The 111,753-nt window shown below is 62.7% G+C and carries 119 protein-coding genes and 2 tRNA genes (1 of these 121 only partly in view); 45 read left to right on the forward strand and 76 right to left on the reverse strand.

The annotated features are described in order from the left end of the window. Window positions 1-190: 190 nt before the first annotated feature. The 5 genes from RUH75_RS00005 to RUH75_RS00025 all read right to left on the reverse strand — a co-directional run bounded on the left by RUH75_RS00005 (window position 191) and on the right by RUH75_RS00025 (window position 4,290). Window positions 191-931, reverse strand: coding sequence for an EthD domain-containing protein (locus tag RUH75_RS00005; RefSeq protein ID WP_313800896.1), 741 nt, complete (start codon window positions 929-931; stop codon window positions 191-193). Between the two features lie 80 nt (window positions 932-1,011). After that, window positions 1,012-1,983, reverse strand: a complete 972-nt coding sequence (locus RUH75_RS00010; RefSeq protein WP_313800898.1) for a fumarylacetoacetate hydrolase family protein — start codon at window positions 1,981-1,983, stop codon at window positions 1,012-1,014. 42 nt (window positions 1,984-2,025) lie between these two features. After that, window positions 2,026-2,397 (reverse strand): Rieske 2Fe-2S domain-containing protein, encoded by a 372-nt coding sequence (locus RUH75_RS00015; RefSeq protein ID WP_313800900.1) that lies wholly within the window; start codon window positions 2,395-2,397, stop codon window positions 2,026-2,028. 18 nt (window positions 2,398-2,415) lie between these two features. Next, on the reverse strand, window positions 2,416-3,342 hold the full coding sequence (locus tag RUH75_RS00020) for a VOC family protein (protein WP_313800902.1): 927 nt from the start codon (window positions 3,340-3,342) through the stop codon (window positions 2,416-2,418). 51 nt (window positions 3,343-3,393) lie between these two features. Then, window positions 3,394-4,290: a VOC family protein gene (locus tag RUH75_RS00025; RefSeq protein WP_313800904.1), complete on the reverse strand. Its 897-nt coding sequence runs from the start codon at window positions 4,288-4,290 to the stop codon at window positions 3,394-3,396. 179 nt (window positions 4,291-4,469) lie between these two features. On the opposite strand from RUH75_RS00025, the gene RUH75_RS00030 reads away from it, so the two are divergent. After that, complete coding sequence (locus RUH75_RS00030) at window positions 4,470-5,135, forward strand: TetR/AcrR family transcriptional regulator (protein WP_313800906.1); 666 nt, start codon at window positions 4,470-4,472, stop codon at window positions 5,133-5,135. Window positions 5,136-5,257: 122 nt separating this feature from the next. On the opposite strand, the gene RUH75_RS00035 is transcribed toward RUH75_RS00030, so the two are convergent. Further along, the gene (locus RUH75_RS00035) at window positions 5,258-7,555 is read right to left on the reverse strand and encodes a TonB-dependent receptor (protein WP_313800908.1); all 2,298 of its coding nucleotides are present in this window, start codon (window positions 7,553-7,555) and stop codon (window positions 5,258-5,260) included. Between the two features lie 316 nt (window positions 7,556-7,871). Here RUH75_RS00035 and RUH75_RS00040 point away from each other — a divergent pair, with 316 nt between their 5' ends. From RUH75_RS00040 to RUH75_RS00055, 4 genes are read left to right on the forward strand one after another with little or no spacing between them, the layout of a single operon-like run. After that, complete coding sequence (locus RUH75_RS00040) at window positions 7,872-9,008, forward strand: hypothetical protein (protein ID WP_313800910.1); 1,137 nt, start codon at window positions 7,872-7,874, stop codon at window positions 9,006-9,008. Next, window positions 9,005-10,021 (forward strand): phosphotransferase family protein, encoded by a 1,017-nt coding sequence (locus RUH75_RS00045; protein ID WP_313800912.1) that lies wholly within the window; start codon window positions 9,005-9,007, stop codon window positions 10,019-10,021. The genes RUH75_RS00040 and RUH75_RS00045 overlap by 4 nt, the downstream gene beginning before the upstream one ends. After that, the gene (locus RUH75_RS00050; protein ID WP_313800914.1) at window positions 10,018-10,461 is read left to right on the forward strand and encodes a hypothetical protein; all 444 of its coding nucleotides are present in this window, start codon (window positions 10,018-10,020) and stop codon (window positions 10,459-10,461) included. Before RUH75_RS00045 ends, RUH75_RS00050 begins: the two co-directional genes overlap by 4 nt. A 52-nt stretch (window positions 10,462-10,513) precedes the next feature. Next, window positions 10,514-11,182 carry a GntR family transcriptional regulator gene (locus tag RUH75_RS00055; RefSeq protein WP_313800916.1) on the forward strand — a complete coding sequence of 223 codons (669 nt, stop codon included), beginning with the start codon at window positions 10,514-10,516 and terminating at the stop codon, window positions 11,180-11,182. 21 nt (window positions 11,183-11,203) lie between these two features. Here the strand turns inward: RUH75_RS00055 and RUH75_RS00060 are convergent, their stop codons facing one another. After that, a complete protein-coding gene (locus RUH75_RS00060) occupies window positions 11,204-12,145 on the reverse strand; it encodes a PAS domain-containing protein (RefSeq protein WP_313800918.1) in 942 nt (313 codons plus the stop codon). A gap of 311 nt (window positions 12,146-12,456) precedes the next feature. Here RUH75_RS00060 and RUH75_RS00065 point away from each other — a divergent pair, with 311 nt between their 5' ends. The 10 genes from RUH75_RS00065 to RUH75_RS00110 all read left to right on the forward strand — a co-directional run bounded on the left by RUH75_RS00065 (window position 12,457) and on the right by RUH75_RS00110 (window position 24,140). Next, window positions 12,457-14,421: a YadA family autotransporter adhesin gene (locus RUH75_RS00065; protein WP_313800920.1), complete on the forward strand. Its 1,965-nt coding sequence runs from the start codon at window positions 12,457-12,459 to the stop codon at window positions 14,419-14,421. Between the two features lie 16 nt (window positions 14,422-14,437). Then, a complete protein-coding gene (locus tag RUH75_RS00070; protein ID WP_313800922.1) occupies window positions 14,438-15,205 on the forward strand; it encodes an OmpA family protein in 768 nt (255 codons plus the stop codon). Window positions 15,206-15,287: 82 nt separating this feature from the next. After that, window positions 15,288-15,797: a spore coat U domain-containing protein gene (locus RUH75_RS00075; RefSeq protein WP_313800924.1), complete on the forward strand. Its 510-nt coding sequence runs from the start codon at window positions 15,288-15,290 to the stop codon at window positions 15,795-15,797. Window positions 15,798-15,808: 11 nt separating this feature from the next. Beyond that, a complete protein-coding gene (locus RUH75_RS00080) occupies window positions 15,809-16,558 on the forward strand; it encodes a molecular chaperone (protein ID WP_313800926.1) in 750 nt (249 codons plus the stop codon). A gap of 12 nt (window positions 16,559-16,570) precedes the next feature. Further along, window positions 16,571-18,958 carry a fimbria/pilus outer membrane usher protein gene (locus tag RUH75_RS00085; RefSeq protein WP_313800928.1) on the forward strand — a complete coding sequence of 796 codons (2,388 nt, stop codon included), beginning with the start codon at window positions 16,571-16,573 and terminating at the stop codon, window positions 18,956-18,958. Then, complete coding sequence (locus tag RUH75_RS00090; RefSeq protein WP_313800931.1) at window positions 18,955-19,425, forward strand: spore coat U domain-containing protein; 471 nt, start codon at window positions 18,955-18,957, stop codon at window positions 19,423-19,425. The genes RUH75_RS00085 and RUH75_RS00090 overlap by 4 nt, the downstream gene beginning before the upstream one ends. A gap of 202 nt (window positions 19,426-19,627) precedes the next feature. Further along, window positions 19,628-20,413, forward strand: a complete 786-nt coding sequence (lptB, locus tag RUH75_RS00095) for an LPS export ABC transporter ATP-binding protein (protein WP_313800933.1) — start codon at window positions 19,628-19,630, stop codon at window positions 20,411-20,413. A 51-nt stretch (window positions 20,414-20,464) separates the two neighbouring features. Next, window positions 20,465-21,979 carry an RNA polymerase factor sigma-54 gene (gene rpoN, locus RUH75_RS00100; protein ID WP_313800935.1) on the forward strand — a complete coding sequence of 505 codons (1,515 nt, stop codon included), beginning with the start codon at window positions 20,465-20,467 and terminating at the stop codon, window positions 21,977-21,979. A gap of 60 nt (window positions 21,980-22,039) precedes the next feature. Continuing rightward, the gene (locus tag RUH75_RS00105; protein ID WP_313800937.1) at window positions 22,040-22,891 is read left to right on the forward strand and encodes a D-amino-acid transaminase; all 852 of its coding nucleotides are present in this window, start codon (window positions 22,040-22,042) and stop codon (window positions 22,889-22,891) included. Window positions 22,892-23,114: 223 nt separating this feature from the next. Next, complete coding sequence (locus RUH75_RS00110) at window positions 23,115-24,140, forward strand: winged helix DNA-binding protein (RefSeq protein WP_409592288.1); 1,026 nt, start codon at window positions 23,115-23,117, stop codon at window positions 24,138-24,140. 158 nt (window positions 24,141-24,298) lie between these two features. Here RUH75_RS00110 and RUH75_RS00115 read toward each other — a convergent pair whose 3' ends face one another. From RUH75_RS00115 to RUH75_RS00165, 11 genes are all read right to left on the reverse strand, one after another. Beyond that, window positions 24,299-25,369, reverse strand: coding sequence for a site-specific integrase (locus tag RUH75_RS00115; RefSeq protein ID WP_313800939.1), 1,071 nt, complete (start codon window positions 25,367-25,369; stop codon window positions 24,299-24,301). A 4-nt stretch (window positions 25,370-25,373) separates the two neighbouring features. After that, complete coding sequence (locus RUH75_RS00120) at window positions 25,374-25,655, reverse strand: helix-turn-helix domain-containing protein (protein WP_313800941.1); 282 nt, start codon at window positions 25,653-25,655, stop codon at window positions 25,374-25,376. Next, window positions 25,652-26,188 carry a hypothetical protein gene (locus RUH75_RS00125; RefSeq protein WP_313800943.1) on the reverse strand — a complete coding sequence of 179 codons (537 nt, stop codon included), beginning with the start codon at window positions 26,186-26,188 and terminating at the stop codon, window positions 25,652-25,654. Before RUH75_RS00125 ends, RUH75_RS00120 begins: the two co-directional genes overlap by 4 nt. After that, on the reverse strand, window positions 26,185-26,484 hold the full coding sequence (locus RUH75_RS00130; protein WP_313800945.1) for a hypothetical protein: 300 nt from the start codon (window positions 26,482-26,484) through the stop codon (window positions 26,185-26,187). The genes RUH75_RS00125 and RUH75_RS00130 overlap by 4 nt, the downstream gene beginning before the upstream one ends. A 21-nt stretch (window positions 26,485-26,505) precedes the next feature. Continuing rightward, window positions 26,506-26,814, reverse strand: coding sequence for a hypothetical protein (locus tag RUH75_RS00135; RefSeq protein WP_313800947.1), 309 nt, complete (start codon window positions 26,812-26,814; stop codon window positions 26,506-26,508). Further along, a complete protein-coding gene (locus tag RUH75_RS00140) occupies window positions 26,807-27,004 on the reverse strand; it encodes a hypothetical protein (protein ID WP_313800949.1) in 198 nt (65 codons plus the stop codon). Before RUH75_RS00140 ends, RUH75_RS00135 begins: the two co-directional genes overlap by 8 nt. Continuing rightward, entirely contained in the window at window positions 27,001-29,640 is a 2,640-nt protein-coding gene (locus RUH75_RS00145; protein WP_313800951.1) for a bifunctional DNA primase/helicase, read from the reverse strand. Before RUH75_RS00145 ends, RUH75_RS00140 begins: the two co-directional genes overlap by 4 nt. Before the next feature lie 294 nt (window positions 29,641-29,934). Beyond that, the gene (locus tag RUH75_RS00150) at window positions 29,935-30,309 is read right to left on the reverse strand and encodes an ogr/Delta-like zinc finger family protein (protein ID WP_313800953.1); all 375 of its coding nucleotides are present in this window, start codon (window positions 30,307-30,309) and stop codon (window positions 29,935-29,937) included. Beyond that, a complete protein-coding gene (locus RUH75_RS00155; RefSeq protein WP_313800955.1) occupies window positions 30,306-30,611 on the reverse strand; it encodes a hypothetical protein in 306 nt (101 codons plus the stop codon). The genes RUH75_RS00150 and RUH75_RS00155 overlap by 4 nt, the downstream gene beginning before the upstream one ends. Window positions 30,612-30,760: 149 nt before the next feature. Continuing rightward, complete coding sequence (locus RUH75_RS00160) at window positions 30,761-31,216, reverse strand: hypothetical protein (RefSeq protein WP_313800957.1); 456 nt, start codon at window positions 31,214-31,216, stop codon at window positions 30,761-30,763. Next, a complete protein-coding gene (locus RUH75_RS00165) occupies window positions 31,213-31,557 on the reverse strand; it encodes a YdaS family helix-turn-helix protein (RefSeq protein WP_313800959.1) in 345 nt (114 codons plus the stop codon). The genes RUH75_RS00160 and RUH75_RS00165 overlap by 4 nt, the downstream gene beginning before the upstream one ends. Before the next feature lie 85 nt (window positions 31,558-31,642). On the opposite strand from RUH75_RS00165, the gene RUH75_RS00170 reads away from it, so the two are divergent. The 3 genes from RUH75_RS00170 (at window position 31,643) to RUH75_RS00175 (ending at window position 33,100) form a co-directional block, all read left to right on the forward strand. Further along, a complete protein-coding gene (locus tag RUH75_RS00170) occupies window positions 31,643-32,407 on the forward strand; it encodes an XRE family transcriptional regulator (protein ID WP_313800961.1) in 765 nt (254 codons plus the stop codon). Window positions 32,408-32,430: 23 nt separating this feature from the next. Then, a complete protein-coding gene (locus RUH75_RS23610) occupies window positions 32,431-32,655 on the forward strand; it encodes an HIRAN domain-containing protein (protein ID WP_409592301.1) in 225 nt (74 codons plus the stop codon). Between the two features lie 76 nt (window positions 32,656-32,731). After that, window positions 32,732-33,100, forward strand: a complete 369-nt coding sequence (locus RUH75_RS00175; RefSeq protein ID WP_313800963.1) for a DUF6173 family protein — start codon at window positions 32,732-32,734, stop codon at window positions 33,098-33,100. Here RUH75_RS00175 and RUH75_RS00180 read toward each other — a convergent pair. The 10 genes from RUH75_RS00180 to RUH75_RS00225 form a co-directional block, all read right to left on the reverse strand. Continuing rightward, window positions 33,097-34,089: a contractile injection system protein, VgrG/Pvc8 family gene (locus tag RUH75_RS00180; protein ID WP_313800965.1), complete on the reverse strand. Its 993-nt coding sequence runs from the start codon at window positions 34,087-34,089 to the stop codon at window positions 33,097-33,099. The genes RUH75_RS00175 and RUH75_RS00180 overlap by 4 nt on opposite strands. Continuing rightward, the gene (locus RUH75_RS00185; RefSeq protein WP_313800967.1) at window positions 34,086-34,490 is read right to left on the reverse strand and encodes a phage tail protein; all 405 of its coding nucleotides are present in this window, start codon (window positions 34,488-34,490) and stop codon (window positions 34,086-34,088) included. Before RUH75_RS00185 ends, RUH75_RS00180 begins: the two co-directional genes overlap by 4 nt. A gap of 142 nt (window positions 34,491-34,632) precedes the next feature. Beyond that, entirely contained in the window at window positions 34,633-35,037 is a 405-nt protein-coding gene (locus tag RUH75_RS00190; RefSeq protein ID WP_313800969.1) for a hypothetical protein, read from the reverse strand. A gap of 98 nt (window positions 35,038-35,135) precedes the next feature. After that, window positions 35,136-36,503: a DUF3696 domain-containing protein gene (locus RUH75_RS00195; RefSeq protein ID WP_313800971.1), complete on the reverse strand. Its 1,368-nt coding sequence runs from the start codon at window positions 36,501-36,503 to the stop codon at window positions 35,136-35,138. Between the two features lie 157 nt (window positions 36,504-36,660). Further along, window positions 36,661-38,829, reverse strand: a complete 2,169-nt coding sequence (locus tag RUH75_RS00200) for a phage tail tape measure protein (protein WP_313800973.1) — start codon at window positions 38,827-38,829, stop codon at window positions 36,661-36,663. Then, on the reverse strand, window positions 38,829-38,957 hold the full coding sequence (locus RUH75_RS00205; protein WP_313800975.1) for a GpE family phage tail protein: 129 nt from the start codon (window positions 38,955-38,957) through the stop codon (window positions 38,829-38,831). The genes RUH75_RS00200 and RUH75_RS00205 overlap by 1 nt, the downstream gene beginning before the upstream one ends. Then, window positions 38,957-39,313: a phage tail assembly protein gene (locus tag RUH75_RS00210; RefSeq protein ID WP_313800977.1), complete on the reverse strand. Its 357-nt coding sequence runs from the start codon at window positions 39,311-39,313 to the stop codon at window positions 38,957-38,959. Before RUH75_RS00210 ends, RUH75_RS00205 begins: the two co-directional genes overlap by 1 nt. Window positions 39,314-39,435: 122 nt before the next feature. Further along, window positions 39,436-39,945: a phage major tail tube protein gene (locus RUH75_RS00215; RefSeq protein ID WP_313800979.1), complete on the reverse strand. Its 510-nt coding sequence runs from the start codon at window positions 39,943-39,945 to the stop codon at window positions 39,436-39,438. Between the two features lie 25 nt (window positions 39,946-39,970). Next, entirely contained in the window at window positions 39,971-41,125 is a 1,155-nt protein-coding gene (locus RUH75_RS00220; RefSeq protein ID WP_313800981.1) for a phage tail sheath subtilisin-like domain-containing protein, read from the reverse strand. A 10-nt stretch (window positions 41,126-41,135) separates the two neighbouring features. Next, window positions 41,136-41,498 carry a GPW/gp25 family protein gene (locus RUH75_RS00225; protein WP_313800983.1) on the reverse strand — a complete coding sequence of 121 codons (363 nt, stop codon included), beginning with the start codon at window positions 41,496-41,498 and terminating at the stop codon, window positions 41,136-41,138. 537 nt (window positions 41,499-42,035) lie between these two features. Here RUH75_RS00225 and RUH75_RS00230 point away from each other — a divergent pair. Next, complete coding sequence (locus RUH75_RS00230; RefSeq protein ID WP_313800985.1) at window positions 42,036-42,596, forward strand: hypothetical protein; 561 nt, start codon at window positions 42,036-42,038, stop codon at window positions 42,594-42,596. Window positions 42,597-42,679: 83 nt separating this feature from the next. Here RUH75_RS00230 and RUH75_RS00235 read toward each other — a convergent pair whose 3' ends face one another. From RUH75_RS00235 to RUH75_RS00270, 8 genes are all read right to left on the reverse strand, one after another. Further along, window positions 42,680-43,153, reverse strand: coding sequence for a hypothetical protein (locus RUH75_RS00235; protein ID WP_313800987.1), 474 nt, complete (start codon window positions 43,151-43,153; stop codon window positions 42,680-42,682). Window positions 43,154-43,164: 11 nt separating this feature from the next. After that, a complete protein-coding gene (locus tag RUH75_RS00240) occupies window positions 43,165-43,683 on the reverse strand; it encodes a hypothetical protein (protein WP_313800989.1) in 519 nt (172 codons plus the stop codon). 49 nt (window positions 43,684-43,732) lie between these two features. Continuing rightward, the gene (locus RUH75_RS00245) at window positions 43,733-44,197 is read right to left on the reverse strand and encodes a TIR domain-containing protein (RefSeq protein WP_313800991.1); all 465 of its coding nucleotides are present in this window, start codon (window positions 44,195-44,197) and stop codon (window positions 43,733-43,735) included. A gap of 240 nt (window positions 44,198-44,437) precedes the next feature. Further along, window positions 44,438-45,013, reverse strand: a complete 576-nt coding sequence (locus RUH75_RS00250) for a phage baseplate assembly protein V (protein ID WP_313800993.1) — start codon at window positions 45,011-45,013, stop codon at window positions 44,438-44,440. A gap of 186 nt (window positions 45,014-45,199) precedes the next feature. Further along, complete coding sequence (locus tag RUH75_RS00255) at window positions 45,200-45,481, reverse strand: hypothetical protein (RefSeq protein WP_313800995.1); 282 nt, start codon at window positions 45,479-45,481, stop codon at window positions 45,200-45,202. Continuing rightward, a complete protein-coding gene (locus RUH75_RS00260; RefSeq protein WP_313800997.1) occupies window positions 45,478-46,035 on the reverse strand; it encodes a glycoside hydrolase family 108 protein in 558 nt (185 codons plus the stop codon). Before RUH75_RS00260 ends, RUH75_RS00255 begins: the two co-directional genes overlap by 4 nt. After that, a complete protein-coding gene (locus tag RUH75_RS00265) occupies window positions 46,032-46,160 on the reverse strand; it encodes a hypothetical protein (RefSeq protein WP_313800999.1) in 129 nt (42 codons plus the stop codon). Before RUH75_RS00265 ends, RUH75_RS00260 begins: the two co-directional genes overlap by 4 nt. Continuing rightward, window positions 46,157-46,516, reverse strand: a complete 360-nt coding sequence (locus RUH75_RS00270) for a hypothetical protein (RefSeq protein ID WP_313801001.1) — start codon at window positions 46,514-46,516, stop codon at window positions 46,157-46,159. The genes RUH75_RS00265 and RUH75_RS00270 overlap by 4 nt, the downstream gene beginning before the upstream one ends. Window positions 46,517-46,723: 207 nt before the next feature. Between RUH75_RS00270 and RUH75_RS00275 the strand changes: the two genes are divergently transcribed. Next, window positions 46,724-47,683, forward strand: coding sequence for a DUF6236 family protein (locus RUH75_RS00275; protein WP_313801003.1), 960 nt, complete (start codon window positions 46,724-46,726; stop codon window positions 47,681-47,683). A 40-nt stretch (window positions 47,684-47,723) separates the two neighbouring features. Here RUH75_RS00275 and RUH75_RS00280 read toward each other — a convergent pair whose 3' ends face one another. The 12 genes from RUH75_RS00280 to RUH75_RS00335 form a co-directional block, all read right to left on the reverse strand. After that, on the reverse strand, window positions 47,724-49,883 hold the full coding sequence (locus RUH75_RS00280) for a hypothetical protein (protein ID WP_313801005.1): 2,160 nt from the start codon (window positions 49,881-49,883) through the stop codon (window positions 47,724-47,726). A 3-nt stretch (window positions 49,884-49,886) separates the two neighbouring features. Next, entirely contained in the window at window positions 49,887-50,330 is a 444-nt protein-coding gene (locus RUH75_RS00285; protein WP_313801007.1) for a hypothetical protein, read from the reverse strand. Window position 50,331: 1 nt separating this feature from the next. Next, window positions 50,332-51,369 (reverse strand): hypothetical protein, encoded by a 1,038-nt coding sequence (locus tag RUH75_RS00290; RefSeq protein WP_313801009.1) that lies wholly within the window; start codon window positions 51,367-51,369, stop codon window positions 50,332-50,334. Between the two features lie 20 nt (window positions 51,370-51,389). Beyond that, the gene (locus RUH75_RS00295; RefSeq protein WP_313801011.1) at window positions 51,390-52,037 is read right to left on the reverse strand and encodes a phage tail protein I; all 648 of its coding nucleotides are present in this window, start codon (window positions 52,035-52,037) and stop codon (window positions 51,390-51,392) included. After that, entirely contained in the window at window positions 52,037-52,888 is an 852-nt protein-coding gene (locus tag RUH75_RS00300) for a baseplate J/gp47 family protein (protein WP_313801012.1), read from the reverse strand. Before RUH75_RS00300 ends, RUH75_RS00295 begins: the two co-directional genes overlap by 1 nt. Before the next feature lie 76 nt (window positions 52,889-52,964). Next, window positions 52,965-53,447 (reverse strand): phage virion morphogenesis protein, encoded by a 483-nt coding sequence (locus RUH75_RS00305; RefSeq protein WP_313801013.1) that lies wholly within the window; start codon window positions 53,445-53,447, stop codon window positions 52,965-52,967. Continuing rightward, window positions 53,447-53,935 (reverse strand): phage tail protein, encoded by a 489-nt coding sequence (locus RUH75_RS00310; protein WP_313801015.1) that lies wholly within the window; start codon window positions 53,933-53,935, stop codon window positions 53,447-53,449. The genes RUH75_RS00305 and RUH75_RS00310 overlap by 1 nt, the downstream gene beginning before the upstream one ends. A 1-nt stretch (window position 53,936) precedes the next feature. Then, entirely contained in the window at window positions 53,937-54,143 is a 207-nt protein-coding gene (locus RUH75_RS00315) for a tail protein X (protein WP_313801017.1), read from the reverse strand. Between the two features lie 2 nt (window positions 54,144-54,145). After that, window positions 54,146-54,637 carry a head completion/stabilization protein gene (locus RUH75_RS00320; protein WP_313801019.1) on the reverse strand — a complete coding sequence of 164 codons (492 nt, stop codon included), beginning with the start codon at window positions 54,635-54,637 and terminating at the stop codon, window positions 54,146-54,148. A gap of 106 nt (window positions 54,638-54,743) precedes the next feature. Next, complete coding sequence (gene gpM / locus RUH75_RS00325) at window positions 54,744-55,514, reverse strand: phage terminase small subunit (RefSeq protein WP_313801021.1); 771 nt, start codon at window positions 55,512-55,514, stop codon at window positions 54,744-54,746. 152 nt (window positions 55,515-55,666) lie between these two features. Next, window positions 55,667-56,803 (reverse strand): phage major capsid protein, P2 family, encoded by a 1,137-nt coding sequence (locus tag RUH75_RS00330; RefSeq protein ID WP_313801023.1) that lies wholly within the window; start codon window positions 56,801-56,803, stop codon window positions 55,667-55,669. A gap of 43 nt (window positions 56,804-56,846) precedes the next feature. Beyond that, on the reverse strand, window positions 56,847-57,683 hold the full coding sequence (locus RUH75_RS00335; protein ID WP_313801025.1) for a GPO family capsid scaffolding protein: 837 nt from the start codon (window positions 57,681-57,683) through the stop codon (window positions 56,847-56,849). A gap of 155 nt (window positions 57,684-57,838) precedes the next feature. On the opposite strand from RUH75_RS00335, the gene RUH75_RS00340 reads away from it, so the two are divergent. The 3 genes from RUH75_RS00340 to RUH75_RS00350 all read left to right on the forward strand — a co-directional run bounded on the left by RUH75_RS00340 (window position 57,839) and on the right by RUH75_RS00350 (window position 61,817). Further along, complete coding sequence (locus tag RUH75_RS00340) at window positions 57,839-59,773, forward strand: terminase large subunit domain-containing protein (protein ID WP_313801027.1); 1,935 nt, start codon at window positions 57,839-57,841, stop codon at window positions 59,771-59,773. A 14-nt stretch (window positions 59,774-59,787) separates the two neighbouring features. Next, complete coding sequence (locus tag RUH75_RS00345; RefSeq protein ID WP_313801029.1) at window positions 59,788-60,867, forward strand: phage portal protein; 1,080 nt, start codon at window positions 59,788-59,790, stop codon at window positions 60,865-60,867. 143 nt (window positions 60,868-61,010) lie between these two features. Next, window positions 61,011-61,817: a DNA adenine methylase gene (locus RUH75_RS00350; protein ID WP_313801031.1), complete on the forward strand. Its 807-nt coding sequence runs from the start codon at window positions 61,011-61,013 to the stop codon at window positions 61,815-61,817. 25 nt (window positions 61,818-61,842) lie between these two features. On the opposite strand, the gene RUH75_RS00355 is transcribed toward RUH75_RS00350, so the two are convergent. The 4 genes from RUH75_RS00355 to RUH75_RS00370 form a co-directional block, all read right to left on the reverse strand. After that, a complete protein-coding gene (locus RUH75_RS00355; protein ID WP_313801033.1) occupies window positions 61,843-62,130 on the reverse strand; it encodes an addiction module antidote protein in 288 nt (95 codons plus the stop codon). Between the two features lie 66 nt (window positions 62,131-62,196). After that, complete coding sequence (locus RUH75_RS00360) at window positions 62,197-62,487, reverse strand: type II toxin-antitoxin system RelE/ParE family toxin (protein ID WP_313801035.1); 291 nt, start codon at window positions 62,485-62,487, stop codon at window positions 62,197-62,199. Between the two features lie 149 nt (window positions 62,488-62,636). Further along, complete coding sequence (locus RUH75_RS00365) at window positions 62,637-63,047, reverse strand: hypothetical protein (protein ID WP_313801037.1); 411 nt, start codon at window positions 63,045-63,047, stop codon at window positions 62,637-62,639. Window positions 63,048-63,184: 137 nt separating this feature from the next. Continuing rightward, window positions 63,185-64,051, reverse strand: a complete 867-nt coding sequence (locus RUH75_RS00370) for a DUF4238 domain-containing protein (RefSeq protein WP_313801282.1) — start codon at window positions 64,049-64,051, stop codon at window positions 63,185-63,187. A gap of 839 nt (window positions 64,052-64,890) precedes the next feature. Between RUH75_RS00370 and RUH75_RS00375 the strand changes: the two genes are divergently transcribed. The 7 genes from RUH75_RS00375 (at window position 64,891) to RUH75_RS00405 (ending at window position 69,560) form a co-directional block, all read left to right on the forward strand. Next, window positions 64,891-64,966 (forward strand) — tRNA-Val (locus tag RUH75_RS00375). 86 nt (window positions 64,967-65,052) lie between these two features. Beyond that, window positions 65,053-65,226 (forward strand): hypothetical protein, encoded by a 174-nt coding sequence (locus RUH75_RS00380; protein WP_313801039.1) that lies wholly within the window; start codon window positions 65,053-65,055, stop codon window positions 65,224-65,226. A gap of 29 nt (window positions 65,227-65,255) precedes the next feature. Continuing rightward, window positions 65,256-65,510, forward strand: coding sequence for a zinc-finger domain-containing protein (locus tag RUH75_RS00385; RefSeq protein ID WP_313801041.1), 255 nt, complete (start codon window positions 65,256-65,258; stop codon window positions 65,508-65,510). Window positions 65,511-65,560: 50 nt separating this feature from the next. After that, window positions 65,561-67,003: a metalloprotease TldD gene (gene tldD / locus RUH75_RS00390; RefSeq protein ID WP_313801043.1), complete on the forward strand. Its 1,443-nt coding sequence runs from the start codon at window positions 65,561-65,563 to the stop codon at window positions 67,001-67,003. Window positions 67,004-67,058: 55 nt separating this feature from the next. Next, complete coding sequence (locus RUH75_RS00395) at window positions 67,059-67,634, forward strand: DUF924 family protein (RefSeq protein WP_313801045.1); 576 nt, start codon at window positions 67,059-67,061, stop codon at window positions 67,632-67,634. 152 nt (window positions 67,635-67,786) lie between these two features. Next, window positions 67,787-68,125 (forward strand): P-II family nitrogen regulator, encoded by a 339-nt coding sequence (locus tag RUH75_RS00400; RefSeq protein ID WP_267249878.1) that lies wholly within the window; start codon window positions 67,787-67,789, stop codon window positions 68,123-68,125. A 10-nt stretch (window positions 68,126-68,135) separates the two neighbouring features. Continuing rightward, window positions 68,136-69,560 (forward strand): ammonium transporter, encoded by a 1,425-nt coding sequence (locus RUH75_RS00405; protein ID WP_313801050.1) that lies wholly within the window; start codon window positions 68,136-68,138, stop codon window positions 69,558-69,560. Between the two features lie 106 nt (window positions 69,561-69,666). On the opposite strand, the gene RUH75_RS00410 is transcribed toward RUH75_RS00405, so the two are convergent. The 4 genes from RUH75_RS00410 to crtY form a co-directional block, all read right to left on the reverse strand. Beyond that, window positions 69,667-70,587 carry a phytoene/squalene synthase family protein gene (locus tag RUH75_RS00410; protein WP_313801284.1) on the reverse strand — a complete coding sequence of 307 codons (921 nt, stop codon included), beginning with the start codon at window positions 70,585-70,587 and terminating at the stop codon, window positions 69,667-69,669. A gap of 112 nt (window positions 70,588-70,699) precedes the next feature. After that, window positions 70,700-71,281 (reverse strand): TIGR00730 family Rossman fold protein, encoded by a 582-nt coding sequence (locus RUH75_RS00415; RefSeq protein WP_313801052.1) that lies wholly within the window; start codon window positions 71,279-71,281, stop codon window positions 70,700-70,702. Between the two features lie 9 nt (window positions 71,282-71,290). After that, a complete protein-coding gene (locus RUH75_RS00420) occupies window positions 71,291-72,772 on the reverse strand; it encodes a phytoene desaturase (RefSeq protein WP_313801054.1) in 1,482 nt (493 codons plus the stop codon). Window positions 72,773-72,788: 16 nt separating this feature from the next. After that, a complete protein-coding gene (gene crtY / locus RUH75_RS00425) occupies window positions 72,789-73,949 on the reverse strand; it encodes a lycopene beta-cyclase CrtY (protein WP_313801056.1) in 1,161 nt (386 codons plus the stop codon). A 76-nt stretch (window positions 73,950-74,025) separates the two neighbouring features. Between crtY and RUH75_RS00430 the strand changes: the two genes are divergently transcribed. The 3 genes from RUH75_RS00430 to RUH75_RS00440 all read left to right on the forward strand — a co-directional run bounded on the left by RUH75_RS00430 (window position 74,026) and on the right by RUH75_RS00440 (window position 75,749). Continuing rightward, on the forward strand, window positions 74,026-74,298 hold the full coding sequence (locus tag RUH75_RS00430; protein WP_313801058.1) for a metal/formaldehyde-sensitive transcriptional repressor: 273 nt from the start codon (window positions 74,026-74,028) through the stop codon (window positions 74,296-74,298). After that, complete coding sequence (gene dmeF / locus RUH75_RS00435) at window positions 74,295-75,299, forward strand: CDF family Co(II)/Ni(II) efflux transporter DmeF (RefSeq protein ID WP_313801060.1); 1,005 nt, start codon at window positions 74,295-74,297, stop codon at window positions 75,297-75,299. Before RUH75_RS00430 ends, dmeF begins: the two co-directional genes overlap by 4 nt. 198 nt (window positions 75,300-75,497) lie before the next feature. Next, on the forward strand, window positions 75,498-75,749 hold the full coding sequence (locus tag RUH75_RS00440; protein ID WP_313801062.1) for a hypothetical protein: 252 nt from the start codon (window positions 75,498-75,500) through the stop codon (window positions 75,747-75,749). A gap of 5 nt (window positions 75,750-75,754) precedes the next feature. On the opposite strand, the gene RUH75_RS00445 is transcribed toward RUH75_RS00440, so the two are convergent. From RUH75_RS00445 to RUH75_RS00460, 4 genes are all read right to left on the reverse strand, one after another. Further along, window positions 75,755-77,062 (reverse strand): NAD(P)/FAD-dependent oxidoreductase, encoded by a 1,308-nt coding sequence (locus RUH75_RS00445; RefSeq protein ID WP_313801064.1) that lies wholly within the window; start codon window positions 77,060-77,062, stop codon window positions 75,755-75,757. Window positions 77,063-77,064: 2 nt separating this feature from the next. Beyond that, complete coding sequence (locus RUH75_RS00450; protein WP_313801066.1) at window positions 77,065-77,493, reverse strand: TIGR01244 family sulfur transferase; 429 nt, start codon at window positions 77,491-77,493, stop codon at window positions 77,065-77,067. Between the two features lie 66 nt (window positions 77,494-77,559). Then, window positions 77,560-79,332, reverse strand: a complete 1,773-nt coding sequence (gene recQ / locus RUH75_RS00455) for a DNA helicase RecQ (protein ID WP_313801068.1) — start codon at window positions 79,330-79,332, stop codon at window positions 77,560-77,562. A 126-nt stretch (window positions 79,333-79,458) separates the two neighbouring features. Continuing rightward, window positions 79,459-79,773: a hypothetical protein gene (locus tag RUH75_RS00460; RefSeq protein WP_313801070.1), complete on the reverse strand. Its 315-nt coding sequence runs from the start codon at window positions 79,771-79,773 to the stop codon at window positions 79,459-79,461. A 38-nt stretch (window positions 79,774-79,811) separates the two neighbouring features. On the opposite strand from RUH75_RS00460, the gene RUH75_RS00465 reads away from it, so the two are divergent. After that, on the forward strand, window positions 79,812-80,936 hold the full coding sequence (locus RUH75_RS00465; RefSeq protein WP_313801072.1) for a serine hydrolase: 1,125 nt from the start codon (window positions 79,812-79,814) through the stop codon (window positions 80,934-80,936). Between the two features lie 105 nt (window positions 80,937-81,041). Here the strand turns inward: RUH75_RS00465 and RUH75_RS00470 are convergent, their stop codons facing one another. From RUH75_RS00470 to RUH75_RS00490, 5 genes are all read right to left on the reverse strand, one after another. Next, window positions 81,042-81,830 carry a PhzF family phenazine biosynthesis protein gene (locus tag RUH75_RS00470; protein ID WP_313801074.1) on the reverse strand — a complete coding sequence of 263 codons (789 nt, stop codon included), beginning with the start codon at window positions 81,828-81,830 and terminating at the stop codon, window positions 81,042-81,044. A gap of 348 nt (window positions 81,831-82,178) precedes the next feature. Further along, window positions 82,179-83,255, reverse strand: coding sequence for a chorismate synthase (gene aroC / locus RUH75_RS00475; RefSeq protein WP_313801076.1), 1,077 nt, complete (start codon window positions 83,253-83,255; stop codon window positions 82,179-82,181). Between the two features lie 43 nt (window positions 83,256-83,298). Then, window positions 83,299-84,105, reverse strand: a complete 807-nt coding sequence (fabI, locus tag RUH75_RS00480) for an enoyl-ACP reductase FabI (protein ID WP_313801078.1) — start codon at window positions 84,103-84,105, stop codon at window positions 83,299-83,301. After that, window positions 84,102-85,073, reverse strand: coding sequence for a YihY/virulence factor BrkB family protein (locus RUH75_RS00485; protein ID WP_313801080.1), 972 nt, complete (start codon window positions 85,071-85,073; stop codon window positions 84,102-84,104). Before RUH75_RS00485 ends, fabI begins: the two co-directional genes overlap by 4 nt. Before the next feature lie 14 nt (window positions 85,074-85,087). Beyond that, a complete protein-coding gene (locus tag RUH75_RS00490; RefSeq protein WP_313801082.1) occupies window positions 85,088-86,023 on the reverse strand; it encodes a DnaJ C-terminal domain-containing protein in 936 nt (311 codons plus the stop codon). Between the two features lie 147 nt (window positions 86,024-86,170). Here RUH75_RS00490 and pdxH point away from each other — a divergent pair, with 147 nt between their 5' ends. The 3 genes from pdxH to RUH75_RS00505 all read left to right on the forward strand — a co-directional run bounded on the left by pdxH (window position 86,171) and on the right by RUH75_RS00505 (window position 89,669). Continuing rightward, window positions 86,171-86,746 (forward strand): pyridoxamine 5'-phosphate oxidase, encoded by a 576-nt coding sequence (gene pdxH, locus RUH75_RS00495; protein ID WP_313801084.1) that lies wholly within the window; start codon window positions 86,171-86,173, stop codon window positions 86,744-86,746. A 157-nt stretch (window positions 86,747-86,903) separates the two neighbouring features. Further along, window positions 86,904-88,235, forward strand: a complete 1,332-nt coding sequence (locus RUH75_RS00500; RefSeq protein ID WP_313801086.1) for a dicarboxylate/amino acid:cation symporter — start codon at window positions 86,904-86,906, stop codon at window positions 88,233-88,235. 144 nt (window positions 88,236-88,379) lie between these two features. After that, a complete protein-coding gene (locus RUH75_RS00505) occupies window positions 88,380-89,669 on the forward strand; it encodes a dicarboxylate/amino acid:cation symporter (RefSeq protein WP_313801088.1) in 1,290 nt (429 codons plus the stop codon). A gap of 28 nt (window positions 89,670-89,697) precedes the next feature. Here the strand turns inward: RUH75_RS00505 and RUH75_RS00510 are convergent, their stop codons facing one another. The 6 genes from RUH75_RS00510 to RUH75_RS00535 form a co-directional block, all read right to left on the reverse strand. Further along, window positions 89,698-90,264, reverse strand: coding sequence for an NAD(P)H-dependent oxidoreductase (locus RUH75_RS00510; protein WP_313801090.1), 567 nt, complete (start codon window positions 90,262-90,264; stop codon window positions 89,698-89,700). 58 nt (window positions 90,265-90,322) lie between these two features. Beyond that, window positions 90,323-90,505 carry a hypothetical protein gene (locus RUH75_RS00515; RefSeq protein WP_313801092.1) on the reverse strand — a complete coding sequence of 61 codons (183 nt, stop codon included), beginning with the start codon at window positions 90,503-90,505 and terminating at the stop codon, window positions 90,323-90,325. Window positions 90,506-90,510: 5 nt separating this feature from the next. Next, window positions 90,511-91,800 (reverse strand): adenylosuccinate synthase, encoded by a 1,290-nt coding sequence (locus RUH75_RS00520; protein WP_313801093.1) that lies wholly within the window; start codon window positions 91,798-91,800, stop codon window positions 90,511-90,513. Between the two features lie 133 nt (window positions 91,801-91,933). Beyond that, a complete protein-coding gene (locus RUH75_RS00525; RefSeq protein WP_313801094.1) occupies window positions 91,934-93,064 on the reverse strand; it encodes an ATP phosphoribosyltransferase regulatory subunit in 1,131 nt (376 codons plus the stop codon). Window positions 93,065-93,112: 48 nt separating this feature from the next. Beyond that, the gene (gene serA / locus RUH75_RS00530) at window positions 93,113-94,693 is read right to left on the reverse strand and encodes a phosphoglycerate dehydrogenase (protein ID WP_313801095.1); all 1,581 of its coding nucleotides are present in this window, start codon (window positions 94,691-94,693) and stop codon (window positions 93,113-93,115) included. A 129-nt stretch (window positions 94,694-94,822) separates the two neighbouring features. Further along, a complete protein-coding gene (locus RUH75_RS00535) occupies window positions 94,823-95,983 on the reverse strand; it encodes a phosphoserine transaminase (protein WP_313801096.1) in 1,161 nt (386 codons plus the stop codon). 160 nt (window positions 95,984-96,143) lie between these two features. Here RUH75_RS00535 and RUH75_RS00540 point away from each other — a divergent pair, with 160 nt between their 5' ends. The 6 genes from RUH75_RS00540 (at window position 96,144) to RUH75_RS00565 (ending at window position 102,625) form a co-directional block, all read left to right on the forward strand. Next, entirely contained in the window at window positions 96,144-96,839 is a 696-nt protein-coding gene (locus RUH75_RS00540; protein ID WP_313801286.1) for an extensin family protein, read from the forward strand. A 41-nt stretch (window positions 96,840-96,880) separates the two neighbouring features. Beyond that, a complete protein-coding gene (locus tag RUH75_RS00545) occupies window positions 96,881-97,759 on the forward strand; it encodes a TIGR00730 family Rossman fold protein (protein WP_313801098.1) in 879 nt (292 codons plus the stop codon). 43 nt (window positions 97,760-97,802) lie between these two features. Next, window positions 97,803-98,474, forward strand: coding sequence for a pyrimidine 5'-nucleotidase (locus tag RUH75_RS00550; protein ID WP_313801100.1), 672 nt, complete (start codon window positions 97,803-97,805; stop codon window positions 98,472-98,474). After that, window positions 98,471-99,310: a 2,3,4,5-tetrahydropyridine-2,6-dicarboxylate N-succinyltransferase gene (gene dapD / locus RUH75_RS00555; protein WP_313801102.1), complete on the forward strand. Its 840-nt coding sequence runs from the start codon at window positions 98,471-98,473 to the stop codon at window positions 99,308-99,310. Before RUH75_RS00550 ends, dapD begins: the two co-directional genes overlap by 4 nt. Before the next feature lie 97 nt (window positions 99,311-99,407). Further along, complete coding sequence (locus RUH75_RS00560; RefSeq protein ID WP_313801103.1) at window positions 99,408-101,276, forward strand: ABC transporter ATP-binding protein/permease; 1,869 nt, start codon at window positions 99,408-99,410, stop codon at window positions 101,274-101,276. A 365-nt stretch (window positions 101,277-101,641) separates the two neighbouring features. Then, entirely contained in the window at window positions 101,642-102,625 is a 984-nt protein-coding gene (locus tag RUH75_RS00565; protein WP_313801104.1) for a TerC family protein, read from the forward strand. A 51-nt stretch (window positions 102,626-102,676) separates the two neighbouring features. Here RUH75_RS00565 and RUH75_RS00570 read toward each other — a convergent pair whose 3' ends face one another. Beyond that, window positions 102,677-103,072 (reverse strand): acyl-CoA thioesterase, encoded by a 396-nt coding sequence (locus RUH75_RS00570; RefSeq protein WP_313801106.1) that lies wholly within the window; start codon window positions 103,070-103,072, stop codon window positions 102,677-102,679. Continuing rightward, window positions 103,072-105,147, reverse strand: a complete 2,076-nt coding sequence (locus RUH75_RS00575) for a S9 family peptidase (protein WP_313801107.1) — start codon at window positions 105,145-105,147, stop codon at window positions 103,072-103,074. Before RUH75_RS00575 ends, RUH75_RS00570 begins: the two co-directional genes overlap by 1 nt. Before the next feature lie 94 nt (window positions 105,148-105,241). On the opposite strand from RUH75_RS00575, the gene RUH75_RS00580 reads away from it, so the two are divergent. Beyond that, window positions 105,242-107,023 carry an aminopeptidase P family protein gene (locus RUH75_RS00580; protein ID WP_313801108.1) on the forward strand — a complete coding sequence of 594 codons (1,782 nt, stop codon included), beginning with the start codon at window positions 105,242-105,244 and terminating at the stop codon, window positions 107,021-107,023. A gap of 5 nt (window positions 107,024-107,028) precedes the next feature. Here the strand turns inward: RUH75_RS00580 and RUH75_RS00585 are convergent, their stop codons facing one another. Next, on the reverse strand, window positions 107,029-107,163 hold the full coding sequence (locus RUH75_RS00585; RefSeq protein ID WP_313801110.1) for a hypothetical protein: 135 nt from the start codon (window positions 107,161-107,163) through the stop codon (window positions 107,029-107,031). A 114-nt stretch (window positions 107,164-107,277) separates the two neighbouring features. Between RUH75_RS00585 and RUH75_RS00590 the strand changes: the two genes are divergently transcribed. Beyond that, window positions 107,278-107,352: transfer RNA gene (locus RUH75_RS00590), tRNA-Thr, on the forward strand. Between the two features lie 148 nt (window positions 107,353-107,500). Here RUH75_RS00590 and RUH75_RS00595 read toward each other — a convergent pair. Both RUH75_RS00595 and paoC read right to left on the reverse strand, forming a co-directional pair. After that, window positions 107,501-109,540, reverse strand: a complete 2,040-nt coding sequence (locus RUH75_RS00595) for a TonB-dependent receptor (protein ID WP_313801112.1) — start codon at window positions 109,538-109,540, stop codon at window positions 107,501-107,503. Window positions 109,541-109,595: 55 nt separating this feature from the next. Then, on the reverse strand, window positions 109,596-111,753 hold the 3' portion of the coding sequence (gene paoC / locus RUH75_RS00600) for an aldehyde oxidoreductase molybdenum-binding subunit PaoC (protein ID WP_313801114.1). 59 nt of this gene lie beyond the right edge of the window; 2,158 of the gene's 2,217 nt are visible here — the last part of the coding sequence; its start codon lies off the right edge, out of view; its stop codon occupies window positions 109,596-109,598.

The following is a 111,753-nucleotide window of genomic DNA, read 5'->3' on the forward strand; positions in this document are numbered from 1 at the left end:
CTGCCAAAAAACCGAACAAACTTTATGTGGCGAACTTTAGATTCAGGTGACTAGGGTATGTGGGGGTTCAGCCCATGATGGGCTGCAAATGCCGGCTTTCTGCGCTTCCGGTGCTTACGACCCGTAAGGTCGCTGCGCGCCGGTTCTCGAAATCCACCATTTTCGCCTCACCCTGAACTGAATCCCCACACTAGACTGGATACAGGGGTATTTCCTTCACCGGCGTGCCGAAGGACCGTTCCCGATCGGAGAAGCGCGGCTCATCAGGTGCCAGAACATCCCTATAATAGTCTCCACACAGCGCAGCCTGAAGCTCGGCCTGGCCGTGAAACTGAATGGTGGCCAATCCGTCAAATGATGTGTCGGCAAATGGAGAGGCGGACAGAGCGTCGATCGGGCAATATTCCACGCGCCGATGATATTCCTGCGCGCCGGGCGCGGCGATTGCCAGCTGGCCATGATGATGGAGCCAATAGTCGCGAAAGTCCGCAACCGTCATCCCCGCGCGCCGTACGGCCAGAAGGAGAAGCTTGACCGATTCATCGGGTTGTCGGGGCGGCGTTTCGATGAGGAGGTGGCAATTGCCGCCCACCGCCATCACGCGCCTCCGATCGACAAGTTCCCATGTCGCGCCGGACTGCATATCGCGGGCAATGACGGCGAGACAGGCATCGGCCGATGCCCGGCTGTCGAACCACATCTCCTCTATGCCATCAACCCGGAATGTCGACGCGGTGTGAATGGGCATGTCGCCGTCCGCCGCTATGGCATTATAGACGCGCCGCAGCAGGCCGGGTGCATTGCCTTCGGCCTTGCGCGCCTTGATCCACGCTGTGGCGAACGCTTCCCGGGAAAGATCCGCGCGCCGAACAAGCAGCAGGGCAAGCTTGAAGGACGCCCCGGTGGCTTGTCCGGAATTGCTTTTGTTCACCAGCGCCGTCTCCGTCGGGTTTGAGGAAAGGTCCAGGCCGAGAATTTCGCGCCCGACAATCCCGCCTGTTCATCTGACTCTTATGGCGCAACGCAGAGCGCGCGTTGCATGCCCAGCCCCTCAATCTCTCCGATCATGACGTCGCCCGGTTTCAGATAGCGTCCATAATGCGTGCCGTTGCCGGCAGGAGAGCCGGTGCAGATAAGATCGCCGGGCATGAGACGGCAGTAGGTGGAGATGTATTCAATCTGCCGGGAGATATCAAAGAGCATGTCGGAGGTCGATTCGTCCTGCATGACCTGGCCCGACACCGTCAGTTTCATGGCAAGATTGAGCGGATCGCCCACATGGTGCGAGGGCACGAGATAGGGGCCGAACGGCAGGAAGCCGGTCTGCCCCTTGGCGCGAAGCCAGTCGGTGCCGAGCTGCCTGTAGTCGGTCCGCGGGATCAGGTCGCGGGCGCTGATGTCGTTGACGATGGCATAGCCTGCGACGTGGTTCAGCGCATTGGCGCGCGAAATCTGGAAGCCGCCAACGCCGATGATCACCCCAAGTTCGAGCTCCCAGTCCGGCGCTTGGGTCGTCAGCGGCAGGACGAGATCGTCGTTCGGACCGGAAACCGCGGAAACCGGCTTGGTGAAGACATAGGGTTCGCCCGTCGCCGCGCGGCGATCCATCATGTCCTCCGCCCATTTGCGCAATTCCTCACGCGAGAGGCCTTCCGGTCCGACGCCGACATCGACCGTCATATCGACCACGTGCTTGCGGTAATTGGCGCCGGTGCAGAAAATCTGACGGGGAAGGTCGACGGGCGGGTTGACCACCAACACCTCCACGGGTTGCCAAGCGGGCGCGCTGGTGTCGGCGCGGGCCGCCAGGTCATCGAGGAACAGCACGCTGGCCGTCCAGTCTTCGAGAAGGCCGAGAACCGACAGCTTCGCGGGCGCGGCATCGCTGAGGTCGCTGAGGGCCGCGACCCGATCGCCGATGACCAGACCGACGAAGCGCTGCCGATCCGGCCGCGAAAAAGTTCCAAGTGCGTAACGCGTCACAATAGGCTCCATATCTTGTCCGGGGGCCGTGCATCCACGCACTCATCGTTCCGCTGGCGCGGACGGCCGGAACTGTTGCAAATTCGCGGGATCGAGCCAGATACCGCCGTCGGCGATATGCAGGTCGACCGGAGTCAACCGTTGCCCAAGGCACGGACCCGAGATGCAGACCCCATCGTCAATACCGAACAGCGCTCCGTGCGCCGCGCACCGGATATGTTGGCGATCCGGAGTGAGATAGGCGTCGCGCCGCCAGGCCAGCCCCGTGCTCCAGAAATGCGGGCACAAGTCGACATAGCCCGCGACGCGCCCGCCATGCTGCATCACGACGAAAACACGCGGACCGTCTTCGATCGCGTCGAAACCGCGCGCGCTCCCGACGTGAAGATCGTCCAGATCGCAAAGGTGCAGCATGGCGGCCTGTCCGGGTGGTCAGTGCGCGCCCGGGGGCGGGCCGGGAAGCCATTTGCCCAGACTCTTCAGCGTGAGTATCTGCGAATTGTCGGGATGTGCCGGCATTTCGCGCGCGACCCAGCGGTCATCGAGCTTGTCCATGTCCGCATCATATTCGATGGCGACGCCCAGCGGCGATTTGAAGTACCAGAACCAGTTCGATCCCATGATATGACGCCCGGGACCCCAGAAGCTCTCATAGCCTTTGTTCATGAGCCGCGTTCCGGCGATGGCGAGCGAGGTCGGTCCCGCGACGTGGAAGGCGAAATGCTCAAGACCCTTCATGTGCTCGGGCGTCTTGACCATGAAAAGCGAATGATGGTCATCGCTCGCCTGCGGACGCAGGAAGGGTCCCATGCCGGCGAACCGGTCCGTCACGACGAACTTGAGGCGATCGGTGTAAAAGCGCTCCATCCTGTCCGTATCGGGCACGTAGAAGACGACATGGCTGAGGGTCACCGGGAGGGCGGGGACCTGTTCATCAGAACCTATGACATTCACCGGACGGCCGGGCGCGTGGCCGGGCGAATTGATCGCCTCCACATCGGCGTCGAAAGGCCGGCGGCGCGTAAGCCTGAAGCCGATGGCAAAGCCCATGTCATCGACCGAGCTGAGCGAACCGTCATCGGCGCGCACGACTTCGCGGTCCCTGCTCAGTTCCGTTTCGATCTGCGTGAGCGTTTCGGCGTCTTCGACCCCCCAGACCGTTTTGCGCAGCTTCGAGCCGTTGGGCAGCGACGCCGGCAGCGAGGGATCGTCGTACGGCCGCAGCACCACGCAGGTGCCGTCAAGGGCTTCGAACACGCCGCCGCCTGCATCCTTGAGGCCATAGTCGCTCAGGAAGGCCGCGCAGTCGTCATAGTCGTCAACGCCAAAGACGAGTTCGTCAGGGCCAATGATTTTCATTCTTCTTCTCCAGATTGTCGAAATTTGGCCAGCATCAGGGGCTGGCGCTTGTCAGGCCGACTTTTCTTCCTCCTCGACGAACGCAGCCAACAGGTCGCCAGGTCGCCTGTGGCCCCATGACCACTGAGTTCGGTTGAAACGCTCATGCTCCCAGGTCGCGTCGTCCAGAACATAGGACCCCCAGCCGAGTTCGAGCGTGAAGTCGCCGGGCGTTTCAATGTACATCGAGATCACGCCATCGGTGGCGTGCCGTCCCAGGTCCCGGCTGAGACGATGGCCGCGGTCCTGCAACCGATCGCGTATCGAACCCAGATCATCGAGCGTCGCAACCTCGATCATGAGGTGATCGGTGGCAGCTTCGCGTCGCTTCGACTCTGCGATGGCGAGCGAGTGGTGCCGGGTGCCCGCGCGCATGAATGTCACGACCAGCGATCCGACGTCCGCCACTTCGGTCAGCTTCAGGCCCAGCACTTCAGTATAGAACTCACGGCTCGCTTTCATGTCGCGCACGGCCATCGTGACATGGCCGACCCCCTGCGCGCCGGCAACGAACTGCACATGTTCGGGTGAACGGAATTGCGTCCGCAGGGTGTTGCTCGGTCCCCAATATACTTCGCCGGTATTCCCATCCGGATCGCGAAATTCGGCCACAGCCTGAACACTGCGGAACGCCAGGAGATCGGGCCGTTCGCGCGGCTGGGCCCCTGCGTTTTCCAGGCGCTGCACGAGTTCGCAATAGCTGTCCGGTCCCGACGCCTCCCAACCCATTGCCGACAGGCGCTCGACGCTGCCCCGGCGCAAGAACACGCGCGCATTCCTTTCGGCATCCATGCGCAAGCCATGCCGGCCGTCCGATTGCCCAACAAGCTGAAAACCGATCGTTCGAGCCAAGTCCAGCCAGGCATTTTCATGAGCTGTCTCAAACTCGACATAACCAAGCTGCGTCACTCCAGTGACTATCATAGATTCGATCCTCCCCGGATATAATTAGATATCTAATTTTTTGTGTCAATCGGGTTGGATGTGGTCCCCCGAAGATATTCGGCGTCGCGCCAGCCCGGGGCTTCGGATGCCTGCCCCGCAGGACGCGCAGGATCGGGTGCAAGGGCTGGCTCTTCCCGCCATGTTTGCTAAGGGGGGATGGTGAGCAAGAAATGCCAAGGGTTCGGAGGCTGTCGTTGCAAGGAAGCAAATTAACCCGCCCCGAGCGGCGACGCGAGAGAATGCGTCGGCGCATCATAGAGGAAGCGGTGCGGCTCTACCACGAAAATGGCGGCGAAGACGCGGGCGTGCAAGCCACGACCGTCGAACTCATCTGCGAACATGCCGATATTTCGATCCGGACGTTTTTCAGATATTTCGACAGTAAATTGGACGTGATCTATCTTGATTACCGACAGGCATTGAAGGAATTGGAAGAAATATTCGTCGAACGCCTACAGAGCGAACCACCGCCCAAAGCGCTCATTTCCGCCAGCCTTGCACATGTCTCGACCTTCGTCTCCGATGAGGTCAACCGCGACCGGTTTCTTCGTGCGATGAAATCGGCTCATTTTTCGGAACGAGGAGCGGTCGGGCGGATGCGAACCGATGAGAGGCTGTCGGAGTTGATCGAGGGCCGGCTCAAACCGCAACCGCATGGGGCACTGCGCGCGCGCGCGATTGTCGCGACATATCGGGGCGTGTTCGATCAGGCCCTTGCCTTATGGGTGGAACAGCCCAATGAGCCGCTGCCCGAACTTGTCCGGATCGGCCTGGCGACAATCGAAGCCACCTTTGCATCGACTGAATGACCCGGACATGATGGCGGCTGGCGTCCTCCCAAACCCGGACAAGACGCCCATCGGCGGTGGTCGCCAGCCGCATCATGCTGCTGCTTTGGCACTTGCGGCGCCTTGGATCGCCGCAGATGACATCAATATCTCAACGATAATGTCGCTCCGTAAGTCGCGGGCATCGCGGCATTGCGGGTGACGATGTCGATGACCATCGATACGCCGGTCCAATAATATTCATTGGTGACGTTGCGTCCCCAGATCGTCAGGTGCCACTTGTCGTCCGCGGGCCCTATGCCGGCGGAAAGGTCGAGCGTCGTGCGGGGCTTTATCCGCGCAATAGCGAGATCGCCCAGTCCGGCGTTGGATGAGGACTGATGGTTCACGACGAAGCCGGCTTCGGCATTGAGCTTATCTGAAACGGCGAATGTATATTTCACGTTCGCCGCGCCCGTGAACTTTGGAGTGAACGGCAGGGCCTCTCCACTCAGTAACTGGAAGGAGCCCAGGAAATCGTAATTGGAGAAGTTGCCCTTGATCTTGGAATCAAGATATGTGCCGTCCAGTGAGACGTCCAATCCGGCAAGAGGCGCCAGTACCATTTGCGCTTCAACCCCATTGATGCGCGATTTCGGAACGTTGATCAGCGCCCCAAGCGCGCCAAAGGTCGGGTCGATGATCCTGCCGCGAACCTGCTTGTCGGTGTAGTCGTAGCGGAACAGCGCGGCGTTCAACCGGACCGCCGGGGAAAGCCGGATTTTCGCGCCCACTTCATATGCCAGGACATCCTCCTGGGTGACAGGCGTGTACTGAAGCGAGCGGGTGCCGGAAAGCAGCGGGAATCCGCCCGATTTATAGCCATGGCTTACGTTCGCGTAGACGAGGCTGTCGCGATCGAATTTCCAGTTGAGTCCCGCTCGCCAGGCGATGTTGTCCTGGCTCAGTTCGGAGATCACGATGTCGGGCAAACCATTAGCGCCCAGCGTTATGCAGTCGCCGGCGCTTCGCGCGACACCCAGCCTGGCGGACCAAAACGCTTCCAGGCCGGGGTCCACCAGCGAGCACCCCCTGAATTTCTTGGTCGAATCCGTGTAACGAATGCCTGCTTGCGCCGTCAGTTGGTCTGTCAGCTTGTAATCACCGCTGACAAACACCGCTTTGGTTTCCGTGCGCTGGCCGATTTGCGTCGTCGTGCTGGTGGAGCCGAGCACGCCCGGGAAGGAATCATTGGCAGGGCCGCCATTTTTCTGGTCGGTGCTGTCCCACATGTAATTACCGCCGATGATCCAGTTCAACCGGTCATATTGCCCGTAAAGCGCCAGTTCCTGATAAAATGCTTTGACATGGCCCAGGACGAAGGCGTTCAGGTCCGTGAAGGTCGTGCCATCGACATCGATGGTCGAGTTGGACCGGAAATCCTGATAGGATGTCAGCGATTTAAGCTTCAGATGATCGCTGATGTCGTAGCTCAGCGTGAGCGCGGCGTGCCGGTCCTTGTTATCGACCTGGAAATTGCCGCCGGGATTCCAGTCCGTAAGGCGCGCATTATCGGCTGTCGGCGCAAGGTTGACCATCGCCGGACGATTGGCGAGCAGGATCGCATGCGTCGGATTGAGCGGCGTTACCTGCTGGAACTGCGGCATGATGGAATCGGAATTGTCCTTGCCATAGGTCAGGCTGAGAAGCGCGCTGAAATCGGGAGCCGGCGTCCAGTCAAGCAATAGCCGCGCGGCAGAACGATCCCTGGCCCCATTCTTCTCGCCGCGGGTGATCGAGGTCTGCCAGGCCCCGCCCTGTTCTGTGGAGGCGGCCAGTCGCACGCGCAGGTTGGAGGAAAGCGGGCCGCTTACATATCCATCAACATCGACCGCGCCGAAACGGGCTGCCGTCAGATTCAGCCCGGCCGCAAGATCGGAAGTCGGCTTGGCGGCAATGAAGTTGACCGCGCCACCCGTGGAGTTGATGCCGTAGAGCGTTCCCTGCGGGCCTTTGAGTACTTCCACGCGTTCGACGTCCAATGCGGCGAACTGCGCGGTGATCGAATAGGGGAATGGAACCTGATCGACATATACGCTGACGGCGGGAACCGACGTCACGCTATTGTCGTAGAAGCCGACGCCCCGCAAGGTATAGACCGGCACGTTGTAACCGGTTCGCGTGATGACGAGGCCGGGGCTGATTTTCCCCAGATCTTCCGGGTTCTTGACGCCCTGCCGGGCGAGTTCAAGGCCGGTGACGGCCGTGATCGACATGCCTACGTCGTTGACGCGTTCCGACCGCTTGTTCGCCGTCACGACGATGTCGCCATATGTCGAAACATCGTTGCCCGCCTGCTGCTCCGCAGAAGCTGGGCTGACCACCGCGGCGTGGGCAATGGCCGAACATGTCGTCGTCAGGCCCAAACCGAGCGCGCACCTCATCCAACGGCTTACAATCATCTCTGCCTCCCCTCTTATAGGATTTTTTTCTCGGCTATGTTTTTTTGCCTATAATGTCAAGATGCCAGTAATGACATATTGTGGGAGCTTTGCTTTAACGGGCGAGGAAACGCACCGGAACTGGCGGAAGTCTGGCGGCGGATTTCCGCTGCGGTCGAGGGGCCGGGCAGGCTCTGAAAGTTGCGGATTGCGATCGCGCCAGAGCATTGGAGCCTGCTCCCGTTTGTTTGATATTTATTAGTTTACAAATTTGTTGACAAATTTGGACGCAAGGATACAGCCTACCCGGAGAGGATGGGAATGGGGATCAAGCGTCATGAAGGAACTGCCGGAGGGTTTTGCGCCATTGTCGGGCTGGGATGAATATCCGATCCATCAGGCAGTGACGCCCATCCGCTATACGCAGACCATCGATCCCCGCGCTTTCGAGCGCTACTGGTTCACCGCTCAGCCGCGTGATGGCTCGTTCCTGCTGGTGACGGGCATGGGATTCTACCCGAACCTCGGCATCGCGGATGGTTACGCGCTTCTCGTGATCGGCGAACGGCAGATCACCGTGCGAGCCCAGCGCCCCCTGTCCGCGGACCGGGCGCGATTGGCAGTGGGTCCCGTGCGAGCGGAGCCGGTAAAGCCATTTGCCGAATGGCGGCTGGAACTGGACGATAATGAGCATGGCTTGCGCTATGATCTGCGTTGGCGCGATACGAAGCGCGCATCTTTTCGGAAGATGGATCTGACGCGTCGGCCGGGCGCGCCGGCCGACATTCATTTGCAGCACGATTGGGGCGGCTATGAAACATTCGGGACGATCGAGGGCTGGATCGAATGGGAGGGCGGGCGTATCGACTTGTCGCCCGATATGGTTGTGGGAAGCCGCGACCATCACTGGGGCGTGCGCGACGGTGTCGGCGGCTTTTCGATCAATCGCCAGGGCAAGGCGCATTCCCACCTGGGGCAGTGGGTGGAATTCAAGGATTGGGGCCTTTGGGGCGACCGCATCCTCTATAATATCGGCGACATGTCGTCGGGGCCGCAATATTGCGAGCGTGTCGACAACCAGATCGACTTCGACCCGGTGACGAAGCATTTCCGTGGAGCGGTCATCACCAACCTTCTGAACAATGGCGAAACGCGCAAGGTGCGTTTCCGTCTGACTGGCAACACCACGGCCTATCTGCGCTGCGTCGGCTATACCAGTCCGGACGGGAAAGGCACGCCCACGGGCAACCATCATCATGGATACGACCTGGGAGGCGCCACCTTCTGCGAGAGCTACGACCTTTCCGATCCAGCCATCAGGCAGGAGATTGCCGGTTTCGAGGACCATCTCTGTTTCGTCGAATATGAGGGTGAAACCACGATCGGCATCTTCGAGTGCTGCAATCCGATGCTGTATGCCATGTGCGCGGCCGGCATCCCCAGCTACCGTTTCCTCGAAGCGCCCGGGGCATGATCGACGCCGCTTATGTGTCGCGGGTCGAGGCGCGGCTTGGAGAGGTTCTGGGGCTGGAGGATTTCCGCGTCACCTCCGCGCGATCGGTCAGTTCCGGCCTTTCGCGATCGGTGGTCCTGCTTTCGGCAACTGCCCGGAACCTTGCCGGTGAATGCCGCTATGCGATGCTCAACGAACAGCAGGATTCACCGGTGGCGCCGAATTCGGAAGGTGAGTTCGCGATCTTGCGCGCGCTGATGGACCATCCCCAGATCAAGGCGCCCGCGGCCTGCTGGATCGAACGGGATGCCAGTGCGACCGGCAACAGGTTCCTGCTTATCGACCAATTGCCGGGGATCGCGCATCCCCCCGAATTGCTCAAGCCATCTTACCGCGATCATGCACCAGGCATCGTGCGCGAAAGCTTCGCGATCCTGGGACGGCTTGCCGCGATCGATTACGCCTCGCTCTCGCTTCCCGCGAGCCATGCAACGCCGGAACCGGGACGGATATGGGAAATCGAACTGGATCGCTGGGAGCAGGCGCTGCGAGACAGCAATGCCGCGGCCCGTCCCGTCACGGCGGCCGCCATCCGCCACCTGCGCCGTTCGCCTCCTCCGGTTCCGGATAGGGTAACGCTGGTCCATGGCGACTATCGTGTCGGGAATTTCCTGTTCGATACGTCCGGGGTGACTGGCGTGCTGGATTGGGAAATGGCGCATCCCGGCAATCCGCTGGAAGATCTGGCCTGGTACTTCCTGCCCCACTGGGAATTTGCCGCGCGTCCCGGGCTGGCGGGCGGCTATCTCTCCCACGAGCAGGCCATTGCGGTCTGGGAGGAATGCAGCGGCATTACGGTGAACCCGGCCGCGCTGCGCTGGTGGACAATGCTGTGCCATCTGAAGGCAGTGGCGACCTGGGCAGCGATGCGCCATATATTCACGCGCGGGATCAGTGACGACCCTCGCACGGCGATGGTCAGCTACGGCCACGTCGAACGGCAGGAAAGCCATCTGGCAAGGATGCTCGCATGACTCCCGATCCCTCCGCCATCCTTGTCAGCGTCACGCGGACCTTGTCCCAGTTCATGGCAGATCATCCGGAGACGGCGCCGGAGATCGGGATCGTCATGAGCACCCTCTCCATGCTGGCAGCCGATGTCGACAGCCATGTCGCCCAAAGATTGCAGTGGGGGCAGGAGATCGAACGCCTTCTCCGCCTGGCTCGGGAGAAGCTTTCCCCGAGCGCGCGGGATATTGTCGATCGGGCGCTGGAAGCTTGTCCCGCCGGTCCGGCGGATTATGCAACGCCGATGATCGAAGCCTGGCTGGACCGCCTGATGAACGCGTTGACTGTCACCCATGCGGAACTGGAAACTGCCGGTGATCGGCAACTGGTAGGTGAGATATGGACGTTCCTCACGGATTACGTCACGACGCGCGGACGCCTGGTCCGACCGTTATGGCGGGTTTGAGACAATGACGGTGACCTTGCCGATGACGGTCCGCCGTTCCTTGCCGGATCAATTGCCTGACGCCTCGCCGCCCGATCCCCTTGCGATCGTGCGCGCCGAATTGACGGACGGTTTCCTGACCGGACGCTACGTGCCCGGCCAGAAGCTCATCGAAGCGGAACTGACGTCCCGGCTTGGCCTTTCGCGCGCCCATGTCCGCGAAGCGCTGGGCAAGCTGGATGTGGAGGGGATCGTCACCGTCTATCACTATCGCGGCACCTATGTGCGGCGGTTCAGCGATGAGGAGGCGTTTGCGCTGATCCAGGTCTTTGGCCCCCAACTTGTTCTGGCGGCGCGTCTCGCCGCCGGGGCGGTGAAGGCAAAGGCCGATTGCAGCGAACTGGCTGAGATCAGAGAGATGATGGCGCAGCCCGCGACCGCCGCCGCCCGGCTTGCTGATCTTGGCGTCCGGGATCGCTTCTATCGCAGCATTGCGAACCTGTCCGGCAATCCCTTTTTGGAAAAACAGTTCCCGGCAACCTTGCTGCACCTACTGCGAATGCAGGTGCCATGGGTGAATCTGGAAGATCATGGCAGGAGCAGCAGGCTGGCAATTTGCGATGCGATCCTGGCCGCGGATGATGAAGACGCCGCACGAACCGCCGACACCTATTCATCCGCACTGCTTGCGGAAATTCAGGACAGGCTTGTCGACGTGGGCCAGCGGCAATCGCCCGGCTGAGAAATGGGCCGTTTTCTGAGGTCAGTTGCCCATGACGGCGAGCGGGCTTGGCCCAATCAGAAAAACTCCACCCGTTTGCCCGCCGGTCGACTTAAGCGGCGCCGCATTGACCCATACCGCCCTGTTTTGGGCATCGCTGCCCAGCAACGTTGCCGTCAGGCTGAACGGTTGACCGGCGGTCAGCAAAGCTTCCATCGCGTCGCTGACGGCTCCTCTGTTCGAAGCGTCAAACAATGTCGCGAAGCGGACACCGATGATGCGGCTCTCATTGGTCTGGATCAGCGTGGCCAGTGCGGATGACATATCGGTCACAACCCCGCGAACGTTGAAGTTCCCGCGTGCAAGGCCGGGCCAGCCGTCGATCAGATTTTCATATGCGGCATTGCGCGCATCCTGTTCGCGCAAGGTCACCCGATCGGTGATCTCATCGATCAACAGGGCAAAGCCCCGGGGAAAAGACGTGGCCTTTATCCTGCAGACCAGCGAGGGCCGATCGGGAGGGCTGAGTTCGAATTCTTCCGAAATGCCGGTATCGCGCACCCTTTCAAGCGCGCGGATGCTGAATTGATGTGCAGGTTCGGTCAGTACCTGCGACAGGTGGACGCCGCGCACCTCCTCTTCGCTTACCTCGACCCGCTTACGCGCCGCCAGGTTGATGCGTACAAGATTCAGCTGTTCGTCGGCCAGGATGACCATGGTCGGAATCATATCGAGAATCACGTCCAGCTTTGCCGCGAGGCGACTGTCATCGGCAACCGTGGTCGGCCCTTCGTTCAGGCGAAGGAACAATTCCCTGGAGATGAGGGAAAGATTGACATGACCGTGGTTCATGATGTGGACGGGCTCGCCCAGCGCGTGCCGGGAGTGCGCGGCGAAATGTCGGATCAGGTCCGTCGCGGTTACAATCCGGCCAGACGGGCTGTCTTTCACTGGGTTGCACTCCTTCTTTCCGGCGCGATGCATCCGAATTTGCAAATTATGTGGGGCCGGCCGAAGCAATCAGAACGATATCGTAACGTTATGGTTATTTCTGGCCCAAAGCTAGTCCCCATGCCATGGAAAATGCGCAAGAAACGACGGGAATTTGACCTTTTGGCGGGCGCTTTCCCTTGCCTTGAAAATACGCATTTTTCGCAAAATCCCGCTTTCCCCCGTTGGGACGCCCTTAGTGGCCTGTTCTGCATATTCAGGCCCGGGGACGAGGAATGATCGGCTTGCACGATCGGATATGCAGACGATGTGCAAGAGGGCATTCGCCTCAACAGGGGAGGCCTATGACAGGGAAGAGATCAGGGACGGGATTCGAGGAGTTTCGTCGGCCTGTCGCCGCCGGGCAGGAAAACAGCGGCGCGCGCAGACGGATTGCTCTTGCCATTGCCACCTTTTTTTCCGGCGTCGGGCACAGCATGGCGGCCCATGCCAATATAGTCAGCGCCTGTTCCGGCGTGAGCCTGCCGAAATCGGTGCTGACTCAGACGATCGGCGACGTCATCATCCCCGTGCTTGCCCCCGTTCAATCGACGTTGGGCACGCTTACGTTCGGAACGGTCGATCTGGGCGTGAACAACGCTCTTGCCAATGCCGCGTCCGGCGCGCCCATCAACCTGGGCGTGAACGACATCAACGGCAATACGGTCGATCTGAGCAATGACCCGGTTTGCGAAACCAGAGCCGACAGCTTCAGCCTCACCAACCCGCAAGGCATTTCCTTCGGCGGCAACAAAATCACCGGTCTGGGTACGCCGGGTCTGACAGCCAGCGCCGGCGAACTGGACGCCATTGCCATCGGCAATCTCGCCAACGCATCGGTGGGCGCTTTTGGCGCAGTCGCCATCGGATCAGGAGCGACCGCATCCTATTCGGGCAGTGTAGCGCTGGGATCGGGTTCCGTCGCGAACGGTTCGACGCTCAGTCTTCCAGCCTATCTGCTCGGCGGCACGGCGAGCGCGGAAGTCAATATCGGGGGACGCCGCATCACCGGCCTCGCCGCCGGGGCCAGTCCCACCGACGCCGTCAACGTGGCGCAGTTGCAGGCCGTCAACGACGCGCTCGGCACCCTGTCGAACGATGCCGTGCAATATGACGGAAGCACCAAAGCCATCGTGACGTTGCAAGGCGCTTCGGGAACGCTGGTGACGAACCTCAGCGCCGGCGCGGTCAATGCGAGCAGTAGCGACGCCATCAACGGGTCGCAGTTGCAGGCAACCAATGATCAGGTCGCTCAGAACAGCGCGGCCATAGCCCAGCTTTCCTATGATTTCGCCGTGCTCAACGAATTGGCAGTCAAATATCAGGATGCGTCGAAATCCACTGTCGCGCTGGAAGGCGCGGGGGGCACGCGCATCGCGAACGTCACGGCAGGCAGCACGAACAGCGATGCAGTCAACCTGTCGCAGCTGGGGGGAGCCACCGGTTCCGGCAGCAGCCCCCCCTCTCAGGACGCGCTACCTTACGACCCCGCCGCCCAGGCTTATAATGCCGTCAGAAATGGCGTCGACCAGCGGATCACGGGCGTTGCGCCCGGTCAGCTTGACGCTGCTTCGACCGATGCGGTGAATGGCGCGCAGCTTTATGCGACCAATGTGCAGCTGGCCTACAACATGACGGCCATTACCGATCTTCAGGAAGGACGGTCAGGCTATCTCCAGGTCAACAACACTTCCGGCTATGCCAAGCCGGTCGCGAGCGGCGCCGATTCCCTTGCCGCCGGAGCCGGGGCCGAGGCGTCAGGCAGCAACAGCGTGGCGATCGGTACGCAGGCACAGGCGCAGGCAGACTCCAGCGTCGCGCTGGGCTACGCCTCGGTCGCCGACCGGGCCAATACGGTGTCGGTGGGCGGCCTGGGCGCCGAACGGCAGATAACCCATGTCGCGGACGGAGTGGCCCCGACCGACGCCGTCAACATGCGCCAGCTTCAGGGCGGAATGGGACAGGCGGTCACTCTGGCCAACGCCTATACTGACATGCGCTTCCATCAACTGGACGCGAACATGCGAAATCTGCGCCGCGATGCTGAAGGCGGCACCGCCGCTTCGATGGCGATGGCGGGCATACCGCAATTTTCGGAGGCGGGCACCAGCATGCTGGGCTTCGGCATGAGCAGCTGGCAAGGCGAGCATGCCGTCGCGATGGGCCTGTCCAAGGTTTCGGACAATGGCAGGCTGATCTTCAAGGCTTCCGCGGCCTATAACAGCCGGAGTCAGGGAGGCGCCAATGCTGGCTTCGGCATCGCATTTTAAGCGCAGGATCGTCGCCATGGCGCTGACAGTCCTGCCGATCACCGTGGCGACGGCGGCAAATCCGGTCTTCCTGCCTGACATCGCGCCTTTGTCGGCCTTCCCCGATCCGAGCCATGCCACGCGCCGGGAAGGGGTGTTCCTGCCGCCGGAAACCGTGCGCCTGCTCACGCCCGGCATGACCAGGCGGCAGGTCTATGCCCTGTTGGGCGCCCCCCATTTTCATGAGGGCTTTTTCGGCGTGCGCCGGTGGAACTATATCCTCAATTTCTACACGGGGTCGGGAACGACCTATCGGATCTGCCGCCTGCAATTGCGCTGGGATCGGCGGACGCGGCTGGAAGGCGTGGCCTGGAGTGCGGAAGACTGCCGCGCCGCCGTCTGGCCGGTGGCCGGAAAGGTGGAGGTCGCCGCGCCCCTTCCCCAGCCTGCCCCCCCATTCCAATCCCCGCCAATCCCATCGGCATCCATCTATTTCGATTTCGCCAGGGCGGACCTTGGCGAAGCGGCACGCCGGACCCTGATGGCTTTTGCCGCATCTGTCGCCGGTTCAGGTCGGTCCCTGTCCATTATCGGCTATACCGACAGCGCCGGCCCCGATGCCTATAACGACCGGCTGAGCCTGATGCGGGCCGACGCGGTCGCCAGGAATCTCGTTTTGTTGGGGGTCCCCGTGGCGCGGCTTCAGATTTCAGGCGCCGGCGAGCGATCCCCGGCACTGAAGACGGCCGACGGCTTGGCCGAGCCTTTGAATCGGCGAACGGTTGTCACGATTATGTCGAATTAAAATCTCAAAATTCAAATATTTCAAACAATGAAATAATCATTTTTCAATACTATCATAGTATCATCTGATACATCATGAAATAATGGCAGATATATCTATGTACAGGATATTGATCGGGACAATCACTGTCGGACTTTGTTTCCAGGTGCCGGAAATAGCCATGGCGGCCAGCGCAACGACAACCATGGGCATATCGGCCACGGTGCTGAGCGCATGTATCGTGACTGCCAACAGCATGGCATTCGGCAACTATAATCCCACCTCTGCCAGCCCGACCGATGCGACCAGCACGTTCGACGTCATCTGCACCGCCGGAACCAGTTACAGCGTCGGCCTGAATGCCGGAACCAAGGCGGGCGCCACGGTCACGACGCGGCAGATGACGAGCGGCGGGAACAGCCTGAGCTATTCCCTCTACAGCGATTCCTCGCGCAGCACGAACTGGGGAAACACGCCCGGAACGGACACGCCCTCGCCCACCACGGCCGGCGTGCTGCCGTCGACCTTCACCGTCTATGGCCGCATCCCGGCGCAACAGAATGTGCCGACGGGCAGCTATGCCGATACCGTCACCATAACGGTCAGCTACTGACGGACCCGAACATGAACAGATGGAAAAGAAACGCTCGCACCATTGCAGGCACGGCAATGGCGGCGCTGTCCGCCAGCGCGATGGTCCACGCCAGTGGCGCGCTGGCAGGGACGCTACGCATCGCGCCGGTTCGGGTGGAGGTCGCGCCGAAGAAGCAATTCTGCTCGCTATCGTTATCCAACGACGGCGCGGAACCGGCAATCGTGCAGATACGCGGCTATGGCTGGAGCCGGGACGATGATGGCAACGACCTGCTGGATCAGGCGAATGGGCCCGCGGTCAATCCGTCCATCGTCACCATCCCGACCGGCGAAACCCGCCTGATCCGTTGCAGCCTGCCCAACAAGGCCGGGCCGGTCGAGGAAAGCTATCGCCTCGTCATGGACGAGCTACCCGGCGCCAATCCCGCGCCAGGCACGATCAGGACATTGCTGCGGATCAGCATTCCGGTGTTCCGCGCACCGGTCGGCGCCGCCCCGGCCATGGGCTGGTCCGTGGAAAAGGGGCACGGCGGCGCGACCAGACTGACTCTCGTCAATCGCGGCAACCGCCATGCCCAGATTTTGGCCGTGATCCTGCGCCCGGAAGCTTCGCGGGCTGAGCCCGTCCGTCTGGCGCGCGGCTTCTACCTTCTGGCCGGGGGACGGGTCGCGTTGCCGCTGCCAACCCCGGCGGCGGGCGGCGTCGCGGCGGTGGAGCTGGAAACGACACAGGGCCGCCTCGCCGCTTCGCCGATCGTTCCGGCCGATGGCGACGACTGAGAGCCGCTTGCCATGGCTTCCCTGGCATGGTCGCGCGCCGGGCCGGTCAGCCGAACCGGCATGCTGTCGCTCGCCATCGCCCTCTATTCGCCTGCCGCCAGCCAGGCCGGCGAGGCACCCGACATGTCTTCCCTGCCATCGATGGAGATCGGCTTGGCCGCAAGCTGGCTCCCGTCCATGCGACCGCCCCTGCCGGTCACCGTCGTCCTCAATGGCGAAGCGACGGACGAACCTTGTCTGGTCGCGCTTCGCGACGGTCATCTTTTCGTCCCGTCCGACGCGGCCCGTTCATGGGGCATCCGCCTGCCCGGCAATATGAGCGCCATCACCATAGACGGCCAGCGCTTCACCGCGCTCGATGGCCTTGCCGGATTGACCGCCCGTCTGGACGGCAACGGCGCCGCATTGCTGATCGATGCCGATCCCAGGCTGTTCCCCTCCGTCCACCTGAGGCGCGGGCCGCGCAGCCTGCCCGTCGCCCGCGCGGTGCCCGCGCAGTTCATCGGCTATGACCTCTCGCTTTCGGAATGGCAGGGGGAACTGTCCGCCTCCGCCTTCCTCGACGCAGGCCTTTCGGGCAATTGGGGCGTGCTCGGCACCACGGCGACGGTCCGGAGCGAAGGGCAAAATGTCGTCCGGCTGGACAGCAGCTTCCAGCGCGACTTTCCCGGCCGGCGGCTGCGGCTGATCCTGGGCGATACGCTGACGCGCGGCGGCGACTGGAACCGGCCGGTCCGCTTCGGCGGCATTCGGCTGGGCACCGATTTTTCGCTGACGCCCGACGACATCACCTATCCCCTGCCGGTCCTGCGGGGGTCGGCGGCGCTGCCCTCCACCGTGGAACTGGCCGCGGCCAGCAGCCGACAGAGACTGGATGTCCAGCCCGGCAATTTCACCATCGACTATCAGCCGGTATTCACCGGTTCGGGCGAAGTCACGATGACGATCCGCGACGCAGGGGGCAATGTGCGCAATGTCATGCGCAGCTTCTACACCAGTCCCCGGCTGCTGCGCGAAGGGCTGGACGATTTTTCGCTGGAGGCCGGTTTCCTGCGCCGTAATTTCGGCTGGAGCAGCTTTTCCTACAGCGCTCCATTTGCCGCCGGCTCCTGGCGCCATGGGTTGAGCGACACGCTGACACTGTTCGGCCGGGCCGAGGGCAGCGGCGACAGCCAGGCGGCCGGGCTGGGCCTGGGCCTTGTCATTGCGCCGATCGGCGAGATCAGCCTTGCCGCGGCGGCATCCCACGGCAAATGGGGCAGCGGCACGCTGTTGCGCGCGCAGTTCCAGCGGATCACCCGGACCTACGCGATTACCGCAAGCTATCAGGAGGAAAGCGCCGATTTCATGCAGGTCGGCGACGACCGCCCGGACGCCGGCAAGCGGAGCGAGCTGGCAGTGGCGGGCAGTCTGGTCCTGGGGCGGATCGGCAATCTGAGCGCCAGCCATGTCGAGAATGATCAGGGCGACAACCAGCGCTTCTCCACCAGTTCGCTGTCCTATGCGGCCAATCTGGGACCGGCCTATCTATCACTGGGCGCGCGGCGGATGCGCCTTTCGGGAAGCGGTAATGACGGCCTGTTCGGATCGATCACCCTGCCGTTAGGGCCGCGCGCCAGTGCCGGCCTTTTCGCTGGCGCCGGCCGGACCGCCGCCAGCCTCAACCGGTCGCCGCCCTCCGACAGCGGGCTTGGCTATCGTTTCCTGATCGGGCGCGACCACGATAGCGGCATGACGCTGGCGGAGGGCGGCCTCACCTGGCGCACCGGTGCCGGCGATGTGGAATTGTCGGCCGCGCGCCATGGGAAGACCGACGGCATTCGCCTGGAGGCGCGCGGCGCATTGTTGACGGTGGGGGGCGAGATCGTTGTCGCGCCGCGCCTCGACTATGCTTTTGCTCTGGTCGATGTGCTGGGCGACGAGGAAGCAAGCCTCACATTCGAGAACCGCCCCGTCGCGCAACGCGCGGGCGGTGGCAGGAAGGCCGTGATCACCGGGCTTCAGCCCTATGCCGCGAATCGCATCGCGGTGGATCTGGATGCCCTGCCCATGGACATGCTGGTGACCTCCCCGGAGCAACGGATCGTCCCGGGCTATCGCCAGGCGGTCAAGGTCACGTTCGGCAGTCCGCCCAGCCATCCCGCCACCCTGTGGCTGGTCGACGAAAACGGCGTGACGCTTCCCGTTGGGCTGGCGGTGACCGTCGCGGACGAACCACCAGGCGTAACCGGCCAGGGCGGCGAGATTTACCTTTCCAACGCGCGTCCAGGCGCACGGATAGCGGTGCGGGGACCCGAAATGGCATGCCTGGCCATTGTTCCGGCCTTGCCCCAAGGCGTCCCTGTCCCGCGCATCGGCCCGGTATCTTGCATCGCTTTGAAGAAGGAAGACCGGAAATGATCTTGCGCGCATCGGCCGCCGCCCTCGTGGACCTTCTCCTTTGCTCACCAGCCGCCGCATGCACGCTGTGCAGTTGCACGGCCTCCGCCAGCGGCGTCAGTTTCGGCAGCTATGATCCCGGTTCAGCCAGCCCGAGCGATGCATCAGGCACGGTGACACTCAACTGCACGGGCGCCGTGTCGCTGATGGGCACGATAGACGTCGCGGCCAGCCCGGGCACGTCCGGTGATGCATTGGCACGCCAGATGGCGCAGGGCCCCGATCGTCTGAGTTACAATCTCTATACCGACAGCAGCCGCACCAGCATCTGGGGAACGGGCGCAGGGGGCACCAGCACCCTGACCGCCACGCTCAATGGCCTGCTCCTGTTCAGCCAGTCGGTGACCGTTTACGGCCGGCTTCCGGCTCATCAATGGGTAAGGACCGGCGCCTATGCCGACAGCGTGATCGTGACCGTCACCTATTAGGAAGCAAATGCAAAACCCGTGCTCCTTTCCGCATTGAAAGCCGCGCGGCCAGTCCCAATCTTGCCGCGGTTCATGGCCTGGAGGCCGGCAAAACCAATTTTCCCCTTGCCCCGGCGGCGATCCCATGCACAAAGCTTGCCAATTGTCGCGACCGGGGCAGGATTTTACTGGCGATCAACCATGCGGCTGCAAGGATAGAATGATGGACGACGTGATGATGCAGGATCGAACAGCCCCGGCATCGCCCCTTCCTCCGAAGGAAGTGGGAGAGGGCCTGTCCGTCATCTCCATCGCCAAAAGCTATGACAAGCGGGTCGTGCTGGCCGATGTGTCGCTGACCGTCGGCAAGGGCGAGGTGGTCGGTCTGCTCGGCCCCAATGGCGCGGGCAAGACGACCTGCTTCTATTCGGTCATGGGACTGGTGCGGCCGGATCATGGCCGCATCGTGCTCGATGGGCAGGATATCACCGGGCTGCCGATGTACCGGCGCTCGATATTGGGCCTGGGTTATCTGCCGCAGGAAACATCGATCTTTCGTGGCCTGACCGTCGCGCAGAATATCGGCGCGGTGCTGGAACTGGCCGAGCCGGACAAGGCGGCGCGACAGGCGCGGCTGGAGCAGTTGCTGGATGAATTCGGCCTTACCCGGCTGCGGGATTCGTCGGCCATGGCGCTGTCGGGCGGTGAACGCCGCCGCTGCGAGATCGCGCGGGCGCTGGCGGCCAACCCCTCGATCGTGCTGCTGGACGAACCGTTCGCCGGGATCGACCCGCTGTCGATCGCGGATATCCGTGATCTGGTGAAACAACTGAAGACGCGCGGCATCGGCGTTCTCATCACCGACCATAATGTCCGCGAGACGCTGGAAATCGTCGACCGCGCCTGCATCATCTATGACGGCAAGGTGCTGTTCGCGGGTAGCCCGACCGAGCTGGTGGCCAATGCCGATGTGCGGCGGCTCTATCTGGGCGAGAATTTCTCGCTCTGACATGACCGGCGCGCGGCCCCTTCCTCAGTTTGACGGCAAGGGCGGCGGCTGATGACGCTCGCGCCCCGCCTTGATCTGCGACAGAGCCAGTCGCTCGTCATGACGCCGCAGCTCCAGCAGGCGATCAAGCTGCTGGCACTCTCCAATCTGGAAATCGAAGCCTTCGTCGCCGGCGAGCTGGAGAAGAATCCGCTGCTGGAGACTGGCGGCCCGGCGGAGGACTTCGCGCCATCTGCCGATGGCATCGATCGGGAGGTGGAAGCACACAGCGTCGCGCCGGAGGTGGGCGACAGCGACCAGCTGATCGGTCAGGGACTGGGGGGAACCGATTCGCCGCTCGACGTCGATTATGGCGCGGAAACCTTCATCGATAATGGCCCCGGCGACCGGATGGCCGGTCCCACGATCGGGTCGGGGGGCATGGAAATGCTCTCCGGGGGTGCCGAAGCGCCCGATTTCGACAGTTTCGCCAGTCCCGAAAAAGGGCTGCAGGAACATCTGATGGGCCAGGCGCGCAGCGTGCTGTCGGACATGGACCTGCTGATTGCGACGCAGCTCATCGGCCAGATCGACGAAGCCGGTTATCTGGAGGCGCAGCTGCTGGAAACCGCCCATGCGTTGGGCGTGCCGCTTTCCGTAGTCGAGCGGGTGGTGGAGGTGATCCAAAGCTTCGATCCCACCGGCGTCGGCGCGCGTTCGCTCTCGGAATGCCTGGCGCTCCAGGCGAAGGAGGCCGATCGCCACGACCCCTGCATGCAGAAGCTGCTCGCCAATCTCGATTTGCTCGCCAGGGGCGCCCTGCCCCAGTTACGCAGGATTTGCGCCGTCGATGAGGAGGACATGGCGGACATGATCCGCGAGTTGCGCGCCTATGATCCCAAGCCCGGCCTGCGCTTCTCCCAGACAAGCGCCGCGCCGGTCACGCCCGACCTGTTCGTGCGGCCGACCCGCGAGGGCTGGGCGATCGAGATCAACAGCGCAACCCTGCCCCGCGTGCTGGTCAACCGCAGCTATTATGTCGAACTTGTCTCCGGCCCACAGAACAGGACGTCCAAAGCCTGGCTGGCCGATTGCCTTGCCAGCGCCAATTGGCTGGTGAAAGCGCTCGACCAGCGGCAGAAGACCATCATCAAGGTCGCGAGCGAGATCGTCCGCCAACAGGAGGATTTCTTCCGTCAAGGCGTGGAATATCTGAAGCCCCTGACGCTGAAAGCCGTGGCCGACGCGATCCAGATGCATGAATCGACCGTCAGCCGCGTGACGTCGAACAAATATCTTGCCTGCCCGCGTGGCCTTTATGAACTCAAATATTTCTTCACCAGCGGCGTGTCTGCGGCCAGCGGCGATGGCGCGGTATCGGCCGAGGCGGTCAAGAGTCATATCAAGGCGCTGATCGGCGCCGAAACGCCCGATGCCATCCTGTCCGATGACACGCTGGTCGACCTGCTGCGCGCGAAGGGCATGGATATCGCCCGCCGCACCGTCGCCAAATATCGGGAATCCATGGGCATCGGATCATCGGTCCAACGGCGGCGGCAAAAGGCATTGCGCGGCCAGGCGGCTTGACCCATGACGCCCGGGCGGCAAGATCGGCCGCCTGTCTTGTCAAGGGATCATCATCACTCCATGTCCGTCGCCTATCTCAACGGTCGCTTCCTGCCCTTGGCCGAAGCGCAAGTTTCCGTGCTGGATCGCGGTTTTCTGTTCGCGGACGGCATTTATGAGGTCGCGGCGGTGATCGACGGCAGGCTGGTGGACAGCGCGTCCCATCTCGCCCGGCTGGAGCGGTCGACTGGCGCGATCGGCATTGCCCTGCCGCTCTCCCTTGCCGAAATCGAAGCGGCGCAGAAGGAACTGGTTGCCCGCAATGGGCTGAAGGAAGGACTGGTCTATCTCCAGATCACGCGCGGGGCCGATGCGAGCCGCGACTTCCTGCCCTCGCCCGATATCCAGCCGACGCTGGCGATGTTCATCCAGGCCAAGCCCTTTCTCGACGTGCCCGCCGCGCGCGACGGCATTGCGGTCGCGACCATGCCCGACCTGCGCTGGGCGCGGCGCGACATCAAGAGCGTCGGCCTGCTGGCGCAGGCCATGGCAAAGCGGGCCGCTGCCGAGGCTGGCGCGCAGGAGGCGTGGATGGTCGAGGATGGTTTCGTGACCGAAGGCGCCTCCTCCACCGCCTTCATCGTGACGGAGGAAGGTGTCATCACCCGCCCCTATTCGCAGGCCGTGCTGGCGGGCTGCACGGGCGCAGCCTTGACCGCGCTGGCGGAGGAGAGCGGCATCGCCATCATCCGCCGTCCCTTCACGGTGGCCGAGGCACTGACGGCGAAGGAGGCCTTCATCACCAGCGCCTCGACGCTCTGCCAATCGGTGGTGCGGATCGACGGCCAAAGGATCGGCGACGGCATGCCCGGACCGGTCGCGATGCGGTTACGCGCGCTTTACATCGACTTCGCCCGGCGCACGGCTGTTTGAGGCAAAGCAATGCGCAAAACCTGATCCATTTCGGATGAAGGTAATGCACGGCGCCATTCGCGCCATTTCGGCGGAGATCAAGGCTCCATTTTGGTGGTCCGTTACGGCGAGGCCGGAAAAGACCCGTTTACAAGCCGCTCGCACGGCGCGATGCGCGGCATGAATCTCCATAGTGGAGAATGGTCTGGCTGCGTAACAATGGCATTGCGATAAGCTGAAGCAAATGAAGACGGGAGATTTCGGCGTGGGGTTGGATCATGATGAGATCGGTTTCGGCGCATCCTTGGACCGGCCCTTTGGCGCGCGCGACGAGCGGCCAGCCCTGCTGATCCTGGCAGATGACATCTATCTGGACGATGCCGCGCGACTGAGCGAGGCCGCAGGCCTTCGCCTGCTGGGCACGGTGCCGCTGGATCAGGCCTCGAACCGGCTCGATGTTCAGATCGGCTGCGACATCATCCTGTGTTTCTGTCCGACCGCCGATGTGATGATCGAACGGCTGCTGGTGCAGATTGAGACATTGGCGCTGCAAAACGACATGCCGGTCATCCTGGTGGCTGATCTGGAAACCGTCGACCTCGCTTATGCCTGCCTCCGCAGCGATCGGACCCAGTTGCTTTGCAGGCCCGCCCATGCCGATCTCGCCGCGGCGCTGCTGGCGGCGGCAGACGGAGCGCAATCGCACGGGGTGAACGAAGCGACCCGAGACAGCGAAGGGTTGCGGCTGCAACAGTTGAGCGAGGAAGTGAGCCGCCTCGCCCGTACGCTGGAGGCGCTGACACTCCGCCCCCGTCATGCCACGCCGTCATTCGAGCTGGGTCCGCGCATATCGGATCAGCCCAGCGACTATATCGGCATGCCAGCGCTGGAACCGATCGGCAGTGCCGATAAATCCGCGGATGCCACGACCGTGGATGCGGCACAGGTGCGCGACCTGCTGCGGGCGCGGCGTCTGCGTGATGATTTCCTGCCCGCCGATCTATTCGCCGACCCGGCCTGGGACATGCTGCTTGACCTGCTGGCGGCGCGGCTGGAGCACGAGCGCGTCTCCGTGTCCAGCCTGTGCATCGCGTCGGCCGTGCCGCCGACCACCGCGCTGCGCTGGATAAGGACGCTGACCGAAAAGGGCTATGTCGATCGTCAGGCCGACCCGCATGACGGCCGCCGGGTATTCATCGCGCTCGCCGATGCCACCGCAGAAGCCATGAGCCGTTGGTTCACCGCCAGCCGCCGTTTTCTCTGCGCATGACGAATATGCCCTGATCCTGCTTGACCGGCGCCCGGATTGCCGTAGATAGGCGCGCACCGGATGCCTTCGGTCCCGCAACGGCATCGGGCGATTAGCTCAGTTGGTAGAGCGTCTCGTTTACACGGCGACAGCCGGAGTGGCGCAAGGGCGCAGGAAAGCTAGGCTTTCCGCTTCCCCTTTTTATTCTGGTCGGGATTATGTCGGGACTCGCTCGCATCCAGTGCGTTGCGGATGTCATCGTCCATGACGTGCGCATAGCGTAACGTCGTCTCGATCCGGCGATGCTTCAGGGCTTCCTTGGCGGCCGCGAGTGAGCCGGTGGCGCGGACAATACGTGTCCCGCGCGTGTGGCGCAGATCATGGACCCGGAAATTCTCAACGCCGGCCTCGGCCTTCGCTTTTTCGAAGGGCTTGCGGAGGGCTGTCGGGGTCAGCGGGTAGCGCTTGCCGGCACGGCGATTGCCCCGGCTCTTCTGGCACACATAGGTGAAGACAAATTGCTTGCCCTCTTCGTCATCCGCCTGGGGCTGGCGCGCGATGATCTCGACCAGGGTGGTGGTGAGCGGGCGTATGACCACGTCACCGCCCTTGATCTTGGTGGTCGCCTGCTTGCGCTGAAGGTTCACGTCGGCCCAGCGCAGGCCGAGCACCTCGCCCCGGCGCCATCCCGACTTCAACAGGAAGTCGACAGCGTCCGAGACGTCATTGCGGATCGCCAGAAAGAGCTTCCTTTCCTCGGTGATCTCCAGCTCGCGCGGCGGCTTGCGCGCGACCTTCAGGAAGAGCTTTCCCCAATTGGGCATTTCACCGATGTCATATTTCGTGTCGTCGGCATGGCGCCAGATGGCGCGCGCGTTCTCGATCTCCCGGTTCACCGATGCATTGGAGCGGCCGTCGCGGCGCTTCGCGAAATACACCTGAAGATCGCGCTGGGAGATTTCCGACAGGAGGCTGCCCTGCCCGAGGCCATCGACCAGGGCGGCGATCATGTAGCGGATCGTCTTCCAGCTTGGCAGATGCTCGGCATGTTCCTGATAGAGGCCGCCAGCCTCGTTGACGGTTATAGTCGGCCGCTGCTGCTGAGGCAGGGCTGCCTTATGCCGTTCGCGGCGCTCGAATTCTTCTGCCAACCGCTTTGTAGAGCAGCCCGTCGAGCCGTGGTAGCGGCGGCCCTTGAGCTGGAAATCATAGTGATAGTGGGGTTTGCCCTTGGGCTTATAGACACTCACGGCGTCACCGGCGCGGGTTGCGCTCCGTAAAGGGCACGATCACGCCCCTGGCCGATTGCCTGGGAACCGATATTCTGCGGGTTGGCTGGGTTGGCGGACATGCGGGCTGCACCTGGCGAAGCTGTTCAACATATGATTCGAGATCCGCGAGAGTGTACCGAACAGCGCGGCCGATCAAAATATAGTGAAGTTGCCCGGCCTGGCGCGCCTTCCGCAGGGTGCGGGTGCAGACCCGCAGGCACTCGGCCGCCTCGGTTTCGGTCAGGAGGATGGGAGGCTGGTTCATGCAGCTTCCTTCCGCTGACGCCCTGCGCGGATCTGTTGGTGGAAATCGAGGTAGTCATCGATCCCGCGAAACAGGCCGGGGCTGCCGGGTAGTGCCTGCCGGTAGAAGTCGCGGATATCCTCAATGCGCTCGCGCCGCCGGTGAATGTCGAGGATCGGGGCAACGGCTTCACCGTGCCGATCGCTAAGGCTGGCGAGGCTCGCGCCTTCGACACAGTCGCGGCGCACCGCGTCGGAAGATCCGCGAATTTCCTTGGCCAGGGCAGCATTGTAGCGACCGATGGTATCATTCAGCACCTCGATCTTTTCCTCGATTGTGGTGCCTTCTCCTTTCATTCCCATGGTGGTGACGGTGACACGCCAGTCCGCGACGATCGCGCGCCAGATTCGAATTTCCTTCGCCGCGACATGATCCTCCATGCGGCCGTTGGCGATCAGGGTGGGATATTGCTTTTCGCGGCGATCGAGCGCGCCTTCGACTTCGGTCAGGAGAGGGGCAAGGCGCGCGCGGATGTTGGCGACCAGATCTGTCATGACCGTTGCTCCAAATCCTCGACGGCCGCGCTGATGCGGACGTAGCGTGGGCTGCGCCGGTTGCCCCCGCCGGCATAGCCGTCCTTGCGCCAGCCCAGGCGCTGCATGATGCGGACGAGCTGGCTGTTGTCGGCATAGCGCGGAATGCAGCCGCGTCCGGCGGCAACGGCCAGGGCATCGCCCAGATCGCGCAGGGCGACCGCATCGACGTTGCGGAGGAGACAGGCGGTAAAAAGCGCGATCTTGGCGATGGCGCGATCGTCAGGGACGATGGCGAGCGACGTGAGCATCATCATTGCTACGCTCCTGGTTGAAGGTCAGTCCTGCTCTCCGAGCAGGCGCTGGTGGTTCTGAAAGGCTTGCTGGCTGCTCACCGGCGGTAAGGTCCGCCCCGATCGGCCCGCGCGCGCCAAGAGGCGGCGGGTTTCGGAGGCGAGATTGTCGGCAAGCTGGTGTCCGCTTTCCTTGCGGAGTGCCCGCCATGCGGTCCGGTCGCCCGATCGATAGGCGGAGATCAACGCCAGGCTGGTCCGGCGGGGAAGGACGGCAAAACAGCGCGCGCAGACACGCTGCCAGCGGGAGCGGTTGCGGGTGCAACCGGCGACGTCGCAGCGGTGCTTAGCCATTGGACCGCGCCCTCCGGTTGGAGGGGCCGCAATCGGAGCAGCGGACCCCGCCGGGAACCGGTTTCCAGCCCTGGGGCAGGCTGCCGTCGGGCGAGACATTCTCGATCTGGCAGCCGGCGCAGGTGATGGTGAGGATCTGGGGGAGCGGGCGCGCAAATTCAGCGCGCGAAGCGAAATGTTGCTTCGTCACAGGATATTCTCCGGGCTTTGGGGGTTTTCGAAGATCCAGCAGAGCACGATATGGTCTGCCGGGTTGCGGACATTCTTAGTGGCCAACCATTTGCGGGACTTAGAGCCGCGCAGCAGCTTCTTGAGCTTGTCCATGTCCGGCGGCACAATGCCGGCATTGCGGCAACGGGCCTCGAACTCGACCAAGCGGATGGCGATCTTGTTCAGGTCGCGATGCTGGTTGAGCGATTTGCCTTCCTCGTGATCGGCGGTCTTTTCGCGATCGAGGAGAAATTCGACCTGTTCCCAGAAGCGGGAGACGAGAGGATGATCGCCACCGCATGATTGCTGCCGGTCGAGCGCCATGGCGTCGATCTGCTGTAGCGTTTCCGCGATCCATTCGGGCCGGATGTTCGGGAAAAGATGTGGCAGCGCCTCGACGGCGGCGGCGAGCTGCGAGTGCGTTTTGATCGGGCGGCTGTTGACCAGGCCGGGAACCCGCTTGGACATTTCCCGATCGTGCGCGGTGTAGCGTTCGAAGAAGAAAGGCAGGAACTTTGCTTCGTTGCGGACGACATGGACGATGGTGCCGGACACATTTTCCATCGGCCATGTTTCGAGGCGCACAGCGGCGTCGCGGGTTGCTTCCGACCAGCGCGACTTGTCGATCGGCATCGACATCAGGCGTTCGAGCACAGCGGGGTGCGCGTCGATCCGCTCATTCTGCATGAGGTAGATCGCGCCGAGGAATGGCGGTTCGGAGGTTTCGTATCCGCCCGATTTCTGGCCCAGGCCGCGCGGCGAGCGGCCGCCATAGAGAACCAGCAGCTCGTTCGGATCGAACTGCCGCGTTCCGGCGCGCTTGTCGTCGTCGCGGCCGCTTTCCATGAAGCCGACGGGCAGGTTCGACACCTTGAGCAAGCTGCGGGCGATAAAGGCCGGGGTGCCCTTGTTCGGGTCGAAGCCTTCATAGCCGGCGCGGCCCGCCATCTTCCACATCAGCTCGATCAGGGTGGACTTGCCCGAACCGGGGGGCCCGGTCAGTTCCAGGAAGCCCAGGGTCTTATGGCGGTCGCGGATCTGGACCGCAAAGAAGCTCATCACGAAGAAGGCGAGCGTTATAACGCCCTTGGGTCCGAAGGCGGTCCAGAGATCCGGCACCCATTCGAAATCCATCCGATCCGGATCATATTGGATATCGAGCAGTCGCTCGGGGCTGCGCAGCTTCACCGCCTGCTGGCCGAAGTCGAAATAATTTTCGCCGTTGATCTTCTCGATCCGGCCGTCGCGCACGGCGATATCGGGGAACAGCCAGGCGCGATGCTGGGCCGAATAGCCGGTGAAGGGGATCGGTTCGACCACCTTCAGGCGGCGCGTCTGGTTGCGCATCAGCCGATCAAGCTGCTCGCCCGATCCGCTCCACATGCCGGCGAAGGCCATCAGGCGCTTTTTGAACTCGCCCGAATTGGCGCAGCAGGCGGCGGTGAAACGCGCTTTGACCGTGGGCTGGTCCGGGAAATCGACCTGAAGGAAATAGTTGGTTTCGTCGGAAATCTCGTCCCGCTCGCGGTAGAGCATGCGGAAGGCGCAGTTGGCGATTTCCTCCACGATCAGTTCGTGCGTCTCGTCCTTCCATGAGCTGCGGCACCACCACAGGCGGTTGCCGTGGCGGAAATCGAAGCTGGCGAGCGCCTTGCGTCCGAAGATCAAGTGCGCCTTTTCGCGCGGCTTCTTCGCGATCGTGACCGCGCCATTCCACAGATATTCCTCGATCATTTCCGGGGAGAGCGGGGCGTGTTCGGGCTTTCCCTTCCACTGCTGGTGACGCAGGAAGAGGTCATTCCAGTCGTGCGTGGTGCCCTCGCCATCGGGGCGCACCTGGGCGGCGGTTGCGGCCCAGCCCTCTTCGATGGCGCGATCGACGAATTTGCGGGTCCATTTGACGCCGGCGGCGCCGGGATCGAAGGCGAAAACCAGCTCGGGGCGGGTCGGCCGCTTGATGGCGCGGATCTCTTCCTTGAGCTGGTCAAGGAAATGCTCCGGCCAATAGTTGCAGGACATGGCCGATACAGAGAGCAAACCGGCGCCTTGGTAGAGCGCCTGGGCGTTGAAGATGCCTTCTGTGATGAAGATGCGGTCGGCCTGGGCGAAGTCCGTGATCTTCAGCTTGGACGGCATCCATGCATGGCCGCCCGGCTTGCCGCCCTTCTTGAAATGGGCCTTCTTCCCGAAGCGGCCGGGGCGATCGATGATGCGTTCCCACCAGGTCGGGCCGACCTGAAAGCGGACTGTCGCGCCGGATTGATCGCTTTCAGGGTCGTGATAGACTTCCTGGCTGTAGGCGCCGCGCAGATATTGGAGATCGAAGCCGCGCTCATGCAGCAGATAGGCGTCGGCCGCCGCCGTAGGATTGGCGTCGGTGGTGGGAAAGCGCTTCGACCAATCCTCGAACAGATCGGGCAGCAGGTTGCGGACGCTATCTTCCCATCCGCACCGTTCCTCACGGGAGCAACGGACGATCTTGGGCTCGCTGGCAGAACAGAAGGCTTCCCATTGTTTGCAGTTGGGGCAAAGGCCCTCCTGCATCCAGTTCCCCTTCGGTTTGCGGAATTTGAACCGCTCCTGGAGGCCCTTCAATATTTGTGCTTCGAGATTCACCGGTCCGAATCTCCAGCAACCAGGTGGAGCGTTGGCGCGGGGCGGGCGGAGCGGATGGGGTACGGGCCGAGATATGCTCTGGCCGGGCTGCGAGCCGGTTCCACGCATCCGCCGCATAGGCGAACAAAGCCGCGATCGTTCTTGAAGGCGTCGAAGAGGGTACGGTAATGGCCGCCGCAACCATCGCAGGCGGATGGATTGGCCAGGAATGGCGTGTCGTCAGGCAAAGCGTCCCCCTCGGCCGGATCGCGGCCGTTGTTCAAAATCATTTGTCGGTGGTGGTTGGCGGCCCGATCAGCCGGGGCTGAACATGGTCAACTGATCGGGGTCCTGATCGGGACCGTCGCGGGATGGTGGCAGGACATGAGGCACCTGGTCGCGCGGACAAACCGGAAGGTTCAGGTCCGGGCGGTCGATCAGGCCGGTGCTGTAGGAGTGGACGAAAACCAGCTCCAGCATGAAGGTGTGGGCGCAGCCCGTGTTGGTACAATGCGCGTCGATATGCTTCACCAGGCCGGTCACACGGGCGCTACGGCGGATGAAACAGGGCGCATCGCATTTCGGGCAAGTGATGAGCGCATTATGCTTGGCGCGCTCCCCGCCCGAGCTCGTGCGAAACTGCAAGGGCGCCTCGATGAGGGGGCGCGGCGGGCGATGTTCGAAGTTCATGCCTGATCTCCCTTTTTCCCGCGATCGAGAGCGGCAAGGCCGCTGGTGAAAGTGCCGATGGCATTCTCCGTCTTTTCACGGGCGTTCCTCACCGCGCACGGACTGGTGACGGCACTTAACTCAATGAGCGCGGCAACTGCTTCGCCGGCGTCCACAGCGGCTTGACCGGCCAATTTGGTCAAGCAGGCGTCCGGGAATTTCCTGCCTTCCAAATCGACACGCAGGGCATGAAGACGATGAAAGGGCGCATAATCTCCGCCGCTTTCTAGGAACGCTGAATCGAGTCGCTCAGCATCGACCATGCGAATTTCTGTCTCACAATCCGGATCAGACCAGTGTCGCACTGTACGTTCCGAACGGACGCCGCAGATGGCAGCGCACCGATCCCAACCGATCAGATTGGCAACGGTTATGAGGGTCCCCTTATAACTCAGGGGATCTCGACGTTTTGTCATGGCGCCTCACCCTGGCATAGCGTGGTCCGAACGGTCTGGAAGGCGGCAATGCCTTCCTCGATCTCTGTGATCGCCTTCATACGCGCAGCAGGATCGTGCGAATTCGCAGCTGCGCTCAAAGCGGCGGCGACAGCTTCGCCCGCCTCTTTTGCCGCTTTCCCTGAGACATCGAGCAGACAGGCGAGCTGCGCATTATCGGTCGCGCCCAAGATATCGAGCCGACCAGCGTAGCACTCAAATAGCGGCGCCCCGACGCCCCCGGCATTGCGGTATGCAACGTCTAGCCGGATTGCGTCATGCAGGCTGATCGAGCGGCCTGCGTCGGGATCGCTGAATTTGCGGACGGACCATTCCGACTTGCCAATGACTTCGGCGCAGCCATCCCATCCCAGCAAATCCGCTATCCGTGCAAGAGCCCGATAAGGGGTCAGCGGTCGGCGTTCCTTGGTCATCGACTCGCCCTCAGAGTGTCCAAAAATATGGGTCGATTGCCATTACCTGCGCGGCGGTCGGTCCCTACGAACCTTAGGTCGGCAAATTGATCCACTGCATGTTCGCGGAGTCGAGAAGCCGCATCTTCAACAGGGTAGATGTCGGGGCGTATCCAATGACGAGAAATGCCGGTGTCAGTTTCGGCCTGAATGACATGTTCGGCGGGAAGCTGTTTCGATTGGCTCAGCCATCGGCTGATGGAAGACTGGGAAACACGGAATGCGGCAGCCGCTGCTTCCTGCGTTCCGTAGGCCTCTATTACGAGCTTAAGCGCTTCAAAACGGGTAGGTTTCGTGTCCATGCATTAGCGCATATTAGCGATCTTATATTACGTCAACAGGAAACTAATGATGGATATTAGTTCATCCGCCCTATGCGCTAATAAGGTGACTAAGAAGCTCCCCATAACCGCGATTCGTGTGCGTGAGCGCATGGAGGAAACCGGCACCACCCAGGAGGATCTGGCGGAAGCCGTGGGGGCAACGCAGGGAGCGATAAGTCAGATCCTTACCGGGGCGACGCGAAATTCCCGGCTTCTACCGAAGATAGCCGAGAACCTTGCGGTAAATCTCAGCTGGCTGATCGGCGCTAGCGACGAGAAAATCGATATGTTCGATGCTGCAGGCGAGAGCATCAGTGAGGACGACCTTGCAGCGATACGGACGGGCCTCGGGCATAAGAGGCTCGCCAAACCTGAGCAGCTTCGAATTCCCAAACCGGTGAGTGTCGAAGTTGATGAAGACCTAGTCGAAATTGACAGCATCGACCTGAAATATGGAATGGGCGGCACATTCCTGGACACCGATCATATCGAGGTCGAGAAGGTAAAATTCTCGCGGAGCTGGATCAGTCAGTTCACCAACTCACCCCCTCATATGCTTTGCAGCACCAAAGGTGCGGGTGATTCCATGATGCCGACCATCCATGACCAAGACGTCGTCATCATTGATCGATCGCAGACGCGGCCTGAAATGGGCGATAAGATCTGGGCCATCGTCTATTCAGGCTGGGGCATGATCAAGCGGCTTCGCGCGCAGCCGGACGGGACGATCCGCATCAGCTCTGACAACCAACTTATCCGCGACGATTTTGCTACTGACGGCGACCTCTTCATCGTGGGCCGGGTCGTCGCTGTGGTGAAAAGCGTCTGATGATCTCCGATCGCCTGCCCGCAATGTCCTTGGCGGTCGTGGGCGTGCAATTTCCCAACCGGGACGGATCTGACCGGTGTTTCGAGATTTTGCTGTGCCCTCCAGGTGAACCGGTCGAGTTGCGCCTGGAACCCCACAACAAGCATGATCCGCTCGCTATTGCCGTCTATTCCGCGCGTGCGGTCCAAACCGGTTATCTGTCGACCAGGCTATACAACTTGGTGCCAGCAGCTCAGATCTGGGCATAGTCGGCGCCGGTCAAAAGAAATTGTAAAGCTCGCTGTGTCGTAGGGCTGTCCGATCGATGAAAACGAGGAGAACTTCATGAACGATCTTGATTCCATCCGTGCGCTTAGCCCCCCTATAGGCCCATCCCAAAGTCAGTTGAACCCCGCTTCCTGGGCTTATGAACGGATCGCCAAGAACATCGCCGGTTTCGAAGAGGATCTCAGCGATGATGAGGAGATCGGTTTGCGCCTCGTCGCGACACCAGACACTTCCGTGATGCATATTGAGGATGTCGGTTTCTGGGGACCTGACATGCTGATCTACTACGGCACCAATGAAAATGGAAAGCCGATGCAGCTGATGCAACACTATACGCAGATGTCTATACTGTTGACCGCTGTGCCAAAATTGAAAGACGAACCGAGGCGTATCGGTTTCATCTTAGTCGAAAAAATCGACAGTTAAACACTCTCCAAAGCAACCTTCTGCCGAATACCCCGACTGTCGAGTGTCGTTTCGACCGTTTCGACCAGCCATTTGATGGCATCGATCTTCGTATTCCAGCCCGAGAGCGTCACGCGCCTGTTGGGTTGGATGCGGCAGTCAGCGAAGGCAAGGTCGTATTCGAAACGATAGCCGCCCCGCGCCCGCTTTTTCGTTTCGGCCTCCGCTGCCTGTTTCGCGTCCGCTTCGCTACCATAGACGCGCTTCAGGCGCTTGGGGTTGCTCCCGCCCGTAGAGTGCTTCTTGCGTCGACCGGCGGCCTGGTCGTGCCACTCGGCTTCAACGCCGTCATTCTCGTCCCGCTGGGCGCGTGTGAAGCTCCAGCTCCAGCCGTCCTGCCGCGTTAGCGTGAAAGACGGGATCGCGGTGCCGCTGACCGTGGTCGTGCTCCCGACCGGCATGAAGATCAGCCGCCGGTCCTTCCAGGTGGCGATGGCGTCGTACCGGCTGCCCAGATCCTTGACCAAGGCCATGTCGCTCTTGCCGTTCTGGTCGAGCGCGGTGATGACCTTGGTGGCCAGATCAGGGTGCACCTGGGCGGTGACGCCATGGCGACCGGCAATGTCGGACAGCACGGCGCCGAGCGTGGTGGACTTCCAGCTTTTCGTCCGGCGTTTGCGATAGGAACCGGATAGGTCGGCCGACCGGGCGCGGATCATGATCCGGTCGGGCGGGCCGGATGCCTCCACCTCATCGACGGTGAAACGCCCCTTTTCGACCAGACCCGCGGCGACATCGTCGCTCTGCTCCCACCCCAGCGCGAGGGCGAGAACTTTGCCGGGATCAGGCATGACGAGCTGGCCGTCGGCATTTTGCAGGGCGACGCTCAGTTCGTCGGCCTCCCCGCCGCGCTTCTCGGTCAGCGTGAGTTCCACCAGGCGCGGGTTGATCTTGTCGGTCAGGTCCGTCCCGTCGAGTATGAGCCGCGCACCGGCCCTGTTCGCCGTCATCCGTCGACCCGCTTCAGATCCATGGAGAAATCCTGCCCGCGCGGCAGGCCGCCTGCCATGATCCCGCGATGCATAATGTCGATCGCCTCAATGCGATAGTGGCCCAGCACGCGCCCGAGTCCGTCGACCAGCGGCCAGTTGTCGCCTGTGCCGGCCATTTCGATCAGACGCTCGATCGATGCATAGCTGCCTGCGACCTCCGGCACGACTAGGCCCGCAATGGTGATGATATCCTCGCCGGGGCCAGCGTACTGGCTGGCGGGGCGCTGGCCGAAACGCTCGCTCTCCTCATGCCGCCAGTTCATGCGGCGCTGGAGATCCTGATAGGGGATTGTGTCCATGCCGAAGATGAACATACCAAGCGTCATCAGGTTCGCGGGGCTGAGGGGGAGGGAGGCCATTGGCCGGATTTCGCCCCATCACGCGCGCGATCACAGCGGGTGGACGGGTGGGAGGCAGTGTTACCGGCAAAATGCCATTCAGTTTAGCGCTCCTCCGACAGAGCGCAATTTCTTACAACGCGAAGCACTTGTCGGCACACGATTAACTCATGCCCTCAAACCAAGTCTCTTGATCACATCCACATAGGTGGACTACCTCAACGCCCTCGGCTGCTAGAACTTTTGCCTGTTCGATCCAGTCGCTATCCGTGGCATTATACACGGGCGAGCCTTCCTTGGCGGCCAGCGCAGCAAATTTACGGTCGCTCGGGTCGAATCCTGCATCAATAATCGGCTGAGGAAGGTCGGCATATTGACCATCCTCTCGTAGAGGCAAGTCTACTCGCTCGACGCGCGCAGGCAGGCTCATGAGGATCGTCATATAAAAGCGATCTCCTACCCCCGGTTGCCCGCGCGGATCGAGATAACGCCGATATTCAGTCAGCACCTCACCGGCCGTGTCCACGAGGATCGTCCCACTTGCGACCAGTTCCCGAAGGAAAGTCACGGCAGCCTCGCGACAAGCTACCGAAGGCGGCCTTAGATCACTTGGGTCGGGGCGAGCATTCGCAACGATTGGGACATTCGTATCCACCACACAACGGTTCACTTCGGCGCTTTCATACGTGACAGGCGGGCCAGTTCTGCTTCCGCCGCCTCGGTGAAAGCGTCTCCCATGAAACGATCAGGCCAGTTCCCGATATTACCCAGCGCATCGACCTCCAACGGCACTATTTGGGATTTCCCCTTTGGCGCGTCGCAGAAATAGAGGCGGACATTGTCCGACGTTACCGCCTCCTCGGCAATCCGCCTTTGGAGCCGCAGGAGGAGATGCTCGGAATGACTTTCGAATATGACCTGAACGCCGCGATGGACCGCTGCCTGAATGATCGCATCGGCAAGACCGGCCTGTGCTAGCGGATGCAGGTGGATCTCCGGCTGCTCGAAGATGACGGTCGATCCTTCGGGAACATATTGAAGAAGCGTAATTACCGGCAGAACCTGCGACACGCCAAAACCGACATCGGTCAGAAGGACGTCGCTGGCGCCTTTCCGGGTTTTCACCTTCGCTTGCCAGCGGTTCGACCCTTCGGCGATCTCGTCGACGCTGAAGCTTTCAATGAGCCCCAGCTCACGCAACCAGTGCGCGATCATTTTCTGAAAGGGCATGTATCGCGCATTATATCTGATGTTGCGTGTGTCTTCGGCCTCGGTTGCCGCAAGGATCGCGTCGATCGTCTTTTCGCCCCGCTGGCCGACGTCGCTGGGCCGAGATCGCGCCCATAGATAGTCCCGCTGCGGATATTCTCGAAGCGGACCCAGATAATAGATGTTGTCGAGTTGCTCTTCAAAGCAGGCCTCGAGATCGGCCAGAAACCCGGAATTCTGAAAGAAGGTTCGCGCCTGGTCAGGGAAGGCATAGGACTTGATGGGCCCGGGAAGCTGCCATGGCCGTCCCTGAGTCCGCACGAATGAAAAGCTCTTGGAAGTCTTGCGGAGCGGAAGCGATTGAAGTTCGAACTCAGTGGAATCCTTGCCCTTCTGCGTCAAACTGAAACGAGTATCGCCCAAGGTATAGCCAATGCTCTTTGTCTGCGGAGCACGTTTGTTGACGCCGATCTCCACCTGGAAGGTCAACTCCTCTCCCGACGCAATCGCTGAGGTCCGCTTCCCCGAGGGATCATTAAGGGTAAGCTCCTCCTCGAGGTCAAACGTTAGCTTCGCCTCGATCGACCGGCTCTCGTCATGGGCATGCAGCACATCGCGCATGGTTCCAAGCTGAACGAGATCACCATTTAATTCGAGGGCAATCGCGCGATCACTGGCTTGCTTGGTCTGCTTAAGAAGCAACAGAAACTGGAGCAGGCTGGTCTTGCCCGATGAATTAGTGCCGAAAATCCCAGTGATCCTGCCGCATTGAATGTCGGCATCCTCCCAGGACTTAAAGTTAGTGAATTGCATTGAGGTCAGCATGAATCAGGCCTTAGCAGAAGCTCGTACGCGAAACGAGCGGCGCGATCGTTCGCTAAGAACTATGTGACGGACAGTCATGCTCCCGCAATCATGAAGTCACCCTCTTCCATTGAGGCGACCTTCTGACCGCTATAGCTACTACCCGCTTGCGCCCCACTTAACTCCCATCCTCATAGCTGGAGCGCTCTTTTCGAGCCTTGATCCGCTCGATCCGGTCGATGACACGCTGGGCCAGTGCGTCGGCGTCCTCGCCAGGTAATTGCTGGATATGGAAATGGTAGCTGTCGCCACCGCCCTGGGATGCCGCCACCGGTCCTAGGCGTCGTGCCGCACCTGCCGGGGCGAGCGACATGGCCCCTGCCGCCAGCACGCCCGCTGCCATGCGACTGGCGGCGCGGGCGGGGCCGTGGCGATTGCCGTCAATGCCCTGCTCCAGTCCGCCCGCGACATGGCCGCCAAGGGCCATGAACAGCCGCGAGGGACTTTTGATGCCGAGATAGGATTTGAAGGCCGTGACGCCGGTTTTGGCCATCTGCACGAGCTTCCATGCAAGGGCCATCGGGTTGATGGCCATCAACAGGCCCTGCATCATCATGCTGCCGATGTTCTTTAACCAGTCGGGCAAGCCACCAATGGCCTGCTTTACCCAGGCAACGCCATTGGTGAAGGTAGCGCTGATCTTGTCCCAATTGCTGTAGATCAGATAGGCGGCTGCGCCGACCGCGACGGCTATGGCGGTGATGATGAGGACGATGGGGTTCGCCAGCATCATTGCGCCGGCGCGCAGGACGCCCTGGGCAAGGAAGATCGCGGCACCCCGCAGGAGGGCGAGGACGGGCGCGGCCTTTCGCGCGATCGAGATGACCGATCCGAGCGGGCCGATAATGCTGCCCAGCGCGAATTGAGCCACGCCGAGGCCGATCCGAAAGCTTACCAGCGCCGCTGCCCCCTGCATCAATGAAGCCGCCAGCGCGGGGTTGGCCTGCGCCCAATCCCCGAACCGCTCAGCCGCCCGACCGACAATGTTCAGGACATTGGTGGCGACGGGCAACAGCGTGGTGCCCAGGACGATGGCCAGCCTGGACGCGGTGCCCAGGAAGGCGCGCCACTGAACCGTGGCATCGCGCGCCACGCGCTGGTCAAAGGCGCGGTCCGTGGTACCGGAAGATTTCGCAATCTCCGCCCGCATCTTGCGGAATTCGTCCATGTTCTGGATCAACGACCGCAAGGCCGACTGCGCCTGCATATCCTCAAAGACAAAGCCAAGCTTGCTCATATCACCGCCGGTGGCCTTCATCGTCAGATCGGCAATGGCCTCCAGTGGCGTCTTGCCCTTGGCATAGGCTTGTTTCAGCGCCGCTGGCAGATCGACCCCGAAATTCTTCTGAAACGCTTTGATGGTCGCGGGCGAATTGATCTTGCTCAGCAGGTTCTGCACGTTGTTGGCCGCTTCATCCGCGTCACCGGCGCCGCGACGGGCGATCTGGAGCGCAGCGGACAAATCCGCGACTGCAGGCACGCCCTTCTGCCCCAATGCCTGCATCTGCGCCGTAAGGCCGGGGAAATGGCGCGCCATGTCCTTCACTTCAAAGGCGCCCGCATTGCCTGCGGCGGCCATGATATCGAGCGCCTTGGCGGTTTGGCCTATCGGCACCTTCAGATTGTTGAGGTTGGCATAGGCGGCGGACGCGCCGTCCGCGATCTCCACCTTGAAGGCCGTGCCGAGGCGGCCGATCGGACCGATCATCTGTATCGCCTTGCGCGGATCGAGGCCGAAGCCGGACAGCACGTCCACGCCGGCGCGCATATCCTCCGGCAGTTGCTTCGCGGCGGCGGCCAGGCGAACGATGTTGTTCGCCATCCGGTCCGTTTCCTGGTTCGACAGTTCAGCCTTTTGCTGGATATCGACCATGCCGCTGGAGAAGTCGGCCGCCGCCTTGGTGGCATAGATGAAGGGTGCCGCCATGGCCGCGCCCTTCATGACGTTGTCGGCGCCCTTGCCCTTCAGTTCATCGGCGCGGCGCTGCATGGCCATGCGATCGGCGTCGATCGCGGCCAGACGGCGCTGGCGCTGAAGCTGGGTGTTCGTCTGAGCGAGTTGGCGCTCAAGATCGCGCTCCCGTTCGATCAATTGGGTGACATTGCCGCTGCCCTTGGCGATTTCCCGCTGCACGGACTGAAGGTCGCGGGACAGCTTGCGCGAATCGCCGGCCAGGGCGCGCAGGGACCTGGAGCCCTTGCTGCCCAGGCCAACGATGTTCTTGAGCGCGCCGGACATTTTGTCGACGCCGATGAAGTTCACCAGCAGGGACAGCTTGTTGTTCATCAGCCCTTCTCACCCCACATGGCGTTCCAGCGCGCCGTAGCGCGGCCGCTCCAGTCGATCAGTTCATCGAGATCCAGCTCGCGCAGCTCGGACAGCGGCCAGTGGAAGACGGCGGCGATATTGGCCATCAGGTCTTCGGGAGCTGATCCGCGATGTACATCTCGACCGCCTTCGTCTCCGCCGCCGTCATAAAAAAAGAGCGGATCGCGCCCCCGATCTCGGCCAGGTCATCAGCCTCCAGATCCTCGGCCTCGTCCTTGAGCAGGATCGGGTCGGAAATGCGGGGAATGATGGTGATGATCGCGCCAATGTCGGTGGTGAGAATATCCTGAAGCGTCAGGCCGCGAAGCTCGCTGGCCTTGGGCTTGCGAAGGGTCAGCTCCACGATCTCCGTCTCGCCCCGCTTGATCGGCTGGGACAGGGTTATTTTGGCGAAGCGGTTCTTCGGTTCGGTGGCGGCGGCGATTTCGGCCTGGTCGGTCATGTGCGGGGTTCCTTGGATCTGCGGGGCGATGTGGACCGGTGAGGACCAGGGAATTCATCCCCACCGGCCCGCCTCCGCACGGCCGCCCCGCATTGGGCCGCCCGGAGGATTCGTGCGATGGCTCAGCCCATCAAAATTTCCATGATCTCGGCGTAGCGATCGACGCCATCGACCATGTAGACGCCGCCGAGCACATCAATCTCGACTTCGGTGCGGCCGTCGACCACGCGGCGGTAATAAGCGACGGCGCAGGTGTATTTGTGCTCGGTCGCATCGCCCGGCTTATCCTTGCCCATGTCGATTTCGGTGAAGCGGCCGCCGACATAGATCTCGACTGCCTGTGCCGGCGTACCGTCATCCGCGCGATAAGCCGCCACCAGCCGAAGGCGGACGCCCTCGACGCTGGTGGTTCCGAACTTGCGGATCAACGCCTTTTCATGGCCGCCCAGGGTGAGGGTCGCCTCCATCTTTTCGATGCCCTTATCGAGTGGGATGGAACCGATCGCGCCGCCGCCGCGCCAATCTTCGGTCGCGAGGGCAAGCTTGGGCTGCTCAAATTCGGAGATGACGCCGAGATAGCTGGCGCCATCGGCATAGGCGTTGATGTTAACGAGCGTGCGAGGGAGACCCATGGCGCTATCCTTTCAATAAGGGAGGTCAGGCGAGCTGGTCGGCAAAGCCTTCATAATATTCGGCGGTGTTGATCAGCTCGATGATTGGGTTTTCAAGCGGCGCCGCCGGGGTATATTTGAGGCTGATCGTCGGGCGACCGGCAGCAAGCTGGGTTGAGCTGTTCTTCGCCGGGTCGTAATAGGCGAGTGCGCCGATGATCCGCCCCTCGATCACGAGTTGACGCAGGGCCGCGTTGACAGTTTCCAGCACGTCCTTGATAAGGCCGACCGTCATGGGCTGATCCATGAAGGGGCTGAGTGCCGTGACGATCATGTCCTGGAGCGCGTGGCTGGTCCGCACCGCGCTTTCGAAGGCGAATTCCGGCTGATCGTCGCCGGCGGTGGTCTTGTTGCCCCAGAAGCGGAAGCCGTCATTGCGGATCAGCGTCGTCACCTGGGCATTGTTGAGCAGGCCCGCCGGGGTGGATTCGTCCTGAAGGTCAAAATGGACGTCCTTGGTCAGCGCCGTGATGCCCCCGATCGTCACATTGCTGATCGTCTTGTGCCAGCCCTGCTGTTCATCGATCATGGCGCGCAGGCCCAGCGCGCGGGCGATGGCGTCCCCGGCGAAATCGGGCGAGCTGTCCGGCCAGATCAGCATGAGTTCGCGATCACCGACATTCGCACGATAGGTGATGACCGCCGCAACGTCGGCGCCGATCGCGGCGGCATAGACCATGGCGCGCAGCTTCTTGGCCGCGACGACCAGCTCGGCCGTCACCTCCTGCGTATCGAGACCAGGCGCGCCCAAGATGCGCGGGCGGACGCCCAGCACGCTCTGCGCGGCCAGCAATGCCTGGATGCCGGTATAGTTGGCGCCGTCGGTCCCGCCGATCACATTCGCGTCGGTAGCCTCCTGATCCGCGCCCTCTTCGACGCGGACCACGACAACGATCGGGCTGCCCTGATCGCCAATTGCCTCCAACGCGGCCTGGAGCGTGCCGCCGGTGCCGGCATTGCCCGCCGCCGCATCGACGTCCGTCACGAGGACCGGCTTGTTGAGCGGGAAGGCCGCATTGAGCGCATCGGTGGGAGCGCCAGCGGCAGCGGTGGCAGTGGCGATCAGGCCGATGACGGCCAGGCTCGACTGCCGGATCGTGCGGGCGCCGGTGGTGGTTTCCTTGATGGTAATGCCGTGCATGTCAGATCCTTCAACTGGCGATGGTGGCGGGGAGAGGAATGGCGAGCGTGGTGCGGGCGGTGGATGCCGGCAGATCGGTGCGCGTGCCCGATACGGTGATGGTCAGGGAGCCATCCGTTGGCAGGCCGCTCAACAGTACCTTGCCGATCCTGATCCGGGGTTCCCAGCGGCGCAAGGCAACGACGGTCGCGGCGCGCAGCAGCATCATGGTCGCCGCGTTGATGGGCTGGTCGATCAGATCGAAGATGAGAGAGCCATAGTCGCGCAGCATCACCCGGCTACCCAGCGGGGTGCCGAGAATGTCAGCGATCGACTGGATCAGATGACCCGTGCCGTCGACCGCCTTGCCGTTGCTGACCTGCATCCCGTTCATGGGGACGGCATGGCGATCCGTGACGCGCGCGCGAAGGGGTTGGTAGGGTAAGAGGCGTTTCTACCGCTGCGCTGGCGGCGAAGGGCGAGGCCCCCGTCGGTCAGATGCTCGCCAGCGCGCAGCCGAGACATAATCACTCCGTCTATGACGGCAGTGATAATGACCCAGACGGATGGCTTTCTGCCAGTCCAGTATGAAGACTATCGTTGGCAAAACAGACGCTACCCAGTCTGGGTTTGTTGTCCGGTCAGCGACAAATCTCGCCGTTCGACCGTGATATCACTGTGCTTGGAAGCGGACATTTGCGCATTGTCGCCCGAGCCGTATTAATGCGAACATGATTGCCAATCCGGTGATCCCTTGCCATGCACAGGGGCAGGAGGGTGGCACATGAATGTCTTCGTAAGTGTAGGGACGGGGCTAAGCGCAGAGCAAGATGCTTTCGTAAGCGCAGTGGAGGCTCGACTAAGGGCTGTTGGGTTTTCGCCTTGCACTATCGGTCGAAACACGTTCAGCAGTAATGCCCCACTCCGCGCAGTGGCTGACCTTATGGATCGCTGTTCGGGAGCCGTGGTCGTCGCGGTCGAACGTTACTGGTTTAATGAGGGCATCGAGCGTCGAGGCGGAGCTAAAGAAAGGCGGCTAAGCACGGTGTCTCTGCCTACTTCGTGGAACCAAATTGAGGCAGCGATGGCATATAGCAGAGGCATGCCACTTTTGGTCATCGTCGATGAAAGACTTCGTTGTGACGGGCTGCTTGAAAAGGGCAATGACTGGTTCGTGCACGAGCTTGTAGTCGACCTAAAGTCTCTGAACAGTCCTGCTTTTCTGGGACTTCTCGACGATTGGCGGCAGCGTGTGTCGGAACACAGTAAGACGCCGCAGCTGGTCTCCGATCCATCGAAGATGAGCATTGCTGCACTTTTGGGAGCGCTCAGTCTTCCTCAGATTTGGGGTTTATTGGGCGCTCTCTCAATATTGCTAGGCGGAGCCTTTTCGCTCGGAACGATCTACAAGACGTTTGGTGAGGCTTCGGAAAAATCGGAGGTGTCTAATAAGAACCAGACCGATGCGACTGACATAAAACGGCAGCGCTGAGACCTATACTTCGGTCATTTTTCGCCTTTGTCGGTGTTGGCTATCGTTGACCGGATCACTCCTTGGAAGACAGGATAAACAGTTTAAAGGTCAGCAGTAGTTCGCTTGATAGGATCAATGTGATAGACTTGTCGTCCTAGAGAGATTGCATAAGCTACAATGTCAGCAGTGCCGCCTTTTCCCACTGCATCCTCGCCATCCCAGACAGCAATTATGCGATCCACGTTCCTTGCGATCCATTTTCCTGCTTCCAGGAAGGCACCTTCGTCGGATTTTTTTGATTGCAAATCAACGATCTGAGCCTTTTCGAGAAGCTTCTCATAATTCTTGAGCGGTTCATCCTCGAACTGGCTAGAATAGCCTTCCATGGGAATGACGGCTATCAGCTTACCAGCAGCATCCAATACGGCGTCTGCGAAGATTTGATCGGTGCCTACAGCCAAGCTGGAATAGCCGACGATGATCGATTTGCCCGCGAGGTAACGGTCGATGTGTGACCTAACCCACTGCCAGTCGATGCCCTCACGCTGCTGATGCCCGGTTACACCGATTTTCAATTCCCATTCTCCTAACAGGCAAGTGCGAGTAGTCGGTGCCATATCGATTGCCACGGAATCGCCGTGGCAGCTTGAAACACATAGACGCCAACAAAAACGCGCGGAACGAACTTTTCAGTCTCGTAGAAAGAGTTGTGCTTCTTACCATCACCGTCGGGATCAAGCTTTGCCCATTCATCCGTGAATGGTCGCTCTGTTAAGTGCAGTTCGATGTCGTTGATTACAGCAAATTTTGCGGTGTTGAGAGTCTTGTAGCTGAGGATAGATCGGCTCCAGTAGCGACAAACCAATACGCCAGCCAGCGACACCAACAATGCCGTCTTCAGAGGGGGAGAGCCGCCTCCGAAATAAGCTGAACCTCCTACAAGAATTGTATTTATCGAAAGGTAAAACGAGTTAGCCGCCTGCCGCCTTTGGCTAACCCTATCCGCCATTTCGACCATTAGCTTATATTGCTCTAAGCGCTCAGCTTGTTCGGATTTGCGCCGTTCAGCAGCAGTCTCGCCTTGCAAATATCGTTCACCCTTCACCCGGAATAATCCTGTTGAAGCCGCAGTGCGAGAAACCACTACCCGCATGTCACTTTTTGTTCTTGCCTTCACCCATCATCTGAGTGACCGCATTAGCAACGCCATCCCATGTCCAAGAAATCGTGCGATTGCGCGCTAGTCCCGTTGGAAGTGTGCTGGTTGAATCAGCACCACCTACATAGACCCCAAAATAAGGCACGTTCTGGTCCTTAGCCATCGCAATTTCTTTCACTACTCCTGTTGCACTGCTCATATGCTTACCGACGAGGACGATCATCAAATGGGTTTTGTTGATCTTGGCCTTCACGAGGGCCTCCCATTGCGATTGAGCCATTGGCTCCTTCGCTGACCAATCCTCGTGACTAAAAGGCGTTTTTGAATGCCACGCCTGTCCTGCGAAGAGGACTTTCTCATCACTGTTATTGTCGATATCAAAGCTAATAAACGCGCGCGGTTCAGCCATTGCCACCCCCCAAAAAAAATCGCGAACCACTTTTGTGGCGTTTCTGCCCATTCAGTGCAAGCCTTGACGCGCGATAATTGACCGCCAGCCGCCACCCGTTAATTGCAGTCAGGAACGGCGGCTATCTCAAGTCGGCCATCTGGAAGCCGCCAATCCCCTTCCGGCCATCTTCCCTCATAGCAGCACCTGCACAAATGTCGGCTTCGGAACATGACGGCGGCGCTCAGAATCAGCATGGTCGCTTGAGGACCGGCAGCTTGGTGTTGATCGCAAGGATTGCCAATAGCTCCACTATTGCGGCGGTCCCGTCTGCGCCGTGCCCACCTGCACCCCGCCATGATTGTGAGATTTGAGGCTAACGCCATCGGCCCTGACATCGGCGGTGGCGTCCAAGCTACCGTTCAGCGTGACATTGCCATCGATCGTCACATCGGCGCGGAGCGTGATGCCACCGGGGGCCTCGACCAGGGCAGTGGCGCCGTCAGGAAGGATCGCGGTCAGCGCATGGGCTTCGGGGTCATAGCCAATTCGGGCGCCGTCCTCATATTCGACCAGCTCCGCCAGCGTGGAAGCCGGCGGAGGAAATGCGTCCTGCCAGATGCCGACCAAGACGACGGCGGCGGCGATCTGACCATCGGGGACCAGCAGGATTGCCTGTTCGCCGACGCTGGGGGGTGACCAGACACGCGTTTTCCCTGCGCGGGGAGCAAGCCAGCGGATGGGCGGGGTTTCGGCGCCGCCATCGTCATCATCCGGGTTGCCGTAGCGTACGGTGCAGGTCGCGGTGCCCAGATTAACGGATGCTATGGTGCCAAGGCGGATCAGCTCGGACAGGTCCGCCGGTATGTCTTCCTGTTGGCGGGTCATTGGCGGGGCGAGGTTCCGCCGCGATCGGCGGCGCAAAGGGCGTCCCACTTCGCATTGTGGCCCTCTACTTCCCCTACCGTCTCGTCGCTGTCATAGCGATTTTCGGGGTCAGCCGTCGTGCGCTGGCCATCGGCACCGCGAGGCGCCTGTGCGTAGCTGATCGGGCGGAAGGCCGTGCAGGCGCTATCAGCAATTCTCTGGGGTGCGGGAGTGGCGCAGGCATGAAGCGTTACGCACAACAGGATCACGACGAATGGCTTCTTCAGCATGGGCGGCCTTCAGGGTTTGATCGAGGGTGGCGGTCGCGGTGTCGGCGCGCTGCTGCGCCACGCCGGCGTCATGAGCCTGGGTGACGGCATTGTCCTGCGCCCGATCGGAGCAGCGGACCAGGAGCAGGACGAGGGTGACCAGCGCGGGAGCCGCCAAGGCGGGCCAGAAGCGCTTGAGCAGGGCGCGCGCCGTTGTCATGCCGCCAGTGCCACGCGGTTGAGCAGCCAGCCATAGAGGAAGGCTTCCTGCGAAGCGTTGCGTTCCGCGATGCCGATATATCGCTCGCCCTGGAGCGCATTCAGGCCCGCGAGCAGAACGTCGATGCGACCACGGCGCGGATGCGCCAGATAGGCCGCGAGCGCTGCATCGCTCTTGCCGCCATAGTTGCCGTCGATCTTCGCCAGATCGGGCCAGAGCTTGCCGCCCTCGTTACAGGCATTGAGGACGCGCTGGAGGAACATGACGCCCCAGGGCGCGCCCATGTTGACGCCGGTGTCCAGCGCTTCGGCCGCCAGTTCGGGCGAGCGCTTCGCTAGGAGGTCGATACCCTGCGCCGTCACAAACTGGCGCCAGTAGATGGAAAAAGCGCGGTCACGCGGGAATTCGCGCATGTCGCCGGCATAGCCGTCCTCGCGCGCTTTCGCCTGGGTGATGCCGAACCGGGTGGGACCGCCGCGATCGGCTGGGTGGTTCACATATGGCCCCTCCCGCTCGATCACGTTGTCGATCGTCTGGTTGAGAGTTTTGGTCACGGCTTGAACCTCCCACAATGATGATGGCCCTTGCTGCGCCGGTCATGGACGTGCGCCCGCCACAGCGCGAAGCTGGACGCGGCAAGGCTGATGATGGTGATGATGGCCATAAATTCGGATTTCATGCGCCTCCTCCTTCTTCGGAAAGGCCCACCCGCTTACGGAAAAGATATTTCGCGCCGTCGATCAGCATGGCGAAACCGATGAAGCCGAGACCCATCGTTACCAGCACGCCGACGATCGGCGGAAGATCGAAATAGACACGTCCCGCCGTGGCCAGCGTGGCGAAGGCCGGGAGCGCGGAAAGCTCAGTGATGGCAAGCCATTTCCGGCGTTTGTGCCAGGCATCGAGCTTCGCCGGGTCGCTGGGCATTTCGATGTCCAGGCGCGCCATCTTGTGCGCGATCTGGCCCACCGCGACGGTCGCTCCGGCGATGAGGGCCAGCGCCCACCAGATCAGAAAGTCCCGAAGATCGTTCATGCAGGGGGCATGGCGTGCAATTGCGCGCGCGCGAAGAGGCTCGCAGGGTAGGAGACGACGCTACCGAGGCCCAAGACGAGCCGCAGACCGCGCTGACACTGGTCGATGCACGCCCCTGTGGTTCAGCCGCTGGACGCGCCCAAGATAGAAACAGATAATGCGCGGCGTCAGGATGATTCTTGCTGCCTCATTTTCACGGAGATCTGAATGAGCAGAAGCGAGCGCGAAACCGGGGGTATGCTTGCTCTAACTGGGACTAAGGTACAAAATCCCGCTTTAGTAGAGATGGGGGAAGTCAGGGGAATTGCTCTAGGTCCGGAATTAAAAAAAGGACAACGCGGTGCAATTATAGCTGATGATTTCGGATTATCAGGAAATGATGAATCGGTAGTAGTAAAGGTCCTAAATCCCAACGTCGATACGTATAGAATGGCTCTTCTTTTTAATGAAGTACTCGACTTGCCAGCCTTCGGGGGTTTTGCGGCGTGCGCCCCCGGCGATCCATTTGGCTTGGAAAACATGGGACACGTTCGCCGGTCAGAATATCTCATGAATGGTGTTGTGAGATTTCCCGAAGTACAAGCCGTACCTATTCTCACGTATGAAGGTCTCAATAGTCGGGAGCCAGGCGCCTGGACAATTTGGCACGAGCCCGAATATGATCCGATACCTGCTGTTTTTTCTGATCCGAATCTTGCTGCTAAATTGGCGCTGCAAGATTGCTTATTGATCCCTGGCCGAGAAGTGCCATTTCAAGATATTGTTGAGTTCCGAGAACGTAATCGCAAACAGCTTTTGAATTTACGGGAGCATCTGGAGCGGCTCGCAATTCAGGTCGCCTCGACGGGACCCGATCCCGCGCTTTTGCGGCTAGAGACCGAAGCGCTCGATCGCGCCATTGGCGAATATACTGAAGAGGCACGGAAGCCGAATTGGAAAAAAGCCATCGGTAACCTCGAAATTACCATCAATTGGACGGACATAGCAAAAGCCGCCATGGTTCCCGCAGCAACTGTCGCCCCTTTCTCATTAACAGCGGGAGGAATAGCCGCTCTTGTGGGCGGATTAAGTTCGTGCCTCTCCATCGAGACATTCCGAGGTCTGAAAGGTGCCCCTCCTGGTTCGCCGTATGAATATGTTGTATCTATAAGACGAGAATTGGGCTGATAGCTCTCTCAACTAATCCGCCCGGCTGCGCTGTCTTTAATTATGGCGCCATTAGCCCGAGCGGATTGGCGATATCGATAGTGCCGCTCGAATTGACTTTCTGCGGCGCGCTCCCCCGGAACCGCAGATCGCCAAGGGGCACGGTAATAGTCCCGTTCCGTGCCCAGAGGTGACAGCAAGGCCGCGTCGGATCGAGCGGTGCGCCACCTTCATCGACGGGATCGATCGAAGCGCAGTTGTAGAGCGTGAGGCGGTTCTTTGTGCCAACCCCGCCGTGCACGCCGAAACTGCGTCTGGCCCCTTCGACAGTGACGTTGAAACCTATGGCTTCGGTCGCAACGCCCGTGTCACCCGGCAAGGGCGTACCAAGGGGTTGCTCGATGGCGGCGAAGCCTTCCCCGGTGGTCAAGTCCCACAGGCCCGTTTTGCGGATCAGACCATCGCGGTGGACAGTCCTGCCACCATAGGCGGTCGCGACTCCCCGATCTCCGGCATATTCATACAAGAAATTCTCCGCCTCCCCGCCGCAGCCTTCATGAACCGATTCCGCGTCATCCAGCGAATAAGCGCACCACATACCGCTGATCTTATGGCGAACCTTTCGATCATCGGCGGTGAAACGGTGCGCGCCGATATTGTCGATACCACTGCCGACCGCGATGCAATCCCTAATCTCGGTAAAGCGAGTGTCCGACCATTGGATGTTCTCCTGCCGCGAGCCGCAAGTATACAGATCAGTCAGCAGAGCAGATCGGAAACCGCGCACCTGGACGTTGCGCGTGAAATACAGGATTTCTAGCCCACCAAGTTCAAATTCCTGTTTGCCGTTGCCTTGATTGAACAGGTTATATTGTGCCGGAATATAGATGCTCGCCAGCCTCCCGTCACCGCCGGCCGAACAGGTGAAGTATAGCGTCGGCACGCCAGGCGAGCTGGTCGGCAGTGCGCCGGTTTCGTCGGCATAGAAGGCCGGATAGGCGAGACCATCGATCTGCGCCAGGCTAGCAGTCTTCGTATTGATCGCCGTGTATCCCATGATGCGGGTGTGATCGAGACGATATGACCGGCCGCGATGCAGCGGGTGACGTTCCGCATCAGAGATGGCGGTCAGCAGATCGGGCACCCCGTCCTGCCAGATTGTAGGGACGCCGCTCAGATAGCCGACGATGGTCGGCGGCCCAGCGATGGTCTGCGAATGGAGCAGGGCATGGGAGACCTGATAGACCTTTGCGAATCCTGGCGTCTTCGTGATCGCTCCGAGTTCGTCCAGGCGGACGCCGCCCAATACACGCGCCCTGACACCCGGTGCTACGCTGATGCGAATATGTTCCTTGGCCGTTGTTACTTGGGCAGCGGAAACGCGATAGTCGCCGTTTTCGGTGATGACGACGGTGCCCGACGTCCCCACGGCCTTAAGTATCTTGTCGAATGTTTTCATCGGCGCGGTCAGCGCCCCATTGTTCTTGTCGTTGCCCGTCGTACCGGCGAGGTAGAGCGCCGGATCCTTGCGCGGCATCCGGAAGGTGGAGATGCCGCCTCGCCCGACGAAAGGCAGGGTGAAATATAGCGACCGCGCATTGGTCCCGCCGGTGTTGCGGATGATGAGGCGGAAATCCAGCACCGCAGCGGTAGCGAGCTTGGCGATATTCGACAGGCTGTTTGCTGGCGTCCCCAGCAAGCCCGTCTTATCCCCCAACTGCCCCGTCGTCGTGCCGCCGGCGATGGCACCGCGCGCGGCGGTCAACTGGATCAGGTCGAAGGTGCAACTGCTCGCGCCGCCAGTGCCAGCGGCCGGAGAAGGCGTCAGATAGAGGGGTTGGACGGACGCGCTGATAACTTCACCGACGTCCAGGTTGGCCAGTTCGGTGAAAGAAAAGACTGTGTCCATCACAGTGTTGGCAGGGCAATCGAGGCGCCAACAGGGGATATTGTTGTAGAAGTCCGGCACCGGGAGGGCGTGCGATCCGCCGGCCGCCAGATTACCGCTGGTGTCGGAAAAATTGACCTGCGCAGAGGTAAACCAGTTGGGCTGCTGGTCGCCCAGCGCCAGTGCGAGAAGCACGTCCTTGGTCGGAGCGATGCCGATCGCGGCGAGATACGCCTTCACCCCGGCCCGGGAGGTTTGGTCACCCTGCTCGACAATGAACTGTTCGCTGGCGTCGGGCGTCTCAAGCGCGGGCAGGTCTTTAATCTTGGGCATGGATCACTCCGCCGGCCAAAGGGGATGGTTGGCCAAGTCGATGGCCTTAAGGTCTTTCGCGGTGCCAGTTTCGATTTCCGCCTCGATCGCGCTGGAGGCAGCGCGGACCGTATCGATCGCGATGAAGCGCGCGGCGCCCTCGGGCGTGGCGATGCGCTGGTCGTTGATCTGCCGCCAGATTGGCGCAATCGCCTCAATCCGCCGGGCAGCCTCTCGCTTCACGCGTCGCACAAGAGCGGCCCGCGTCTCCGCGACGGTTGGTTTCGAAACCTTGGCGAGGCAGGGATAGCCGTTCTCGCCAGCAATGATCGTCCTCCCCTGGGACTGGCCTTCCAGCAAGGTCCGATGGTCCTCCGGGGTAACGCTTACGGCATCCGTCGGGACTGCATCACCATGGAGTTCGCGGGAAAAAAAGGCATGGGCTGATTGGGAAAAAAGCAGATCCATATCAATATCCTATGGCGATCCAGTCGAAGCCGTCGATGCGGTTGTCCGAAGAGTCGCCGGCCTGATAGTAGACGTTGAAACCGGACGCGCTTCGCTCGCGCATCTGGACGAATATGTCCCGGAGGCTATCGTCCGCTGAAATATAAGTGATCGGCCCGACCCATATGCAGGCAGTGGGGAAAGCCACGGGAAGAACCACAGGGATCGCCAGCTCAGTCGTGTACGTCCCCCGCACCTGACCGGTCTGCACAATGATCGGAGTGCCCGGAATTCTGAAGATCGGGATGCCTGAGTTCCAGCCCCCTAGAATTGCCAAAGCGCCAATCAGACCGGTTGGTGTCACAGCCTTGTCGTCGACCGCGCCAGCGGCGGTTTCAACCGGGCTGGCGGCCTCCACGTCAAGAGTGCGGCTTTCGGATAGATCACCGCCACCGGACACGAGGCCGGTTCCGGTAATAGTGCGGGCCACCAGCGCCGCCAGCGCCGCCGCCAAGTCTCCATCCGATCCGATCGCGGCGGCAATCGCATCCAACACCAGCTTCACCTTGGCGGGGCTCATGATGCGGCTGTCATCAGCGCCTTCGGCCGCCTCGCCGGCGTCCGCTATCTCTGCGACGCCCTTTACCGTTTCGCTGGCGGGGGGAAGGAGAAAGCTGGTGTCGCCGAAGACGATATCGCCCGCGACGGCATTCTCGAAAGAGATATCGAGCGCCAGCAGGAAGAAGGAAATCGAGACCTTGCGGAAGATCGGTGTTTCCTGGCTGTAGATCGCGAACAATGTTCCATCGGCCAGGTAAAGGCCAAGGCCGCGCAGCTCATAAATATCCTCGCTGCTGTCCTGCGCGGTCATATGGATGATGGTTTCGCTGGTCGATTCGCCCGAGACGGAACCGATGCGCTTCAGTTCACCAGGCACGCTGGTGATGGTGGGCGCCATCACGAAATTATTTTCCGTGATACCCAGTTCCGCGATCTGGATAGGATCGGTCCCGCCGCCCTGGGCGTTCACCAGCGCGTCCAGGCCGGCGGCCGTAATCATGAATTGGATAGGGTCCAAGGTCAGACCTCCAGAAAAGCGCCGGCGCCGTCGAGGATCGGTTCGCCGTCAGCGGTTTGCAGATAAGTGGCCCATTCCGGCTCCAGCGCGGACTGGGTGTCGGCGGTGGGTTCGAGCCGGGTCAGGCCGCCGGTGCGGGCACCCGACAACAGCCACGCTTCTGCCGCCATCTTGACCCGAAAGACGGCCAGCATGTTCGCCCGCACCGGCTTCACCTGGGCTATGTCGCGCAGGATCCGGGCGACCAGCGTTTCGTTGTAGAGGACGTCGCTTTCGGCCAGCAGGGGCAGCTCCAGCCGGAAATGATAGGGATCGAGCGTGTCGCGATCCTCAAACCACTCGACAATGCCGATCTGCGGATCGAACCGATCGAGGACCGTGCGCAACGATGCACGCGTGCCCTTGCGGCGCTGAAACTGGATAGCGTCCGCGATGGCCGCGCGCTTCACCGCTTCGGTCCAGTCGGAATCCCAGATATCGATCGAAAGGCTCCCCGCGAGATAGGGCAGCAGATGCGCGGGGCATGTGTAAGCGTTCCAGGCCTCGTCAATGACGACAGGCACCTGCTCCAGCGAGGCCGCCGGGGCGAGCGAGAGCGCTTTTTCGATCGGAGACGCATTGGGCGGCAGAAGATGCGGGGCGTCGGCCATCACGCGATCTCGATCAGGATCGACGTGGGATGCGCCGCCTGGGTGCGGTTGATCGGAATATCCGCCGCAGGGCTGATAAGCTCGAGCGTTTCGACGCCGGAAACCTGAAGCGCGCCGGCATGGCCGCTGGAGCTGACAAGGCGGCCAAGCTTGCGCCGCGTCACGAGATAAGCGTCCAGGGCGGCCTGGGCCGTGGTCAGCACGAGTTGCGCGTCGGGGCCATAGGCGATTTGCAGCCTGGCGTGGATCGCATAGTCCACGATCTCGGCGCTCTGGACCGTGACGCTGTCGGTTAGCGGCCGAACCTCGTCATGCGTCAGCACCGCTTCGACGGCGGCGATCTGCTCGGCCGAGGCTGTGCCGTCGCCGGCGGCGCTGAGCAGGCTCACCAGCACTTCGCCCGGCGCGGACATGATCGCGCTGGCGTCGGAAATGGTGCCGTCGGCCGTCAGGGCATGATAGACATAGGCGGCTTCCGGACCGGCAACGGTGAAGCTGTCCGGGGCCAGCAGCACGCGCCGCAGCAAATCTTCGTCTTCCTCTCCGTCCAGCCGCGTGACGCCGTAATAGGCAGCAAGATTATCCAGGTCGGCGCCGGAGGCGAAAGGCAGCAGCATGGAGACGGCGCGCTCGTTGAAGTTTTGCCGCAGCAGCAGCTCGCGATAGGCGAACACTTCGATCAGCTTCATCGCCGGGTCACTTTCCAGCACGGCGTCATAATCGTCGTAGCGCGACTGGAATTCCGCGACCATTTCCGCCTTGATCGCGTCAAAGCCCTTTTCTTCGATCACCTGGGGCTTGGGCAGCTTCGACAGGTCGAGGGCGACGGATGCGGGGGGAAGGGAGGCCATGCCTCCCGCATGGCCCGGCTTATCGCGCGCGCGAAGCGGGGGGCGGGGTAAGAAGCTCTGCTACCGCTGAAATCGATCAGTCGGCGTCGGGATCGAGCAGGGAGGCTGCGACCTCGACAATCAGCGCATGGTCCTGATCGCTGAAGCCCAAGAGCCGCCGTTCGGGATATTTGGCGCGGATCACGCGCCCGTTGCGCAGGCGGCCCACACGGTCGGTTTCCCCGAATTGATGGGCAGCGGCGACGCGGTCGATCGCGGCGGATGCCGGGACGATCTCCACGCCATCGGCTGCGGCTTCGATCTTCCAGGCTTTGGCCAGGCGCAGGCGACGAAACATGCGCGATCCCGCCTTTTGCCGGACGCGGCCGCGCTCATTCACCGATGCCTTCCGCTTTTCCATGTCTCCACCGTCAGGCTCGACATTGGCGCCGATGCGGAGGAGGTTGGCACGGCGGAGAGCCTGTCCCAGCTTCGTGGCGGCGGCGCGGCGACGACCGGGCGCCAGACCCGCCTGTATCCGGCCCAGCCATTGCTCCAGTTCGCGCAGATCCTCGGACATCAGTTACCCGGCTGCGGGAACCGGTCATCCATGTCGATGCCGGCGAATGCGGGCACCGGGTCCATGCCCGTGAAGCCCAGATCATCCGCGAATAATGGGTCCGGTTCCGGGAGATAGGCCAGCGTAAAGCCGCCGCCATCCTTGGGCGCGACGGTGACATTCTGGGTCAACTGGATCTGGAGCAGAACGTCCGCGCTGCCATTGTCGAGAATGTCCGCATCGAAGCTGAACCCCTCTTTCCCCGGCGTCAGGAGATCGGGCTGGTTGACGCGCAGCCAGCGGAAAATGGCGTGCGACAGCACGGCGATATCGCTGGCCATTTCGACAATCAGCACATTGGCCTGGAAGGCGAAGCCGAAGGCATCGCTGGGCGTGCCCTGGCAACGGCCCGAGCCGCGTTCAATCCAGATGCGCAGGTTTTCCGGGCTGCGGGCCAGTTCCGGCAGAGCCGTGGCAATGGACGCGCGCAAGGTGTCGAGTTTCAGCACATCAGTCCCACAGGTTGACGGTTTCCAGCACTGCCGGCGCAAGATCGGAAATCTCAGGCAGGGTGACGACGGTTCCGGCGGGCAAGGCTGGCCCCAAGGCGGCTAGGCCGGGATTGAGCGCCAGCACCTGTTCGGTCACATCCTGGGTGCGACCGAGCACGCGCCAGCAAATGGCGTCGACGGTTTCACCGGCCAGGGCGGCGGCCATGGTCAAATCAGTTCCACCCGGTTCCGGGGCACGGGGGTGCCTCCGAGGCTGAGCAGATCCGCGACGGCCGCCAGGGCGCGGCGGCGCAGTTCGTCGCTGGTCAGATCCTTTTCGGCCGCGCGATCGAGGCCCTGGTCGGTGGCGGTGACGTCGCGATAGTCGGCGGCCAGATCGGCGCCGGCGAAATAGCGGACGATGCGTTCCCAAAGCACCACCGCATAATTGCGGTTGTTGATCTTCAGTTCGGTGACGCCCGCCAGATCCGCGATGCCCGCCAGAACATGTGCTGTGCGCCAGTCCGCCAGCTCGCGGAACGCATGGAGCATCCCGCCCTCGATCGCCTCGGTCAGGCGCGCATTGGTGACAGCGCCTTCCCCCAGGCGCAGCCTGTCGCGCACGTCCGAAAGGTTGACCGACGGGAACCAGCCATCGGCGGCGACCGCCGTATTTGCCGGTTCGGGCGCGGGCACGGGGGAGGAAATGAGGCCGGTCATGCAAGGCTAGTCCTGATGTTTTCGGGGGGTGGGGATGGCTTGGCCGTCGAACCATGCAGGGTTGCCGTCCAGTCCATCCGCCCCCCGAGCGCCGTGGGGCGGTCCGTTAAGCCGTTTCCTCGCCTGCCTTGGGCGTTTCCGCCAAGGCCTTGAGCTGGCGGGTGACGCGCTCGATGTCCTTTTTCACGCCGACGTTTCGATCCAGCTCCAACGCGCGCATGAGGTGCGTCAGGGCTTCGTCGGTATAGGCCGCCTTCCCGCCCGCCGGCGCATTGTCGGCGGTGGGATCGAACGCTTCGGCGCAGCGCTCATAGGCGCGGCCGATGGCCTTGTGCACCTTGGCCCTGGCCGGGTCGGGCATGTCGGCACCATCGGTCAGGGCCAGGGCGCGCAGCAGCTGTTCGAGCGTCACCGTCTCATGCTGACCGAGCGCGACCATCGCGATCTCCTCCGCGACAAAGCAGGCGGGATTGCGGTTGTAGCGTTCGGGCAGCGCCAGGTTGAACTTCAGGACATGCGCGGCCAAGTGCAGCGCATAGTCGAAGTCGCGATAGTCGATCGCCCAGATCATGTTGGTGACAAGGATTTCGTCCTGGGACGCCTGGCCCTGTTCACCGGCTGCGAGAGCGCCCTCGATCCAGTCCGTGTAGAGCTTGGCCATTTCGGCCTTCATGGGATTGCGGGCCTCGATCGATTCGACGTCGGCCAGTTTGCGCAGATCCTCGTGCAGGGCGACGCGGAGCGAGGCATATTCCTTCCCCGCCTCCGTATCGGCCCTTGGCTCATCAGGCACGGCGGTGGTGGCGCCCTGGGCGAGCAGGGCACCACTTTGCAAGGCCCTGGTCTTCTGCTGGTGGCGGCGGAACGGGCTGACCATGGAAATCTCCTGTACATGATGCCCGCCCTATCTGGCGGCGGGCGCCGGGGCGCTGGCCGATCGGGTTGAACCCGACGCCTCCCCCGGCTTGCTACTAGGCTCTTACGCCGCCGCCCCAAATGGCAGGTGCCGCCGTCAAAGCCCCCCGGATATTAGGGGCGGGCGCCGAAGGTGATGTTTTCGGCCATGACCATGAAGTCGGTATCCTCGATCACATAGCCTTCGTTGACCGAGTTATAGTCGACCAGGCTCGCCTTGTTTTCCGGCTCATCCTTGATGTAGCGGCGGCGCGACCCCTCCTGCACATACATCGACAGGTTGGACCGATTGGAGCCGTTGGCGGCACCGGCGGGCGCGATCGGCGTGACGACCATCGTCCCTTCCGGGAAAAACGGCACGATCGCGGCCGGGCGACCGCCGACCTGCTTGGTCGACATGACGATGTCGGACACGGCCTGGTCGCTGGTCGACTTTCCACCATCGATCGTTTCGGACAGCGGACGATTGACCATGGGGAAATATTTCTCGTCAATCAGGTCCTGGCTGATGAGAACGACATGGTCGGTCGACTGCCGCGCCCAGCTCGGCATGCCGGCGATCAGGTCATAGGCCAGGGCGTCGATATTTTTATAGTCGCCATCGGCTACATCGGAATCCGGGCCAATGTAGATGGGCGCGGCCGCACCGGTGGCGGTGGTGACGCCCCCGGCCGTTACGGTGGCACGGCCCATGACATGGGTGGCCTTTTCCAGCCGCAGCTTTTGCAACCAGCCGATATTCAGATCCTCGCCCAGCGGATTGGCTTCGGGGTCGCTGTCCGCCGCCGCCTGGGTACCGTTCCAGCCCACCATGATGCGGCTGAGCGCGATCGAGATAGCGACCTCCCGCGAATAGATCTGCGCGAAGTCAGGGAAACGCGACCAGGCGTCGATGATTTCCCACGGAAGCTGGGTATCGAACTCCGTGTCATAGAGCTGATATTTGCGATCCTGAAGATTGCCGACATATTTCGGCTTGCGTGGCAGATTGGCGCGCGACGTGCGGCTCGCCACCAGATTGTTGGCGCCGAGGCCGATCACCTGGCCGATCATGTCGCGAACGGGGATGACGTTAATGCGCTGCATAAAGCCGACCTGTTCACGCTGCACGGCCTCCAGCCGCTGTTCCGCGACCGGATCGACGGCAAATTGATGATGGACGCCGCGCGCCGCAGCGTTGATCTGCGCGATGGCGGTGTACATGCCATCGAGAGCCCGGCGGCCGCGATCAGAGAGAGAATATTTCGCCATGTATCAAATCCTTGGCAGTTAGGCGGTTAGCGGGGGCTGGGCTTCAGAAGATGTTGGCGTAGGCGCCGGATTTGCCGTCCGAGAGCGGGCGGCGGTTGTAATGCTGGTCGGGCGTGGACTCCTGGGTCTCGCCAAGCTTCCTGAACTGGACGGCCAGCGCATCGACCTCGGTCCGTAATTCGGTGCGGATCGCGCCGATTTCCGTGGTGATGCTTTTTCCGAATTCCTCAAAGAGGGGCTGAAGTACGGAGAAGTCGAAGGTCCCCGGCGTTTCGCCAGGCTTGAGTGCACTCTTGTCCTCCGATTTGGGCGCCGCGAATTTGGCGGCGAACCCGTCGAGGATGCCCTTCAGGCCGGTCAGGAAGGTGCCGCCATCCTCGCCGCCGGACTTGTCCTCGGCAAATTCCAGCAACGCGGCTTCATCGCGCGACAGCTTTATCGTGCCGGGAAGCGAACGGTTGAACTGGAGGCGATCGGTGGCGATGGCCGCCGGGCTGTCGGTCAGGGCGCAGCCCATCAGATAGGCAAAGCCCTTGCCGCCGAAATTATCCTCGATCTCGATCGAGGGATAAACCTTCTGGCCCGCGTCGTTGAGAGTCTTGGCATCGTCGGTGACGTCGAATGTGCCGAACAGGCCCAGGCGCTTTTCGGTCTTGCCGTTGAAGTTGACGTCCACCTCTGCGGTCGCGAGTTCGAGAACGTCGCCATAGCTGCGGAACGGCTTGTCCCCCGAGATGCCCCGGATGTGCTCGATGTTCAGGCGGGCGCCATAGGTTTTCGGATCATAGCTGGAGGCCATTTCCTTCAGCATCTTCTCATCGATCGTGCGCCCGTCGACGGTCGAACCGGCGGTGGCGAGGAGAAAGGGCTTGGTCTTCATGTGTCGGCTCCGTGTCGGCGGGGGCTTTTCCGCTTTCGTCTGATGAACGGAGAGCCGATCCGGGGCACAACTGGCAACGCGCGGGCGCGGTAGGAGACGATGCTACCCCTCCACCCCTTCGACAGACGGGCCGGGAGCGGGTGCATGGCAGGGCCATGCACTCCGCCGCCGCCACAACCCCCGACAGTTATCAGGCCGTCAGCCAACAGGTCGGCCGTGCGCAGCGACGCGAGGCGCGGTCGCTATACTGGCGGGGCTGGCGGATCACGGACATCGCCGCCGAACTGGACCTGTCCGAAGGCACGATTTCCAGCTGGAAGAACCGCGACGGGTGGGATCAAGATCCGCCGGTCCTTGTCATCGAGGACCGGATCGAGGCAAAGATCGCCGCCTATCTGGACAAGCCCGACCTAACCGAAGGCGACATGAAGCGTGTCGATTTCCTGATGCGCCAGATGGAACGGGCCGCGCGGATCAGGAAATACAACCAGACCGGAAAGGAAAGCGACCTTAACGAGAAAGTCGCCGCGCGTAACGACGACAAGGCCAAGGCAAAACGCGCGGACAAACGCCGCAATTTCCTGACGCTGGAACAGCTGCAGCTGTTGCTCGATGACTTTCATGCCAAGAATTTCGACTATCAGGAATTCTGGTGGGAGCATCGGGGCGAACGCACCCGCAAGCTCCGCAAGAGCCGTCAGGTGGGCGCGACATGGTATTTCGCCCGCGAAGCCTTCGCCAAGGTGGCCGAGGCGATCCTGGCAGCCATCGGCAAAGACGAGCTGGAGGAGGATGAACGCCCCCGCAATCAGATTTTCCTGTCCGCGTCCGAGCGCCAGGCACTCAAGTTCCGGCGCGAGATTGTCGGGTGGGTCCGGCGCGTCACCGGTGTCGAGCTCAAGGGCAAGATCATCATGCTCGACTTTGTCGGGCAGTATCCCGAAGATGAGGATGGCGGGGCCACCGGCCCCTCGCTCGATCCGGTCGGATTTTACTTTCTGTCCACCAACAGCGCCACGGCGCAGGGCGAAAGCGGCGACTTCTATTTTGACGAATATGGCTGGGTTCATGGTTTTTCCCAGCTCAACAAGGTCGCCAGCGCGATGGCGACGCACAAGATCTACAAAAAGACCTATTTCTCGACGCCATCGACCAAAACCCATGAAAGCTATGCTTTCTGGTCGGGCGAGGAATGGAACAAGGGCCGTCCGAAAGGCAAGCAGCAGCCGTTCGATATCCGCCTGAAGACGCTGCGCCATGGCGCCTACATGCCCGATGGGTCATGGCAGCATATCCTGACCATCCATGACGCGGTCGCAGGCGGGCTGGGCAAGCTGGTCGACGTGGACGAGCTGCGCCACGAATATTCCGAGGAGGAATTCCGCAACCTCTTCGAATGCGAGGATGTAGACGACAGCGAAAGCAGCTTCCCCTATGCGCGCATTGCCCCGGCGCGGGTGGACAGCTTCCTGAAATGGCGGGATTTTCGGCCCGCGCTGATCGACATTCCCGGCGCGCGGCCATTTGGCGAAAAGCCGGTTTGGATCGGCTATGATCCCAACAAACAGGGCCGCGACGATGCCGCGCTGGTCGTTGTGGCGCCGCCCGATGATCCGGGCCGGGGCAAGCATCGCGTCCTGGAGAAATATCGGCTCAATGGCCTGGACTTCCAGGGGCAGGCCGATTTCATCCACAAGGTCCATGATCGCTACAACGTCACCGATATCGCGATCGACACGACCGGCCACGGCCTGGCTGTCTTCGAGCTGGTGTCCAACTGGTTCTTCCGCGCGCGCAAGATCGAATATTCGGTGGCGAGCAAAACCGCCCTGGTCATCAAGGCACAGAGCATCTTCCGCGCCAACCGCATCGAATTCGACAGCGGATGGACCGACCTGATGCAGGCGCTCATGGCCATTCGACCGGCCCTGACCGGCAGTCAGAAGGGCGTCACCTATATCGCCAAGCGCAATGGCGAGATCGGCCATGCGGACCTTGCCTGGGCGCTTCTCAATGCACTTTCGAACGAGCCGCTCGACGCTGGCACCGCCAGCGAAGGCAAAGGCGGCAGCGTCACCTTCTTCGACTGACAGGAGCCCTTTTCATGAACGTCCCGTCCACCACTGTGATCGAGCCGGTCGAAGCAGACGAAACTCGCATGAATGGTGACATGTTCACATTTGGCGAGCCGGAAAGCGTTCTCGACCGGCGCGAACTGAGCCAGTATTTCGAGATCTGGCACAATGGCCGCTGGTATGAGCCGCCCCTTCCCATGGGAAAGCTGGCTCAAGCCTTCAACATGGCGCCCTATCACCGCAGCGCCGTGGCCCTGAAGGTCAACCTTCTGGTTGCGCAGCAAATCGTCAGCCGATGGCTGAGCGCCGATGATTTCGAGCGGTGGGCATTGGACTTCATCCAGATGGGCAACGGCTATCTCGAATGGGTGCCGAACATGACCGGCCGCCTTGCCCGCGTGCAGCATGCTCCCGCGATCCATACCCGTGCGGGCGTGGAGCAGGGATTTTATTGGTTCGTGAACGGACCATTGGGCAACATCCACCAGTTTGAGCGGGATCGCATCTTCCATCTCCAGCAGCCCGATGTGGCTCAGGAAATCTATGGGATGCCGGAATGGCTTTCGGCCTTGCAGTCGGGGCTGTTGAGCGAGAATGCCACGCTGTTCCGCCGCCGCTATTATCTCAACGGCGCCCATGCCGGGTTCGTGATGTATCTCAGTGAGGTGCTGGCGGATACGAAGACAGCCGATGCCATCAGGGACAAGCTGAGCCAGGCCAAAGGCGTCGGAAACTTCAAAAATCTGTTCGTCCATATTCCCGACGGTAAGAAGGACGGCATCCAGATCATGCCGATCGCGGACGTCACGGCGAAGGATGAATTCTCCAACGTGAAGAATATCAGCCGCGACGATCTGTTGGCCGCGCACCGGACGCCGCCCCAGCTGATTGGCGTCATCCCGCAGAATAATGGCGGCTTCGGCAAGGTCAGCGAATCGCGCGACGCCTATTACGAAACCGAGATCATCCCGATCGCGCGGCGGATGTTGCGCGCCAATGCCTGGTTCGGGGCGCAGATCCTCGCCTTCTCCGACTATGTTTGCAGCGACGGGGCGATCATTCGCCAGGTCGGAGACGGGTTCCAGAAGCTGCCCGCCAGCGCCCGCTAGAAATTCCCCTGCCGAAAGGCGGGGGCTGGGGCGCGCTAACGCCCCAAGCCCGACGATTGTACCTCGTCATGATCCCGACCGGTCCCGCCACAGGACCATCCCGCCCGCCGACTCGGCGCGGGAACATATATGGAACAAAGAGAATGGAGTCGAATCCTCACCTCATCCTTGAGCCGGTTCAGCCGGCGCAGCCCCTCGCCCCTTATATCGGCGGCAAGAAGCAACTGGCGCGCCGCCTTATTCGCCTGATCAATGAGATCGGGCATCAAACATATGCCGAGGTCTTTGTCGGCATGGGCGGCGTATTCCTGCGCCGCGATCAGCGCCCTAAGTGCGAGGTCATCAACGACTGGTCGGAGGATGTCTCGACATTCTTCCGCGTCATCCAGCACCACTATATCGCCTTTCTCGACATGATCCGCTTTCAGATCACGAGCCGGGCGGGGTTCGAAAAGCTGCTGGCGCTGGAGCCGGCCTCACTCACCGATCTCCAGCGATCGGCGCGGTTCCTCTATTTGCAGCGGCTTGCGTTCGGCGGGAAGGTTGCGGGACGGAATTTCGGGGTGGCAACCGATCGACCAGGGCGATTCGACGTGACGAAGCTCGCCCCCATGATCGAGGCGGTGCATGAGCGCCTGGCCGGCGTGATTATCGAGCGGCTGCCCTGGTCAGATTTTCTGAGCCGTTATGACCGGCCAGGCACGCTCTTCTATCTCGACCCGCCCTATTATGGGTCCGAGGGGGATTATGGGCGGACGCTGTTCGATCGCGGGCAGTTCGAATTGATGGCGGACCGGCTGCGCGGCCTGCGTGGGCGGTTTATCCTCTCGCTCAACGACCATCCCGATGTGCGCCGGATCTTCGCAGGCTTCGACTTCCGCGAAGAAGAACTGACCTACACCATATCCGGGGCAGGCACCGCCGCGCGCGAGGTCATCATCACCAACTGACAGCGGAACGGATCAAGGCGGTGGCTCAGGCGGCCGCCTCGATCCGCATCCGCAGGCCCAGCGCCGGCAGCACCTTGAGCATGGTTTCAAGCGTCGGATTTCCTTCTGGGCCAAGCGCGCGATAAAGCTGCTGGCGCCTGATACCAGTTTCCTTGGACAGTTCCGACATGCCGTGCGCGCGGGCAACCATGCCGATCGCCTTGGCAATGACATGCACATCGCCAGTCGTGAGGGCGTCGGCCAGCAGCTCGGCCTGGTCCTCCGGTTCGGTAAGATACTCTGCCGCGTCGAAGCGGGTGAGTTCGATGGTCATTTGATCGCTTCCCTTCGTTTCATTGGCCTTACGAGGGGAGACGGCCAGCTCTCCCGATGTGGCGGTTCAGGGTATCTGGGCCGCCATTTCCTGTGCCTTCGCGATGTCCCGCCGCTGGCTCGATTTGTCGCCGCCCACCAGCAGGATAATCAACTGCTCGCCCCGCCGCGTGAAATAGAGACGGTATCCGGGGCCAAAGTCGATACGCACCTCTGAAACGCCGCCGCCCACCGGCTTTACATCCCCCATCAGGCCGAGTTCGATGCGAGCAATCCGGCCCGCGATCTTCGACTGTGCCTTGCGGTCGCGGAGGCCGCTGAACCAATCTGCGAAGGCCGGGGTTTGCTGCGTTTCCATGCTGTCATTTATATGTGACACATGTGCGGGCGTCAACATAAAAGAGACAGTCGCCGCCGAAGTTCAGCCAATCCGCCTCGCCTTGCATGATGAGGCGGTCTCAGCGATCCGGTCAAATGACCGGGGAGGGTGGTTTGGCGACAATCTGCTTACGACAAGATATACGCCGCTATGGCTCCAGCTGCTATCACCGCAAGGAGGCACCCCCACCAAGGAATTGGCTTCGAAAAGCGATCACCCATCGGATCGCGTTCGTCCCAGAATGCCTCTGCCGATGCCACCAGGTCGGATAAGGTCGCGTCGTCGTCAGGCTGCTCACCAACTGCTGCCAAAGAGCGCTTCAGAAGCGCCATTAAGCCCGTTTCGTCCGCAGGTACGTCCATCGGACTGATGATGACCCGAGAACCATCAGCATTAATCGAATACTGTTCACCCGATGGACCGAACGCGCGCGGGTAAACGCCGTTGCGAACGCCTTCTGCTTCAAGATACCATTCAGCCACCTTGAGATTAGGGAAAATGAGTAGAGGTTCGTCCGCTTCGACAAATATGTTCGGCATCGGCGTATCGTGTCAGACTGGCCGGATGTCCGCTAGTGGTATCAACGAAACGACCTGCGAGCGGTAATTATTGGTCGATGCCGTCGAACAATCGCCGCTTTTCATACAGGAAGGACATGGGGTTGGGGGGAGGCGCCTTAACGCGATATCGGCGGCTTGGGATCGCGACCGAACCAGTTCCGAATGAACCGATCCTGGGATCGATCGCTGGCTCCGACGAAGAGCCGGGCGCTCTCAACGACCCATCTGTTGACGTTGGTGACAAGCTCCTTCGGCTTTTGACTGGTGATGAGATTCAGCGTTTCCAGCTTCCAGGCCAAGACGAGCAACCGTCGCGGCGAAATCGGCAAGGCGAAGTGCCCATTCTTGACGAGTATACCGTTCGTCCGTGCGAGCGGATCGTCGGAGATCAGGAACTCAGGGACTGACTCCGGAATAACGATCGTGCGCGCGTGCAGATTATTGAGAATCTGACCGACATCGATGCTCGCGAAAATATGAGGCAGCGTATCCAGAACGGAGCTTTCGATACGATCGGCGGTTAGGTTTGCTCGAAACCCTTCGTAACTCGGAGGATCGCACGGCGTCTTCCTTTGCTCATATTCCGCCTCGATCTCATCGACGATCTTCCACCACTCGCGCTGTCCGGTCTGCTTGAGCGCCTCGAACATTGCCGGCGAGCGATAGGTCATGCCCCGGATGAACACGCTCAGCGTAGAGCGTTCCTCTGTGTCAAGTTGATCTGGCGGCGAGCCATTGAGCTTCTTGAAAACCGGCGCCGCGCGGCTGTCGAGCTGCTGCATGAAACCTGTCTCAAGACGATGCGATTCGGCGTGCGTTCCGGTCGGAGCGCGATAGAGATCCTTCTTAAATCCGGCTTCGCTCGGGAATACCCGTTCCACCGTAATCTTGCCTGGGATCGGCCGCGTGTAGCGCTCGAGCCTGTGATCGTCGCCAGTCCACCACCTGAGGTAGAATTCGGGGATGTAATGATGACGAATAATCGACCTCGCTTATCCGATATGCGCAAAGCGCCAGAACTCAGCTTTCATGTCCCTCACGCCCACCGCCTTGAGGTCTTGTGTCCGCTTCTAGGTGGAGCGGCAAATAGGGATGCGCGTCAAAAAATGGTCCATGCGTAACGATAGCTCGGCTTAGCGAGGTGCCACCTCTTGTTGGATGGGCGGTCAGGTTGGCTGGAAATTGCACCCTCACGCGCCGCGCTCGCCCCCACACCTCGCTTTCGCCTTCTTCGTCGGTTTTCTTGCAAAAGTGCCTGACGGGTCATTTGCCCACGGAGGCCCCCATGTTTCGCGATGACATAACAAAGTGAACGGGTGTGGAAATAGGCGATGAAAGTCACGGAAAACCGCCATTTTTCACGTTAGAAGATTTATATAACGGCGATATAACGGAACCGGCGAAAGACTATTACAACGTTGATTTTAAACAGTTTTCTCAGAGAGCAATGTTATGAATTATTGATATAACTCAGTTATGTTGTTGTTATCAAAATGTTGGAGCATAAGCATTTGAAAAACAATGATTGTTATAAACGTTAGCAGGATGCGAAGCATACCCGCTTCCATTGGATTGATGACGGGTTTCCGCCGAAATTCTTCGAGGCGATTTCCGGCGTTGTGAATCTGATTGAGCGAGGGTGAAGCTTGCGCTTCCTTGCGACAGCACAGTGTCTCAGGCGCGTGGACTGGTAGCCGGATCTTGGTCGGGACTATGTCGGGACTGATGGTGCTGATATGTTCCAATCGTCCCCGTTCTGTTCCGCAAATGTCGCTGTTGACGGGCGCGAAAAATCGCCTAAAAGCGCCGGAATTCCCTACGGGGGCGATTAGCTCAGTTGGTAGAGCGTCTCGTTTACACCGAGAATGTCGGCGGTTCGAGCCCGTCATCGCCCACCATTTCCTCCCTGTCGAAATCTGTTCCCGCTCGAATCGGAATAGCGTAAGGTCGTACCCACGGAACGCTTTTGTGAGGCACTTGCATCATGTCTCTCACGCTTCTCTTCGGTGGTGCGATAGCGCCTTTCCTGTTGATGTTCTCGCCGGTTACCCTTGCGGCCGCGCGCGATTGCCTGGACTGGACCGCGCCGGCCAAGGCGGTGGGCATGGCGGCGGACAGGCCCTGTCCGAAAAGGAAGCGACCACTCCTGCTGATGTAAGTCCCTTTGCCCGCGGATATTGCGGCGCAATGCAAGCGCTGCTAATCGACGCGGCCATGATCCAGCCGCCTGAAATCATCCGAGTCACCAAGTCCCGCGTCTCCTGCGACGGTTCGGGGGACATTCCCGCCGCCCTCGGCCATCCACGCGTCTTTCTCGAGATCGATGAGCATGGCTATATCGATTGCGGCTATTGCGATCGCCGCTTCGTGCTGACGAACGGCCCGGCCGACACGCCGGAAATTGCTGGCCTGCCGGATATTTCCTCCGGCGCCAGCCTCTGAAGCCACGATTTTGATTGGGCTTGCGCCATGCCGCTCCTATATCGGGCGGCATGACCGAAGCTGCTCCCCAGTTCACCGACGCCCGTGGCCTGCTCTATCGCCCGGGCCTCCTCGATCCCGATGGCGCGCACCGCCTGACCGCGCAAGCGCTGAAAAGCTGCGACGATGGCGAGCTTTACCTGCAATATCGGGCGAGCGAGAGCTTCGGCTTCGACGATGGGCGGCTGAAAACCGCCGATTATTCGACCGATGCGGGCTTCGGCCTGCGCGGCGTGTCGGGCGAGATGACGGGCTTCGCCCATGCCAATGACATTAGCGAAGCCGCGATCCGCCGCGCCGCCGAGACGCTGACGCTGCTCGATCCGGCGAAGGACCAGCCTGCCCCGCCGCCACAGCATACCAACCGTCATCTCTACACCGACGTCAATCCGCTGGAAATCGTGCCCTTTGCCGAGAAGGTGACGCTCTGCGCCGCGATCGACGCCGCCGCCCGCGCCCGCGATCCGCGCGTGGCGCAGGTGTCGGTGAGCCTGGCGGGCAGTTGGTCCGTGATCGAGATCGTGCGCGCCGACGGCTTTACCGCGACCGACATCCGCCCCCTGGTGCGGCTCAACGTCTCGGTCATATTGGAGGAGAATGGTCGTCGCGAAACGGGCGTGTTCGGCATTGGCGGGCGCTATCTCTACAATCAGGTGATGGACCCCGCGATCTGGAACCGGGCGATCGATGAAGCGCTCGCGCAGGCCCAGGTCAATTTGCGCTCGGTGGCGGCGCCGGCGGGCGAGATGACCGTGCTGCTCGGACCGGGCTGGCCGGGCGTGCTGGTGCATGAAGCGATCGGCCACGGCCTGGAGGGCGATTTCAACCGCAAGGGCACCAGCGCCTTCTCCGGCCGCGTGGGTGAACGCGTAGCCGCGCCGGGCGTCACCGTGGTCGATGACGGATCGATCATGAGCCGCCGCGGCTCGCTCTCCATCGATGACGAGGGCACGCCAACCCGCGAAAATGTGCTGATCGAGGACGGCATTCTCAAGGGCTATATGCAGGATCGCCTCAACGCCCGGTTGATGGGCGTGGAGCCGACAGGCAACGGTCGCCGCGAAAGCTATGCCCATGCGCCGATGCCGCGCATGACCAATACTTTCATCAAGGGTGGCAATGACGATCCGCAAGAGCTGCTGTCGCGCATGAAGTCGGGGATTTTTGCCAAAAGCTTCGGTGGCGGGCAGGTCGATATCGTGTCGGGCAAGTTCGTTTTCTCCTGCACCGAGGCGTATAAGGTCGAGAATGGCAAGCTGGGCGTGCCGATCAAGGGCGCAACGCTGATCGGCGACGGGCCCACCGCGCTCACCAAGGTCATCGGCATCGGCCATGACTGGGCGCTGGACGAAGGCATCGGCATGTGCGGCAAAGCCGGACAAAGCGTGCCTGCCGGTGTCGGCCAGCCGACACTGCTGCTGGAAGGCCTGACCGTCGGCGGTACGGCGACCTGAGCCCGCCGCGCCATGGATTGAGGAACCCGGCGGCCGATGCGTCTTTATCCATGTCATGAATATGCTGACCGATAGCCATGATGCGGTGACCGCCGATTGGGCGGCGGCGCTGCTCGACTTCTGGTTCAACCAGATTGGCGAACGGGGCTGGTGGAGCCACAATCCAGCGCTCGACCGGCAATGCCAGATGCGCTTCCCTGCCTTGTGGGAGGAAAAGCGCCATATGTCCGCCGAGGATTTCCTTGAGCGCGCTGATGATGCACTGGCGGCGGTGCTGCTGTTCGACCAATTGCCGCGCAACATGTTCCGGGGAACGGTGGCCGCCTTTTCCAGCGACGCGCTTGCCCGCGATGTGGCGCGCGGAGCCATCGCCCATGGCTATGACATCCAGATCGGCGGAGCGGGGCGCCTGTTCTTCTACATGCCCTTTCAGCACAGCGAGGATCTGGATTACCAGAAGCTATCCGTCAGCCTGTTCGAAGGCGCCGGGGATGCGCAATCGCTGGCTTTCGCAAGAGAGCATCACGCCATGATCGCTCGCTTCGGCCGCTTCCCCCACCGTAACGCGCTGCTGGGGCGCCAGACCCTGCCGGAAGAGGCGGAGGCAGCAGCTCAAGGCGCGGACTGGTAACCTGCCCAATTTTTAGGCAAATGGGCGAGACTGCTCATTTTTTTGGCGTCCCGTCCTTACGCATCCTGCAAAAGCCCCGCATTAACGCGTCGTTTACAAATTGGCACGGCTCTTGCTGAACATGTCCCCGCACACCAGTAACAGGGGGCGACATGAAACTTGTCATGGCTATCATCAAGCCGTTCAAGCTTGACGATGTCCGCGAGGCTCTCTCCTCGCTCGGCATCGCAGGAATGACGGTCAGCGAAGTTAAGGGCTTCGGCCGCCAGAAGGGGCAGACCGAAATCTATCGCGGCGCGGAATATTCGACCAACATGGTTCCGAAGATCAAGATCGAGGTGGTCTGCGACGACGACCTCGCGCCGCGCGTGGTCGAAGCGATCCAGGCAGCCGCCAATTCGGGCGCCATCGGCGATGGCAAGATCTTCGTTCTCGATGTCGAGCAGGCGGTGCGTATCCGTACCGGCGAAACCGGCGAAACCGCACTGTAAGGGGGAATTGATGACCTTTTCCAAGAAGCTTTGCGGCGTGATGGGGGCGGTTGGCCTGTCCCTGCTCGCAGCCGCACCGGCGCTTGCCGCGCCGATCAAGGGGCCAGACGCCGCCGCCATGGCCGCCATGGTCAACAAGGGCGACGTCGCCTGGATGCTCGTCTCGGCCGCGCTGGTCCTGATGATGTCGATCCCCGGCCTCGCCCTGTTCTACGGCGGTCTGGTCCGCACCAAGAACATGCTGAGCATCCTGATGCAGGTGTTCATGATCGTCTCGGTAGCCGGTCTGGTCTGGTGCTGCTGGGGCTATTCCATCGCTTTCACCAGCGGCGGCGAAAACCACTTCTTCGGCGGGCTTTCCAAGGCGTTCCTGATGGGCGTCGACGGCACGACTTCGGCCGCGACCTTCACCAACAACGTCTATCTGCCCGAATTCGTGTTCGTGGTCTTCCAGATGACCTTCGCCATGATCACCCCGGCGCTGATCGTCGGCGCCTTCGCGGAGCGCGTGAAATTCTCCTCGCTGATCGTGTTCGTCGTGCTGTGGCTGACCTTCATCTACTTCCCGATGGCGCACATGGTCTGGTACTGGTCCGGCCCGGACTTCCTGGTGGACAGCCCGACCGACTATGGCATGCTGTGGGGCTGGGGCGCGCTCGACTTCGCGGGCGGCACCGTCGTCCACATCAATGCCGGTATCGCGGGCCTGGTCGGCGCGCTGATGATCGGCAAGCGCGTCGGCTTCCCCAAGGAACCCATGCCGCCGCACTCGCTGACCATGACCATGATCGGCGCCAGCCTGCTGTGGGTCGGCTGGTTCGGCTTCAACGCCGGTTCCAACCTGGAAGCCAATGCCGTCACCGGCGTCGCCTTCATCAACACCATGGTCGCCACCTGCGCGGCGGCGGTGAGCTGGTCGCTGGTCGAACAGGTCCACCATGGCAAGGCTTCGCTGCTGGGCGCCGTCACCGGTGCGGTGGCTGGTCTGGTCGCTATCACCCCGGCTGCGGGCTTCGCGGCTCCGATGACCTCGATCGTTCTCGGCTTCGCCGTCTCCCCGATCTGCTACATCTTCGTGGCGTTTGTGAAGGGCAAGGTCGGCTATGACGACAGCCTGGACGTGTTCGGCGTGCACTGCATCGGCGGCATCGTGGGCGCCATCGCCACCGGCATCGTCGCGGCTCCCTCGCTGGGCGGTCAGGGCGTGTTCGACTACACCGTCTTCCCGGCGGCCTTCCACCCGGAAGCCTACAGCATCCCGGCGCAGGTCTGGATCCAGGTCAAGGCGGTGGTCTTCACCCTGCTCTTCTCCGGCATCGGCAGCGCGATCCTCTACTTCATCATCGACAAGACGATGGGTCTGCGCCCGGGCAAGGACGCCGAAATGGAAGGGCTCGACCTCTCCAGCCACGGCGAACGGGCCTACAACTACTGAGATTGGCAGGGCGGGCCGATCGAAAAAGGCCCGCCCGCCTCACCTTGTTCCTCCTGCGAACATCACTAGGGGACCGGTACGCAAGTATCGGTCCTTTTTTTGCGGCTCAATTCCGCGGGCGGGTCCAGAGCCTGGCCGGGCGCGGCGTTCCTGCGGGCCAACGGCGGGCGCGACCCGCGACCTGGAGGCCTGAACGCAGGACCCAGACCAGCTTTTCGCTTTTCGGGGTGGTGACGCGGTGGTCCCAGGCATGTTCACCCCGGCGAGCGACTTTGCGGGCGATGTCGCCATAGATGCCTGCGGCGGCCAGCACTGCCCAGGCCGAACGGGGCGGCAGGGCGCCGGAGCCGTGGCGGGCGCTTTCCTCATAGGCTGCGGCCATGTCGGCGAGACGGCGGGCGAGGATGGCAAGACGCGGACGGACCCAGGGCTTCATATGCTCACCCGGCGGGATATCCATTTCGACCAGCCATTCTTCGGGCAGATAGCAGCGGTCGGCGGCCTCATCCTCGCTGATGTCGCGAGCAATATTGGCCAGCTGGAAGGCCAGACCCAAATCGCAGGCACGGTCGAGCGTGGCTTCATCGTCGGGGTCGACGCCCATCAGGATCGCCATCATGCAGCCCACCGTGCCCGCGACATGGTAGCAATAGCGCAGCATGTCGGCTTCGCTGCGGGGACGCCATTCGCGGGCGTCGAGCGCGAAACCTTCGATCAGGTCATGGGCATAGCGCTCAGGGATAGCGCATTCGCGCATGACGAGGCCGAAGCCATCGAAAGCCGGTTCGCCGGTCGGGTCACCATGGAGCGCCGTGGCGGTGAGGACGCGGATGGTGGAGAGGCGCGTCTGGCCGTCCGCCACGCCGCGCATGGTGCCGCCATGGTCCTGGCCATCCGCGATATCGTCGCATTTACGGCACCAGGCGTAGAGAAGCCAAGCCCGCTCACGGGTCTGGCGGTCGAACAGTTTGGATGCGAGGGCGAAGGATTTGGAGCCTCGGGCAATGCTGGCGCGGGCCTGGGTTATGAGGGTTGGGCGAGCGAGAGGTTTTTTCGGGGTCACCGAAGTGACATGCCCTCCCCTGCCCCTCGCGTCGAGTCACTTGCCTCGCCGCTACACATGCGGAAGGCGGCCATGGTCAGAGCCGGTCGGCTTTCATGGTTAAGATGGTTTCATGGGGCTGATAGGCAGCCATCTGGTCGAGCAACACTTCGATCGTGTGCGCGTGGATCAGAATATTGGCGTGCTGCGCGCGAATGAAGCCCGCTTCGACCATATGCTGGTTGAAGGATATCAGCTGGTCGTAGAAACCCGCGACATTGAGCAATCCGACCGGCTTGTGGTGATAGCCGAGCTGCGCCCAGCTGATCGCTTCCCACAGCTCATCCATCGTGCCGACCCCACCCGGCAGGGTGACGAAGCCGTCGGAAAGGTCCGTGAACAGCTGCTTGCGCTGGTGCATCGTTCGAACGACATGCAATTCGGTGCAACCGCGATGGGCTACCTCGGCGCCGACCAGCGCTTCGGGGATGACTCCAATCACTTCGCCGCCCGCTCCCAGAGCCGCATCCGCTACCGCGCCCATCAGGCCAAGGCGACCACCACCATAGATGATGCCGATGCCGCGCCCGGCCAGCACGCGCCCGACATGGCGGGCGGCTTCGACATAAGCGGGATCGGCGGGGGTCGCCGAGCCGCAATAGACAGCCAGTCTCTTCATCGTTCCTCTTTACGCCAGATCTTCCAGCATCAGCGCGGCGGTCGCCTTGGCGCTGCCGACCACGCCGGGAATGCCCGCGCCCGGATGCGTTCCCGCTCCTACCAGATACAGGTTGGGAATCACATCATCGCGATTATGCGCGCGGAACCAGGCGCTTTGGGTGAGCAGCGGCTCCAGGCTGAAGGCGCTGCCGAGATGCGCCGACAGGTCATGGCGGAAATCCGGCGGCGCATAATGGAATTGCGTGACGATGCGCGAGCGGATGTCGGGAATCAGCCGATGCTGGATCTCGTCGAGGATGCGTTCGGCATAGACCGGCCCGAACCGCGTCCAGTCGATCGGCAGCTTGCCCAGATGCGGCACCGGGGCAAGTGCGTAGAAGGTCGAATGGCCGTCCGGCGCCATCGATGGATCGGTCACGGTCGGATGGTGCAGATAGAGCGAGAAATCGGCCGGCAGCACGCCATGATCGTAGATGTCGGTCAGCAGCCCCTCATAGCGCGGGCCGAAGAGGATCATATGGTGCGGGATGCCCGGCCAGCTGCCCTTGATCCCGAAGTGCAGCACGAACAGGCTGGGCGACCATCGCTTGCGGGCAAGCTTTTCCGCCTGCTTCTCACCGCGCGGATGATGGCCGATCAGGTCGCGATAGCTGTGCATCAGGTCTGCGTTGGAGGCGACCGCATCAGCCTCCCCCCGCCAGCCCGAAGCGGTGCGCACGGCGACGGCCCGGTCGCCATAGGTTTCGATCTGCACCACCGGATCGGCAAGCCGCAGCGTGCCGCCCAACCGCTCGAAATGCGTCGCCATCGCCTGCACCAGCCGGTTGGTGCCGCCCTTGGCGAACCAGACCCCGCCATCCTTCTCCAGCTTGTGGATCAGCGCGTAGATCGCGCTGGTCTGTAACGGATTGCCGCCAACCAGCAGCGTATGGAAGGAAAGCGCCTGACGCAGCTTTTCATCTCTGACATGGGAGGAGACAACCGAATAGACCGAACGCCAGGCCTGATGCCTGACCAAGGAAGGGGCCGCCCGAACCATCGAGGCGAAATCGAGAAAAGCGACCGAGCCGAGCTTGCGATATCCCTCCTGATACACCCCGTCGGCGTAATCGAGAAAGCTTTCATAGCCCGCGACATCCTGGGGATTGAGCGTGGCGATCTGGGCACGCAGCGCGGTTTCGTCGTTGGAATAGTCGAAATTCGTCCCGTCGGGCCAGTTGAGGCGGTAGAAGGGCGAGACGGGGACGAGGCTGACATCCTCCGCCATGTCATGGCCCGACAAACGCCAGAGTTCGCCCAGGCAATCTGGGTCGGTGATGACGGTTGGCCCGGCGTCGAAGACGAAACCGTCCTTCTCCCACATATAGGCGCGGCCGCCGGGACGGTCGCGGGCCTCCACCAGCGTGGTGTCGATTCCGGCGGATTGCAGCCTTATGGCAAGCGCAAGGCCGCCAAAGCCCGCGCCGATGACGATCGCTTTCCTGTTCATCAGGATGGCCTGTTCATCAGGCGGGAGGGCTCAGCAAAGCACGCATGGCGCCCCTTATGGGCACGGGGGGACGCCCGCACAAGATGCGGATGCGATCCTGGACCGTGGATCGGCCCGCATAGAAGCGGCCGATCAACGCGGGACTAAGCCGATAGAAACGCTCGAAGATGCGCCAGCGTTGCTCTGGCGGCGCGGCACCGAACAACATCCGCCCCAACAGCCGGTAATAGCTACCCCGCCGCCAGTGCGCCCGCGCCCAACCCCGCGTCGCATGGGCCAACAGCGCCCCGTCCATCGGCCAGTCGTCCGCCAGGCGCAGGGCGAAGCGTACCGCGTCGGGCAGGGAATATCCGGTCATGGGCTGGAACAGGCCTGCCCTCGCCCCCGCCCGGGCGACGGGATCGTCCTTAGGCCAGAAGCGGTCGAAATCGCCGCCATGGACGACCGGAAGGACGCCGCTCTCGCTGTGAACGATCTCCGCGACCTGCCAGCCTTGCGTCCGGGCATAGGCGGCGATCCGCCCGCGCAGCGCGGGCAGATCGAGATCGGGGCTGTCGCTATAATAGGTATCCTCGACGAAGACGGTCCTCTCATCCCAGGGGAGCAGATAGATGAAGCGATATCCGTCCATCTGCTCGACCGTGGCGTCCATGATGACGGGACGGCTCAGACCATGAGGGGCGTCCAGACGAAGGGTTTGACCCACGAATTTCTGCCAACCGCAGCGCAGCGCCGAAAGATCGCCCCCTCCCCTCGCGTCAATTACGGCCCCGACCCGAATGACTTGACCATCGGACAGGGTGATGGCGTCCGGCGTCAGATGCGCAACCCGCGCATCGGTGAGGAGGCGCCCGCCAAGCATCTTGCGGACATAAGCGTCGAGGTGGGTCGAAGTGATGCTGTTATAGGGCGTGGCCAGCTGGCGGTCGTGGCCGGGGAAGCGGACGTCATGCCCCTCCGCCCAATGCCGGGCAACCAGCGGTTCGACAAGCCATCGGTCCCCGGCCTGGATATCGCTGTCGAAGAAGGACCAGATATGATTGCCGCCCAGCCCACCACCCTGTTCCAGCAGCAGCAGGGTCGCGCCGGGATGACGGGCAATGAAAGCCAGCGCGATCAGGCTGCCCGCAAGGCCGCCGCCCACTATGGCCAGGTCGCAATCGGTCATGGTCGCCATGACATCCTTAGTTAAAGGGCGCGCGGTGAGATGCACAGATTGATTTACCGCGAAATATAGTATAGGGGGGTATGCTATGCATATTATCGAGGATCGGGACAAGCTGCTGGCGCGGGTGCGCCGCATTGCCGGGCAGGTCAGCGCCATCGAAAGGCAATTGTCAGGCGAAGCGGGCTGTTCGGAGACGTTGCAGCTCGTCGCGTCCGTTCGCGGGGCGGTGGGCAGCCTGATGGAAGAACTGATCGAACAGCATATGCGGGAACATGTCGCCCGGCCCGGCATCAGCGATGCGGCGCGGCAGACGGCGGCCGAGGAAATGCTGGCCCTGATCCGGCGCTACGGGAAATGAGCATGCACGACGATCACGGCCATGGCGGCCATCACCATCATCACGATGCGCACGACCATGGGCATGAGGCACCGCCGATCACGCCGGATGATGGCGAGGAAAGCCATTATTTCGACCATATCTACCTGACCCATGGGCATGATGAAAATGCCCGCAAGACGATCTGGGTGGTGTGGCTGACCGCAGCGACCATGGTGGTCGAAATCGTCTTCGGCTGGCTGACCGGGTCGATGGCGCTGCTGGCCGACGGCTTCCACATGGCGACCCATGCAGGCGCGCTGGCGGTGGCGGCGGCGGCCTATGGCTATGCCCGGCGGCATGCGCGCAATCCACGTTATACTTTCGGAACCGGCAAGGTGGGGGATTTGTCCGGCTTCGCCTCCGCGCTGTTGCTGGGGGTGACAGCGCTGTTCATTGCGATCGAATCGGCGATGCGCTTTTTCGAGCCGGTGAAGGTGGCCTTTGGCGAAGCGACGCTGGTCGCGGTGATCGGGCTGGTCATCAATCTGATCAGCGCCGCGCTGCTGGGGCACGATCACAGCCACGACCATGGGCACGACCATGGGCACGATCATGGCGATGGTCATCAGCATGGCCATGCCGACAATAATCTGCGCGCAGCCTATGTGCATGTGCTGACCGATGCGCTGACGTCGGTGCTGGCGATCGTGGCGTTGCTGGCTGGACGTTATATGGGGTGGTGGTGGCTGGACCCGGCCGTGGGGCTGCTGGGCGCGGTGGTGATCGCGCGCTGGGCCTGGGGGCTGATGCAGGATACCGCCGCCATCCTGCTCGACACGGCGGAACCGGCGCTGATGGCGCGGATCAAGCGCCTCGTCGAGGGAGAGGGCGCCACCATTCGCGACCTGCACGTCTGGCGCATCGGACCGCATGCCCATGCCGCGATCCTCAGCCTGGCGCCCGGCGCGAATGTCGCGGCCGTACGCCAGCAGGTCCGCGCTTTGCCCCGCATGGAACATGTGACGGTGGAGTGCGGATAGGGTCCCCGCTCTCCGCGCCATCCCGAAGAGGTAATCCAAAAGAGTAGTGGCTGGATTTTTTGGATGAAAGCCGCGGACATCGCGTGTGTATATTTCGAATCTCTGGCAGCTATTGATCTGGATTGCTTGACTCGACTCGGTTGGCCATCCAGCTTCCCTTACGGAAAGCTGAAAAAACAAATCAGGAGAGGAGGCCCCATGCACGCCACCAAGCCCGTTCAGGGAAAGATTTTTCACGCCCTTCTGATGGAATGTTTCGCAGACCAGCGCCTGCCCACCGACGATGAGGTGGACTCGGTAGCGTCCAAGATCTGGCAGGATAGCCACGGACTGACGACGGGGCAGACCTGGCCGGATGTAGCGAAGGGAAGCGACGCCCATCGGCAGATGATCAACGCCGCCATGATGGCGCTGGGCATGGCCGGAGGAACTTGCCGGCCAAGCCTATGAAATTCTCAGTAGCTTCTTGAAACCGAATTATCCTTATCTATCTTTTGGATGTTCCGGCCTCCCTCCCCCTTCGCCGGAACATCCCTTGACGCGGCCCCGGCGACCCCTTGCGCCGGGGCTGCTTTTTCCTGAAGGGCCTGCCCTGCCGCCCAGCCGCTCGCCCACGCCCATTGGAAATTATAACCGCCCAGCCAACCGGTGACATCGACCGCCTCGCCTATGGCATAGAGGCCGGGGACGCGGCGGGCCTCCATCGTCCGGGAAGAAAGGTCCGCGGTCGAGATGCCGCCGATCGTGACCTCCGCCTTGGCAAAACCCTCCGTCCCGTTGGGCGTGAACGGCCACGCGGCAAGGCGGCGCTGCGCCTCTTCCAGCTTGCGATCGGACAGATTGCCGAGGTCGCCCGCCAGCGCCAGCCGTTCGGACAGGGTATCGGCCAGACGATCGGGCAAATGACCGCGCAACAGCTGGACGAGGGTGCCGCGCGGCTTGCCGCGCTTGGCATCGGTCAGCCAGTCCGGCGGCTGATCTGGCAGAAAATCGAGCAGGATCGCTTGGCCATGGCGCCAATAGGAGGAGATTTGCAGGATCGCGGGACCAGAAAGGCCGCGATGGGTGAGCAAAGCGGCTTCACGAAAGGCCGTCTTGCCGCAGCGGGCGACGACGTCGGTCGAGACGCCCGAAAGCGAACGGAAAAGCAGGTCTTCGCCGCCCAACGTCAGGGGCACGAGCGCGGGACGGGGTTCCACGACCCTGAGCCCGAACTGGCGGGCAAGACCATAAGCGAAGTCGGTCGCGCCAATCTTCGGGATGGAGGGTCCTCCGGTGGCGATCACCAGAGCCGGGGCGGTGGCCACCCTGTCGCCATGGGCGACGCTGTAGCGGCCATCGGCATGGGTCACTGAAGTGACCGCGTGGTTGAGGCGGATCATGACCTGCCCGGCTTCGCATTCGGCGAGCAGCATCGTGACGATCTGCCGGGCGCTCTGGTCGCAGAAGAGTTGGCCCAGTGTTTTTTCATGCCAGGCTATGCCGTGGCGTTCGATGAGCGTCAGAAAGTCCTGGGGCGTATAGCGGCCGAGCGCCGACTTGGCGAAATGGGGATTGGCCGACAGATAGCGGTCGGGCGCGGTGTGGATATTGGTGAAATTGCACCGGCCGCCCCCGGAAATCAGGATTTTCTTGCCCGGCGCGTCGGCATGGTCGATGACGAGGACGCGCTGGCCCCGCTGGCCTGCTGTGGCGGCGCACATCAGGCCGGCCCCGCCAGCGCCCAGGACGATGGCGTCAAATTGTTCGGGCTGGCTGGACAAGATCAGCCTGCTGCAAGCGCGTCCATGATCTGGCGGACCGGGGTGAGGTCATAGCCTGCCGACGCCGCCTGTTCGGTAAGGGCGGCGGGGTGATCGCCAGCCCGGGCGCGCGTCAGCGCCCAAAGCAGCGTGCTGCGCGTGCCGGAGCGGCAATAAGCGAGTATCTTGCCATCACCCGCCTGTTCGATCGCGGCGGCCATGCCGTCAAGCTGCCACGGGGCAAAGCCGCCATGGGCGACCGGCACGGCGGCATAGACGATGCCAGCAGCCCTGGCGGCGGCCTCGATCTCCGCGCCGTTGGTCTGGCCCGGTTCCTCGTCATCGGGACGGTTGTTGATGATGACGGTGACGCCCAGCGCCTTGGCTTCGGCCACCTGATCGACACTGATCTGCGGCGAGACATAGAGGCTTTTGGTGAGCTGGCGGAACATGGGGGAAGACTCCTTAATATGGGCGATGCCATGCGCCTGTGGAGCCGCCGATACAAGGGGAAAGGATCAGGCGTAGGGGCGGATGGCAGCAAGGAAGGCGTCGCCATAGGCATCGAGCTTGCGCTGGCCGACGCCGCTGACCTCGCCGAGTTCGATGAGGGTCGTGGGCCGCCGTTCGGCCATTTCGCGCAAGGTCGAATCATGAAAGATGACATAGGGCGGCACGCCCGCTTCCTGCGCCAGTTCCCGGCGGCAGGCGCGCAAGGCATCGAACAACGGATCGCCCACGGGGTTTTCCGCGCCCCCGTTGCGGGCGTTTTTGCGGCGGCGTTCCCTGCGGGGAGGAAGGACCAGACTGACCTCTTCCTCGCCACGCAAGATGGGGCGGGCATTGGGGCCGAATTCCAGGCCGCCATGCTCGTTCGTCTGAAGCGCGTCGCGGACCAGCAGCGCGCGCGAGACGGGGCGCAGCAGCGCCGTTTCCTCGCCGTCCACTATGCCATAGACCGATATCCTGTCATGGCCACGCTCGCGAATCTTGTCGGTGACGGCGCCGGTCAGCACCTGTTCGATATGGCCGACACCGAAGCTCTGGCCTGTGCGATAGACGGCGGACAGGAATTTGCGGGCCGTCTGTGTCGCGTCGATGCTGGCGGGAGGGGCAAGGCAATTGTCGCAATTGCCACAGGCCGGCGGCGGATTCTCGCCGAAATGGCGCAGCAGGATGGCGCGGCGGCACGTCCCGGTTTCGACCAGGCCGCCCAGCGCCGTGATGCGGGCACGCTCGCCCTGCTGGCGGAGGGGATCGAGTTCCGTGATCCTTTGCCGGGCGCGGGCGAAATCATCCGCCCCCCAGAAGAGATGGGCCTCCGCCGGTTCGCCGTCACGGCCTGCGCGGCCGGATTCCTGATAATAGCCCTCGATCGACTTGGGCAGGGCGGCATGGGCGACGAAGCGGACATCGGGCTTGTCGATGCCCATGCCGAAGGCGATCGTGGCGACCATCACCATGTCTTCGCTGGCGATGAAGGCGGCCTGATTGGCGGCGCGGACCTGCGGGTCGAGGCCGGCATGATAGGCGCGGGTGGGACGGCCGGTGCGGGCGAGCGTTTCGGCCAGTTTCTCGGTCGCCGCGCGGGTCGGCGCATAGACGATGCCGGGGCCGATCTGGCTGGTGATGAGATCGGAAAGCTGGCGTGGCAGGCCGTCGCGCGGATGGACGGCATAGCGGATGTTCGGCCGATCGAAGCCCGCGATGACAAGGCCTTCGCGGGGAATGCCCAGCTGGATCAGGATATCGTCACGGGTGTGATGGTCTGCCGTGGCCGTGAGGGCGAGGCGCGGGATGTCCGGGAATTCGTCCAGCAGCGGCCGCAACAGGCGATAATCGGGGCGGAAATCATGGCCCCATTCCGAAACGCAATGCGCCTCGTCTATGGCGAAGAGGGCGATTCTAGTGCTGCGCAGCAGATTGCGGAAGCCTTCGCCGCTGGCGCGTTCGGGGGCGACGTAAAGCAGGTCCAGCTCGCCATTGCGAAGGCGATCCTGGGTTTCGCGCCAATCGGCATCGACGCTGGTCAGGCTGGCGGCCCGGATGCCGACCGCTTGCGCCGCGCGAAGCTGGTCATGCATCAGCGCGATCAGCGGGGAGATGACGACGCAACATCCGTCCAGCGCCACGGCCGGAAGCTGGTAGCAGAGCGATTTGCCCGCGCCGGTGGGCATGATGGCGAGCGTGGGCTGGCCCGCCATGATGCGGCCCACCACATGTTCCTGCACGCCCCGGAAGGCGGGGAAGCCGAAGACGTCGTGGAGGAGGGTCGGGATATCGGGACGCATGGGGGACGGCTCTAACGGTTCAATCGGCGGAGGGCCAGCTTGGAGGGCGTTCGCGGCAAGTGGAAACGCCGATCGACGCCGTCGATCACCTGCCGCCCCGGAAACGCGGAAAAACAAAAGCCTGCTCTAGGGTTCGAGAAGGCAGCCCCAGCCCTGACGATAGCGCGCGGTGCGGGAAGCCAATAGCGGGACGGCGGCGCTCACCGATTGCGATTCAGGCAGGTCCTTGAGCGACACGGCCCACATGCCAGCCTCCCTGTCACCCTGGCAACTGTCCATCGAACGCCCCTCGACATAGCGGCAGGAGCAGGTGACGCGCGCGCCGAAGCCCGCGCCGACCTGCGCCCGGGCGCGCAGGGCGCTCCAGTTCCATGCGAACAGGGCGGTCCCTGCGATACCCAACGCCACCAGGGCGTAAATCCATTTTCGGCGACCGGACATACTCCCCTTTCCCATATCCCATGCTAAGGCCGCGGCTTATGAAGCTTGAGCGGAAAAGCGTAAAGCGCCTTGGCGCGGTGGGCGGCATTTTGGCGATGCTGGCGGTGGCCGGCCTGTGGAGCGTACGCGCTGCCGGGCCGGAGCCGGTTTATCACGTCACCGGCGATTCGGACGTGGACGCGGCAGCACTCCGCGCGGCGATCGACCCGCTGTTCGAGGATGACGCGTCGGGCGAAACCCGCGCCCTGGTCGTCATGCACGATGGGCAGATCGTCGCGGAACGCTATGCGCCGGGCTTCGGGCCGAAAACGAAGCTCCTCTCCTGGTCTACGGCCAAGAGCGTGACGGCGGTGCTGATCGGGCTGATGGTGTCGGACGGGCGGCTGGCGCTCGATTCGCCGGTGCCGGTGGCGGCCTGGGGCCAGCCGGGCGATCCGCGGGGACGGATCACCCTTCGGCAGTTGCTGGCCATGACGTCCGGCCTCGATCACGCCGAGGATGCGGAGCCGTTGGCGGAGGCCGACACGGTGCGGATGCTGTTCACCGACGGGGCGCAGGACATGGGCGCCTTTGCCGAGGCGAAGCCGCTTGCCCATGCACCCGGCGCGGTCTTTTCCTATTCGACCGGCAGCACGATCATCCTCGCCGATCTGATGGCGCGGATGCTGACCAACAGCACCGATCCCGATGCGCGACGGCGAGCGATGCAGATGTTCATCGACGGACGGCTGAAGATTCCGGCGCGCCTGAATAGCCTGACCGTCGAATATGATGCCGCCGGGACGATGATCGGCGGCAGTTTCCTGCATATGACGGCGCGGGATTATGCGCGCTTCGGGGAATTGCTGCGCAACCATGGCCGCGGCGTCGCGGGGCACCAGATCGTCCCGGAAAAGTGGATCGACTATATGCGCGCGCCCTCCCCCCGCAATGCAGCCTATGGCGCGCATCTCTGGCTGAACAGGGAAAGCGGCGAAAGCGCCCTGATGCCGGGGCGCGCGCCCGCCAGCCTGTTCGGATGCGTCGGGCATGACGGGCAATATATATTGGTGTCGCCTGCGCAGCGACTGACCGTGGTGCGGCTGGGCATGTCCACGACGAAGGATGAGCGCGACGCCGCGAAGGACGGCCTGGCGAAGCTTATCGGACTTTATTCCCGGTAGAGTGATTTCGAGCCAGATGGCATCATCCGGCGGCTCGGAAATCACGGACAGCTAAGAACTTTTGGAGCGCTTTCCCGGCATTATGTGCCAAACACAGAACCGGGATCAGAGCAGGAAATGACCCTCGATCACTGTGCGGCATGCCCCGGTCAGCACCACCCGGTTGCCGGAGAGGCGGCAGGTCAGTCGTCCCCCGCGCCGGGACGCCTGACAGGCCGTCAATTTGACCTTATCGAGACGCCTGGCCCAATATGGGGCAAGCAGGCAGTGGGCCGAGCCGGTGACGGGGTCCTCGTCTATACCTGCGCCCGGGGCGAAAACCCGGCTGATGATATCGCTGTCCTCGCCCGGAGCAGTGGCAATGAGGAGAATATCTCCGGCTTTCCGAAGCGTAGCGAAATCCGGCGCCAGCGCGCGGATGGCCGCGGCGTCGCGATAGACGAAGATCGCATAGCCGCCTTCGCGCATATGGGTTTCCAGGACTTCACCGCCCATGGCCGCGGCAAGATCGGGCAACGGCCTGGCTTCGGACGCCCAGTTGGGGAGCGAGAGCGCATAGCCGTCGCGATCGCGCGAGACGGTCAGCACGCCGGCGTGACGCGTGCGGAAGCGGACAGCGGTACGACCGCCCATCAGCACATGGCCACTTGCCAGCGTCGCATGGCCGCAAAGCTTGACCTCCACTTCCGGCGTGAACCAGCGCAACGCATAGTCGGCATCCGGATCATCCGGCGTCGGCACCGTGAAGGCGGTTTCGGACAGGTTGTTTTCTGCCGCGATCGCCTGAAGCGTGGCGTCATCCAGCCATTGACCGAGAGGCATGACCGCCGCCGGATTGCCAGTGAAGGGCGCGTCGGCAAAAGCATCGACCTGGGTGAAGGGCAGGCTGGTCATGGGCGGTCCTTTGACATTCTTCCCCATCATGCCGTTGCGATTTGCAACGGGACAGGGCCGCTCCGGGCGAATTGGTCCTGACCCGGAGCCCGCCTCCCCCTGTGAGGCAAAAACGAAATGGGCCAGCCATGAGAACATGGCTGGCCCGTGTTCGCGGCTGAAGGGGACGTTTTGACCGCCAATCCATACTTAGCCCGAAGGCTGACAGAGGAATGACGCTCCCCAGGCTTACGCGCTGCCGCTCGCCCTCCCGCGGGCGATCTGTGACAGCGATGTTACCGCAGAATGGGTGAGTCGTCTCGTCGGAATCGTGTCTTTGCCGAAATTATGGCTCGCCTCGGCGCTTTATCAGCCTTCTCCGCATTGCGCGCGGTGGAGCAGCCTTTGATCCGCCAGCACAAGCGCCATCATTGCCTCCACCACCGGCACGCCGCGAATGCCGACACAGGGATCATGGCGGCCCCTGGTGACGATCTGCGACGCTTCGCCCTGCTGCGTGACGGTTTCGACCGGGACGAGAATCGAACTGGTCGGCTTGAAGGCAATGCGGACCTTGACTGGCTGGCCGGTGGAAATGCCTCCAGCGATCCCGCCCGCATGATTGGCGAGAAAGACGGGGTTGCCGTCATTGCCCGGTCGCATCGGGTCGGCATTCTCTTCGCCGCGCAGGCGGGCGGCGGCGAATCCGTCGCCAATCTCCACGCCCTTGACCGCGTTGATGCTCATCATCGCGGCGGCAAGTTCGCTGTCGAGCTTGGCATAAAGCGGCGCGCCCCAGCCTGCGGGGACGCCCGACGCCACGCATTCGACCACCGCGCCGAGCGAGGAGCCGTCCAGCCTCGCGTCGTCGACCAGCTTTTCCCAGCGCTTGGCGGCTACCGGATCAGGGCAGAAGAAGGGGTTGTTGTCGATCTCGCCGGCATCGAAACGGGCATGGTCGATGGCGTCGCCGCCGATCTCGCTCACATAAGCGAAGATATCGACTTCGGGGATGACAAGCCGGGCGACCGCCCCCGCCGCCACGCGGCTGGCGGTTTCGCGGGCCGAGGACCGGCCACCGCCGCGATAGTCGCGAAAGCCATATTTGGCGTCATAGGCATAATCGGCATGGCCGGGGCGATAGGCCTTCGCAACCTCGCCATAATCCTTGGAGCGCTGGTCGGTATTCTCGATCATCAGGCTGATCGGAGTGCCGGTGGTCCGGCCTTCGAAGACGCCCGAAAGGATGCGAACCTCATCCGGTTCGCGGCGCTGGGTGGTGAATTTGGACGTGCCGGGTTTGCGCTTGTCCAGGAAAGGCTGGATGTCGGCTTCGCTCAACGGCAGGCCCGGAGGGCAGCCGTCGACGACCGCGCCGATAGCAGGGCCATGGCTCTCGCCCCAGGTCGAAAAGCGGAAGACGCGGCCGAAGGTGTTGAAGCTCATGCTTGCCTTTCCTTGGAAAGGGCTGTTGCCCTCTCCCGTCCCTTTATTTGTCCAGCGCGATATCCGGCGCGTCTTCGGCTTTCATGCCGATGACATTATAGCCCGCGTCGACATGATGGACTTCGCCGGTCACGCCCGACGCGAGGTCGGAGAGGAGATAGAGGCCGGCGCCCCCCACATCCTCAATGGTCACATTGCGGCGGAGTGGGCTGTTCAGTTCGTTCCACTTCATGATGTAGCGGAAATCGCCAATGCCGCTGGCCGCCAGCGTCTTGATCGGCCCTGCCGAGATCGCATTGACGCGAATGTTTTCGGGGCCCAGGTCCATCGCCAGATATTTGACGCTGGTTTCCAGTGCCGCCTTGGCGACCCCCATGACGTTGTAGTGCGGGATCACCTTTTCGGCGCCGTAATAGCTGAGCGTCAGCAGGCTGCCGCCCTCCGCCATCAGTTCACGGGCGCGCCTGGCAACGGCGACGAAGCTGTAGGCGGAAATGTTCATCGTCAGCAGGAAGTTTTCCAGGCTGGTGTCGACATATTTGCCGCGCAATTCATTCTTGTCGGAAAAGCCGATCGCGTGGACGACGAAGTCCAGCTTGCCCCAGCGCGCCTTGATCTCGTCAAAGGCGGCGTCGAGCTTGGCCATGTCCGAAACGTCGCAATCGATCAGGAAGTCGGAGCCCAACTCCTCCGCGAGCGGCCTCACCCGCTTGGCGAGCGCGTCGCCCTGGTAGGAAAAGGCCAGTTCCGCGCCCTGCGCGCGCAGCGCCTTCGAAATACCCCAGGCCAGCGACTTATCGTTCGCCAACCCCATGATCAGACCGCGTTTTCCCGCCATCAAGCCTGTCATCTTGTCGTCCCATTCCCTTTGTCGACCTGCGCGGCGGCGGCGGCTTCCTCTTCCGGGAACTCCGCCAGCGCCGCATTCAATTCCGCGCCAATTACCACGCCAAGCCCGACAAGGAAGAAGAAAATGAGGGTGATCATCACGCCGGCCAGGCTGCCATAGGTCCGGTCATAGCCGCCAAGCAGCGAAAGCGTGGGCGGCAGCAGCAGCGTGACGCCATACCACCAGAACGCCGTCGCGAGCGCGCCGGGCCATTTGGGGAAGCGAGGGTCCTTGTACAGGCTGGGCGTCAGCGAGACGTAGAGATAGTAAAGCGCGATGCATAAAATCGCCATCGGCACCAGCTTGGTCAGGGTGACGATCTGCATCGCTTCGTCAGCGAAGGGCAGGATCTGATGCAGGAACTGATCGATGCCGGTGATGATGACCTGCATGGAGAAGGCGAACATCACCGCAAAGACGCTGATCAAGGTGATGCCGATCGCGGTCAGGCGATAATGCCAGAAGGGACGCGTGCTTTTGGTGCCATAAGCGCGGCGGAGGATATCGCGGATCGTCTCGATCAGGCTGCCGACCGTCCACAGGCCGACCAGCCCGCCCAGCCACAGCAGCGGACCGGTCCGCGCGGTCAGCACGTCGATGATCGGCTGTTTCACCACGGAAGCGACGCCGGGCGGCACGGTTTCGAGGAAGGCCCCGACCGCCGCCAACCCATCCTGCGAGCGGCCGAAGATGCTGGCCACCGCCGCCGCGACGATGAAGAAGGGGAAAAGCGTCATCAGCGACAGATAGGCAAGATTCCCCGCATGGATGAAACCGTCGTTATAGGTGCCGACAACCACGCGCCTGGCGATTTCAAAGGCATGGCTGCCCGGCCGCACCCGATCGATATGGCGGTTGAAATGGGCGCGGGCCTCTTCCGCGATATGCTCGCGACGGGATTCGGGGGACAAAGGGGACGGTTGCGGCATTCCCCCCTAACCCTTCAAACGCCGAGATGGGTCCGCACGGCGCGGCCGTCCTGCCAGCTTTCCACCAGCGCCTGGATCGCCGGATCGTCGGCGGGCACGTCGATCAGCAAAGTGACAAGCTGGTCGCCGCGCGTGCCGCCCTTACCGGTAAAGCCCTTGCCGCGCAGGCGCAGGGTCTTGCCGGAAGTCGCGCCCACAGGCACGCCCAGCATCACCGGACCATCAACCGTCGGCACCTTGACCTTTGCCCCCTTCACTGCTTCGTCCAGCGTGATCGGCAGGTCCAGCAGCACATTGTCGCCGTCGCGGGTGAAAAAGGGGTGCGGCTTGATCTCGATCGTGACGATGGCATCGCCCGCGCCGCCGGGGCCCTGCTGCCCCTTGCCGGAAAGGCGCATCTGCGTGCCCGTCTCGACGCCGGCTGAAAGCTTCAGATCGATGGTCTTGCCGTCCTGCAACGTGATCCGCTGCGGCGCCAGCGTGGCCGCGTCGACAAACTGGACCGCCAGGCGATAGGTCACGTTCGCGCCCTTTTGCGGCGGCCCGCCACGGCCGAAGCCGCCAAAGCCCCCTCCCCCGCCACGACGCCCCGCGCCGCCACCGAACAGCCCTTCGAAAATATCGCCGAAATCCGCGCCGCCCTCATTGAACTCGAAGCCGCCGCCCTGCCCCGGACGACCGCGGAAACCACCGCCCCCACCGCCGCCAAAACCGAAAGGCGAAGTCGGATTGCCCTCGCCATCAATTTCGCCCCGGTCGAAGCGGGCACGCCTGTCCTTGTCCGACAGCAGGTCATAGGCGCTGGTGACGGCAGAGAACTTCTCCGCCGCCTGTGGGTTATCCTTGTTCCGGTCGGGATGCAGTTCCTTGGCGAGCTTGCGATAGGCCGATTTGATCTCTGCCTCGTTCGCGCCGCGCGCGACGCCCAAAGTGGAATATGGGTCGGCCATTGCCGGTGGTGCATCCTTCTAAACAATCATCGTTCCGGCCCTATTTGGCGAAAGCGGGGCAATCGTTCAAGCAGGGCCTTCAAGCGGCGCCTTCAAGCATGGGAAAGGCTTATCGACATAGGCGGCGCCGGAGCCTAAATCATCGCCATGACCGATCCCATCGCCCTGTTCGACGCCTGGTACAATGAGGCACGCGAAACCGAGATCAACGACAGCAACGCCATGGCGCTGGCCACCGCCGACGATCGCGGGCGGCCTTCGCTGCGGATGGTGCTGTTGAAGGGGCATGGGCCGGCTGGCTTCATCTTCTACACCAATTTCGAGGGGCGCAAGGCAGCCGAACTGCTGGCCAATCCCCACGCCGCGCTGCTGTTCCACTGGAAATCCCTGCGGCGGCAGGTCAGGATCGAGGGGCCGGTGGAGCCGGTCGATGACGCCACCGCCGACACCTATTTCGCGACGCGCAGCCGTGATAGTCAGCTTGGCGCCTGGGCATCGGATCAGTCGCGCCCGCTGGAATCGCGCGATCTGTTCATGGCCCGCTATGAGGAAGCCAGCCTGCGGTTCGAGGGCGGGCCGGTGCCACGCCCGCCGCATTGGTCGGGTTTCCGGGTCGTGCCCCAGCGCATCGAGTTTTGGCAGGATCGCGAGCATCGCCTGCATGAGCGCCGCCTGTTCGAACGCAGCGGCGAAGGTTGGCGCGAAGGACTGCTTTATCCATAGCCCAACAAAAGGCGCGCGGAATATCCCACGTCATTCGTTCAAGGGAGCAAGCGGACCCGCCCACTGCGATTGCGCCACTGTGATTGCGCCACTGTGATTGCGGGTGTGCCGGGCGCCTGTTAGGTGTCCTGTGGCGGGCACGGGTTAGAGGGACTGCATGCGAAATCGACTGACGGCGTTCATCCTGACGGGCATGATATTGGGGGTGATCGTGGGCTTCGCCACCAACCTCTGGGTCGGCGGAGACAAGGCGCTGGCGAAGGACGTTGCAGGCTATTTCCACCTGCTGGCCGATATCTTCCTGCACCTCATCAAGATGATCATTGCGCCTCTGGTCTTTTCCACGCTGGTCGCGGGCATCGCCCATATGGGCGACAGCGCGGCGCTGGGGCGGATCGGCGGACGCGCGCTCGCCTGGTTCATCATCGCCAGCCTGATCTCGCTGACGCTCGGCCTCATCTTCGTCAATTTCTTCGCGCCGGGCGAGGGACTGAACCTGGTGCGGTCCGGCGCGGAATCGGGCGTGAATACGGAGGCGCTCAACTTCAGTGACTTCATCCTGCACGTCTTCCCGACCTCCATGGTCGGGGCGATGGCGGACAATTCCATCCTTCAGATCGTCGTCTTCTCCCTGTTCGTCGGCGTCGCGCTGACCGCCATCGGAGACAAGGGCAAGCCGATCGTCACCGTGATCGAAGCGATGGTCGAGCTGATGCTGCAAGTCACCGGCTATGTCATGCGCGTGGCCCCCTTTGCCGTGTTCGGGGCGCTGGCCTCCGTGGTGACGACCGAGGGGTTGGGCGTGCTCAAGACATTCGGAGAACTGGTGGGCGAATTCTACCTGTCGCTGATCGCTCTGTGGCTGCTGTTGTTCGCGGCGGGTTCGATCTTTCTTGGACGGCGGATGGTGAAGCTGATCCGCTATGTGCGCGAACCGATATTGATCGCCTTCTCCACCGCTTCATCCGAAGCCGCCTATCCCAAGATGCTGGAGCAGCTCGACCGGTTCGGCGTGCCGCGCCGCATCTACAGCTTCGTGCTGCCGCTGGGCTACAGCTTCAACCTCGACGGGTCGATGATGTATTCGACCTTCGCCACCATCTTCATCGCGCAGGCCTATGGCATCGACCTGCCGATCGCGACGCAGATCACCATATTGCTGGTGCTGATGGTGACCAGCAAGGGCATCGCCGCGGTGCCCCGCGCCTCGCTGGTGGTGGTGGCCGCGACGCTCGGCCAGTTCGACCTGCCGGTGGAGGGGGTGGCCTTCATCCTCGCCGTCGATCATTTCATGGACATGGGCCGCACCGCCACCAACGTACTGGGCAATGCGATCGCCACCTCCGTCATCACCAAATGGGAGGGGATGCTGGAGGTCGAGGAACCGGAATATGTGCCCCATCCCAAGGCGCCCACGCATACGCCATCGCATGGACGCGCGGGGCTGGAACTCGCCTCCGACATGGTGGACGAGGAAAAGCGGTCCTAGACGTTACATGGGACGCTCCTGACCGGCTGAACCGGCGGATATGCGAAAACTCGTCGGCCGCGTAATGAATTTCCATTATGGTGGCGCGGCCGGGCAACCTTCCGCAGCGCTCGGCGGTTGGAGGCCCATGGAGCGGAAAAGGCCATGACGAAGGACGCGCGAAATCCGCTTGCCCTGCAATGGCAGATGCTTGCCGGTTTCGGCATCGGGCTGACGCTGGGGCTAGCGGTCTATGTCGCCGCGCCAGAGGCGAACTGGGTCGACGGCGTGACCGCTTATGTCACCGGGCCGATCGGGCAGATTTTCCTGCGGCTGCTGTTCATGCTGGTCATTCCGCTGCTGATGTCGGCGTTGATCGTGGGCATTGCGGAAATGGGGGAGATGCGCTCGCTGCGGCGGGTGGGCCTGCGCACGCTGGCCTATACGCTGATCGTGTCGGCTATTGCGGTGGCCATCAGCCTGACGGTCGTGAACCTGCTGAAGCCCGGCGCGGGGGTCGATCCGGCGCAGGCGCGGGCGATGCTCGATCATGCGGGACAGGGCGCGCAGGCGATATTGGCGCGCGGCGGGGAGACGCCCAAGGGGCTGGACGCGCTGATCGCCATCGTGCCGGATAATATCATCAAGGCCATGGCCGCGAACGACATATTGGCGGTGATGGTCTTCGCCCTGTTCTTCGGCATCGGGCTGGTGCTGGTGCAGACCGAGCAGACGCGGCTGCTCTTGTCTGCCATGGAGGGACTGTTCGAGGTGACGATGCGGCTGATGGGGCTGATCATCCGTCTCGCGCCGCTGGCCATCGCCTGTTTCATGTTCAATCTCGCCGCGCAATTCGGCTGGGAATTGCTGGTAAGGCTGTCCGCCTATGTGGGGGTAGTGCTGCTCGCCTTGGGATTGCAGATGTTCGGAGTCTATTCGCTGCTGATCGCGCTGCTGGCACGGCGATCGCCCTGGCGCTTCTTCGGCGCGGTGCAGGAGGCTGCAATGATGGCCTTTGCCACGGCTTCCTCCAACGCCACCCTGCCGACGGCGATTCGGGTAGCGGAGGAGAAACTGCATCTGCCCCGGCGGATCGCGCGCTTCGTGCTGACCATCGGGGCAACCGCCAATCAGAATGGCACGGCGATGTTCGAGGGGATTACCGTCCTCTTTCTCGCGCAGTTTTTCGGGATCGAATTAAGCTGGACGCAGCAGTTGATGGTGATGTTCGTGTGCATCCTTGGCGGTGTCGGGACGGCGGGGGTGCCTGCCGGATCGCTGCCGGTGGTGGCGATGATCCTGGGGATGGTGGGCGTGCCGCCCGAAGGAATCGGACTGGTTCTGGGGGTCGATCGTTTTCTCGACATGTGTCGCACGACGCTGAACGTGACCGGCGATCTGGTGGCGGCCACGGTGATCGCCGCTGGCGAGACGGATGAGAGGCAGGCCGTTTGAAGCCGGACGCGGTGGATCGACGGTTTCTTTAGGGCTTCTTCACCGCCTCGCCCCAATAGGCCAGGCTGCGCGCAAAGCTGGCGAAGCCGCGTTCCAGCGCCGCCCCGCTTTCGCCATGGGGCCGGGCTTCGGCATCCAGCGTGTCCCCGATCTGGCCGACGCTGAGACGCTCGGGAATAACGGTCATGCCCATGGCATTGAGCGTCACCGTCCAGGCAGCATGGCTGTTCACCCCGGCATAGCGGCCCATCGAATAGCTGGCGATGCCGGCCGGGCGGCGATCGAATTCCTTGAGGAAATGGTCGGTAAGGTTCTTCAGGCCCGGCTGCACGCCGCGATTATATTCGCCCGCGACGAAGACGAATGCATCGGCAGCGCTGAGGCGTTCGGAGAGTGCCGTCATGGCGGCAGGCGCTTCGCCGGCGGGATAATCGCTGTAACGCAGGTCAAGCATGGGAAGGCCGACCGCCTGGGCGTCGATCAGTTCGGCTTTATGACCGAGGGTCTGGAAGCCGTTGATCAGATAATCGGCCAGACGAATGCCGAGGCGGCCCCGGCGATAGGAGCCGTAAAGGACGAGGATGTCGAGCGCCATGGCAAACTCCCTTGATGGGTTAAGGGAGTGTCGCACCGACGCTCGATGGCGTCCAGTCCTAGCGGAGCTTCGCGATGTTCAGCCCGTCCTGCTTGGCGCGGGCCTTCACCGATTCCTCGCTGCGGGTGAGGGCCTTGGCGATCGCCTTGAGCGCCATGCCCTTTTTCGCCAGCATGTGGAGCTTTTGCAGCTCATCCGCTGTCCAGGGCTGCTTGTGGCGCTCGAAGCGGTCGCCTGCCATGCCGATCAGTCCGCGAAGGGATCGCGCACGAGGATGGTGTCCTCGCGCTCGGGGCTGGTGGAGACGAGCGTGACCGGGCAGCCGATCAGCTCCTCGATACGGCGGATATATTTGATCGCCTGCGCCGGGAGTTCCGCCCAGCTGCGCGCGCCCGCCGTGGTGTCCTGCCAGCCTTCGATGCTTTCATAGACCGGCTCGGCCTTGGCCTGATCCTGCGCATGGGCGGGGAGGTAATCGAAGCTCTGGTCGCCGATCCTGTAGCCGACGCAGATCTTCAGTTCCTCAAAACCGTCGAGCACGTCGAGCTTGGTGAGCGCGATGCCGGTGACGCCCGACACCGCGACCGACTGGCGCACCAGCACGGCGTCGAACCAGCCGCAGCGGCGCTTGCGGCCGGTGACGGTGCCGAATTCATGGCCGCGCTCACCGAGACGCTGGCCGACGTCATTTTCCTGCTCGGTCGGGAAAGGACCGGAGCCGACGCGGGTGGTGTAGGCCTTGACGATGCCCAGCACGAAGCCCGCGCCATTGGGGCCAAGACCGGTGCCGCTCGCCGCCGTGCCCGCCACCGTGTTGGAGGAGGTGACGAAGGGATAGGTGCCATGGTCGATGTCGAGCAGCGTGCCCTGCGCGCCTTCGAACAGGATGCGCTGGCCCGCCGCCTTCGCCTTGTTGAGCGTCAGCCAGACGGGCTTCACGAACGGCAGGATGAAGCTGGCGATGTCGCGAAGGTCCGCCATCAGCGCGTCGCGGTCGATCGGCGCTTCGTTGAACCCGGCGCGCAGCGCGTCATGGTGCGCGGTCAGGCGGTCGAGCTGAGGCCCCAGATCGTCGAGATGGGCAAGGTCGCAGACGCGAATGGCGCGGCGGCCGACCTTGTCCTCATAGGCAGGACCAATGCCGCGACGGGTGGTGCCGATCTTGCCCGCGCCCGACGCATCCTCGCGCAGGCCATCAAGGTCGCGGTGGAAGGGCAGGATCAGCGGGCAGGTTTCCGCGATCTGGAGATTCTCCGGGGTGATGTCCACACCCTGCCCCTTCAGCTTGGCGACTTCATCACGGAAGTGCCAGGGGTCCAGCACCACGCCATTGCCGATCACGCTCAATGTGCCGCGCACGATGCCCGATGGGAGCAGCGAGAGCTTGTAGACCTTCTCCCCCACGACCAGCGTGTGGCCGGCATTATGGCCGCCCTGGAAGCGGGCGACGACGTCGGCGCGTTCCGACAGCCAGTCGACGATCTTGCCCTTGCCTTCGTCGCCCCACTGAGCGCCGATCACGGTCACATTTGCCACAGATACAGTCCTCCGCCCGCCGCGCGGACCGGCCATGCCCTTCGACGGGACTCGGCATGCCGGTGGGATAAATCGGGCGCTTGTCGCCCTGTTGCGGGGCGCGCGTTAGCCGCGCTGGCCCCCTTTAGTCAAGTCAGTAGGCGCGCGGCTCATCGCCTTCAAGCCAATGGGTGCAACGCAGCGCCTCGCCATTCTCATCCGGGGTGAGCGCCGCAATGGTGTGCCACCCTTGCGCACGCAACACAGCCGCACGGGCTGCATCATGATGCAGCGGCAGGAAGAGCCGCCTGGGCACCTCGCTGCCAAAGCCCGCATCGATCAGCGGATCGGGGTAGAGCGAGAAGCCCATGGCCGGTTCGTCGGAACCATCGGCGCGGGTGATGGCGTAGCTGCCGCCCCGGCCGATCTCGCCGGTGAAGCCGTCCGCGAAGATCGAAAAGCCGAACCAGTTCTGATATTCGAAGCCATGGCGCTCGGTCGGGTCGAGCGTCAGGGTGACGTCCCAGCCGATCGGCTTGGCAATCGCGCGCAGGCCCGCGATACGGCTGTCGATAGCGCCGCCGAGCTGGGCGTTGAGCGCCTCCAGCCGTTCCAGCGCGGCGTGGAAGGGGCCGGTTGCTTCAATCAGCGGCAGATACGCTGCGGCGGCCGGGCTGATCGCCACGAGCGCACCGGCATCCTTGGCGTCGAGTTCAGTCCGGACGGCTTCGATTTCTTCGGGCGCAAGGGGCAGCGGGCCTGCCGCAAGGCCGTCGATCAGGTCCGGCAGCGTGAAGTCAATGGTGATGCCCGTGACGCCTGCCGCTTGCAGCGATTCGATGGCGACATGCACGATTTCCACGGCTGCGGCGACGCTGTCGCTGCCGACCAGTTCGGCGCCGACTTGCAGACGTTCGCGTTCGGGGCGGAGCTGATTCGCACGCAGGCGGATGACCGGACCGGCATAGGAGAGGCGCAGCGGACGCGGCACCGACGCCAGGCGGGTGGCGGCGATGCGGCCGACCTGCGCGGTCATGTCAGGGCGGAGCGCCAGGCTTCGCTGGGAAACGGGGTCGATGGCGCGGACAAGATCCTGCGCGCGCATTGATTTCAGGCGGCCGACCAGCGTGTCCTCGAACTCCGCGAGCGGCGGCATGACGCGCTCATAACCATGGGTGGCGACTGTATCAAGCACGCGACGCGCCAGGCGCGCGGAAGCCTCTGCCTGGGGCGGCAGACGGTCTGACAGTCCTTCGGGGAGGAGGCCGGGCGGGATCATGGTCATGGGCTGGCCCTTTAGCGGATTATACGCAATAGGCCAGCCCGAACCATCTTAGGCGAAGCGCAGCAGCTTCACGGTCTTGACGCCGGCAAGGTTGCAGATGTCCTTCAGCACCGCTTCGGTCACCGCGCCGTCGACCGACAGCAGCAGCACGGCTTCACCGCCCTGATTGCGGCGGCCGAGGTGGAAGGTGCCGATATTGACCTGCGCCTCACCCAGCGTCGAACCCAGACGGCCGATGAAACCCGGCGCATCCTGATTGACGATGTAGAGCATGTGCCCGGCGAGGTCGGCCTCGACCTTGATGCCGAACAGCTCGACCAGGCGCGGCTGCGAGTGACCGAAGAGGGTGCCGGCGACCGACTTGTCGCCGCCTTCCGTTTTCACCGTCACGCGGACGAGGGTCTGGTAATCGCCCTCGCGGTCATGACGCACTTCGCGCACGTCAAGGCCGCGTTCCTTCGCCAGGAAGGGCGCGTTGACCATGTTCACCGTATCCGAATAGACGCGCATCAGCCCCGCCAGCACCGCAGCGGTGATCGGCTTCTGGTTGAGTTCGGCGGCATGGCCCTCGACCTCGACCGAGACGCTCTGGATGCGGTCGCCTTCGAGCTGGCCGACCAGGCTGCCCAGTTCCTCCGCCAGCGCCATATAGGGCTTAAGCTTGGGCGCTTCCTCAGCCGACAGCGACGGGACGTTGAGGGCATTGGTGATGCCGCCGTCGAGCAGATAGTCCGAAAGCTGTTCGGCCACCTGAAGCGCGACATTCACCTGCGCTTCGTCGGTCGATGCGCCCAGATGCGGGGTGCAGATGAAGTTGGGCGTGCCGAACAGCGGCGATTCCTTCGCCGGTTCGGTCACAAACACGTCGAGGGCGGCACCGGCGACATGGCCTGCCTCCATCGCGTCCTTGAGCGCGGCTTCGTCGATCAGGCCGCCACGGGCGCAGTTGATGATGCGCACGCCCTTCTTTGTCTTGGCGAGATTTTCCTTGCTCAGAATGTTGCGGGTCTGGTCGGTCAGCGGCGTGTGCAGCGTGATGAAGTCGGCCTTCGCCAGCAGCGTGTCGAGATCGGCCTTTTCCACGCCCATTTCGACGGCGCGTTCCGGGGTCAGGAAGGGGTCGAAGGCAACGACCTTCATCTTGAGGCCGAGCGCGCGGCTGGCGACGATCGAGCCGATATTGCCTGCGCCGATCAGGCCGAGCGTCTTGCCGGTGACTTCCACGCCCATGAAGCCGTTCTTCGGCCACAGGCCCTGCTGCGTCTGGGCATTGGCCTCGGGCAGCTGGCGGGCCAGCGCGAACATCAGCGCGATGGCATGTTCGGCAGTGGTGATCGAGTTGCCGAACGGGGTGTTCATGACGATCACGCCCTTGGCCGATGCCGCCGGAATGTCGACATTGTCGACGCCGATGCCTGCGCGGCCGATGACCTTCAGGTTGGTGGCGTGGTCGAGAATATCCTTCGTCACCTTGGTCGAGCTGCGGATGGCGAGGCCGTCATACTGGCCGATGATTGCCTTCAGCTCGTCAGGGGTCTTGCCGGTGATTTCGTCGACTTCGACGCCGCGTTCACGGAAGATCGCGGCGGCACGGGGGTCCATCTTGTCGGAAATGAGGACTTTGGGCATCTGGGTTTCCTTTGGAAAATGCACCCGTCATCCCCGCGAAAGCGGGGACCCATCTCCCATAAGAAGCGTCAAGCGGGACGGTCGGGAGATGGGTTCCCGCTTCCGCGGGAATGACGGTAAAATAAGAAGTTAAGCAGCCTTGACGGTGGCGTAGGCCCAGTCGAGCCACGGACCCAGCGCTTCGATATCGGCCGCCTCGACGGTCGCGCCGCACCAGATGCGCAGGCCCGCCGGGGCATCACGATAGCCCGCGACGTCATAGGCGGCGCCTTCCTTCTCCAGCAGAGCCGCAAAGCTCTTGATGAAAGCTTCGTCCGCACCATCGACGGTCAGGCAGACGCTGGTGGTCGATCGGGTCGCCTCATCAGCGGCGAGATGACCGAGCCATTCGCGCTCCTCGACGATCCTGTTCAGCGCCGCCGCATTGGCGTTGCTGCGCGCGATCAGGCCGGAAAGGCCGCCCAGCGACTTGCCCCATTCCAGCGCGAAGATCGCGTCTTCGACCGCCAGCATGGACGGGGTGTTGATCGTCTCGCCCTTGAACACGCCCTCAGCCAGCTTGCCCTTCGCCATCAGGCGGAAAACCTTGGGCAACGGCCATGCGGGGGTGTGGGTTTCCAGACGCTCGACCGCGCGCGGGCCAAGGATCAGCACGCCATGGCCGCCCTCACCGCCCAGCACCTTCTGCCAGGAGAAGGTGGCGACGTCGATCTTGGTCCAGTCGATATCGTAAGCGAAGACCGCGCTGGTGGCGTCGGCGAAGGTCAGCCCCTCGCGATCGGCCGGAATCCAGTCGGCATTGGGCACGCGCACGCCCGAAGTGGTGCCGTTCCAGGTGAACAGCACATCGTTCGAGAAATCGACGGTGCCGAGGTCCGGCAGCTGGCCATAATCGGCCCGGATGATCGTCGGATCGAGCTTCAGCTGCTTGGCGGCGTCCGTCACCCAGCCTTCACCGAAGCTCTCCCAAGCGAGCGTCGTGACGGGGCGGGCACCCAGCATGGTCCACATCGCCATTTCGAAGGCGCCGGTGTCGGAACCGGGGACGATGCCGATGCGGTGGGTTTCGGGCAGGTTCAGCAGCTCGCGCATCAGGTCGATGCAATAAGCGAGGCGGGTCTTGCCGATCTTGGCACGGTGCGAGCGGCCGAGGGATTCAGCGCTCAGCTTGTCGGCGCTCCAGCCCGGAGGCTTGGCGCAGGGACCGGAAGAGAAATAGGGGCGAGCCGGCAGGGTTGCGGGCTTGGCGGCAGGCGCAATAGTGGCGTCTGCGGCGATCATATCAGTCATGTACGCTTCTCCTTACAGAGAGCACGCGCGGCGTTGGGACCGCGTGGCCCGGCCGCCGAACTAAAGTCTCCGGCGGGAGAGTCAAGCCGAATATCTGGACACGACGAATGGAGGTTGCCGTTAACCCTTGGGTCAGCCGGACGTGGTAAATACTGTCCTCATGTTTGAGCGGGCAAGGGGGAAAGCGATCCTTCGCGGCATGGGCTTTGCGGCCCTGACGGCGGCCATGTTGGCGCTGACGGGCTGCGGCGGCGATCTGGTGCCGCGTGGGCGGGTGGAGCGGCCTTCGAAGCCGGCAAGGACCGCGCGTCCCGTTGCGCCGCCGCCGATGGAGGTGCGCCAGTGCATGGCGAAACTGACGTCGCAATCCGTTCTCTTCACCCCCCTGCCCGACCAGAATTTCGGCGGCGGATGCAGCGCTTATGGCAGTGTCAAGCTGCTCGATATCGGCGTGCCCGCGACCAATCTGGGCGCCATGACCTGCGGCCTCGCCGCCAATTTCGCGGCCTGGGCACGCTATGGCGTACAGCCCGCCGCGCGGCTGATCCTGGGCGCGGAGATCGAGAAGATCGAGACATTCGGTACCTATAGTTGCCGTCCCATCGCGGGCAGCGGGAAGCTGTCCGAACATGCGCACAGCAATGCGATCGACGTGTCCGCCTTCGTGCTGAGCGACGGGCGGCGGATTTCGATCGAAAGGGACTGGAACGGCGACAAGCGGACGCGCCAGTTTCTGGAGATCGTGCATGCCAGCGCCTGCAAGCGATTCCGCACCGTGCTCAGCCCCGACTATAACGCGGCGCATCACGACCATTTTCATTTTGATATGGGCGGCAAAGGGGGATTCTGCCGATAAGCGCCTTGGCTTTGCCGCCCTGGCATCCTACCTTGCTGGAAATGACCAGAAAAGAAATCGAAGAACGCAAATTCCGTCCCGCCCGGCAGGAAGCCGCCGATGCCCGCAAGGGGGTGGAGACACCGCAAACGAGCAGCACCGCCTATCGCCTGGCCTTTCAGGACACCGAATTCCTGTTGCGCGAGGATTTGAGGCCAGTGCGGTTCCAGTTGGAATTGCTGAAACCGCAATTGCTGATGGATGAGGCGAAGATCGAATCGACCTTCGTATTTTACGGCTCCGCGCGAATTCCCGAACCGGAACAGGCGCAGGCGCGGATCGACGCCGCAACGACGCCGGAACAGAAACGCATCGCCGAAAATCTGGGCAAAAAAGCCCGCTACTATGAAGAAGCGCGCAAGCTGGCCCGGATCGCGGCGCAATATCCGGTGAATGAGGTCGGATGCCGTCACTTCGTCGTCTGCTCGGGCGGCGGGCCTTCGATCATGGAGGCGGCCAATCGCGGCGCGGCGGACGTGGGCGCCTCCACCATCGGCATGAACATCGTGCTGCCGCATGAGCAGGCGCCCAACCGCTTCGTCACGCCGGAGCTGAGCTTCCAGTTCCACTATTTCGCCCTGCGCAAGATGCACTTCCTGCTGCGGGCACGAGCCTTGGCGGTGTTTCCCGGTGGCTTCGGCACGTTCGATGAGATGTTCGAGCTGCTGACGCTGATCCAGACCGGCAAGATGAAGCCGATTCCCGTGCTGCTGTTCGGCAAGGATTTCTGGACGCGAGTGGTGGATTTCGAGGCGCTGGCGGACGAAGGGGTGATCTCGCCGTCGGACCTCAACCTGCTGACCTGGGTGGAGACGGCCGAGGACGCGTGGGATGCGGTGCAGACCTTCTATCAGGACAGCGCAGCGCCCGGCTGCGGGTAACGCCGCCCTTGCCCTTGCCTTCGGGGAGGACTAGGGCGCGGCCATGCGCGCTGATCTCGCCCATGTCGATACCTGGATCTTCGATCTGGACAATACGCTCTACCCGGCGAAGGCGGACCTGTTTGCCCTGATCGACGTGAAGATGGGGGAATTCATCCAGGGCCTGCTCGGCTGCGATCCGGCCATCGCGAAGCAGACGCAGAAACGCTATTTTCTGGAGCACGGCACGACGCTGTCCGGCCTGATGCACCATCATGGGATCGAGCCGCATGCCTTCCTCGACTATGTCCACGACATTTCGATGGACCGGCTGGAGGTAGACCAGGCGCTCAATGCCCATATCGCCGCGCTGCCGGGGCGGCGGCTGATCTTCACCAATGGCGACGGCGCTTATGCCACGCGGGTTCTGGACAGACTGGGCCTTACCGGCGCGTTCGAGCTGATCCACGACATCCACGCCTGCCAATATATTCCGAAGCCCGATCCGTCGGGCTATGCGGAGCTGTGCCGCGTCCACCATGTCGATCCGGTTCGCGCCGCCTTTTTCGAGGACATGGCGCGCAATCTGCGCCCGGCCAAGGCGATCGGCATGACCACCATCTGGGTCAATAACGGCTCGGAAGCGGGCAATCACGAACATCATCCCGATTTCATCGATTTCGAAACCGACCATCTGACGCCGTTTCTGGCGGATATCTTTGGGGAACAGCCATGAGCAACGAACTGATCGCGACCATCGACGCCGCCTGGGATGACCGGGCCAATGTCAATCTCCAGACCCAGGGCGAAGTCCGTCAGGCCGTCGACAAGGCGCTGGCGTTGCTGGACAAGGGCGAACTGCGCGTCGCCGAGCCGACCGCTGGCGGCTGGCAGGTCAACCAGTGGGCGAAGAAGGCTGTGCTGCTGTCCTTCCGCCTGAACGACAACGCCATGATCGACAATGGCCCGGGCGCGGGTCATTGGTGGGACAAGGTGCCCTCCAAGTTCGCCGGTTGGGACGAGACCGCTTTCCGCGCTGCCGGTTTTCGCGCGGTGCCGGGCAGCTTCGCCCGTGCAGGCGCGCATATCGCCAAGAATGTCATACTGATGCCGAGCTTCGTCAACATCGGCGCCTTCGTCGATGAGGGCACGATGGTCGACACCTGGGTGACGGTGGGCAGCTGCGCCCAGATCGGCAAGAACGTGCACCTGTCGGGCGGCGTCGGCATCGGCGGCGTGCTGGAGCCGTTGCAGGCCGATCCGGTGATCATCGAGGATGACTGCTTCATCGGCGCCCGTTCGGAAGTCGTGGAAGGCGTGCGCATCGGCAAGGGATCGGTGTTGTCGATGGGCGTGTTCATCGGCATGTCGACCAAGATTGTCGACCGCACCACCGGCGAAGTGTTCATCGGTGAAGTGCCGCCCTATTCTGTGGTCGTTCCCGGCTCGCTGCCCGGCAAGCCGCTGCCCGACGGCACGCCGGGACCGAGCCTCTATTGCGCGGTGATCGTGAAGCGGGTGGACGCGCAGACGCGGTCCAAGACCGGGATCAACGAACTGCTGCGGGATTAAGCGCCTGCGGAAAAAGAGCTGCGTGCTCCTGCGCAGGCAGGAGCACGTTGTTGTTCTCTGACTGGATAGCGGCGGCTAGAAGCCCTACATAACCCCCATGCCGCCATCGACGCCTGACAATTCGCCCCTTCCGCCCGTCTGGGCGACGATGCGGCGCTTTTTCCCCTATCTCTGGCCTGCCGATGCCCCTGCCCTGCGGCGGCGGGTCGTTATCGCCATGGCCCTGGTGCTGGTCGCCAAGGTCGTCAGCCTCGCCATGCCCTTCGCCTATAAGGGCGCGATCGACCGGATGGCGCCGGGCATGGAGTCCGGCGCCAGCCTCGCCGTCGCGCTGGTCGTTGCCTATGCGGGCGCGCGCTTCGGCAGCGTACTGTTCGACAATCTGCGCAACGCCATTTTCGAGCGGGTTGGACAGGAAGCCGGGCGGCGGCTGGCCGACGATGTGTTCGTGCATCTGCATCGGCTTTCGCTGCGCTTCCATCTCGACCGGCGCACGGGCGCCGTCACCAAGATCGTTGAACGCGGCACGAAGAGCATCGACACGATGCTCTATTTCCTGCTTTTCAACATCGCGCCGACGGTGCTGGAACTGGCGGCGGTCTGCGTCATCTTCTTCGTGAAATTCGGCCCCGGGCTGGTCGCGGCGACGCTGGTGATGGTGGGGCTCTATATCTGGTTCACCCGGACCATCACCGAATGGCGCAACCAGCTCCGCCGCGACATGGTGGACATGGACACCAATGCCGTCGCCCATGCCGTCGACAGCCTGCTGAATTTCGAGACGGTCAAATATTTCGGCGCCGAGGAGCGCGAGGCGGCGCGCTATGCCAAGGCGATGCGGCGCTATGCCGATGCGGCGGTGAAGTCGGAGAACAGTCTCGCCTGGCTGAATATCGGCCAGTCGCTGATCACCAACCTGATGATGGCGGGAGCCATGGGCTATACCGTCTGGGGGTGGAGCCAAGGGCAGTTCTCGACCGGCGACGTGGTGCTGGTGAACACGCTGCTGAGCCAGCTTTTCCGGCCGCTCGACCTGCTCGGCATGGTCTATCGCACGATCCGGCAGGGGCTGATCGATATGGAGGCGATGTACAAGCTGATCGATACGGAAGCGGAGATTGCCGACGCGCCGGGCGCGCCGATGCTGCATGTCGAGGCAGGCGAGGTGCGCTTCGACCATGTCCATTTCGGCTATGATCCCGAGCGCGAGATATTGCATGGCGTGAGTTTCACCGTGCCGGCGGGCAAGACGCTGGCGATTGTCGGGCCTTCGGGCGCGGGCAAGTCGACCATCGCGCGGCTGCTGTTCCGATTCTACGACATTCAGGGCGGGCGCATCCTGATCGACGGGCAGGACATCGCGCAGGTCACGCAGGAGTCGCTGCGTTCGGCCATCGGGATCGTGCCGCAGGACATGGTGCTGTTCAACGACACGGTCGGCTATAATATCGGCTATGGCCGGGCGGGCGCGACGCAGGCCGAGATCGAGGAGGCAGCCCGGGCAGCCTCCATCCACGACTTCATCCTGGGGCTGCCGCAGGGCTATGCCTCGCGGGTCGGAGAGCGGGGCCTCAAGCTCTCCGGCGGGGAGAAGCAGCGGGTGGCGATTGCCCGGACACTGCTGAAGGACCCGCCGGTTCTGGTGCTGGACGAGGCCACCAGCGCGCTCGACAGCCGGACCGAGACGGAGATACAGGACGTGCTGCGCAACATTTCGCGCAAGCGGACCACCCTGATCGTCGCGCATCGGCTGTCCACCGTGGTCGATGCCGATGAGATCATCGTGCTGGAACAGGGCCGCATCGTCGAGCGCGGGCGGCATGGCGATCTGGTCCGGGCCGATGGGCTTTATGCCGCCATGTGGACGCGGCAGGCGACCGAGCGGGACGATATGGCGGTCGAGCCGGGAACCGGACCAAGGATCGACGACATGTTCGAGGTGGTGGACCTGTCCGTCACCCGATAGGATCCGGGTGACATAGGTGACACGACAGAGATGTGCGGGAAAGCGCGGTTTTGCCGGATGTTCCTACAGTTCAAAGAGCCGGGGCGGGCATAGCTTATCTGGGCGGCTGTAGGACAGGAGAAAATAGGCTCAACCCGGACGGGGCACGGTTGGCGCGTCGGAAAGGCCGCACGGTTGATTTTTCCGGCTTTCCCCCTTATCCTCCCCTTCGCGGACCGGGCCCCTCTGGCGCGCTGATCTCCATGCAGCGCGTGATGTCGGACCGCATCGGACATTCCGGTGCGACTGACGGCCTGGCGCAAACCATCCCCTTCTTCGCGGCGGATTCTCCGATCAACCTTTGTTGTTGAAAGAGGAGCTATCCCATGGAATTTCTCTTTATGGACTGGCTGGGGACACCGGCCTGGTTCTGGCTTGCCTTTTTCGCCATCGTGGTGGCGCTGACGGCGTTCGACCTGGGTTTCCTGCACAAGGAGAATAAGGAAATCGGCATCAGGGAGAGCCTGAAGCTCTCCCTCTTCTACATTAGCATCGCGATGCTTTTCGGCGGCTGGGTCTGGTTCGTGCGCGGGCCGGAACCGGGGATGCAATATTTCACCGGCTTCTTCATCGAGAAGGCGCTGTCGATCGACAACGTCTTCGTCATCAGCCTGATCTTCTCCTATTTCGCGATTCCAGCGAAATATCAGTATCGCGCGCTGCTGTGGGGCATCATCGGGGTGATCGTGCTGCGCGGGTTGATGATCGCGGGCGGGGCGATGCTGCTGCATCAGGCCTATTGGGTGCTGTACCTGTTCGCCGCCTTCCTGATTTTCACCGGGATCAAGATGATGGTCGCGGGCGACACGCCGATGGATGTAGGCAATCATCCAGCGATCCGCTTTATTTCGAAGCATATGCGGGTGACGCCGCAACTGCATGGCGAACATTTCTTCGCGCGCATGGAGGACCCGAAGAAGGGGAAAATGGTGCTGGCGGCGACGCCCCTGCTGCTAGCGCTGGTGGTGATCAACTTCGCCGATCTGGTCTTCGCGGTGGACAGCGTGCCTGCGATCTTCGCGATCACGACCGATACCTTCATCGTCTATACGTCGAATGTGATGGCGATATTAGGGCTTCGGGCGCTGTATTTCGCGCTGGCGGCGATGGTGCATCGCTTCCATTACCTCAAATATGCGCTGGCGGCGATTCTGGTGTTCATCGGCACCAAGATCTTCGTCGCGGACTTTTTGCTGGATGGAGGCAAGTTCCCGCCGGTGCTGAGTCTGGGCGTCACCTTTGCCCTGATCGGCGCGGGGGTGGGCTGGTCGCTGTGGAAGACGAGGCAGGAGGAGCGGCGGCTGGCTTAGAGTCATTAGATTTCCGAGCCGCCAGATGATGCCATCTGGCTCGCAATCACCCTAATCGAGAAAGGGCGCCGCGACTTCCGGGGGAACCCGGAGGATGCGGCCCGTTTCCCGGTCGATGATCGCCCAGGTGGATTTGGCCGCGACCTTCACCTTGCCGTCGGGGCCGGTGAATTCCATGTGCCGGTCGAAGCGGGCGCCGCGTGGCCCCTGCGGTATCCAGGTGCGGGCGGTGACGGTTTCGCCCTCTTGCACATTGCCGCGATAGTCGATCTCATGGCGGGTCACGACCCAGACATAGGCGTCGACATGCGCCGGGTCCGCGTCACGGGTCCAGTGGTCGGTGGCGACCTGCTCCATCCACCGGACCCAGACGGCGTTGTTCACATGGCCGAGGACATCGATATGCTCGGGGCCGGCGGTGAACGCGCAAGTGTAGGTGGAGGGCATCAGTCGGCCACGCCCAGCTGCCAGAGGATGAAGGCAAACTCCTCCGCCGTTTCGTGGAGGCTTTCGAAGCGGCCCGACTTGCCGCCATGGCCTGCGCCCATGTTGGTTTTCAGGATCAGGATGTTGCTGTCGGTCTTGGTATCGCGCAGTTTGGCCACCCATTTGGCCGGTTCCCAATAGGTGACGCGGGGGTCGTTGAGGCCCGCCGTGACCATTAGCGGTGGATAGGCCTGCGCGCTGACATTGCTGTAGGGGTCGTAGGACCGGATCGTTTCGAACGCCGTCCTGTCCTCGATCGGGTTGCCCCATTCCGGCCATTCGCCCGGCGTCAGCGGCAGCGTTTCGTCCAGCATGGTGTTGAGGACATCGACGAAGGGCACATGCGCCACCACCGCGCCCCACAGGTCGGGATCGCTATTGATGACCGCGCCCATCAGCTCGCCGCCCGCCGAGCCGCCGGAGATGCCGATCCTGCCCTTTGCCGTGTAGCCCCGCTCGATCAGGCCCCTGGCCACATCCACGAAGTCGGTGAAGCTGTTGGCGCGCTTGTCGAGCTTGCCGTCGAGATACCATTGCTGGCCGAGATCGTCGCCGCCCCGGATATGGGCGAGCGCGAAGGCGAAGCCGCGATCCAGCAGCGACAGGCGGCTGGTGGAGAAGCCCGGCTCCATCGCGATGCCGTAAGCGCCATAGCCATAAAGGCTGAGGGGGGCGCTGCCGTCGCGGGGAAGGTCCCTGGGATAGACGATGGACACCGGGATTTGCGTGCCGTCGCGGGCGGGCACCATCAGCCGCTCCGTGGCGTAGCGGGTGGCGTCATAACCGGAGGGGATTTCCTGGACTTTCAGGACTTCGAGTTCGCCCGTCGCCAGATGATAGTCGTAGATGGTATCGGGCGTGACCATCGATTCATAGCCGATACGCAGCTTGGTCACGTCATATTCCGGATTGTCGTCGAGCGACGCGGAATAGCTGGCTTCCGGGAAGGGGATGCGTTTGGGCTCATGGGTCGCGTAGTCGCGCAGCTCGATCTGGTCGAGGCCGTCCTGCCGCCCTTCGGTGACGTAGAAGCCTTTGAACAGGGTGAAGTCGGTAAGGTAGAAATGCGGGTCCGAGGCGATCACCTCATCCCATTGATCCGGCTGTTCCAGCGTCGCCTTCACCAGCCGGAAATTGGGGTGGGTATCATTGGTGCGGATGTAGAGCGTGCCCTCATGCTCATCGACCTCATATTCCCGGCCGGGCCGGCGGGCCGCGACCAGCAGCGGTTCCGCCGTGGGATTGTCCGCGGGGAGCAGCCAGGCTTCGGTCGTCACATGGTCGCCGGTGGCGATGACGATCCATTTTTCCGAGGAGGTGAGGCCGACCGAGACGCGGAAGCCTTCATCATCCTCATGGAAGAGTTCGATGTCGGATTCGACGGGCTGACCCAGCCAGTGGAGCCGCGCGTTGTCGGTCCGCCACTGGTCATTGGCGATGCCATAAAGCAGCCCCTTGCTGTTGCTGGTCCAGACCAGCGAGGACAGGGTGTCGGGGATGATTTCGGGCAGGATTTCGCCGGTGGCGAGGTCCTTGATCCGCGCCTCGAACCGTTCCGAGCCATTATTGTCGATCGCATAAGCGAGATAGCGGCCATCCGGGCTGACCGACATGGCGCCGAGGCGGAAATAGTCATGGCCTTCCGCAAGGGCAGGTTCGTCGAGGATGAGCTGATCCTCGCCGCCGGCGACAGGCTTGCGGTACCATTTGCGATATTGGGCGCCGACCTCAAAGGCGCGCCAGTAGATATAGTCGCCGTCCTTCTGCGGGACGGAACTGTCATCTTCCTTGATGCGGCCCTTCATTTCCTCGAACAGCGCGTCGGTGAGCGCCTTGTGCGGCTGCATCGCGGCTTCGAAAAAGGCGTTCTCCTCCTTCAGATAGGACAGCACGTCCTTGTCCTTCACCTCCGGATAGCCGGGGTCGCGCAGCCAGGCATAGGGGTCTTCCACCGTGATGCCGTGATGGGTGAAGCTGTGCGCGCGGAGTTCGGCTTTGGGAGGCCCACTAAGAGACAAGGGGTTCGAAGCGGTCATTCAGGGTCCTGATGCTGGCGTAAGTGCCTTGGTCTGCTTATGTTGGACGCATGGCGCCCTATGCAAGAGGGCCGTTTGATCCAAGGGAACCGCAATGTCCACTTATGAAGACCGCCTGAAGGCCTTGCGCGCGCAACTGGCGCGGGACCGGCTGGATGGTTTCGTCGTGCCGCTGACCGATGAGCATATGAGCGAATATGTCGGCGCCTATGCCCAGCGGCTGGCGTGGCTGACGGGGTTTCAGGGGTCGGCGGGGAGCGCGGTCGTGCTGCCGGAGGAAGCCGCGATCTTCGTGGATGGGCGCTATACGTTGCAGGTGCGCGAACAGGTGGATGGGGCGCATTGGCAATATGAGAGCGTGCCGCAGACCTCCGTGGCGGCGTGGCTGGGCGATCATGCGCCGGTGGACGGGCGGATCGGTTACGATCCCTGGCTGCACACCCGCGCCTGGGTGAAGGCGGCGAGCGAGGCGCTGGCCGAGCGTGGAGCGGAGCTGGTGGCGGTCGACACCAATCCGGTCGATGCGGTGTGGCCGGATCGTCCGGCGCCCAGCGACGCCAAGCTGGTGGTGCATGAGGACCGCTATGCCGGGCAGCCGGCGGCGGAGAAGCGGCAGGCCATGGCCGACTGGCTGACGGCGAAGCATGCCGATGCGGCGGTGCTGTCGGCGCTGGATTCGCTGGCCTGGACGTTCAACATCCGGGGCAAGGATGTGGAGCGGACGCCGGTGGCGCTCGCCTATGCGATCGTTCATGCCGATGCGACGGCGGACCTTTATGTCGCGCCGGAGAAGATCGATGAGGCGGTGGTGAAGCATCTGGGCAATGCCGTGCAGGTGCATGACAGGAGCCGGTTCGCCCAGGCGCTGACGCAATTTGCGGGGAAGACCGTGGCGGCCGATCCGGAACGGGCGGTGGCGGCGATTTTCGAGGCGCTGGACGCGGGCGGGGCGACGGTGCTTTCCCTGCGCGATCCGGCGGTGCTGCCCAAGGCGGTGAAGAACCCGGTCGAGATTGCCGGGCACAAGGCGGCGCAGGCGCGCGATGGGGCGGCGCTCAGCCGGTTCCTGCACTGGATCGCGGTCGAGGCGGCAGGAGGCGGCGTCGATGAACTCAGCGCGGCGGCAAGGCTGGAGGCGTTCCGCAAGGAGACGGGACTGTTGGAGGACCTGTCCTTCGACACCATTTCCGGCGCTGGGCCGAATGGCGCGGTCGTGCATTACCGGGCGGAGGAAAAGACCAATCGCCCCATCGAGCCGGGCAGCCTCTATCTGGTCGATTCGGGCGGGCAATATCGCGACGGCACCACCGACGTGACGCGCACCATCGCCATCGGCACGCCGACCGAAGAGATGAAGCGCCGCTTCACGCTGGTGCTGAAGGGCCATATCGCGCTCGGCCGGGCGCAGTTCCCGAAGGGCACGCGCGGCGGGCAGCTGGACGTGCTGGCGCGGCAGTTCCTCTGGGCCGAAGGGCTGGATTATGCCCATGGCACCGGCCATGGCGTCGGCAGTTTCCTGTCGGTGCATGAGGGGCCGCAGCGGATCGCGACCTTTGGCGGCGGGGATGAGGCGTTGCAGCCGGGCATGATCCTTTCCAACGAGCCGGGCTATTATAAAACCGGCGAATATGGCATCCGGATCGAGAATCTGGTGCTGGTGGAGGCGCGCGACGTGCCGGGCGCCGAGCGCGAGATGCTGGGGTTCGAGACGCTGACCTTCGCGCCGATCGACCGTCATGCGATCGCGGTGGAGTTGCTGACGAGGGAGGAGCGCGCGTGGCTGGACGCCTATCACGCCAAGGTGCTGGAGGTTGTCGGGCCGCAGCTTGAGGGCGCGGCGCTCGACTGGCTGGAAGCGGCCTGCGCGCCTCTCTGAGTGGACTACCCCCTGGCGTCCTCCGGATGCGGGGGGGTTTCCGTGTCCCGCGATTCGCGCGCCTGCGCTTTCCGGCGGCGCAAATTGTTGCGCAGCGCCTGCGCCAGCCGCTCTTTTCGTTCGTCCTGACCATCTGTCATGAGCGTGCTTTAAGCAATTTGCATATTGTGCCGCAAGCCGCCTTGACATGGGGCGAGGAGGCGGCCATAGGCCCGGCTCCGCTGGCGCGATAAGCCAGATGGAGCTGAAATAGTGCTGCCGTAGCTCAGTGGTAGAGCGCATCCTTGGTAAGGCTGAGGTCGTGAGTTCAATCCTCACCGGCAGCACCATTTTTCTTCGCAAGCAGCGGAAATTCCCAAACCTTTGATGATTTTTTGGAAGGCCCGCCTTCGTTCAGGGCGCGGAGAGAAGCGCATGGCTCCCCTCATACCGCTTTGACCAGCCGCAACCAGCTTGATTTCAGTAGCTTGGCAAGCCTCAGCTCCTGAAGCTGAAGCCGATCCACAGGGTGCGCGGCGTGCCGAGATCGATGGAGCCGCCGGCATTGCGGGTGACGACCTGCTCATCGAAGAGATTTTCGCCGCGCGCGATCAGGGTGACGCCATGGCCGAGCGGCAGGCGGGCCACCGCATCGACCGTCAGCGCGTCCGGCAGAATGTCGGTCTGGAGGTCGTCCTCATATTGTTTCGCCACATAGCGCAGCGTGGCCGAGAGCGCAGGGCCCTGTTTCGGTTCCCAGGCGAGCGTTGCGCTGGCGGCATGGCGGGGGCTTTGCGCGGGGGCGAAGCCGTCAAGGGCCATGCCCGGCGCATGGACCGTGCCGTGGCTATAGGCATAGGAGGCCGAGAGCAGGAAGGCCCCTGCCCGGCCCGTTGCCGTCAGCTCGATCCCTTTGGCGGTGATATGGTCGAGATTCTGCCTTTCACGCACGATGATCGTTCGACCGGATACGACCGACGAACTCAAGGTGATGTTGCCGATGGCGTCATCGAGACGATTGTAGAACGCCGTGGCAGAGATGCTCAGGCCCGCAGCAGGCGTCAGGTCGAAACCAGCTTCGACCCCCTTGAGCTTTTCCATGCCCAGATCGGGGTTCGCCTGGGTGGTGACCATAGAGGTGGCCGATGACACCACGAAGGGCCGGTACAGCTCATTCAAGGTCGGCAGGCGGAAGCCGGTATAGCCCGCGCCGCGCAGCGCGAACGCATCACTGATCCGATACAAAGCCCCTGCCCGGCCCGAAAACCGCCAGCCGGAGCGGTCAGCAAAGCGGTTCGCGATGACGGCGCCGGTGGTGGCGCTCACCTGCCGGTAGAAACCGTTGCCGATCGACCAGCGATCCGCCCGCGCGCCGCCGGTCAGCACCAGCTTGCCAAGGGTCCAGTCGTCTTCCGCAAAGAAGCCGGTGGTGATCTGCTCGCCCCCGGCATGGCGGCGGAAGGTTACCGGATTGGCGGCCTTGTTGGCGTCATACGCATCCTCGAACATGTCGCCCGTGGCAAAGCGGGTGTCGGCGCCAAGGCGCAGCACATGGGCCGCGCCGACCGGCGGACGCAGCTCGATCTTGCCGCCAATGCCGGTGGACGGCGTGTTGCGCTGGTCGAGCGACTTGCGGAAGCTGCTGGACGAGATCACGATGTTGGAAAAGTTGCGCGCCTGGATATAGGCCAGCGCATCGACCTGCCACCTGCCCCGCGACACATAACGGATGCTGGCGTCCTGCCCTTCGCTCATGCTGTCCGCGCCTTTGAAGCGCAAGGTCCGCTCGTCATGAAAGACGGTGCCGCGGAACTGGATTTCCGACGTGGCCGACAACGGCGCGACGGCGCGCAAACCGGTCGACCAGCCATCATAGGCGGCGGGCGCGGTGGTAGCGACGCGCTGGTTCGCAGGCGTGGTCTGGAAACCATCGCCCCGATCCCAGCGGCCCGAGAGCGAGACATAGCCGCCGCCAAGGTCCGGCGTGATGCTGGCGGAGAGTTCGCTCGCGTCCCGGCTGCCGTAGAAAGCGCTGGCGCCGAAGGTCGGAAGCTGGTCGCGCGTGGCGCTGGCGAGTTCGATGGTCCCGGCCACCGCGCCCGCGCCAAAGGCCCCCACCCCGCCGCCGCGCGTCACCCGCACGGCCGAGAGGCGATCGGGCACCAGCGCGCTGAAGGGGATATAGCCGAAAAAGGGATCGGCCATCGGCACGCCGTCGAGCAGCACCAGCGTGCGGCTGGACGCATTGCCGCCGAGCGCGCGCAGCGTCGCCCCCTGCGCGGAAGGGTTGGCCGATCGGCTGTCAGAGCGGCGGAACTGCTGAAAGCCCGCCACATCGCCCAAAATGCCCTCGATCCGCCCTGACGCACCGTTCATCAGCCGCGCGCGCCCGATCTCCACCGACCCGTAGGCCGGCGTCCCGGGCGAAAGCGAAAGTCCCTCGCCCGTCACCACGATACGCGCGATATCGGGATTTTCCTGCGCCTGGGCCACGCCCGGCAAAGCGCACAGTATCAACGTCAGCGGCAGAAGTTTCATGACAGGCGCCCCTTTTTTTCAGTTTGGCGCGACTAGAAACCTGCCCCGAGCGCTGTCAAGCCAGAGCGCTCCCCTTTCCTGCATGCAGCAGCTTGTCCAGCGTCAGCGGATAATCCCTCAAACGAATGCCGGTCGCGTTGTAGACCGCATTGGCGACCGCCGCGCCCGCGCCGCATATGCCGAGTTCGCCTACGCCCTTGGCCTTCATCGGCGAGCTTTTGTCGTCCAGTTCCTCGATGAACAGCACATCCTGTTCGGGAATGTCGGCGTGCACCGGCACCAGATATTCGGCCATGTCGTGGTTGACGAAAAAGCCGAAGCGGTTGTCGACGCTCAGTTCCTCCATCAATGCCGCGCCGGCCCCCATGGTCATGGCGCCGATCACCTGACTGCGCGCCGATTTGGGGTTGAGGATGCGCCCGGCGGCAAACGCCCCGCCCATGCGGCGGATGCGGACTTCGGCAGTGTCGATATCGACGCCGACCTCGCAGAAATGCGCGCCGAAAGTCGCCTGCGCATAGCGTTTGTCGAGGTCGCCATAGTCCATGCTGTCCTCCGCCCACAGACCCTCGCTTCCGGCAAGCGCGGCCAGCGGCTGCGACTGGTTGCCGAACCGCACCAGCCCCTCCTCGAACAGGGCCTGATCTGCCGGGAAACCCGCTTTTTCCGCCAGCTTCGCGCGCAGGGCCATGGCGGCGGCATAGACCCCCGCTGTGGCGCTGTTGGCGCCCCACTGCCCGCCGGAGCCGGCCGATACCGGAAAGCGGCTGTCGCCCAGCCGCACGGTCACGGCCTCCAGCTGCACGCCCAGCATTTCCGCCGCCGTTTGGCCGATGATGGTATAGCTGCCGGTGCCGATATCGGTCATGTCGGTTTCGACGACGACCTGGCCCGTGGCATCGATGCCGATGCGCGCGCCCGACTTGGCCACCAGATTGTTGCGGAAGGCCGAGGCGACGCCCATGCCGATCAGCCAGCGGCCGTCGCGCACCTGCCCCGGCTTCGGGTTGCGGCGGGCCCATCCGAAACGATCCGCGCCCTGCCTGAGGCATTCGATGAATTTGCGGCTGGAAAAGGGGCGCTGCGGACCGGCTTCGGGATCATATTGCACATCGTTGCGGATGCGCAGTTCGACCGGATCGACGCCGCAGGCTTCGGCCAGTTCATCCATGGCGACTTCCAGCGCAAGCAGCCCGACCGCCTCGCCCGGTGCGCGCATGGCATTGCCTTCGGGCAGGTCGAGCGTCGCAAGACGGTGCGTCGTCAGCCGGTTGGCGCCGCGATAGAGCAGACGGGTCTGCTGCGCCGCCGTCTCCGCGCCGCCGCCGGGCAGGTCGCCGGACAAGACATCATGGGCGATGGCGTCGATCACGCCATGGCTGTCAGCGCCAATCCGGATGCGCTGGATGGTGGCGGGCCGGTGCGTGGTGTTGTTGGGGATTTGCGGCCGGGCGATGGCGACCTTGACCGGGCGGCCGACCAGGCGCGCGCCCAGCGCCGCCAGCAACGCATCGGCGCGCAGGAACAGCTTCGCGCCGAAACCGCCGCCGATATAGGACGAGACGAGGCGGACATTCTCCCGCGGGATTTTCAGCGTCCTGGCCATTTCGCCCACGCCCCACGCCACCATCTGATTGGCGGTCCACAGGGTGAGCCTGTCGCCATTCCAGGCGGCGGTGGTCGCATGCGGCTCCAGCATGGCGTGGCTGTGGTCGGGGGTGGTGTAGCTCTGGTCGATCTTCACCGCTGCCCCGGCAAAGGCGGCGTCGAAATCGCCCGCCCTGCTATCCGCCGGACCGCCGAAGCCGCCCTGGGGCGGGACCGCCCCGTCACGTTCCGCCACCAGATCGAAGCGGCCCTTTTCCGGCGTATAGTCGATGCGGACGAGCTGGGCGGCGTGGCGGGCATTTTCCAGCGTGTCCGCGACGACGAGCGCCACGGCCTGCTCATAATGCTCGATCTGAGGCCCGCCGAGCAGATGGGCGGTGTTCATATTGCCCTTGTCCAGCGGCCCGGCATTCTCATGGGTGACGATGCCAAGGACGCCGGGCGCGGCTTCGGCATCGCGCAGGTCCATGGCCTTGATCCGCCCTCTGGCGATGGCCGATCCGACGATCCAGCCATAGGCGGCATTGGGCGCGACATCATGGCGCTCATAGGCATAGGGCGCGGTGCCGGTGACCTTGGCCGCGCCATCGATCCGGTCATGGGGA

This window comes from Sphingobium sp., assembly GCF_032153725.1.
Classification (GTDB): domain Bacteria; phylum Pseudomonadota; class Alphaproteobacteria; order Sphingomonadales; family Sphingomonadaceae; genus Sphingobium.

Bases quoted from the DNA above. Each gene is read 5' to 3' on its own strand.
- RUH75_RS00015 (WP_313800900.1), bottom strand. From the start codon at position 2,397: ATGCTGCACCTTTGCGATCTGGACGATCTTCACGTCGGGAGCGCGCGC.
- RUH75_RS00020 (WP_313800902.1), bottom strand. From the start codon at position 3,342: ATGAAAATCATTGGCCCTGACGAACTCGTCTTTGGCGTTGACGACTAT.
- RUH75_RS00035 (WP_313800908.1), bottom strand. From the start codon at position 7,555: ATGATTGTAAGCCGTTGGATGAGGTGCGCGCTCGGTTTGGGCCTGACG.
- RUH75_RS00040 (WP_313800910.1), top strand. From the start codon at position 7,872: ATGAAGGAACTGCCGGAGGGTTTTGCGCCATTGTCGGGCTGGGATGAA.
- RUH75_RS00045 (WP_313800912.1), top strand. From the start codon at position 9,005: ATGATCGACGCCGCTTATGTGTCGCGGGTCGAGGCGCGGCTTGGAGAG.
- RUH75_RS00050 (WP_313800914.1), top strand. From the start codon at position 10,018: ATGACTCCCGATCCCTCCGCCATCCTTGTCAGCGTCACGCGGACCTTG.
- RUH75_RS00060 (WP_313800918.1), bottom strand. From the start codon at position 12,145: ATGCATCGCGCCGGAAAGAAGGAGTGCAACCCAGTGAAAGACAGCCCG.
- RUH75_RS00065 (WP_313800920.1), top strand. From the start codon at position 12,457: ATGACAGGGAAGAGATCAGGGACGGGATTCGAGGAGTTTCGTCGGCCT.
- RUH75_RS00070 (WP_313800922.1), top strand. From the start codon at position 14,438: ATGGCGCTGACAGTCCTGCCGATCACCGTGGCGACGGCGGCAAATCCG.
- RUH75_RS00075 (WP_313800924.1), top strand. From the start codon at position 15,288: ATGGCAGATATATCTATGTACAGGATATTGATCGGGACAATCACTGTC.
- RUH75_RS00080 (WP_313800926.1), top strand. From the start codon at position 15,809: ATGAACAGATGGAAAAGAAACGCTCGCACCATTGCAGGCACGGCAATG.
- RUH75_RS00085 (WP_313800928.1), top strand. From the start codon at position 16,571: ATGGCTTCCCTGGCATGGTCGCGCGCCGGGCCGGTCAGCCGAACCGGC.
- RUH75_RS00090 (WP_313800931.1), top strand. From the start codon at position 18,955: ATGATCTTGCGCGCATCGGCCGCCGCCCTCGTGGACCTTCTCCTTTGC.
- lptB (WP_313800933.1), top strand. From the start codon at position 19,628: ATGGACGACGTGATGATGCAGGATCGAACAGCCCCGGCATCGCCCCTT.
- rpoN (WP_313800935.1), top strand. From the start codon at position 20,465: ATGACGCTCGCGCCCCGCCTTGATCTGCGACAGAGCCAGTCGCTCGTC.
- RUH75_RS00105 (WP_313800937.1), top strand. From the start codon at position 22,040: ATGTCCGTCGCCTATCTCAACGGTCGCTTCCTGCCCTTGGCCGAAGCG.
- RUH75_RS00110 (WP_409592288.1), top strand. From the start codon at position 23,115: ATGAAGACGGGAGATTTCGGCGTGGGGTTGGATCATGATGAGATCGGT.
- RUH75_RS00120 (WP_313800941.1), bottom strand. From the start codon at position 25,655: ATGAACCAGCCTCCCATCCTCCTGACCGAAACCGAGGCGGCCGAGTGC.
- RUH75_RS00125 (WP_313800943.1), bottom strand. From the start codon at position 26,188: ATGACAGATCTGGTCGCCAACATCCGCGCGCGCCTTGCCCCTCTCCTG.
- RUH75_RS00130 (WP_313800945.1), bottom strand. From the start codon at position 26,484: ATGATGATGCTCACGTCGCTCGCCATCGTCCCTGACGATCGCGCCATC.
- RUH75_RS00135 (WP_313800947.1), bottom strand. From the start codon at position 26,814: ATGGCTAAGCACCGCTGCGACGTCGCCGGTTGCACCCGCAACCGCTCC.
- RUH75_RS00150 (WP_313800953.1), bottom strand. From the start codon at position 30,309: ATGAACTTCGAACATCGCCCGCCGCGCCCCCTCATCGAGGCGCCCTTG.
- RUH75_RS00155 (WP_313800955.1), bottom strand. From the start codon at position 30,611: ATGGTCGATGCTGAGCGACTCGATTCAGCGTTCCTAGAAAGCGGCGGA.
- RUH75_RS00160 (WP_313800957.1), bottom strand. From the start codon at position 31,216: ATGACCAAGGAACGCCGACCGCTGACCCCTTATCGGGCTCTTGCACGG.
- RUH75_RS00165 (WP_313800959.1), bottom strand. From the start codon at position 31,557: ATGGACACGAAACCTACCCGTTTTGAAGCGCTTAAGCTCGTAATAGAG.
- RUH75_RS23610 (WP_409592301.1), top strand. From the start codon at position 32,431: ATGTCCTTGGCGGTCGTGGGCGTGCAATTTCCCAACCGGGACGGATCT.
- RUH75_RS00175 (WP_313800963.1), top strand. From the start codon at position 32,732: ATGAACGATCTTGATTCCATCCGTGCGCTTAGCCCCCCTATAGGCCCA.
- RUH75_RS00180 (WP_313800965.1), bottom strand. From the start codon at position 34,089: ATGACGGCGAACAGGGCCGGTGCGCGGCTCATACTCGACGGGACGGAC.
- RUH75_RS00185 (WP_313800967.1), bottom strand. From the start codon at position 34,490: ATGGCCTCCCTCCCCCTCAGCCCCGCGAACCTGATGACGCTTGGTATG.
- RUH75_RS00195 (WP_313800971.1), bottom strand. From the start codon at position 36,503: ATGCTGACCTCAATGCAATTCACTAACTTTAAGTCCTGGGAGGATGCC.
- RUH75_RS00200 (WP_313800973.1), bottom strand. From the start codon at position 38,829: ATGAACAACAAGCTGTCCCTGCTGGTGAACTTCATCGGCGTCGACAAA.
- RUH75_RS00205 (WP_313800975.1), bottom strand. From the start codon at position 38,957: ATGGCCAATATCGCCGCCGTCTTCCACTGGCCGCTGTCCGAGCTGCGC.
- RUH75_RS00210 (WP_313800977.1), bottom strand. From the start codon at position 39,313: ATGACCGACCAGGCCGAAATCGCCGCCGCCACCGAACCGAAGAACCGC.
- RUH75_RS00215 (WP_313800979.1), bottom strand. From the start codon at position 39,945: ATGGGTCTCCCTCGCACGCTCGTTAACATCAACGCCTATGCCGATGGC.
- RUH75_RS00220 (WP_313800981.1), bottom strand. From the start codon at position 41,125: ATGCACGGCATTACCATCAAGGAAACCACCACCGGCGCCCGCACGATC.
- RUH75_RS00225 (WP_313800983.1), bottom strand. From the start codon at position 41,498: ATGAACGGGATGCAGGTCAGCAACGGCAAGGCGGTCGACGGCACGGGT.
- RUH75_RS00245 (WP_313800991.1), bottom strand. From the start codon at position 44,197: ATGGGCAGAAACGCCACAAAAGTGGTTCGCGATTTTTTTTGGGGGGTG.
- RUH75_RS00250 (WP_313800993.1), bottom strand. From the start codon at position 45,013: ATGACCCGCCAACAGGAAGACATACCGGCGGACCTGTCCGAGCTGATC.
- RUH75_RS00255 (WP_313800995.1), bottom strand. From the start codon at position 45,481: ATGACAACGGCGCGCGCCCTGCTCAAGCGCTTCTGGCCCGCCTTGGCG.
- RUH75_RS00265 (WP_313800999.1), bottom strand. From the start codon at position 46,160: ATGAAATCCGAATTTATGGCCATCATCACCATCATCAGCCTTGCCGCG.
- RUH75_RS00270 (WP_313801001.1), bottom strand. From the start codon at position 46,516: ATGAACGATCTTCGGGACTTTCTGATCTGGTGGGCGCTGGCCCTCATC.
- RUH75_RS00275 (WP_313801003.1), top strand. From the start codon at position 46,724: ATGAGCAGAAGCGAGCGCGAAACCGGGGGTATGCTTGCTCTAACTGGG.
- RUH75_RS00280 (WP_313801005.1), bottom strand. From the start codon at position 49,883: ATGCCCAAGATTAAAGACCTGCCCGCGCTTGAGACGCCCGACGCCAGC.
- RUH75_RS00285 (WP_313801007.1), bottom strand. From the start codon at position 50,330: ATGGATCTGCTTTTTTCCCAATCAGCCCATGCCTTTTTTTCCCGCGAA.
- RUH75_RS00290 (WP_313801009.1), bottom strand. From the start codon at position 51,369: ATGATTACGGCCGCCGGCCTGGACGCGCTGGTGAACGCCCAGGGCGGC.
- RUH75_RS00295 (WP_313801011.1), bottom strand. From the start codon at position 52,037: ATGGCCGACGCCCCGCATCTTCTGCCGCCCAATGCGTCTCCGATCGAA.
- RUH75_RS00300 (WP_313801012.1), bottom strand. From the start codon at position 52,888: ATGGCCTCCCTTCCCCCCGCATCCGTCGCCCTCGACCTGTCGAAGCTG.
- RUH75_RS00305 (WP_313801013.1), bottom strand. From the start codon at position 53,447: ATGTCCGAGGATCTGCGCGAACTGGAGCAATGGCTGGGCCGGATACAG.
- RUH75_RS00315 (WP_313801017.1), bottom strand. From the start codon at position 54,143: ATGGCCGCCGCCCTGGCCGGTGAAACCGTCGACGCCATTTGCTGGCGC.
- RUH75_RS00320 (WP_313801019.1), bottom strand. From the start codon at position 54,637: ATGACCGGCCTCATTTCCTCCCCCGTGCCCGCGCCCGAACCGGCAAAT.
- gpM (WP_313801021.1), bottom strand. From the start codon at position 55,514: ATGGTCAGCCCGTTCCGCCGCCACCAGCAGAAGACCAGGGCCTTGCAA.
- RUH75_RS00330 (WP_313801023.1), bottom strand. From the start codon at position 56,803: ATGGCGAAATATTCTCTCTCTGATCGCGGCCGCCGGGCTCTCGATGGC.
- RUH75_RS00335 (WP_313801025.1), bottom strand. From the start codon at position 57,683: ATGAAGACCAAGCCCTTTCTCCTCGCCACCGCCGGTTCGACCGTCGAC.
- RUH75_RS00340 (WP_313801027.1), top strand. From the start codon at position 57,839: ATGCACTCCGCCGCCGCCACAACCCCCGACAGTTATCAGGCCGTCAGC.
- RUH75_RS00345 (WP_313801029.1), top strand. From the start codon at position 59,788: ATGAACGTCCCGTCCACCACTGTGATCGAGCCGGTCGAAGCAGACGAA.
- RUH75_RS00350 (WP_313801031.1), top strand. From the start codon at position 61,011: ATGGAGTCGAATCCTCACCTCATCCTTGAGCCGGTTCAGCCGGCGCAG.
- RUH75_RS00355 (WP_313801033.1), bottom strand. From the start codon at position 62,130: ATGACCATCGAACTCACCCGCTTCGACGCGGCAGAGTATCTTACCGAA.
- RUH75_RS00360 (WP_313801035.1), bottom strand. From the start codon at position 62,487: ATGGAAACGCAGCAAACCCCGGCCTTCGCAGATTGGTTCAGCGGCCTC.
- RUH75_RS00365 (WP_313801037.1), bottom strand. From the start codon at position 63,047: ATGCCGAACATATTTGTCGAAGCGGACGAACCTCTACTCATTTTCCCT.
- RUH75_RS00380 (WP_313801039.1), top strand. From the start codon at position 65,053: ATGTCTCTCACGCTTCTCTTCGGTGGTGCGATAGCGCCTTTCCTGTTG.
- RUH75_RS00385 (WP_313801041.1), top strand. From the start codon at position 65,256: ATGCAAGCGCTGCTAATCGACGCGGCCATGATCCAGCCGCCTGAAATC.
- tldD (WP_313801043.1), top strand. From the start codon at position 65,561: ATGACCGAAGCTGCTCCCCAGTTCACCGACGCCCGTGGCCTGCTCTAT.
- RUH75_RS00395 (WP_313801045.1), top strand. From the start codon at position 67,059: ATGAATATGCTGACCGATAGCCATGATGCGGTGACCGCCGATTGGGCG.
- RUH75_RS00400 (WP_267249878.1), top strand. From the start codon at position 67,787: ATGAAACTTGTCATGGCTATCATCAAGCCGTTCAAGCTTGACGATGTC.
- RUH75_RS00405 (WP_313801050.1), top strand. From the start codon at position 68,136: ATGACCTTTTCCAAGAAGCTTTGCGGCGTGATGGGGGCGGTTGGCCTG.
- RUH75_RS00415 (WP_313801052.1), bottom strand. From the start codon at position 71,281: ATGAAGAGACTGGCTGTCTATTGCGGCTCGGCGACCCCCGCCGATCCC.
- RUH75_RS00420 (WP_313801054.1), bottom strand. From the start codon at position 72,772: ATGAACAGGAAAGCGATCGTCATCGGCGCGGGCTTTGGCGGCCTTGCG.
- crtY (WP_313801056.1), bottom strand. From the start codon at position 73,949: ATGGCGACCATGACCGATTGCGACCTGGCCATAGTGGGCGGCGGCCTT.
- RUH75_RS00430 (WP_313801058.1), top strand. From the start codon at position 74,026: ATGCATATTATCGAGGATCGGGACAAGCTGCTGGCGCGGGTGCGCCGC.
- dmeF (WP_313801060.1), top strand. From the start codon at position 74,295: ATGAGCATGCACGACGATCACGGCCATGGCGGCCATCACCATCATCAC.
- RUH75_RS00440 (WP_313801062.1), top strand. From the start codon at position 75,498: ATGCACGCCACCAAGCCCGTTCAGGGAAAGATTTTTCACGCCCTTCTG.
- RUH75_RS00450 (WP_313801066.1), bottom strand. From the start codon at position 77,493: ATGTTCCGCCAGCTCACCAAAAGCCTCTATGTCTCGCCGCAGATCAGT.
- recQ (WP_313801068.1), bottom strand. From the start codon at position 79,332: ATGCGTCCCGATATCCCGACCCTCCTCCACGACGTCTTCGGCTTCCCC.
- RUH75_RS00460 (WP_313801070.1), bottom strand. From the start codon at position 79,773: ATGTCCGGTCGCCGAAAATGGATTTACGCCCTGGTGGCGTTGGGTATC.
- RUH75_RS00465 (WP_313801072.1), top strand. From the start codon at position 79,812: ATGAAGCTTGAGCGGAAAAGCGTAAAGCGCCTTGGCGCGGTGGGCGGC.
- RUH75_RS00470 (WP_313801074.1), bottom strand. From the start codon at position 81,830: ATGACCAGCCTGCCCTTCACCCAGGTCGATGCTTTTGCCGACGCGCCC.
- aroC (WP_313801076.1), bottom strand. From the start codon at position 83,255: ATGAGCTTCAACACCTTCGGCCGCGTCTTCCGCTTTTCGACCTGGGGC.
- fabI (WP_313801078.1), bottom strand. From the start codon at position 84,105: ATGACAGGCTTGATGGCGGGAAAACGCGGTCTGATCATGGGGTTGGCG.
- RUH75_RS00485 (WP_313801080.1), bottom strand. From the start codon at position 85,073: ATGCCGCAACCGTCCCCTTTGTCCCCCGAATCCCGTCGCGAGCATATC.
- RUH75_RS00490 (WP_313801082.1), bottom strand. From the start codon at position 86,023: ATGGCCGACCCATATTCCACTTTGGGCGTCGCGCGCGGCGCGAACGAG.
- pdxH (WP_313801084.1), top strand. From the start codon at position 86,171: ATGACCGATCCCATCGCCCTGTTCGACGCCTGGTACAATGAGGCACGC.
- RUH75_RS00500 (WP_313801086.1), top strand. From the start codon at position 86,904: ATGCGAAATCGACTGACGGCGTTCATCCTGACGGGCATGATATTGGGG.
- RUH75_RS00505 (WP_313801088.1), top strand. From the start codon at position 88,380: ATGACGAAGGACGCGCGAAATCCGCTTGCCCTGCAATGGCAGATGCTT.
- RUH75_RS00510 (WP_313801090.1), bottom strand. From the start codon at position 90,264: ATGGCGCTCGACATCCTCGTCCTTTACGGCTCCTATCGCCGGGGCCGC.
- RUH75_RS00515 (WP_313801092.1), bottom strand. From the start codon at position 90,505: ATGGCAGGCGACCGCTTCGAGCGCCACAAGCAGCCCTGGACAGCGGAT.
- RUH75_RS00525 (WP_313801094.1), bottom strand. From the start codon at position 93,064: ATGACCATGATCCCGCCCGGCCTCCTCCCCGAAGGACTGTCAGACCGT.
- serA (WP_313801095.1), bottom strand. From the start codon at position 94,693: ATGCCCAAAGTCCTCATTTCCGACAAGATGGACCCCCGTGCCGCCGCG.
- RUH75_RS00535 (WP_313801096.1), bottom strand. From the start codon at position 95,983: ATGACTGATATGATCGCCGCAGACGCCACTATTGCGCCTGCCGCCAAG.
- RUH75_RS00540 (WP_313801286.1), top strand. From the start codon at position 96,144: ATGTTTGAGCGGGCAAGGGGGAAAGCGATCCTTCGCGGCATGGGCTTT.
- RUH75_RS00545 (WP_313801098.1), top strand. From the start codon at position 96,881: ATGACCAGAAAAGAAATCGAAGAACGCAAATTCCGTCCCGCCCGGCAG.
- RUH75_RS00550 (WP_313801100.1), top strand. From the start codon at position 97,803: ATGCGCGCTGATCTCGCCCATGTCGATACCTGGATCTTCGATCTGGAC.
- dapD (WP_313801102.1), top strand. From the start codon at position 98,471: ATGAGCAACGAACTGATCGCGACCATCGACGCCGCCTGGGATGACCGG.
- RUH75_RS00560 (WP_313801103.1), top strand. From the start codon at position 99,408: ATGCCGCCATCGACGCCTGACAATTCGCCCCTTCCGCCCGTCTGGGCG.
- RUH75_RS00565 (WP_313801104.1), top strand. From the start codon at position 101,642: ATGGAATTTCTCTTTATGGACTGGCTGGGGACACCGGCCTGGTTCTGG.
- RUH75_RS00570 (WP_313801106.1), bottom strand. From the start codon at position 103,072: ATGCCCTCCACCTACACTTGCGCGTTCACCGCCGGCCCCGAGCATATC.
- RUH75_RS00575 (WP_313801107.1), bottom strand. From the start codon at position 105,147: ATGACCGCTTCGAACCCCTTGTCTCTTAGTGGGCCTCCCAAAGCCGAA.
- RUH75_RS00580 (WP_313801108.1), top strand. From the start codon at position 105,242: ATGTCCACTTATGAAGACCGCCTGAAGGCCTTGCGCGCGCAACTGGCG.
- RUH75_RS00585 (WP_313801110.1), bottom strand. From the start codon at position 107,163: ATGACAGATGGTCAGGACGAACGAAAAGAGCGGCTGGCGCAGGCGCTG.
- RUH75_RS00595 (WP_313801112.1), bottom strand. From the start codon at position 109,540: ATGAAACTTCTGCCGCTGACGTTGATACTGTGCGCTTTGCCGGGCGTG.